This is a genomic window from Billgrantia campisalis, from assembly GCF_022341425.1.
GTDB classification, from domain to species: Bacteria; Pseudomonadota; Gammaproteobacteria; order Pseudomonadales; family Halomonadaceae; genus Halomonas; species Halomonas campisalis.
Genome location: NZ_JABFUC010000013.1, coordinates 57,672 through 149,118 on the forward strand (window position 1 = coordinate 57,672; position 91,447 = coordinate 149,118).

Consider the following 91,447-nt stretch of genomic DNA (forward strand, 5'->3'; position numbering starts at 1 on the left):
ACGTAGAGCGGCACCGTGATGAACAGGATGGCGAAGTCATCCAGAAACATGCCTAGCACGAAGAAGCTGAGCAGCATGAAGATGATCACGGCATAGGGGGAGAGGGCGAAGTCCTCGACCATGTCACTGATCACCATGCCGGCGCCCAGGCCCATGTAGATCCGGCTGAAGAAGACCGCGGCAATGGCAATCCAGATCAGCATGCCGGTGATCTGGGTGGTGTTGAGCATCACGTAGCGCAGCAGCTTCCAGCTGAGCTTGCCGCGCGCGGCGGCGATCAGCAGGGCCCCGCCAGCGCCAACCGCTGACGCCTCGGACGGTGAGGTGATCCCGCCGATGATGCTGCCGAGCACCGTGACCACCAGCAGGCCTGGCGCCAGGATATGGCGCAGGGACTGCAGCTTCTCCTTGGTCGTGAACCGTTCCTCCGGCGGTGTGGCAGGCCCGAGCTCCGGATTGAAGCGGCAGCGGATCAGGATATAGGCCATGTAGATACCGGCCAGCATCAGGCCCGGCATCAGGCCGGCAGCGAACAGCTTGCCCACCGACTCCCGGGCCAGGAAGGCGTAGACGATCATCAGCACGCTGGGCGGGATCAGAAAGCCCAGGGCGCCGCCGGCCATGATGGTGCCGGTGACCAGCCGCTTGTGATAGCCGCGCTTGAGCATGGCGGGCAGGGCGATGATGCCGAGGCTGACGGTGGCGGCGCCGGAGACCCCTGCCATGGCGGCGATCAGCGCACAGATCAGCACCGTGCCCACCCCGAGACCGCCGGGGACGCTGCCCATCAGCTTGTGGATCATGCCGAACAGGTCATCGGTGATACCCGATTTTTCGAGCACGAGACCCATGAAGATGAATAGTGGCAGGGAGACCAGCAGGAAGTTGGCCATGGCACTGTGGGCCGAGGCCAGCAGCAGGTCCAGACCGCCCGGGCCGAACATCATGTAGGCACTGCCCATGCCCGAAATCATCAGCGCCAGGGCCAGCGGGGCCCCCATCGCCATGAGCACCAGCATGGAGAGGAACATGATGGCGGTAATTGTCAGGGGCTCGAGTTCAGTCATAGTGAAGCCCTTCTTTCGGCACGCCGCCTGAGCGTGCCGGGAATGAGGTGGTTCGCGGAGTGACGCTCATTGGCCTGTGGCACCTTGATCGTCGCGGGGGTCCCGGTAGGAGATGCCGGCCAGGCGCACAGCGGCACGCACCAGCTCGGCCAGGCACTGGAGCATCAGCAGGCCCACGGCCACGGGGATGGTGGCCTTGATCGGCCAGAGCGGTGGGCGCCAGACGCTGCGGTTGGAGAATTCGCCGATGCGCCAGGAGTGGTAGGCGAAGTCCACTGCCATCTGCAGCACGATCGCCAGCACGACCAGGGCCAGAATGAAGATCACCAGGTCGCAGAAGGCCTGGACGCGCCGTGGTAGCAGGCGATAGATGACGTCGCTGCGCACGTGACCTTGATGACGCAGGGTGTAGCTTCCCGCCAGGATACTGAGTGCACCGAAGAACATGGTCGAAAGCTCGTGCCCCCAGATCGTGGGGGAATTGAGAATGTAGCGAGCCACGACCTCGAAAAGCAGTACACCGATGATCCCCAGCGTCAGCCAGGAGACGGCCCTCCCGACCCAGTCGGAAAGGCCGTCCTGCACCCTGAGATAGAGGGTGACTTTACTCACTCAGCCGTCCTTGCTCGATGGCGTTGTTGATCAGGATCTCTACGGCACGGGCGTTGCGTTCGGACTTCTCGGCTTCGGCTTCCCAGATAGGCAGCGAGGCCTCGGCCAGGCGCATGGAGTCTTCCTCCGACAGCATGGCGAACTCGAACACCTCGCCCTCGTCGATGATGCGCTGGTTGCCCTCCTCCAGCCAGTTATGGACGTCTAACAGGTACTGGTCGAGCGCCTCGGTCAGGATCTCCTGCTGCTCGGCGGAGAGGCGCTCCCAGGTGCGGGGATTGATCAGGGCGTTCTCGGTCCAGCCTGGATTGAGCAGGTTGATGTCGGTGTAATGCTTGGCGACTTCGTGGAGCTTGAGCTGCTCGTATTCCACCGGGCCACCGTAGACGGCGCCGTCGATCACACCGGTCGACAGGGCCACATAGAGCTCCTCGCCCGGCAGGAAGACCGTCGGGATATCGAACTGCTCCAGCACAGTGGCAATGGAGCTGGTAGCGCGGATACGCATCGATTGCAGATCTTCCAGGCTGGTCACCGGCTCGCGGGTCAGCAGACCGTAGTCACTGCCGAAGCCGCGGCCGATCAGCTTGACGCCCTGCTCTTCATAGGCCTCTGCGACCAGCTCATCCAGCCCCTGGTTGGCAAAGATGTCGCGGGCTTCCTCGACGTTGACCCAGGCCCCGGGCAGGCCGCCTTCGATGATGCCGATGCCGACGCGCCCCGGCCAGTAGCTGCCGACGCCGTGGGCGATGTCGATGGTGCCGCGAGCCACGGCATCCACGAACTGATCGCTGTCCACCAGCTCGCCACCGCGTGAGAACTGGATGCGAATGGAGCCGTCGCTCGCCTCGCTGACGCGATCGCGCAGGTCGGCGGCGATGGCGTCGACCTCGGTGCCGTAGAAGGTGTGCATGCGCAGGCGCACGCTATCGGCATACACCAGCTGGCTGGCGAGGAGGGAAGCGGCTACCGAGGTGGCCAGGGTGGTCTTGAGTAGGGTAGGAAGTTTCATAGAGGCCTCTTCGTGATCGAATGTTCGGATTGTTCGTTGTCTGGATATTGGCCTGTGCCTGATGTCAATTGTGCATATGCGATTCGAGTTAAGCATAAGATAAAAGTGCCCACCATAGAAATTTTCAAAATATTTCTATATTTAGCGGCGGTACTTTTACCCTGCTAACGCTTTGCAGAATGGCGTCGCGGACCGCTGCCCGCACACCTGCTGAGCATCTCAGGCACCGGGGAACGCTAGCAGCAACGGCAAGCGGGAGGCTATGGACCAATGTCCGTGAAAAATGGACCAATTGGCCTGTCGATGGCGCCGGGGGCGGTTTGACGGACGCCTGCCGGGGTGTTTCGGGCCGCGAGGGCGGGCGTGGGACTTTGGTCGAGCGGCTGGGAGAGGGCGTCAGGCGCCGAGGCAGCGCGTCAGAATATGGCGAAGGCGTACCGCCTCGGCGGCCAGGGTGTTGCCGGAGAGCATGCCGATACCCAGGATCAGACCGCTGCGCGGGTCGTTGTCTGAGCAGGCCAGACTCAGCGGGCGGGCGACAAGGTGGGATTGCAGGAGTCTGTTGACGATGCGCTTGTCATCGACCCCCGGCGCGAACTGCACGCAGAGGCTGATGGAGTGGCTGGGTGGCGAGACGTGAGTCACGCCGGGCACCTGTATCAGCTGGTCGTGCATCACCTGCTGGCGGGCCAGGTAGTCGCGCTGGATGCGCCGATACCAGGCATCCAGCTCCCCTTCGGCGATGAACTGGGCCAGAGCGGCCTGGTCCAGCAGGCGACCCTCGCGGAAGACCTCGCTGCGCAGCTGGTTGAGCGGCTCCACCAGGGCCGGCGGAGCCACCAGGTAGCCCAGCCGCAGGCCCGGAAACATCAGCTTCGAGAAGGAGCCCACCAGCAGGTGATTCCCCGAGCGTCCGTTGAACATCAGGTTGGCGCCATCCTCGCCGTTGAACTCGTAGTCATCCTCGAGCACGAAGTCGGGCTTAAGGCGCGCGCAGAGCGCCTGTCGATGAGTCGGGGAGGTGGGCACGCTGAGCGGGTAGTGGTGGGAGCCGGTGAAGTAGGCCAGCCGCACGGGGGCAGAGGGGCCTTGCGTGGCATGCCCCGTGTCGGGTGACCAGGCCAGCTGCTCCACCCGGGCGCCCGCGGCGGTGAAGACATTGCGCGCGCCCCAGTAGCAGGGCGACTCCATGAGGATCCGATCACCGACGTCGGTGAGGGCCAGGGCGCATAGCTCGATACCGTTGTGGGTGCCCTCGGTGATAATGATCTGGTCGGTTTCGCACTCCAGCTGTCGCCAGCGCCACAGGAAGTCGCGGATGGCGCGTTTGAGCGGGCCGTAGCCGCCGCTGGAGTAGGAGAGCAGCAGGGCGTTGCGCGGCACGGTGACACTGGCATAGAGCTCCCGCCACTTGGCCATGGGGAACTGGGTGATGTCGGGAATGCCGGGCATGAAGGCGCCGCTCTGGATGGTGCTGGCGCTGGGGGCGTTGAGGATGGAGTTCGCCCGCGAAGAGAGGCGTGGCGGACTTTCCATTGGCGCCGAGTGGGGCATGCCGGGGCGTCGGGTCCAGGTGCCCTGACCCTGTCCGGTGAGGATAAAACCCTCCTCGCCCAGGCGGCGCATGGCCTGGGCGAGGGTGTCGCGCGCGACACCCAGCTCCCGGCAGAGCAGACGGTGAGCGGGCAAGCGGCTTCCGGGCGGCCAGTCATACAGGATCGCCAGGCGCAGGGCCTGTTCGACACGCACGCTCTTGCCCAGGCGTTCGGGCTGCTGGCCGAAGCGGGCAAGTAGCGGGGCGAGCGAGGCGTGAGAGGGCATAGGGTGGCTATTGGCTGCGCGGCGGTGCGCCGATTATCACCTGCCGGTCTGCATTGGTCCACCCGAGCGGGGGAAGTGGTCCATAGGTGGCGGGACAGGTTGCTGCTAGCGTGCCGGTCGATGCCAACAAGAGGAGACCCCCCATGACGCTGATCGACTCGCTGTTGATCGATGGTACGGCCGCAGCCCTGGTGGGCGGAGAGTGGCTGACCGGCAGCGCTCGCTTTCCCGTGACCAACCCGGCTACCGGGGAGCTGCTCGCCCAGGTGGCCGATCTGGGTGCTGAGGAAGCGCGCCAGGCCGTGGCCGCCGCCGAGGCGGCCGGTGCCGCCTGGAAGAAAGTTACGGCCAAGGAGCGCGCCGCGCTGCTGCGGGCCTGGTTCCTGCGCATCCAGGAGCAGGCCGAGGGGCTTGCCGAGCTGATGACGCTGGAGCAGGGCAAGCCGCTGGCCGAGTCACGGGGCGAGGTCACCTATGGCGCCAGCTTCATCGAGTACTTCGCCGAGGAGGCCAAGCGCATGGCCGGCGAGACGCTGCCCACTCACGCCGCCGACAAGCGCCTGCTGGTGCTGCGCGAGCCGATCGGGGTAGTGGCGGCGATCACCCCCTGGAACTTCCCCATGGCGATGATCACCCGCAAGTGCGCCCCGGCCATCGCCGCGGGTTGCACGGTGGTCATCAAGCCGGCCGAGGCGACCCCGCTCACCGCCCTGGCGCTGGCGCGCCTGGCGCGAGAGGCGGGTATCCCGGAAGGGGTGATCAGCGTGGTGACCGCCGCAAGCCCGGCGGCCGTGGGCGAGGTGCTGACCACCGACCCGCGGGTGCGCAAGGTCTCCTTCACCGGCTCCACCCCGGTGGGCAAGCGGCTCTTGGCCCAGTGCGCCAGCACCGTCAAGAAGGCCTCCATGGAGCTCGGCGGCAACGCCCCCTTCATCGTCTTCGACGACGCCGACCTAGACGCCGCCGTGGCGGGTGCCATCGCCTCCAAGTACCGCAATGCCGGCCAGACCTGTGTCTGCACCAATCGCTTCCTGGTCCAGGAGGGGATCTACGACGCCTTCGTCGAGGCCCTCGCCGAAAAGGTCGCCGCGCTGCCCGTGGGCGATGGACGCGCGTCGGGCGTGATGATCGGTCCGCTGATCAACCAGGCCGCCGTCGACAAGGTGCAGCGCCACGTGGATGACGCCGTGGCCAAGGGTGGCCGCCTGCTGTGCGGCGGGAAACCCCATGCCCTCGGTCAGAGCTTCTATGCGCCCACCGTGATCGCCGATGCCACCCCGGAGATGTGCGTGGCAAGCGAAGAGACCTTCGGCCCGCTGGCGCCGGTATTCCGCTTCCGCGACGAGGAGGAGGCGATCGCCATGGCCAACGATACCCCCTTCGGGCTTGCCGCCTACTTCTATGCCCGCGATTACCGCCGCATCTGGCGCGTCATGGAGGGGCTCGAGTACGGCATGGTCGGGGTCAACGAGGGAATCATCTCCACCGAGCTCGCCCCCTTCGGCGGCGTCAAGGAGTCAGGCCTCGGCCGCGAGGGGTCGCGCCACGGCCTCGAGGAGTATACCGAGCTCAAGTACGTCTGCGTGGGCGGCCTTTGACCCTCGAGCGCGACGCGACGCTATCCATCCAACAACCTTTGGACTCCACAGGGACTTCATCATGACCCAGACCTTCTCCAACGCCGAGCTGAACGAGCTCAAGAAGCGCTTCGTGGCCAACGGTGCCGCCACCCCCACCGAGCAGTTCGTCGCCCGTGCCGAGAACGCCGAGCTGTGGGATGAGGACGGCCAGCGCTGGATCGACTTCGCTGGCGGTATCGGCGTGCTCAACCTGGGCCACCGCCATCCGCGGATCGTCAAGGCCGTGCAGGACCAGCTCGAGCGCGTCATGCACACCTGCTCGGCGGTGATCTCCTACGCCCCCTATATCCAGCTCTGTCAGCGGCTCTGCGAGAAGGCCCCGGTCAAGGGCCCCGAGCGCAAGGCGATGCTGGTCAACACCGGTGCCGAGGCGCTGGAAAACGCGGTCAAGATCGCCCGCGCCGCCACCGGCCGCTCCGGCGTCATCACCTTCGACGGCGCCTTCCACGGCCGTACCATGATGACGCTGGCCATGACCGGCAAAGTGCTCCCCTACAAGAATGATTTCGGTCCCATGCCGGGCGACGTCTATCGCGCCCCCTATCCCAACCCGCTTCACGGCATCAGTGACGAGATGGCCCTGGCGGGCCTGGAGAAGCTCTTCAAGACGGATATTCCGGCACACCGCGTCGCTGCGATCGTCATCGAGCCGGTGCAGGGGGAGGGCGGCTTCTATATCGCCTCGCCCGATTACCTCAAGGCGCTGCGCGCTATCTGCGACCGCCACGGCATCCTGCTGATCGTTGACGAGGTGCAGTCGGGCTTTGCGCGCACCGGCAAGCTCTTCGCGCTGGAGCACAGCGGCATCGAGGCCGACATGCTGACCACCGCCAAGTCCCTGGCCAACGGCATGCCGCTCTCGGCGGTGGTGGGGACCGCCGAGGTCATGGACGCCTCCGGCCCCGGGTCCCTGGGCGGCACCTACAGCGGCAACCCGCTCTCCTGTGCGGCGGCGCTGGCGGTGTTCGATGCCATCGAGGAGGAGAATATCCTCGAGCGCAGCGAGCAGATGGGTCGCTTGCTGGCCGAGCGCTTCGCCGTCTGGGAGGAGCGCTTCGCCCCGGTGGGCCATGCGCGCAACCTGGGTGCCATGGCGGCCTTCGAGCTGCTCGACGCCGACGGCAAGCCGGACCCCGCCCTGGCCCAGGCACTCTGTGCCAAGGCCCGCGAGCAGGGGCTGATCCTGCTCTCCTGCGGCTTCTACGGCAACACCGTCCGGGTGCTGGTGCCGATCACCGCCCCCTCCGAGGTGCTGGAGGAGGGGCTGGCCATCATCGAATGCTCGCTGGAAGCGCTCGCCGCCTGAGACGCTGAAGCGGGTCGGGCCCGCTTCCGATCTCCTTAGTGCGACACCGCCGAGGCCATGGGTCTTGGCGGTGTCGTGTCTGGCGTCCAGCCCTCTCCGGTATTTTGACAAAAATAAAAAATATAGATATTTTTATGAATAGTCCACATCTTCCGCTCCCTGGCCCACGGAGACCCTGTCATGAGCGTGCAGATCCGGTTTCCCTTCGTTGCCATGCCGCTGCCCGCTGACATCCTCGGCCCTGGCCAAGCGCTTCCTACTGTCTCGCCACGGAAGCTCAAGCTGACGATCACCAGTGAACTGACAGGTGCCGTCATTGAATCCGTGGCCGAAAGGGCAAGAAAGGGCAAGAAAGGCGCTGGAGTATCAGGCGATGTGGCATCTCCGTATGGCGCAGATCCTCGATGATCTGTGCTGGAAAAGCTTCTTTTTTTGCTGAATGACAACTAACAAGGATAAGTGACATGAGTCGCAACGTTATTCTGACCATTAACCCGGGTACCACAACCACTCGCTGCGCGCTGTTTGCAGCCGAGGGATCCAGGTTGTCGCTGGTAAGCGAGCAGAGCCTAGGGCATGAAGAAATCCGCATGGCTGAGTTTTCTGGAATAGCCGATCAACTTGGCTACCGGAGTGCCTGTGTCGCGGCGTTCCTGGATCAGGCAAAGAGGCCGGACGACCGGTTGATCGCCATCGCCGGGCGCGGCGGCATGCTGACACCGGTGCCGGCGGGCGTCATCTTGATTAATGATGAGTTGGTCGATTTCGCCCTGCATACCCCAGTCTATGATCACGCCAGCAATCTTGGCGCACCTCTGGCCCAGGCGATCGCGGCACCGCTTGGCATTCCAGCCTATATCGTCGATCCCGTTAGCGTCGATGAGCTGACTCCCGTTGCACGGCTGTCCGGCTTTGAAGAGATTCCTCGTTTCAGCTTTGTTCATGCATTGAATATCCGTGCCTGCGGGCGCAAGCTGGCCGGTGAGCTGGGTAAGCCGTTCGATGAGTTGCGTGCGGTTGTTGCACATTTGGGCGCCGGTTTTTCTATTGCCACATTGTTGGATGGCAAGATAGCCGACAGTTCCAATCGAATGGAGATTTCGCCCTTTACTCCTGAACGTGCCGGTGGTCTGCCACCGCTTCCGTTAATCGAGCTGTGTTATTCCGGGAAATACGATAAGCCCGAGCTATTGAAAAAATTGTATGGTGAGGGTGGTGTCTATGGCTACCTTGGCACCAAGGATATCCAAAAGATTGAGTCCAGGGTCGCAGCGGGTGACGCCAAGGCAGCTCTGGTTTATGACGCCATGCTCTATCAGATCCGCAAGGCGATTGGGGCGATGGCATCGGTTGCGAATTTCGAGCTTGACGGGATTATATTGACCGGAGGTCTGGCAAATAGCGCCATAATTACTGATCGTTTGATAGAGAGTACACGGCGGATTGCTCCTGTTTCAGTTTATCCTGGGAGCAACGAATGTCTAGCGCTAGCCGAAGGGGTCTTGCGGGTGCTGGATGGACAGGAAGTGCCCATGACCTGGCCAGTCACGGTAGGCAAAGGTGTAGGGTTATGACGGTGAAAAGCTTTCTCCAACTTACGCAACAGAGTCGCTCCGACATCTGCCTAGCTGTGGCCGGGGCCGATGATGCCGAGGTGCTAGATGCTGTGGTGATGGCGTTGGATCGCGGTCTGATAGCCAGTGCTATTCTATGTGGCGATAGGATACAAATTCGGAAAACCCTGCCAGATCGGCTACGGTCGAGTGTCGAACTGGTCCCGGCGGGCGATGCCGCGGTCTGTGCTGGCCTTGCGGTCTCGGCGGTGCGCTCTGGTGATGCCCAGATCCTGATGAAGGGGCATATCGACAGCGCATCATATCTGCGGGCGGTGGTTCATCGGGATGTCGGTATCCGGCAGAGCGGTCTGCTCTCCAATGTCACCGTGGCCGAAATGCCCAGCTATCCTAAACTGATTGCGGCAACTGATAACGGTATTGTTCCAGTTCCAACGTTACAGCAGAAACGCCAGATCATCCTGAACACCGCTGAGCTTTATCGAGGTCTTGGAGTGTCCGAGGTTCGCGTGGCTGCCGTGGCTGCGTCTGAGAAAGTCTCAGATGCAATGCCCGCAACCACTGATGCCGCAGCGCTCACCTTGCAATCCCGCCAGGGAAAGCTTCCCGGATTCATCGTCGATGGGCCATTTGGTTATGATGTCGCGGTCAGTCACGCTGCGGCGAAAAGCAAAGGTTTGACAGAGTCACCTGTGGCTGGTGGGGCCGACTTGCTGCTGTTTTCCAATATCGAAGCGGCCAATTCTGTCGTTAAGGCATGGAAATTTCACGGCGACGCCAAGACTGGGTCGCTTGTACTGGGAGCACAGGTTCCGGTCTTGTTGAACTCGAGATCGGATAGCGCAGAGCGCCGTTTGAATTCTCTGCTTTTGGGTGTTGCAGCCATGCCAAAATCTCTATAGCTACCAGATATGGAATAGAGGAGTACATATAATGAAGATTGTCGTCGCGGTCAAACGCGTCATCGACTACAACGTCAAGATCCGGGTCAAGCCGGACAACTCCGACGTCGACCTCACCAACGTCAAGATGGCCATGAACCCCTTCTGCGAGATCGCCGTGGAAGAGGCGGTGCGCCTGCAGGAAAAGGGCGTGGCCAGCGAGATCGTCGCCGTGACCGTCGGCCCCAAGGCCGCCCAGGAGCAGCTGCGCACCGCTCTGGCGCTGGGCGCCGACCGTGCCATTCATGTCGAGACCGACGAGCGCGTCGAATCGCTGGGCGCCGCCAAGGCGCTGGCCAAGGTGGTCGAGGCCGAGCAGCCGGGTCTGGTGATCCTGGGTAAGCAGGCCATCGACACCGACAACAACCAGGCCGGCCAGATGCTTGCTGCCCTGACCGGCCTGCCCCAGGGCACCTTCGCCTCCGAGGTGGCCGTGGAGGGGGGCAAGCTCCAGGTGACCCGCGAGATCGACGGCGGCCTGCAGACCATCGAACTCACGCTGCCGGCCATCGTTACCACCGACCTGCGCCTCAACGAGCCGCGCTACGCCAAGCTGCCCGACATCATGAAGGCCAAGAAGAAGCCGATGGACGTCAAGAGCCCGTCCGACCTCGGCGTCGAGGTGGCCTCCAAGGTCAAGCTGCTCAAGGTCGAGCCGCCGGCCAAGCGCCAGGGTGGCATCAAGGTGGGCTCCGTGGACGAGCTCGTGGACAAACTCAAGAACGAAGCCAAAGTGCTTTGAAAACGGCGCTTTGAGAGGAGATGAATTCATGAGCATTCTGGTACTCGCTGAACATCACGACGGCGCCCTGGCCGGCGCCACCGCCCACGTGGTCGCGGCCGCCCAGGCCATCGGTGGTGACATCGACGTCCTGGTGGCCGGCGAGAACGTCGCCGCCGTGGCCGAGGCCGCGGCCAAGCTCGATGGCGTGGCCAAGGTGCGCCTGGCCGACAACGCCGCCTATGCCCACCTGCTGGCCGAGCCCACCGCGGCGCTGATCGCGGAGCTCGCCGGCGACTACAGCCACGTGCTGGCGGCCGCTTCCACCACCGGCAAGAACGTGTTGCCCCGGGTGGCCGCGCTCAAGGACGTCTCGCAGATCTCCGAGATCATCGCGGTGGAGTCTCCGGACACCTTCAAGCGCCCGATCTACGCGGGCAACGCCATCGCCACCGTGCAGAGCGAGGACGCCCTCAAGGTGATCACCGTGCGCCCCACCGGTTTCGATGCCTGCCCTGATAGAGGGAGCGAGGGCGGCTCCGCCAGCGTGGAAGCCGTCGAGTTCGTCGCCGACAACGCCCAGTCCACCTTCATCAAGGAAGCGCTGGCCCAGTCCGATCGCCCCGAGCTGGGGGCGGCCAAGGTGGTGATCTCCGGCGGCCGCGGCATGGGCAGCGGCGAGAACTTCACGCTGCTCGAGGGCATCGCCGACAAGCTGGGTGCGGCCATCGGCGCCTCCCGCGCCGCGGTGGACGCCGGCTTCGTGCCCAACGACATGCAGGTGGGCCAGACCGGCAAGATCGTCGCGCCGGAGCTCTACATCGCCGTGGGTATCTCGGGTGCCATCCAGCACCTGGCCGGCATGAAGGACTCCAAGGTGATCGTCGCCATCAACAAGGACGAGGAGGCGCCGATTTTCCAGGTGGCGGACTATGGATTGGTAGCGGATCTCTTCGAGGCGCTGCCGGAGCTTGAGCAGACGCTGTAAACATCATTGGGCAAGACTCAAACAGAAGAGCCCCGCCGTAGCGGGGCTCCTGGCCTGAACGCGGTGTTCCGGCGTCGCGTCAGCTGGCCGTGACCGTTTTCAGGCGCTGCTCCTGTTTCCAGCTGAACAGGTTATGGGCAATCGCGGCTGCCATCAGCCCCACCCCTGCCAGTTCGGCAGTGAAGTCGGGCCAGAACACCGCCACGATGCCCGCGGTGATCGCCAGCCTCGGCAGCCACGACATGCGGGTGAAGAGATAGCCCTCCAGGGCCGCGGCGAAGGCGCCCAGCGCCAGGATGGCGATCACCCCGTTCCAGATCAGCACCGGCCAGGGCCCGCCCATGATGATCTCCGGATTGAAGACCATGAACACCGGGATCAGGTAGAGTCCCTTGGCGAACTTCCAGGCTTGTACCCCGGTTTCCATGGGCTTGCTGCCGGCGATGGCCGCCCCGGCGAAGCCGGCCAGCGCGATCGGTGGCGTCACATTGGAGTCCTGGGAGTACCAGAACACCACCAGGTGGGCGATCAGCAGCGGGATACCGAACTCGGCGGTCAGCGCCGGGCCCACCAGCACGATCAGCACGATGTAGCTGGCGGTCACCGGCAGGCCCATGCCCAGGACCAGGCTGGCCAGCAGCACCAGCAGCAGGGCCAGCAGGATGTTGCCGCCGGAGAAGGCCATCATCATGGCCGAGAACTTCAGACCCAGGCCGGTCAGGCCGACGATACCGACGATGATGCCGGCCACCGCGCAGGCCATGGAGACCGCCACGGCGTTGCGGGCACCGAGCTCCAGGCCCTGCACCAGCTTCAGCCAGCCGGCCCACAGCACCGTGGCGATGCGGGCCAGGGTCACAGGCTGGCCTTGGCGCGGGGCGATGAACAGGAACCAGATCGCATAGCGCAGCACCGCCACGGCGAGCATGGTCATCACCGCATAGAAGCCCACGCGCATGGGCGACATGTGCATCACCAGCAGGTAGACCAGCACCCCCAGCGGCAGCAGGAAGTGCCAGCCCTCCTTCATTACCTCGCGCACCTGGGGCAGCTCCGAGCGCGCCATGCCCTGCATGCCCTGCTTGAGGGCGATGATATGCACGAACAGATAGACGGTGGCGAAGTACATCACCGCCGGCAGCACGCTGACCTTGACCACCTCCAGGTAGGAGACCCCGGTGTACTCGGCGATCAAAAAGGCGCCAGCGCCCATCAGCGGCGGCATGATCTGCCCGCCGGTGGAGGCCGCCGCCTCGATGCCACCGGCCTGGTGGGGCTTGTAGCCTAGCCGCTTCATCAGCGGAATGGTGAAGGCGCCGGTGGTCACCACGTTGGCGATGGCGCTGCCGGAGATCGAGCCCATGCCGGCCGAGGCGATGACCGACGCCTTGGCGGGTCCGCCCCGCTGGCGACCGGTGGCGGCGTAGGCCAGGTCGATGAAGAACTTGCCGGCGCCGGTGATTTCCAGGAAGGCGCCGAACAGCACGAAGATGAAGATATAGGTGGCCGCCACCCCCAGCGGCAGCCCGAAGATGCCCTCCTGGCCCAGGTAGAGCTGGCCGACCACGCGATCGATATTGTAGCCGCGGTGCTCGAGGATGCCGGGCAGGAACTGCCCCAGCCAGGGCAGCTCGCCGCGTGGACCGGCGAAGGCGTAGAGGATGGCGATGACGCCAATGAGGGTCATGCCCAGGCCCACCGCCCGGCGGCTGGCTTCCAGCACGGTGACCACGGCGATGCAGCCGACCAGGATATCGGTCTGGCTCCAGAAGCCGGCACGGGAAATGATTTCGTCGAGAAAGAGCACCAGGTAGCCGCCGGTGATCAGGGCTCCAGCGAAGAAGGCGGTATCGATGGCCCAGCCCAGCGCCCCGCGCTTCCGGTGGGCACCGAAGACCGGAAAGATCAGGAAGGCCAGCAGCATGATCAGCATCAGGTGGAGGCTGCGCTGGTAGAACATGCCCAGCGGCTGGATGCCGGCAGAATAGAGTTGGAACAGCGACAGGCCCACCGCCACCAGGGTGATCAGCCACAGGATGGCCCTGGACTGTGCAATGGGCGGGGGGGGAGTGCTGGGGGAGTGAGAATTGTTCACATCAATACCCGCGCTATGTCAGAGTGATCAGGATCACGTCAATTCGCCCCCGGCCCATGGCAGGGGGCGCATCGGTATCAAGGGAAGTGTCAGGGGCGCTGATGCTCCTGAACCTCGGCAGCAATCTCCTCGTAATAGCGCAGCGCCCCGGGATGGAAGGCGATTGGCGTGGAGTCGATGCTGAACTCGATGCTGGTGTCGTTGGCCGCCGGATGCACGTCGATCAGCGACTCGGTGTGTTCGAACAGCAGCCGTGTCAGCTTGCCCGCCAAGTCGTCATCCATTTCGCTGCTGACCGCCAGCACATTGGGGATGCCGACGGTCTGAACGCCCTCTTCCATGCCCTCGTAGAGGCCGGCGCGCAGTTCATAGGGGGCGAACACCGGTACGGCTTCGCGGGCGTTGGCGATCTGCTCGTCGGACAGGCCGATCAGGCGAATATCGCGAGTCGCCGCCAGGTTGAGGATCGAGCTGGTGGGGGGCCCCACGCTCCAGAAGCCGGCGTCGATGTCGCCGTCGCGGATGGCGTCGGCGGTCTCGTTGAAGTTGAGACGCTGCGGGCGGAGGTCGTCGTAGTCGATGCCGTTGGCATTGAGCAGCGCACGGGCGTTGAGCTCGGTGCCGCTGCCCGGTGCGCCCACCGAGACCCGCTTGCCGCGCAGATCGTCCAGCGTCTCGATGTCGGAGTCGGCCAGGGTGACCAGCTGCACGGCGTTGGGGTAAACCGAGGCCAGGGCGCGAATGTTCTCCAACTGGCGGCCCTCGAAGTCGCCGGTGCCGTGATAGGCCTGATAGACGGTATCGGCCAGGGCGAAGGCGATATCGGAGTCGCCGCGCCAGATCAGTCCCATGTTCTCCACCGAGGCGCCGGTGACTTCGGCTACCGCATTGGCGCCTTCTACATGAGTGTTGATCAGCTCGGCCAGGCCACCGCCCAGCGGGTAGTAGGCGCCGCCGGTGCCGCCGGTGGCGATGGAGAGCTGCTGAGCGGCGGCCAGGCCGGGTAGCGTCGACAGGCCAAGCGCCAGAAGCAGGGATCGAATCTTCATCGTGGTGACTCCGTCAGGTAGCGAGTGGACCTCCATTCGGACACCGACGCTTGGCATTATCAATATCGACTTTAGTCAAAAAAATTAATATTAAATGATTTTGGTCATGGAAGAGTCGTTGTTTTGACAAAAATAAAAAATATAGATATTTTTGAAGTGTAACGCTGCCGCCGGCGTATGGCGGCATTCTGTGCACCTCGTTTGGAGCCCCTGACATGACCGTGCTGACCCAGCTACCCGATACCGCTATGCCCCTGCCCGCCGATATCCGCGGCTTTACCCTGACGCCGTCTGCCGCCTCGTCGCGGCTGCTGCAGCTGACGCTCTCCCGCGAGGTGGTCAGCGCCTTCCTGGAGGCCGTTGCCGAGTGGCCCGTCCAGGCGCTGGAGTACAAGTCGATGCTGCGTTTCCGGGTGGCGAAGATCCTGGATGACCTGTGCGACAACACCCTGCAGCCGGTGCTGGTCAACACCCTGGTGGATCGCGCCACCGGTGGCTTCCAGGTGGTGATGGAGGGGCTCGATTCCGTCGAGCGGGCCGATGAGATGGTCAAGGTGTCCACCGCCGTGGCGCACCTGATGGGGCGTTCCAACTACGACGCCATGAGCGGCCAGTACTACGCGCGCTTCGTGGTCAAGAACGTCGATGACTCCGACAGCTACCTGCGTCAGCCCCACCGGGTGATGGAGCTGCACAACGACGGCACCTTCGTCGAGCAGGACACCGACTATGTGCTGATGATGAAGATCGACGAGCAGAACATGGAGGGCGGCAACTCCCTGCTGCTGCACCTGGATGACTGGGAAGACCTGGAGCGCTTCTATCGCCACCCGCTGGCGCGCCGCGAGATGCGCTGGACCGCACCGCCCAGCAAGAACGTCGCCCAGGACATCTACCACGCGGTCTTCGACGTGGATGCCAGTGGTCTGCCGATCATGGCCTACATCGATCAGTTCGTGCAGCCCAAGGACTTCGAGGAGGGCAACTGGCTGACCGACCTCTCCGAGTCACTGGAGAACAGTCCGGCGATCCTTTCGGTGCCCAACCCGGTGGGCAGCTTCCTGCTGATCAACAACCACTTCTGGCTGCATGGACGCGACCGTTTCACGCCGCATCCGGACCTGCGTCGCGAACTGATGCGCCAGCGCGGCTACTTCACCCACGCCAAGACCCTGCGCAACCCGCGCCAGGTGTGATGGCAGGGATATCGCTGTCACGAAAGACGAGGGGCGCTGTAGGCAAGCCGAAGAGGAGGTCCTGCGCCATGGGTGAGGAGCACTGCTCCGAACGGGCTGGCCATGGATGGCCAGCCCTGGTCCAACAAGCGGAGCAGGATGCGGGAGCGCAGTTGGGCGCCGGTAGCGCCCAGGGAGGGGTTCACAGCGCCTCCTTGCAGGCTTGTCTACAGGTCAGCCCCGAGCGATGCAAGCTATCTGCGATAACTTTCGGTGTGATGGCGCCTGAAGTGACGGCGGCCCGAAGGGTTGTCATGGTATGAATCCTGCCACGCCGCCACGGCGTGGCTTTCGCGTGTTCGGCGAGCGCGTGTTCAGTGAGAGAGACGAGATGCACGATTTCATCATCATCGGCGGCGGGATCCTGGGCATGTCCACCGCCATGCAGCTCAAGCAGGCCTACCCCGACCGGCGCATGCTGCTGCTCGAGAAGGAAGCCGGGCCGGCGCAGCACCAGACCGGCCACAACAGCGGGGTGATCCACGCCGGGGTCTACTACACCCCGGGCAGCCTCAAGGCGCGCTTCTGTCTGGCGGGCAACCGGGCCACGGTGGCGTTCTGCCAGGCCCACGACATCCCCTATGACAGCTGCGGCAAGCTGCTGGTGGCCACCAACGAGCTGGAAATGCAGCGCATGGCCGCGCTGTGGGAGCGCACCGAGGCCAACGGCCTGGAGCGGGAGTGGCTCTCCGCCGAGGCGCTGGCCGAGCGCGAGCCCAATATCACCGGGCTCGGCGGCATCTTCGTGCCCTCCAGCGGCATCGTCGACTATGCCGCGGTGACCCGCGCCATGGCCGCCGAGTTCGAGCGGATGGGCGGCGAGATCCGCTACGGCTGCGACGTCACCGGCCTCGAGGAGCGGACTCGCGAGGTGGTGGTGAAGAGCCGTGGCGGCGAGTTCACCGGGCGCTACCTGGTGACCTGCTCGGGGCTGATGGCCGACCGGGTGATCCGTCTGCTGGGCCAGGACCCGGGCTTCACCATCTGCCCCTTCCGCGGCGAGTACTATCGGCTGCCGGCCAAGCACAATGCCATCGTCAACCACCTGATCTACCCGATTCCCGACCCCTCCATGCCCTTCCTGGGCGTGCACCTGACGCGGATGATCGACGGCTCGGTCACCGTGGGGCCCAACGCGGTGCTGGCGCTCAAGCGCGAGGGGTACCGCAAGCGGGACGTCTCGCTCGTCGACATGGCGCGGATGTTCACCAACCCGGGTATCCTCAAGGTGCTGGGCAAGAACCTGCGTCCGGGGCTGATGGAGATGAAGAACTCGCTGCACCGGCGCGGCTATCTCGAGCTGGTGCGCAAGTACTGCCCCGGGCTGACCCTCGAGGATCTCGAGCCCTACCCGGCCGGGGTGCGCGCCCAGGCGGTCTCCCGGGACGGCAAGCTGGTGGACGACTTCCTGTTCGTCAATACCCGGCGCACCCTCAACGTGGGCAACGCCCCGTCGCCGGCGGCCACCTCAGCCATCCCCATCGGCGCCCATATCGTCGAGCAGGCGAAGGCGATGGTGGAGGGCCAAGCGTGACGGACAAAACTCCCGGCGGCTGATGGGCGCCGGGGGCAGGCCCGGGGTTCCGATAGGAACGCCAAGGCTTAGAAACGCCCGCGCAGGGTGGCCACGGCGCCACGGCCCGGGGCCAGCAGCTCGCCGCCGGCGGGCTGGTCGGTCAGGTGCTCGCGATAGCCTCGGTCGAAGAGGTTGTTCACCTCCAGGCCGAGCGACAGGCGGGAGAGTCCGCCCGCCTGCCCGAAGTGCCAGCCCAGGCCCAGGTCGGCGGTGGCGAAGCCGGGGGTGGCGAGTTCGGTGCCTCCCGAGAAGATGTCGGCGGTGCGCTCCTGGCGGGCCACGGCGCGTACCTGGGCATGCCACTGGAAGCCGAGTTCGGGCCGCTGGCCGATGCCCAGCGTCGCCTCGGCGGCGGGCATCCGGTAGAGCGGCTCATCGTCCTGCTTGTTGGTGCCGCGCAGCCAGGTCAGGCTGCCGTCCAGCGCCCAGTCCGGGCGGTTGAGCCAGGCCTCCAGCGGCAGGAGGAAGCCCGCCTCCAGGCCCTGGATCTCGACCCGGTCCAGGTTCTCGGTGCGCTTGATCGGAACGCCCTGCGGGTTGGTCATGCCGGTGATGCGCCCGGCGATGTAGTCGTCGATGCGGGTATGGAAAGCCGCCAGATGGTATTCGCCGCGCTCGCCGCGCCCCTTCAGGCCGATCTCCAGGCTGGTGGAGTGCTCGGGGTCGAGCTGGGGGTTGCCGATATGGAAATAGCCGTCGCCACGCTCGGCGTCCTCGAAGCGCTCGCGCATGTCCGGGGCGCGATAGGCGGAGCCCAGGCTGACGTAGGGGTTGAGCAGCGGTGAGGCGTTATAGATGGCGCCGATGGACCAGCTGAGCGCCTCGCTGGTGTTCTTCAGCCCCTCGCGGGTGGCGTTGGGCCCGCTGCCCTTGAGGTCGGCGTCGCCGGTCACGCTGTCGTAGCGGGCGCCCAGCATCAGCGTCCAGTCGTCGAACATCACCTCGTCCTGCACGAAGAGGCCGCGGCTCTCGATCGCGCCGTTGCGGAAGGGGGAGTTGGCGATCACGTTGTCGCTCATGCCCTGGTAGCTGAAGCGCTGCGGGTCGCCGGTCATCTCCCAGATCTCGGCCCCCAGGGTCAGCAGGTGGCGCTCGCCCAGCGGCAGGCGGTACTGGGTGCGCGCCCCGTCGGTGGTGAAGGTCACGTCGTTCCACACCTGGTTGCGCGCCAGGCCACTCGACCAGGCGCGGATCTGGCGGAACACCTCCTGGCGATAGAGGCGGGTCTCCAGGGTGCCGGGGCCGATCCCGCCCGTGTAGCTCAGCTCGTAGAGCTCGCGCTCCTGGCGCGGCGAGTGGATGGTCAGCAGGCCCAGCGCCGGTGCCGGGGCCTGTTTCGTCGAGCCGGGGTACCAGACGTCGCGGTCCTCCTGGTGCTGCAGGTTGAGCTGCAGGCGATGGCCATCGGCCAGGCGGAAGGCGTACTTGGCCAGGAAGGCGCCGGAGCGAAAGCCGCTGTTGTCGACCCGGCCCTCGGGGGTGTCATAGTCGCCGATATCGCGGCCGGTGGCGCCCAGCACCAGGGCGTGGTCGGCGTTGGCGAGCCGCACCACGGCGCCGCCGCCGAGGCTGTCGTCCACGCTGCCGGCGCTGGCGCTGACTCTCCCCTGCACGCTGGGCGCAGCGGTGAACTCGGCCGGGGGCGTGCGCAGGTTCACGGCGCCGCCCAGGGCGCCGCTGCCGTGCAGCACCGACCCCGGCCCCTTGACCACCTCGACGCTCTCCAGCAGGCCCAGGCTGGCGAAGGAGGTCAGGGCCCCCGCCGGCTGGGCCGAGTTGAGCCGCACGCCGTCCACCTGCAGCACAATGCTCTCCTTCTGCAGCCCCCGCAGCACCGGGTTCTGGCCCCAGGCCCCGTCGCTCTGGACGGCGGTACCCGGCTGGCCGCGAAACAGGCTGCCCACGCTGGCGGTCGTCGGGGCTTCGCCGGCGTCCAGGCGCAGCGTGGCGCTGGGCGTATCCAGGGTGTCCGCAGCGTAGCCCTTGGCGGTGACCGTCATGGTGGCGAGCGGCTGGGCGCTGTCGTCGGCCAGGGCCGGCAGGCTCAGGGCGCCGGCGGCGGTCATGGCCAGGGCGAGCGGTGTGAGGCGGGAGAAGGGGGTCGAGGGTCGCATCGGTGACTCCGGGGTTGAAGAAGTAAACATGATGCATTTTATAATGATTCTTGTTTTGATCCAGGTCAGGGGCGCCGCACCTCGCGCTTGCGAAGGGGAGGGCGGGCCCGCCGGATCACCGCCGTTTGACCGGCATCAACACGCCGTTCGCCGGTTTAAAGCAAAATCGAATCATTCCTGTTTGCTTTGTGGAGATGCGCATGAAGCGGTCATTGCCGGCGCGAGGCGTCGAGACGCTGCTCGGCTGGGGAGGCAGCCTGACCGGGGTGCTGCTGTTCGTGGCGCTGTGGGAGTGGGGCAGCCTGGCCTACGGGAGCTTCCTGCTGCCGGGGCCGCGGGATGCGCTGGCGGCCCTGGCTCGGCTGTGGCAGGAGGGCGAGGCGGCCGCGGCGGTGTGGGCTACCACTTGGCGAGCCATGCTTGGCTTCGCCGCGGCGGCGCTGGTGGGCACTGCGCTGGGGATCCTGGCGGGGCTGTCCCGCACCCTGGGCCGCGCCCTGGAGCCGATGTCCACGGTGCTGCTGGGGATACCGCCGATTGCCTGGATCGTGCTGGCCATCCTGTGGTTCGGCAGCGGCTCCCTGGCCACCGTCTATACCGTCATGGCCACCACCTTGCCGGTCAGCTTCGCCGGCGCTCAGATGGGCGCTTTGACGCTGGACCGCCGGCTGCGCGAGATGGCCGATGTCTTTCGGGTGCCGCCGTTGATGCGGCTGGTCGATATCCATCTGCCGCATATCGTTTCCTACGTCTTCCCGGCCTTGGTCACGGCGCTGGGTGTGGCCTGGAAGGTCGCGGTGATGGCCGAGCTGTTCGCCACCGAGGACGGCATCGGCGCCGGCCTGGCCATCGCCCGGGTCAATCTGGATACCGCCGCGGCGATGGCCTGGATCGTGCTGGTGGTGGCGCTGCTGCTGGCCGCCGAGCACGGCCTGCTGCGGCCGCTGCAGCGGCGCATGGAGCCCTGGCGCCAGGCCGGGCGGGGAGGGCACTGAGATGCTGTCGCTGGAGGGTATTGGCCATGTCTTCGGCATGGAGCGGGTGATCGATCGGGTGAGCCTGAGGGTGGCGCCGGGGGAGTCGGTGTGCCTGGTGGGGCCGTCCGGCTGCGGCAAGACCACCCTGCTGCGCATCGCCGCGGGCCTGGTGGAACCCACGGAGGGCCGGGTGAACGACGGCTTTAGGCGCAGCGCGATGGTCTTTCAGGAGGGGCGCCTGCTGCCCTGGCGGCGCCTGCTCGACAATATCGCCCTGGGGCTCAAGGCGATGGGCGTGCCGCGCCGGGAGCGCCTGGTCCGCGCCCGCGCCCTGGCCGCCGAGCTGGGGCTGGCCGACCGGCACGACCACTTCCCCCATGAGCTGTCCGGCGGCATGCAGCAGCGCGTCGCCCTGGCCCGCGCCCTGGCCGTGGAGGCCGACTGCCTGCTGCTCGACGAACCCTTCAGCGCCCTGGACGTGGGGATGCGCAGTGAGGCCCAGGCGCTGCTGCTGGACCTGCTGGCGCGTCGGGGCATCGCGGCGCTGATGGTGACCCATGACCTGACCGAGGCGCTGCGGCTGGGCCACCGGGTGGTGGTGCTGTCTCCCGCGCCGGGACGCATCGTCCACGAGGAGCGCGTCACGCGTCCCTTCGCCGAGCGCGATACCGCCTTTCTCTTCGAGGCCGCCGGCGCGCTGCTGCGCCATCCCGCGGTGGCCGAGAGCTTCCTGTTCCAATCCCGAGAGGTGACCGCATGAACGATCTATCCCGCCGCCGGCTGCTGCAGTTGGCGGCCGCCAGTGCCGCCCTGGCGGCGCTACCCGGCGTCGGCCTGGCCGCCCAGGCTGGCCTGCGGGCGGCCACGCCACTGGGCCTGCCCCAGCTGATCCTGGCCCGGGCGCTGCAGGACGAGCGCTTGAAGGCGCTGGCGGGTGAGCCCGACCTGCGCGCCTGGCGCGACCCCGACCAGCTGCGCGCCTGGATCGCCGGCGGCGAGGTGCAGCTCACCGCCACTCCCACCAACGTGGCGGCCAACCTCTACAACCGCGGTGTGCCGGTGGTTCTGATGAACGTCAACGTCTGGGGCACCCTGGGCATGCTGTCGCTGCCGCGGCCCTTCGACAGCCTGTCGGACCTGGCCGGGCGCCATGTCGGCGTACCCTGGCGCGGCGACATGCCCGACCTGGTGCTGCGCTACCTGCTCGCTCGTCAGGGGCTCGAGGTGGGGCGCGATCTGCGCATCACCTACCACGCCAGCCCCTTCGAGACGGTGCAGATGTTCCTCGCCCGGCGCCTGGATGCCGCGGTGCTGCCCGAACCGATGCGTACCGCCACCCGGCTGCAGGGGGCCTCGCTGGGCATCGAGCCCGGGGAGCTGGACCTGCAGCGGGAGTGGGCGCGGCTCACCGGCGGCGCCGCGGCGCTGCCCCAGGCCGGGGTGATCTGCCGTCGCGAGCTGCTGGAGGCACATCCCGACTGGGTCGCCGCCGTCCAGGCGGCGGTGGCCGAGGCGGTGCCCTGGGTCAATGCCGAGCCCGCCGCGGCGGCGCGCCTGGGGGCGGAGCAGTCGCCGCTCTCGGCGCCGGTGTTCGAGGGGGCCATTGCCCGCACCCGGCTCGAGATGCAGACGGCCGCTCAGGCCCGTCCCGCCCTGGAGGCCTTCTTCGGCGCCCTGGCCGAGCTGTCGAGCGGCTTCATCGGCGGCGGGCTGCCCGACGACGCCTTCTACCTGGCCGATGGCTGACCGGCCCTCCCCGAGCTCAAGGAGCTGACATGACCCCACCCCTGGATAGCTCCGCCCCGCCGCGGCTGCCGGTCCTGGCCTATGCCTTCCGGCCCTTCTTCCTGCTGGCGGCCCTGTATGCGCCGCTGGCGCTGCTGCCCTGGGTGGGCGGCATGCTGCAGCTGTTCAGTCTGGACCTGGGCATGCCGCCCATGGCCTGGCACGCACACGAGATGCTGTTCGGCTTCGTGGCCGCCGCGCTGGCCGGCTTCCTGCTCACCGCGGTGCCCTCCTGGGCGAGGGTCGAGCCGTTGACCGGCGCCCCCCTGGCGGCCCTGGTGCTGCTGTGGCTGGCCGGGCGCAGCGCCTTCTGGCTGGCCGGCACCCTGCCGGGCTGGCTGGTGGCGCTGGTCAACCTGGCCTTTCCGCTGGTGGTGCTGGGCTGGGCGCTGCCGGCGCTGCTGTCACCGGAGGGACGCCGTCACCTCAGTTTGGGCGTGCTGCTGGGGGGCGTTCTGCTGGCCCAGCTGGGCTTCTATCTGGCCTGGCTCGCGCCGCTGTCGCTGCCGTTCGGCCTGCTGGACCCGCTGCACCTGGCGGCCAACCTGCTGCTGATCATGATCGCGGTGACCGCCACGCGCATCGTGCGGGTGGTGGCCATGGCGGCCGTCCAGGCCAGCGGCGCCGAACGGCCGCTGCGCTTCACCTCGGCCCGTGAGCACCTGGCTGTGGCCACGCTGTGCCTGTTCGCCCTGGCGGACTTCCTGGCGCAGGGGCATCCGGTGACCGGCTGGATCGCCCTGGCGGCGGCGGCGGCCCAGGCGGACCGCCTCTCCGAGTGGCCCTGGGGGCGGGCCATGGGGCGGCTTTACCTGCTGCTGCTGACCCTGGCTTACGCCTGGCTAACCCTGGGCTTGGTGCTGGTGGGGGTCACCGCGCTGGTGGAGAGCCTGCCCGCCTATGCCGGCCGTCATGCGCTCTTCCTGGGTGCCATCGGTACCGCCGTGCTGGCGGTCTTCTGCATCGCCGGCCTGCGCCATACTGGGCGGTCGCTCGAGCTGCCGCGATCGATCTGGCTGGCCCTGGCCTGCCTGCTGCTGGGCACGGCGCTGCGCACCGGCGTCCCGCTGCTGTGGCCCCAGCAGTATCTGGTGGTGAGCGTGGTGGCCGCGGCGGCACTGTGGCTGCTGGCCTTCCTGGGCTATGCATTCGGCTACGCGCGGATGCTGCTCAGCGCACGCCCGGACGGCCTGCCGGGATAGTCGTCCGTCCGGTCGCCGAAGCGGCTGGGAGTGGCCAGGGTTGGGGGAAGCGTAGAAAGCGGTAAGTGGCTTCCTCCGACCCGGGCATGCTAGGTTTCTGATGGACCCGGAGCAGCCCGGTCTCCCCAATAATCACAAGCAGTCCGGCTTCAGGACGGAGGAATACCATGCGAGCTCTCAAGTATGCAGTGGCCGCGTCGCTACTGGTCACGGCCCCCATGGCGGCGGCCCAGCAGCTTTCCATCGCCACCGGCGGCACCGGGGGCGTCTATTACCCCTACGGCGGCGGCCTGGCCGAGCTGATCAACAACCATATCGAGGGAGCCAGCGCCGTGGCCGAGGTCACCGGTGCCTCGGTGGAGAACATGGGGCTGGTGTGGCGCGGTGATTCCGACCTGGCCCTGGCCCTGGCGGACACCGTCTTCCAGGCCTACAGCGGCACCGGCGATTTCGAGGGTCGCCAGTTGGAGAACATCCGCGCCCTGGCCTCCATCTACCCCAACGCCGTGCAGCTGGTGACCCTGGCCGATTCCGGGGTCGAGTCGCTGGATGACCTGCGCGGCAAGCGGGTCTCGGTGGGCGCGCCGGGCAGCGGCACCGAGCTCAACGCCCGCGCCCTGCTCGAGGCCAACGGCATCAGCTACGATGACTTCCGGCCCCAGCGGCTCAACTTCAACGAGACCGCCGACGCCATCCGTGACGGCGATATCGACGCCGGCTTCTGGAGCGTGGGGCCGCCCACCAGCTCGATCCTCAACCTGGCCACCACCCGCGATATCCGCCTGATCGGCTTTTCCGACGAGGAGATCGCCAATGCCCGCGAAGCGGAGCCGGTGTTTGCCGCCTATGAGCTGCGTGCCGGCCTCTACGACGGCATGGATGAGGCGGTGCAGACCATCAGCATCCCCAATGTGCTGGCGGTGAGCAGCGAGATGGATGAGGAGCTGGCCTACCAGGTCACGCGCATCCTCTTCGAGCACACCGATGAGCTGATCGCCATCCACCCGGCGGCCAATGACACCACCGTCGAGTTCAGCGTTACCTCCACGCCGATCGCCTTCCATCCCGGCGCACTGCGCTACTACGAGGAGGTGGGTGCCGAGGTTCAGGACCATCAGCGCCCCTGACCGCTGACTCACCGGGCACTCGTGATGCTTGCCGCCCATTGCCATCAGCGTCGCCGTGACGTCGCTGCGGCGACGCTGCACCTGATGGCAGGCTGTCTGCTGTGCCTGGCCGTCGGGTCGGCCGCGGCGTTGGCCGCCGACGCCCCGCCCGCTGATCGGCCGGCCTGGCTGGAAGTCCACCGCGATGACGGTCGTGTGATCGCATCGCTGCCTGTGGCCGAGGGCGAGGCCTGGTGCCTGGAGTGGAACCACTCGGTCACCGGCATTCGCGTGCAGGACTGCTATCGCAATCGCGCCGGTCAGATGGTCCTCGAGCGCAGCCACCAGCCCGACTTCGCCGCCGGACTCGGCCATGTGCCCGGGCGCGGTCGCCAGGTCTCCGACGGCGAGGGCGGCTACTGGATCGAGGACATCGACGAGCCGGTGCCCGACAATCGCTACCGGCTGCGGGTCGGCTCGCCCGAGGTCGATCACCGACTGCTTCACGATGGGCATCGGCTCAGCCTCAGCGACCAGGCGGCCGGTGAACGGGTGATCATCCAGCTGCGCCCCTGAACTCCCTGAGAGACGTGCATGAGCGAATCTGCCAAGCCTTCCGTCACCGTACCTGGTGGCAATGCCATCCAGCCCCGCCCGATCCTGTGGTTGATCACCCTGGTCGCGGTGGGGCTGTCGCTGTTTCAGCTCTACTCCGCCGGTATCCAGCCGCTGGGGCTCTTCTACCAGCGCAGCATCCACCTGATGCTGATCATGCTGCTGGCCTTCCTGATCTTTCCGGTGTTCGGCCCGAACCGTCGGCGCGGCGCGCTGGGCTGGCTTATCGACGCGGCCTTCTTCGCCGGGGCGCTGGTCACCGGCGGCTATCTGGTGCTCTACCTGGACGAGATCATCCGTCGCGCCGGCTTCTGGAGCCAGACCGATATCCTGGTCGGCTGCATCGCCGTGGTCACCGTGCTGGAAGCCAGCCGCCGGGCGGTGGGCCTGGGCATGACCCTCATTGGCGTCATCGCCATCCTCTACGCCTTCGCCGGTCCACGCGGCGAGCTGCCCTGGCTGGGGCAGTTCCTGCCCGGCATCCTCGAGCACCGCGGCTACAATATCGACCGCGTGGTCGGCCAACTCTACCTGGGCCAGGAGGGCATCTTCGGGCTGCCGCTGGGGGTGGCGGCCACGTTCATCTTCGTCTTCGTGCTGTTCGGTGCCTTCCTGGAGAGTACCGGCGCCGGCAAGTTCTTCATCGACCTGGCCTATGCCGCCACCGGTCGCCAGCGGGGCGGGCCGGCCAAGGCAGCGGTGCTCGCCTCCGCCGGCATGGGCTCGATCTCGGGCAGTGCCATCGCCAACGTGGTGACCACCGGTGCCTTTACCATCCCGCTGATGAAGCGCCTGGGCTACAAGCCCCACCAGGCCGGCGGCATCGAGGCGGCGGCCTCCACCGGCGGGCAGATCATGCCGCCGCTGATGGGCGCTGGCGCCTTTTTGATCGCCGAGTACACCGGGGTTCCCTATCTGGAGGTGGTCAAGGTCAGCATCCTGCCGGCAATCATGTATTTCGCCACCGTTTATCTGTTCGTGCACATCATCGCCCTCAAGCAGGGCATGCAGGGCATGGCGCGCTCGGAGCTGCCGCAGATGCGTCAGGTGATGCGCGACGGCTGGCACTTCCTGCTGCCGCTGGGGGTGCTGGTCTACCTGCTGGTGATGAACATGTCGCCGATGCGGGTGGGTTTCTATGCGGTGGTGACCATGGTCGTCGTGGCAGTGCTGCGCTATGCGATCTGGTTCCTGTTTATTGCGCCCCAGCAGGGCCAGCCGGTGACCCTGGCCAGCGTCTGGCGGGTGGTGCAGGCCGGTCTGCTCAAGCTGGTCGAGGGCCTGGAACTCGGCGCCCGCAACGCAGTGGCCGTCTCCATGGCCTGCGCGGTGGCCGGCATCATCGTCGGCATCGTCGGCCTGACCGGCCTGGGGCTCAAGTTCTCGGCCATGATGATGGCGTTTTCCGGCGGCAATATCGTGCTGGCGCTGCTGATGGTGCTGCTGGCCAGCCTGGTGCTGGGCATGGGCCTGCCGGTGACCGCCAGCTACATTGTGCTGATCGTGCTGGTGGGCCCGGCGCTGACCGCCGAGTTCGGCATCCCGCTGCTGATCGCCCACCTGGTGGTGTTCTGGTACTCCCAGGACTCCAACGTGACGCCACCGATCGCCCTGGCCGGCTTTGCCGGGGCGGCCATCGCCGGCAGCAAGCCCATGGAGACGGGTTTCCAGGCCTGGAAGTTCGCCAAGGGGCTCTACCTGATCCCGATGTTCATGGTCTTCAATCCCGAGATCATCGTCGGCGGGCCCTGGCCGGTGGTGATCTGGAACGGGGTGATCGCGATCCTGGCGCTGGGCGCCTTCGCCGCGGCGTTGGAAGGTTACCTGTTCACGCGCATGTCGTGGCTGCCGAGGCTGGCCATCGTGCCGGCCATCGTGGCGGTGTTCTACCCGGACCTGCGTCTCGAGGTGAGCGGGGTGGTGGTGATGGCCCTGGCCATCGGCGGCAACTGGCTGGCCAGCCGACGGGAGGCGGCAGAGGCGAGGTTGGGCTCGCGGTGACGACGACTGGCTGTCGTGGCCTGCCCGGCTGGTCAAGGTGACGGCGCCTGCGGGCGCCGTTAGAATACTTGCCCTTCGCTTTTCCGCACCTTTTTCGGGAGCCGTCTATGCAGTCCGAACAGTCGCCGAAGGTTGGCGTGATCATGGGATCGAAGTCCGACTGGCCGGTCATGGAGCATGCCGTGGCGATGCTCGAGCGCCTGGGCGTACCCTGCGAGACCCGGGTGGTCTCCGCCCACCGCACCCCCGACCTGCTGTTCGACTATGCCAAGTCCGCCGCCGAGCGCGGCCTTTCGGTGATCGTGGCCGGGGCCGGCGGCGCGGCCCATCTGCCAGGCATGGTGGCCTCCCAGACCGCGCTGCCGGTGCTCGGCGTGCCGGTGGAGTCCAAGGCCCTCAAGGGGCTCGACTCGCTGCTCTCCATTGTGCAGATGCCCGGCGGCATCGCCGTGGGGACGCTCGCTATCGGCAAGGCCGGGGCCACCAACGCCGGACTGTTGGCCGCCCAGATCGTCGGCTTGCAGGACGCCAAGGTGCGGGCGGCGGTGGAGGCCTTCCGTGCCGAGCAGACCCAGGCGGTGCTCGACAATCCCGATCCCCGTCCCCAGCCCTGATAGAGAGACGAGTGAGGAGTAGGTCGTGGAAAAACCCCTGAATATCGGCGTCCTCGGCGCCGGCCAGCTCGGCCGCATGCTGGCGCTGGCCGGCTATCCGCTGGCCAACCGCTTCACCTTCCTCGATACCACCGGCCATCCCAGCGCCGGCATCGGTGATGTCATGGTGTATACCGACCAGCATCATCTCGAGGACTTTCTGGCTGGCGTCGACCTGGTCACCTACGAGTTCGAGCACCTGCCGGTGTCGCTGGTCCGTGCCATCGAGGAGATCAAGCCGGTCTATCCCTCCAGCGAGGCGATCCGCATCTGTCAGAATCGCGCCGAGGAGAAGGCGCTGTTCGATCGGCTGGGCATTCCCACCCCGGCCTACCGCCTGGTGGAGCACGCCGACGAGCTCGAGGCGGCGGCCCGCGAGCTGGGCTGCCCGGTGGTGGCCAAGTCGGTCACCGAGGGCTACGACGGCAAGGGCCAGGCGGTGATCCGCGACCCCGCCGAGGCGGCGGATGCGTGGCGTGCGATCAACCACCCGAAGCTGATCGTCGAGTCCTTTGTGGACTTCGTGCGGGAGGTGTCGATCATCGCCGTGCGCGGCCGCGACGGTGAGGTGGCCTTCTACCCCATGGCCGAGAACCAGCACGTGGACGGCATCCTGCGCTACTCCATCGCGCCCTTGCCCGACCTGGACGAGAGCGTGCAGCAGACCGCCGACGGCTATATTCGTGCGCTGCTCGATGAACTCGACTACGTGGGGGTGCTGACCCTGGAGCTCTTCCAGTGCGCCGACGGCAGCCTGCTGGCCAACGAGATGGCGCCCCGGGTACACAACTCCGGCCACTGGAGCATGGACGGGGCGGTGACCAGTCAGTTCGAGAACCACCTGCGCGCCATCCAGGGGCTGCCGCTGGGCGACACCGCCGCCCGCCTGCCCACCTGCATGGTCAACGTGATCGGCCGCGAGGGCGACCCGGCGGCCATCCTTGCCCTCGATGACGCCCACCTGCACCGCTACGACAAGAGCGAGCGCCCCGGGCGCAAGCTGGCCCATGTCAACCTGCTGGCGCCGACCCACGCCGAACTGCTGGAGAAGGTACGCGCCTGCGCGGCCCTGCTGCCCGACGCCCCGGCGCCGCGCTTCAGCTTCGAGTAGTCGGCATTTCCCCGCTACGCAGAAGGCCCCGCCATGCGGGGCCTTCTGCGTTCAGGGAATGGAGAGGGCGATAGAGGGCGTCCATAATGGCAAGGACCCCGTTTGGGGCCCTTGATGGTAGCGACTCGCTTGAGTGTTTATCGGAGCGTAGCCCTGCTTGCCCCCAAGCGGCCTGATGCACGGTACCCGAGGTAGCCGCATCCCAGGCCCACCAGCACCAAGAGCAGCAGCACCCAGTAGGGTGTGTAATAGGTGGTATAGACCTCCCATCCCATCAGGCCGAGCACCGCAGAGAAAGCCGTGGTGGCGCCCACCAGGTGGCCACCGAGGGTGCCGGCGGAGGCGAACATCAATGCCCCGGTCAGTGCCAGGATTACCAGAGCCCAGCGCCGGGCGCCATCGAAGGCAGCGTCGCCGGCCCGCCATACCAGCACGGTGAGCATGGTAAAGACACCCAGCGACCAGAAGGCCATCAGGATATGGTTGCGCGCCAGGGGGCTAGCCAGGTTGGCCGCCATGGGCCAGATCAAGAAGCCGATGACCAGGGTCGCCAGGGCGCCCAGCAGGCTCAGCACCAGCACCGGCAGCAGGGCGGCGCGGCTGAGTTCGGCCAGGCGGCCGGGCAGCAGAGCGCCGACCAGAATCATCAGGGTCGCGAGTGCCCAGAACCCGATCGGGAAGTGGGAAAGCATGGCGTGAGTGCCGGTCATGAGCGATCTCCTTGGCGAATCGGACGGAAGGCGGGCAGCAGCGCCAGGGTCACGCCGAACATGGCGATCAGGCCGGCGACCAGGGTCAGCCACCACCGGGTCGTGATGGCGTCGTTGAACTCCATTTCCACGCCGTAGAGGGCCAGCTGCTTCTCGCTGTGCCGCGGACGAACCGGCTCCCCGGCAGCGATGTTGTCGGCGCCGGCATGGGCATCGCTGATCAGCAGTGGCCAGTTGACCTGGCCCGGGTAGAAGAGCGTGATCTCGGTCCAGTCACCGGACCAGTCGGGCTCACTGCCGTTGAGGCGCTGGGCCTGGATGTCGGCGTCGCGACCGAAACCCAGCGAGTAGGGATGGGAGACATAGTGCCAGCGGCTGCCGGTGGCATCGCGATGGACGGCGATACCGAGTTCGTAGCGCCCCTGTTCGCGAAAGGCCTTGTCATCCAGTGGGCTGCCAGTATCCATGGCGCGCACCAGGGTCACGTCCCAATGACCATCGGCCCAGCGGCCCTGGCCATGCACCCGGATATCGCCCCGGGAGCCGCTCGGCTCGCGCAGCAGACGGCGAGGAATGACATCGCCGTTCTGCCAGTCGTGGTCGGGGTCGAATTCGATGGCAAAGTCCTCGGCCAGGTAGTAGAGGCCGTCGAAGTCGTAGTGATTCGCGGCGATGTCCTCCCAGCGCAGGCTTCGCTGGCCCACCGCCTCGGGGTCGAGCATCCAGCGGGGTTGACCCCTATCGCCGTCCCAGTTGGTGGTAAAGGGTCCCGTTCCGCCGTCACCGAAGCGATACTCCCCGACCCACTGGTCGTCGGCAACGTCGATCGGGTTGGAGCGTCCCGCACGCCAGTGCCACAGGTCGAGGAAGTAGCCGGCCTCGCGCTGGGCACTTAGCAGGTCCTCATTCACTACGCTGCGCCAGTCATTCTGGTCCGTTCGGGTGGCCGGTAGATGTTTGCGGATATCGCTGCGGCCCAGGGTCTCGCCGAGGTGAGGGTGAGCACTCACCTCCTCTGCACTGGCCACATCAGGAAAGTAACGCATGCCGCTGCCAACGGTGATGTAGCCGCCATAGCGGCCGAATGCGGGAACGCTGCCATCGTCCACCAGCATGGTGACCCGATCCTCGTAGGCGTTGTCCGGATCCGGCCCGATGGGCGAGGCGCCATGACGATGCCAGACGCCATCCTCGTAGCGCAGCATGTCATGGTAGACATAGGCCTGTTCGGCGGGCCAACGATAGCGGAAGAAGACCTCGTCATCGTTGTAGGCCACCTGGATCTGCAGCAGCATGACCAACTCGTCGGGAATATGGATGTTGCGGTCATGGTCATTCTCGATCACGCCGCTGCCTTGGGTTGCCCAGGTCAGCGCCAGCGCGGCAGGGAGTGCAAGCGCCAGCCAGGGCGAAACCCCGTTGCCCATCTTGTTGGTAGCCATGGAGGTGCCTCGGTCTATGGATATGGTTTGTTGTCGTTATGGGTATCGACGTCAGGAAGACCTTTCCGAATTTCAGTGTGGTTGAGTCGCTGCATGACGCCTTGACTTGGGTCATCCTGCGAGGAGTTAGCGCCAGACAGGGTTGCGTAGACAAAATTGTCAGCAAGACTGAGATCGAGACCATTCCTGGTGGAGCCCTGCATGCCTCTGCGACCTCGCTACGGTGACCTGTTGCTGATTGTCCTCCTCCTTCTGCCGCTGGTGGTGGCGCTCCCGCGCCTGGGCGGCCTCGGCGGGCCGCCCGAGCTTTGGCTGACCTGGGTCGGGCGGGTGACCGGCATCCTGGGGCTGGCCATGATGCTGCTGGCGGCGGCGGTGAGTATCCGCCTGCCGGGCACGGATCGCTGGTTCGGGGGGCTGGCGCGGCTCTGGCGGCTTCACCACTGGCTGGGCTTCGGGGCCTTTATCCTGGTAATGGTGCACGCCCTGGCGCTGGGGCTGGCGGCGGTGCCGACCTCCCTGGAGGCGGCGGTGGCAACCCTCTTCCCACCGCCTGCCCAGGGCGCGATCTGGCTGGGCTGGCTGGCCTGGCTGGCCATGGTGATCTTCCTGGCACCCACTTTCGACTTCTTCGGCCAGCCCCACTACCAGCGCTGGAAACGCCTGCACCTGGTGTCGGCGGCGGCGCTGCTGCTGGGGCTCTGGCATGCCTTCCTGCTGGCCGGGGAGACGGCGCTGTGGTGGCTGCTGGGCATCGCCGGGCTCGGCGCCATCGTCTGGCGTAAGCTGGTATCGCCGCGGGTGTCGCGACATCCCTACCGTGTCGAGGCGGTGGAGCCGCTGGCCCGCGGCGTGGTGGAGCTGGTGCTGCGCCCCGAGGGGGACGGCATCCGTTATGAGACGGGGCAGTTCGTCTACCTCACGCCGCTGGATGAGCGGCTTGCCGCCGGCCGCGGCGAGGAGCACCCCTATACCATCGCCTCGGCGCCGTCGGATTCGCGCCTGCGCATCGGCATCAAGGACCTGGGGGACGCCAGCCACGCCCTGCAGACGGTAACCCCCGGATCACGGGTGCTGATCGAAGGCCCCTATGGGGAGTTCTTCGGGCGCCGCTTCCCGGAGCGCGACATGCTCTGGCTGGGCGGGGGCATCGGTATCACCCCCTTCGTCGGTGGTGCCCGTGGCCTGGCCTCCGGGGCGAGTGCCGAGGGGCATGTCCATCTGTTCTATCTCGCCAACGGGCCGGATCGTGCCTACTATCAAGAGGAGCTCGAGCGAATTGCCGAGGCCGAGGCGGCGTTCGCCTTCACGCAGCACTACTCGAGGGAGCGGGGGCGGCTGGATGAGGCCTTCCTGCGCGAACACTGCCCCGACTTCACCGAGCGGGAGATCTATGTCTGCGGTCCTCCCGCCATGAACGCCTACCTGCAGCGGCTGCTGGCCGGGCAGGGGATTCCCGCGTCACGCATCCATAGCGAGGTCTTCGATTTCCTATGACGATACAAAAAATTGCCTACTCCGTCTTCGTCGCCTTCATGGCGAGCCTCTTCACCCTGGTCTCAGTGAACGCGCTCTCGAGCAGCGATCCAGACGATGCCGCCGATGACGACCTGGACCCCATCACGCTCGAGGAGCTGGCCGAGCATGACGGCGCCGAGAGCTGCTGGAAGGCCATTCACGGCCGGGTCTACGACGTTACCGACTACGTGCCGGATCATCCCACCGAGGAGGATGTGGTCCTCGAATGGTGCGGCCGGGAGGCCACCGAAGGCTGGGACAACAAGCGCCCTGGGGTCCCCCACAGCCCGCGGGCCGAGGGCTTGCTCGAGGCGTACCTGATCGGGCGCCTGGTGGATGAGGAGGGCGAGCCGGTCGAGGCTGCCACCGAGGACACCGACACCGTCGCGGAGCGCCTCTCGCCCGCCGAGGACGAGCGCCTGCACCGGGCGATGCTGGGCCTGCCGCTGGATGGGCGCTATCGCGGGGTCTTCATCGACCGCGGGGTGATTCAGGTCAATATCACCTTCGACCTCGAGGATGGGCACTTCACCGGGCTGGCCTATCGCCACCTGGCCTATCGCGACGACGACTACCTGGCCATGGAAGAGGGGGATGACCTGTATCCGGTGCTGGTGCAGTACCGCCAGATCCTCGAGCGCCTGGAGGGTCAGCCGGTGACCGCCATCTTCGCCCTCTACGAGCCCGAGCGGGTGGTGGACGACGTGGACGGCTACACGGGCGCGACGCTGCGCGGGGCCAAGGTGATCTCGGCGATCCGCGATGCCTTGAACCGCGGGGTCTACGCCTGGCCCTGATGACCTGAGTCAAGGCTTGGTCAGGCTGCGTTGAGGGGCCGGCCTCGCCAAGCCGGGCGGCATGCGGTAAAGATAGCACCACACTGACAAAGCCAGACTAAGGCTCGGCATGCCGCCACTTTCCGCTTCACCACTCCGTCGACAGCTCAGCCATGAGCAGGTGCGCCTGCTCTACGAGCGGCTCTGGCAGCCGGTGCTGACCAGCGTGCTGGCGGCCCTGCTGCTGGTGGCCGCCATGTGGTCGGTGATGCCGGCGGGGCCGCTGATCGGCTGGCTGGCGGCGCTGTTGGCGGTGTCCGGACTGCGCTTGTGGCTGGCCCGATACTATCAGGCGCTGCCTTGCCGCCAGCGTCGACGCCGCCGCTGGCTGTGCCGATTCGCCCTGGGGGCCGGGCTCGCCGGGGGGATCTGGGGGCTGGCGGGGGTGATGATGTTCACCATGGAACATCACGGCCAACTCGTGGCGCTGACCATCGTGCTGGCGGGCGTCTCGGCCGGCGGGGTGATGACCCTCGCCGCGGTTCCCTGGGTGGCGCCGCTGTTCGTGCTGCCGGTGCTGCTGCCACTGCTGGGGCAGTTTCTGGTGCAGGGCACGCCCATGGCCTGGCTGCTCTCGGCCCTGGTGCTGCTGTTCCTGGGGCTGTTGCTGGTGACCGGGCAGCGGCTGAGCCGCATCATCGGCGATAACATTGCTCTGCGCCTGGCGGTGACCACCCGCGAACGGCAGCTGCGCGACAGCGAGACCCGCTACCGCACCATCTACCAGCATACGCCGCTGGGCGTGATGCACTTCGATCGACACGGTGAGGTTCAGGACTGCAACGACAAGTGCCTGGAGATTCTCGGCACCCGTCGGCGGCGGCTGGTGGGATTCAACCTGCTGCGCCATGCCCCTGACGAGCGGGTGGCGGCCGCGGTGCGCGACGCCCTGGACAAGGGCGTCGGCTACTTCGAAGGTGACTATCGAGCGGTCAACAGCACCAAACAGACGCCGCTGCGGGCCTTCTACAATGCGCTGCGCAGCGAGAACGGCGAGGTGGTCGGCGGGGTGGCGATCATCGAGGACTTCAGCGAGCGCAAGCGGGCCGAGGCGATCATTCATCGCCAGGCCTACTACGATGCCCTGACCGAGCTGCCCAATCGACGCCTGCTGATCGAGACCCTGGAGGCAACCCTTGCCCAGCGCCATGAGGATGGTTGCCAGGGGCTGGTGATGTTTCTCGACCTCGACCGCTTCAAGATGATCAACGACTCCCTGGGGCATGCGGTGGGCGACGAGCTGCTGCGACAGGTCAGCCAGCGGCTGCAGGCGAGCCTGGGGGAGGGGAACCTGGCGGCCCGCCTCAGCGGCGATGAGTTCGTGGTGCTGGTGCCGGCCCTGGCCGAGTCCGACGAAATCGACCTGGCCGCGGTGGAGCGCCGTGTCGCCGAGCTGCTCGCCGAGCTGCGCCGGCCCTATGACCTGGAGGGGCAGCGCATCAGCGTCACCCCCAGCATCGGCTACACCCTCTTCCCCTTTGCCGATGAGACGGTGGGCGATGTGCTGCGCCACGCCGATACCGCCATGTATCAGGCCAAGGCGCGCGGTCGGGCTCGCATCTGCTGCTACGAGCCGGCCATGCAGGAGCAGGTCGCCTGGCGGCTGGAGATGGAGCAGTCGCTGCGCCGTGCCCTAGCGGCGGGCGAGCTGACCATGTATTTCCAGCCCCAGGTGAACGGGTGCGGCGAGATTCTCGCCGCCGAGGCGCTGATGCGCTGGCGCCACCCCGAGCAGGGCTTCATCTCGCCGGAAGTGTTCATCGCCATCGCCGAGGAGAGCGATCTCATCGTCGAGTTGGAGACCTGGATGCTCGACGGCTGCTGCGCGCTGCTAGGTCGGCTGCCCGCCGCGGCGCTGCCGAAGCTGTCGGTCAATATCAGCGTGCGTCATTTCGTCCAGTCGGACATCGTGGCGACCGTGGCAGCTGCGCTCGAGGCCCACGGCGTCGAGCCGGGCCGCCTGACCGTCGAGCTTACCGAGAGCATCCTGATCGACAGCCTGGAGGAGGCCGTGGAGCGCATGCAGGCGCTCAAGCGCCTGGGTGTGCGCCTTGCCCTGGACGACTTCGGCACCGGCTTCTCGTCGCTGATGTACCTCAAGCGCCTGCCGCTGGACGAGCTGAAGATCGACCGCAGCTTCGTCGGCGAGCTGGACAGCGACCCCAACGACGCCGCCATCGTCGAGACGGTGCTGGTCATGGTCCAGCACCTGGGCCTGGCAGTGGTGGCGGAAGGGGTCGAGAACACCGCCCAGCTGGCGTTTCTCGAGGCCCGCGGCTGTCGCCATTTCCAGGGCTTCCTGTTCCACCGGCCGATGGCCGAGGCCGACTTCCGGCGCCTGCTCGCAGCGGACGACGCCTGCCTGCAGTGAGCGGCCGCCTCGCCCCGGCTGAGCGCTGTACTTCATGATGCGGGCTCGCTAAGGTCAGTGGATGACCGCAAGCGAACCCTGGCAGTGGCCGACGGCCGAGCTCAGCGCCGCGACGGCCAACCTGATTCTGCTGGGCGTGATCCTCAGCGTCAGCATCTTCGTCGATGCGCTGGCCCGGCGCCTTGGCCTGCCGCGCATTTCGCTGCTGGTGCTGGTCGGGGTGGCGCTGGCGACGGTACAGCAGCTGGTACTGGGCCACGACGGAAGCGCGCCGCTGGGTGCGCTCAGCGAGCCGCTGATTCACCTGGCTCTGGTGCTGGTGTCCTTCCTGTTGGGGGGTGAGCTGACCCTGACGCGCCTGCGGCGCCACGGCTGGCTGCTGGTGGGTATCTCGCTGGTCATCGTGATGAGCGGCGCGCTGCTGGTGGGGGTCGGGCTGCTGCTGCTGGGCTTCCCGCTGGTGGTGGCAGTCAGCCTGGCGGCGATTTCGGTGGCCACCGAGCCGGCGGAGATCACCGAGGAGGTGCATGCCCGCGGCGATACCCGGCTGCGGGCCCGGCTGCTGATGGGCATGGTCGCCATCGACGATGCCTGGGGCATCCTGCTGTTTGGGGTGGCCGTGGCGCTGCTTGGCTGGCAGCTCACCGGCGAGGGCGGCCTGGCCCTGGCCCATGCCGGCTGGGAGCTGGGCGGAGCGCTGCTGCTGGGGACCGCCATCGGCCTGCCGGCGGCCTGGTTGACCGGCCGTCTGCGGCCGGGTGAGCCCACCCAGGTGGAGGCGCTGGCGCTGATCCTGCTGCTTACCGGGCTCTCGGTATGGCTCCAGGTCTCGGGACTGCTGGCGGCGATGTTCGCCGGGGCCCTGGTGGCCAACCTCTCCACCCACCACACCCGCTCGTTTCGCGAGATCGAGCACATCGAATGGCCCTTCCTGGTGTTCTTCTTCGTGCTCTCCGGCGCCAGCGTCGACCTGGGCTATCTGGGCAGCGCGCTGTGGCTGACGCTGGCCTATATCGCCCTGCGTCTGGCCGGGCGCTATCTGGGCGGCGTGCTCGGCGTTCACCTGGCGGGGCGGCAGGAGGCGCTGCCCCGCGACATCGGCCTGGCGCTGACCCCCCAGGCCGGTATCGCCATGGGCATGGCGCTACTGGTGGTCGAGCGGTTTCCCGAGCATGGCACCCTGCTGCTCTCGGCGGTGGTGGCCTCCACCGTGGTCTTCGAGCTGACCGGCCCCTTCCTGATTCGCCGCGTGCTGCGCTGAACCGGCCCGCCCTGGCACGCTGCGCAACAGGCGCAGGCCGTTGGCCACCACGATCAGGCTGGCGCCCATGTCGGCGAATACCGCCATCCACAGGGTGGCATGGCCGGTGAAGGCCAGCACCATGAACACCGCCTTGAGGCCCAGGGCCAGCGCGATGTTCTGCATCAGCACCGCGCGGGTGGCGCGGGAGAGGTCCAGGAAGGTGACCAGCCGGCGCGGGTCGTCGTCCATCAGCGCCACGTCGGCGGTCTCGATGGCGGCGTCGCTGCCCAGGGCGCCCATGGCGAAGCCGATGTCGGCGCGGGCCAGGGCCGGGGCATCATTGATGCCGTCGCCCACCATGCCGGTGGGGCCTTCGGCAACGCAGGCCTCGATGATCGCTAGCTTCTCCCCCGGCAGCAGGGCGCCATGGGCCTCGTCGATGCCGGCTCGACCGGCCACCGCGGCGACGCTGTCCGGGTGGTCGCCGCTAAGCACCAGGGTGCGGATGCCACGCCGGTGAAGCGCCTCAATGGCCTCGCGGCTCTCCTCGCGCAGCGGGTCGGCCACGGCGAACAGCGCCAGGGGGTGCTCCTCCTCGCCGAGGAGCACCAGGGTCTCGCCGCGTTTCCGGTGCTCTGCGAGTCGGGCCCGCAGGGGCGGGATGGCCGCGCCGAATTCCTCGGCCAGGCGTAGGTTGCCCAGCCAGACCCGGCGCCCCTCCCAGGTGGCGATGACGCCACGGCCGGGACGCTCCTCTACCGCCGCGACCGCCAGCGAGTCGATGCCCTCCGCCTCGGCCGCCCGGGCCAGCGCCGCGGAGACCGGGTGGCCGGAGCGCGCCGCGAGCCCGGCGGCCAGGGCGCGCAGCCGTTGCCTTGCGGCGCTGTCCAGGGTGTCGTCGATCGCGTCCCAGTGGCACTGGGAGGGTTCACCCCGGGTGAGCGTACCGGTCTTGTCGAAGGCCAGGGTGCGCAGCCGGTGTCCCTGTTCGAGGAAGCTGCCACCCTTGACCAGGATCCCGGCCCGGGCGGCGGCGGAGAGCCCGCTGACGATGGTCACCGGGGTGGAGATCACCAGGGCACAGGGGCAGGCGATCACCAGCAGCACCAGGGCACGGTAGATGCCCTCGAGCCAGCCGACCCCGAACAGCCAGGGCCAGGCGAGGCCCACCAGCACGGCGATGGTGAAGACCGCCGGGGTGTAGATGGCCGCGAAGCGGTCGATAAAGCGCTGGGTCGGTGCGCGGCTGGCCTGAGCCTGTTCCACGGCGTGGATGATGCGCGCCAGGGTGGTATCGGCGGCGACGCGGGAGGTGCGAAAGAGGAACTCGCGGCCCTGATTGATGCTGCCGGCGTATACCGTGCCCCCCGGCGCCTTGTCCACCGGCAGGCTTTCGCCGGTGATCGGCGACTCGTCGAGGATCGGATGGCCTTCGACGATGCTGCCGTCCAGTGCCAGGCGCTCGCCGGGGCGCACCCGTACCAGGCTGTCGATGACGACGGAGCTGGCCGGTACGCTGCGAAAACGGCCGTCGGGCTGGCGCACGCTGGCGCTTTCCGGCGCCAGCGTGAGCAGTTTGCGGATGGCATCGCGTGCCCGACCCAGGGAGCGTGCCTCGATGCGCTCGGCCAGGGTGAACAGTACCAGTACCATGGCGGCCTCGGCCCACTGGCCGATCAGCAGCGCACCGGTCACCGCCACGCTCATCAGGGCGTTGATGTTAAGGGTGCGATGGCGCAGGGCGATGAAGCCCTTTTTCCAGGTGGGTAGGCCGACCAGGGCGATGGCCGCCAGGGCCAGCACGGCGGGCAGCCAGGGCGTGCCCAGCGCGATCCAGTCGCTGACCTCCGCGACCAGGGCGATCACCGCGGCGCCGCCGAGCTTCCACCAGTTCTCGCGGGTGCTGGGCGCCTCGCTGCGCCGGGCCGGGTCGAGGGGTTCCGGGGTCATGCCGGTGGCGGCGATACGCCGGCGTATCTGCTCCTCGTCGGCATCGCGGTGGTGGACCGTCAGCACCCGACCGATCAGGTCGAAGTTCAGCGCTTCTACCCCGGGCGTGCCGGCCAGGGCGCGGCGCAGCAGCGCCTCTTCGGTGGGGCAGTCCATGGCCTCGATGCGCAGCCGCAGGGCACGAGCGCCCGGGGGCGGTGCCTCGCTGGCCGGGCGAGAAGCGTGGGTCTTGGCGCTGTCGCCGCAGCAGGAATCGCGCATGGGGAACTCCCTCTCATCCATGGGGTATCCTGAATGACACACCCTGTAGTCGCTACAGGGTCAAGCCCTATCGTCACGCCCTGTCCGGGAGGGAACGCCATGAGAGCTGCTGCCATGAAGATCGGCGAGCTGGCCAGCCTGACGGGCTGCCCGGTGGAAACCATCCGCTACTACGAGCGAGAGGGGCTGCTGCCCGAGCCTGCCCGCAGCGCATCCAACTACCGGCTCTATGCCGGGTCCCATGCCGAGCGGCTGCGCTTTATCCGCCACTGTCGCACCCTCGATATGACGCTGGATGAGATCCGCACCCTGCTCGACTATCACGACCATCCGCGCCAGCCCTGCAACGCGGTCAACGGCCTGATTGACGAGCACCTGGCCCATGTGGAGGCGCGTATCGAGCAGCTTCAGGCGCTACGCGGGGCCCTGGTTGCCTTGCGTTCGCGCTGCAGCGGTGAGGCCGATTCCAGCCAGTGCGGTATTCTCTCGGCCCTGGCCCAGCCGGCCGCAGAGGAGATCACCGCGCACCGGGAGTCGAGCCATGTGCCGGGACCGCATGGCAGTCACTGAACGGGGCAGCGGCGTCGTTCAGCCGTGTCGATACACCCGGCGCCCCAGCGCCCAGACCTGGTCGATGGCCCAGCCCGTATCGGCCAACACCAGCAGATCGGCGTCGCAGCCGGGTGCCAGGCGCCCCTTGTGGGGCAGCTTGAGGGCCTCGGCGGCGTGGCCGCTGGCCATGCCGATGGCGCGCTCCAGGGGAATGCCGTGGTCGTGGACGCACTGACCGAGCGCCGCGAACAGGCTCGACAGCCGCCCCGGCTCGAGGCCCACGAAGCGGCGCGCCTCGTCGAACTGGGGCAGCGAGGCATTGGCATCCGAGGAGAGGGTGATCCGCGACGGCTCGACCCGGGCATGCAGGGCGCGGGCCACCGCCTCGGCCGCGGGGACCTCGCCGTCGGCCAGCAGCGCCGGGGTGGTGCTGGTGGTGAAGTCGATGCGTCCGCCCTCCCGGGCGAAGCGCAGCCCGTCCTCGAACAGCGCGGGGGTGCGGTTGATATGGGTGGGCATGAACTGGGCCAGGGGGATGGCGCTGGAGCGGGCCGCCTCGCGCAGCGGCTCCAGGTGCGAGGGAGCATCGCCGGTGTGGATGAAGACGATGCCCGACTTGCCGGCCAGCATGCCGGCGGTGCGGGCCTCGGCGGCGAGGCGGGCCAGCTCGCTCGCCGTAGGCTGGGAGCCGCGATGGTCGCTGATCGCCACCTCGCCGAGGCCGATGAATTCGGGAATGAAGACGATATCGCTGCCCACCGAGCCGGTGAGGGTCACCGGTGGCAGCTGGTAGGAGCCGGTGTAGCAGTAGGTGGTGAGTCCGCCGGCGGCCAGCTCGCGGGCCTTGCCCAGCAGGTTGGCCGGGGTGCGGGTCAGCGCATCGGTGCCCAGGGCGCCGACCAGGGTGGTGACCCCCGAGGCCAGGGCCTCTTCCAGGGCCAGCTCCGCGGTGCGGGTGCCGAAGCCGCCCTCGCCGCCGCCGCCGACGAAGTGCACCAGGGGGTCGACCAGACCGGGGATCACGCGCTGACCCGCCAGGTCGATCGCCTCGATCCCCGGCCCGCTGGCGGGCAGTGGCTCGCCGTCGGCTACCACGGCGGCGATGCGCCGATCGGCGATCAGCAGGTGGCAGAGCCCCAGGGGCTCGGGGGCGTAGAGGCGGGCGTTCTTGAGCAGGGTGAGCATGATGGCGTCCGGTTGCGGGTGAAGAGAAGCCAGCGCCGGTGATAGCCGGCGCTGGCGTTCGCTGAGAGCCCTCTGTCAGAGCTTGATATCGTAGTTGAAGTAGCGCTCCATGATCGCGTCGTAGGTGCCGTCCTCCTTTAGGGCGGCCAGCGCCTCGTTGAAGCGCTCGGCGAGGTCGCGGTCGCGGGGACGGAAGGCCACGCCCACCCCCTGGCCGAAGATGTGCTCGGGCTGATTGATGAAGTCGCTGACGCGCTGGAAGCGGGAGTCCTCGGCCTCGAGATCCATGCGCGACTCCGCCACCGGGGCGTCGAGGAAGGTCAGGTCGAGACGCTCGGCGCGCAGATCGTTGAGCACGTCGTCGCCGCTGGTATAGCGGCGGATCTCCACCAGGTCGCCGTACAGCTCGGAGACATAGTTGTCCTGCAGGGTGGCGCGCTGCACGCCCACCACCAGGCCTTCGAGGCTGTCGCGATCGGAGATGTCGACCTCTCGGCCCTGCAGGCTGAACCAGGCGCTGGGGGTGGTGTAGTAGGGCTCGGAGAACAGCACCCGCTGGGCGCGCTCCTCGGTGATCGCCATGGACGACATGATGCCGTCGTAGTTGCGTGCCAGCAGGCCGGGGATGATGCCGTCCCAGTCCTGCTCGACCCAGACGCAGGTGGCTTCGAGATAGTCGCAGACGGCTTCGCCCAGCTCGATCTCGAAGCCGGTGAGCTCGCCGTCTGGCTGGCGGTACATGAAGGGCTCGTAGGGCAGGTCGATGCCGAGACGGATCTCGGAGTAGTCGCGGGCCTGGGCGCTGCCGGCGGCGAGGCCGGCGGTCAGGGTGGCGGCGAGCAGCAGGGTCATGTGACGCATGAGACTTCCTCCCGGGAAGGTGTTGTTGTGACGCGGGGTTTCGGCCACGAGGTGGCACGGGAACGGACTTGTCGAGTGGTGAAGCAGCGACCGGGGTCGCACAGGGTTACCGCCGGTCAGACGGCGTCATGGAAACAGGGCACGGGCGTGCCATGGCTGCCGGGGTGGCTGCCGGGGAAGGCTATTCGTCGAACCATTCGCTGAGGTAGAAGCTGTCGAAGTAACAGCGATAGGCCTCGCGCGATGTTCGGTGTCGGGGGGAGCAATCGATCATGGACGCTGTCCCGATGCGATGGAGACGGTTTGACTTTCCACAAGGGTAGCGGCGCTGTCAATCCCTCCCCCGGCGGCCGGGGGAGGGGATCACACGGCGGCTGTCTTACTCCTCGCCGAAGTAGCGCTCGAAGATCTCGTCGTAGGTACCGTCTTCCTTGAGCGTGGCGAGTGCCTCGTTGAAGCGCTCGGCAAGGGCGGTGTCGCGCTGGCGGAAGGCGATGCCGAAGCCTTCACCGAAGTACTCCTCGGGCTCGGTGACCATCTCGCCGACCACCTGGAACTGACCCTCGCGGGCGTCGAGCAGGGTGACCTGGCCGACGATGAACTCCAGGAAGACGAGGTCCAGGCGCTGGGCCTGCAGGTCCAACACCATGTCGTCGGCGGTGGAGTAGCGGCTGATGCTGGCGACGCCGCCGTAGTTGTCGGTGACGTAGCTGTCGAAGGTGGTGCCACGCTGCACGCCGATGCTCTTGTCGGCCAGGGTCTCCTCGTTGATCACTTCGATCTCGCTGCCGGCGGGGGCGAACCAGGCGCCAGGGATGGTGATGTAGGGATCGGAGAAGAGCACGGTCTGGCGACGCTCTTCGTTGATGGTCATCGAGGACATGATGGCGTCGTAGTTGCGCGCCAGCAGGCCGGGGACGATGCCGTCCCACTCCTGCTCGATCCACTCGCAGGTGACGCCCATCTCGGCGCACAGGGCGTTGCCCAGCTCGATGTCAAAGCCGGTCAGCTCGCCATCGGCGTCCCGGTACTCCATCGGCTCGTAGGGCACGTCGACGCCGAAGCGTACGTGGTCATAGTCGCGGGCCTGGGCGGTGCCGGCGACCAGCGCCACGCCGAGGATCGATACGGTCAGCAGTGTTTTCATGGTTGGTTTCCCTTTTGTAGTCGTTCGTCCACCGATTGGGTGACGTCGCGCCAGAATTTAGCGCAGCTGCGCCGGGCTCGAAAGCCCTCGGGCGCGGTTTTTCCAACGCCTGTTTGACGCTGACGCCCCCTCAGCTCTGGGGCCTGAGGTGCGCCAGCAGTCGCTTCTCCAGGTAGCGGAAGAAGAAGAGGATGGTGAAGGTAAGACAGAGATAGATCACCGCCACGAAGATAAAGGCCTCGAAGGGGGCATAGAAGCGTGCATAGACGAAGCGTGCCGCCCCGGTGAGGTCCATCAAGGTGACCACGCTGGCAATCGCACTGGCATGCAGCATGAAGATCACCTCGTTGCCGTAGGCCGGCAGGGCGCGGCGAAAGGCGCTGGGCAGGATGATGCGCCGCATCATCAGCGCTTGGGACATGCCGTAGGCGCGGGCCGCCTCGATCTCGCCTTTGGGGGTCGCCTTGATGGCGCCGCGGAAGATTTCGGTGGTGTAGGCCGCCGTGTTCAGGGTGAAGGCGATCAGCGCCGGGTAGAAGGCCTCGCGCAGCAGCGGCCACAGGAAGGTCTCCTGAATGCCGTCGAAGAACACCACCCCGTAGTAGATGATGTAGAGCTGGATCAGTAGCGGAGTGCCGCGAAACACATAGGTGTAGGCGTAGATCGGCAGGCTGATCCAGCGGCGGCCCGAGCTGCGCCCTATGGCCAGCGGTACCGCCAGCACCAGACCGATCAGCAGGGAGACGAAGACCAGTTGGACGGTGACGACCAGGCCATCCCAGTAGTAGCCCAGCGTCTGGGGCGTAAAGATCAGGTTGCCATCCAGCAGTTCATGGAACCAGGCGAGAATTTCCATGGTCAATGCTCCCCGAAGCCGACGTTGTAGCGCTTCTGCAGCCGCGCGAAGATCCACTCCGACAGCGAGGCGATCAGCAGATAGATCAGTGCCACCGGGATCAGGAAGGTGAAGGGCTCATGGGTGGCGCGGGAGGCCTCCGCGGCGACCCGCACCATGTCGGTGAGGCCGATGATCGAGACCAGCGCGGTGGTCTTGAGCAGCACCATCCAGTTGTTGGAGAGTCCGGGCAGGGCGTGGCGCATCATTAGCGGGAAGCGGATGCGACGAAACACCAGCCAGGGACTCATGCCGTAGGCCTTGCCGGCCTCGATCTGCCCGTGGTCAACGGCCATGAAGGCGCCGCGGAAGGTCTCGCCCATGTAGGCGCCGAAGATAAAGCCGATGGTCAGCACCCCGGCGGCGAAGGCGTTGAGATTGACGTACCAGTCCACGCCGAAGCGGTCGTAGAGGGCGTCGGTGACGACGTTGAGCGCCATCTGGCCGCCGAAGAACAGCAGCATCATCAGCACCAGGTCCGGCACGCCGCGGATCAGGGTGGTGTAGAGCGTGGCGATCTTGTGCAGCAGCCAGCTGCGCGACATCTTGGCGCTGGCGGTCAGCAGCCCCAGCACGATGGCGAGTGCCAGCGACAGAATCGCCAGCTGGAGGGTAACGCCGGCGCCTTCGAGCAGCCGCGGGCCGTAGCCGTGTAGGTCGAGCATGATGGAGCCTCCTCAGTACTTCGGCGCCAGAAACTGCTGGAGACGCGGCGACTGGGGGTTGGCCAGCACGTCCTGGGGCGGGCCGGCCTCTTCCACCAGGCCCTGGTGCAGGTAGATCACCTCGCTGGACACATCCCGGGCGAAGCTCATCTCGTGGGTCACCACCACCATGGTGCGGCCTTCGTCGGCCAGGCCATGCATGACCTTCAAGACATCGCCGACCAGCTCCGGGTCGAGCGCCGAGGTGGGCTCGTCGAACAGCATCACCTCGGGGTCCATGGCCAGCGCCCGGGCGATGGCGCCGCGCTGCTGCTGGCCGCCGGACATCTGCGCCGGGTAGGCGTCGGCCCGGGCGGTGAGGCCGACCCGCTCGAGCAGTGCCCGGGCGTGCTCGATGGCCTCCTTCTTCGGCTTGCCGAGCACGTGCACCGGCGCTTCGATGATGTTCTCGAGCAGGGTCATGTGGGCCCAGAGATTGAAGCTCTGGAAGACCATGGAGAGCTTGGCGCGCATGCGCACCACCTGCTTCCAGTCGGCGGGCTCGCGGCCGTAGCGGGTCTGCTTGAAGCGGATCTCCTCGCCGTGAACGATCAGGTCGCCTTCGTCCGGCTGTTCGAGCAGGTTCATGCAGCGCAGGAAGGTGCTCTTGCCGGAGCCGGAGGCGCCGATCAGAGTGATCACGTCACCCTTGCGGGCGGTCAGCGAGAGGCCCTTGAGGACTTCGGTGTCGCCGAAGCGTTTTTTGATGTTGCGCACCTCGAGTGGAATCGGGGTATCGGCCATGGGTGGGGCTCCAGGGTCGGGGCGTATCGCCAATCGCGGCGACGGGCCGGTCAAGCGGGCTGGCACGAAAAGGAGGCGATTCTAACAGGCCCGAGGCTTTTCGACAGACTGGTTCGCCGCTGGTGCCATTCGACCTTGGTCGTAATTGTTGTGGTGTCTGAGCATGAGATTTCTCCGGATTGTTGTTGTTGATTCGAATATTTCACTATGGATTGACGCCTGAGCAGCGAGAGCGGCTCGATGGCGAGGGTCAGTCCGGGGGCGCGCTGGGGGTGACCAGCAGCGCCGCCCGAGCGCCGATTTCCACCTGGGCATTGGGAAAGACCACCCGCAGGGGCGACTCGCCGACCGTGAAGGGGCCGGCGGTGGCGTCCTCGGCGAGACGCGTGCCGGGGGCGAACTCGGTAAAGTTGGGCGTGTGGTCGGGAAAGCAGAGCGTGAAGTCGTGGTCCTTGCGAATCAGCTCGTGGGCGACGCGGAAGTAGACCATGCGGGCCGGGTCATCCTCGGCCGGTGCACGGCCCTCGAGCAGTGCACTCAGCAGCCGGCCCATGGGGGCCAGCGCCGCCAGGTCGTTGTGGCCGAAGGGCAGCGCCCGGCCCAGCTCCAGGGTGAAGGCCTGGGCGGCGTGATAGTGCTTGGCGTAGTGGGAGAAGGTCCAGCTGTGCTGGTGCTGATGCAGCACCGCCTGGAGATCGGCAGCGGCCAGCCAGCGCCACTGTTCGGGCTGGGTGGGAGTCTCGGCGAAGGGGTCGACCACGAAACGCGGATAGCGGCTGTCGCGGATCGCCGTATGCAGGTCGTAGTGCAGGCGTGAGAGACCGGCGTGACGGGCGAAGAAGGCGTCCACGCTGACCATCAGCTTGCGCGCCCGGTCGGGCTCCATGCCGCGCTCGCCGAGATCACGGCGAAACAGGCGGTTGAGATTGGTGGTAATGAAGCGTTGTCCCTGACGGATGGCCTCCAGGTTGCCGAGGATGACCAGAGTGGGGGCGCCGAGCCGTATCAGGCCTGCCTCGAGCCGGGCCAGGCAGTCGCCGAGCAGCTCGATGGGGGCGGTTTCGTTGCCGTGAATGCCCGCCGACAGCACGCAGGCACGGGCCGAGTCGCCCGGGCGGTCGGGGATGAGTTCGAGAATCCCGGGCCCGTGAATCGTGAAGCGTCCGCCGTGAACGCGCCCACTGCGCTCGGCGCTGGTGCGCCCGTCCAGGCTGAGGTCGATCCATTCCGCCAGCATGGTCACTGTCCTGATCCGTTGAGAAGACCCCGCCACCTTCCGGCGCCGCGACCTTTCCGGCAAGCCCCCCGGTCGGGCTGGTGAAAGCGCGGGTGCGATAGTGAAATTCGTGTGGGGAATCCGGCTGGCATGACCTTTGGCCAATGGGGATGGGGCGAGCCGGGGGCTAAGCTGGCAGCTCCAATCATCGGCATCAGCCGCACTGACGGCGAGGAGCCCGGTATGCTAAGCGGTCCGCCTGACAGCGCACTCGACCACGTCCGCCATCTCAATGACCACTATGATGCCCTTGCCGCCGGGGCTGGGGAAAGCCTGATGGCGCGGCTGCGATCAGCCTTCCGGGAGGCGGGCTGCGACCCGGACCGCCTCACCCTGGACGAGATCGCCGGCATCGACCAGCTGCACCTGGGGGGGCGAGCGGCCAGCCGCTCGCTGGCGGCGCTGGGGGAGCTGCGTCCGGGGGAGCGGGTGCTGGACGTGGGCTGCGGCACCGGCGGGGCCAGCCGGTTGCTGGCCGACGAGTTCGGCTGCGAGGCGACCGGCGTGGACATCACCGCCGCCTTCGTGGCGGTGGCCGAGTGGCTCAGCGCCGCCACCGGCCTGGCGGCTCGTACCCGCTTTCTGTGTGCCGATGCCGGCCAGACGCCGCTGCCGGATGCCAGCGTGGACGTCATCTGGTGCCAGCATGCGCTGATGAACATGCCGCATGTGCCGCGGGTGCTGGCCGAGTGGCGACGCCTGCTGGTGCCCGGGGGACGGGTGCTGCTCCACGAGGTGGTGGCCGGCGACAACCGCGAGCCGCTGGCGCTGCCGGTGCCTTGGGCGCGCAGCCAGGCCACCAGCCACCTGCGCCACCGCCAGCAGCTCGAGCGCACCCTGGCCCTGGCCGGCTTCGAAGCACAGGCGCTGCAGGATGTGACCGACGCGGCGCTGGCCTGGCGGCAGAAGCACAGCCGCCGCGAGGCGGGCGCCGAACCGTCCCTGCGGCTGCCGGGGCCGGCTTTGATCTTCGGCGACGACTTCCCGGCCATGGGGCGCAACCTGCGCGACAACCTGGCCGCTGGCAGGGTGCGTATCCTGGAAGGGGTTTGGCGTCAGGCCTGACGCTGGCCGCGTACCAGGTAGCTGAGCGGATGCAGCACCAGCCAGGCGGCGATGGCCAGGCCGATGATGGCGCCGATCATCGCCACCCAGTCGGCGGCGGTGGCCACATAGGCGAGCCGAGAGTTGGTGAAGGGGGGAATCCACCAGAGACCCGAAAGGCCCGCGGCCAGGGCGGCCAGGTTGGCGCCCAGGCAGCGATAGTGGAGCGTGCGGTAGCCGCGCAGCCGGGCCATCAGTTGGACGACCACCAGCAGGCCCACCCCGGCCACGATCGACCACAGGAAGGGGGCCAGGGCGTACATCAGAATGGTCAGTGTACCTTGAATCGTCATTTCGTCCGGTCTCCTCAGGCCTGGCCTTCCAGCACGGCATAGTAGGCCGGCTGCAGCATGCGATCCTTCATCACCCAGGCGACCCAGGACTCGTCACGGGGATCGATAAACGGGAAGGAGGGCAGGAAATCCAGGTTGTTATCGTAACCGAACTCCACCAGCAGCGCCTTGCCGATGCCGGTGATCATCGGACAGGAGGTGTAGCCGTTGTGGCGGGCCGGTAGCGGCTGTTCCTGCATCTGAGCCAGCAGATTGGCCTCTACCACCGGGGCCTGGGCCTTGACGCTGGCGGCGGTCTTGTTGATGGGGGCGCCGATCACATCGCCGATGCCGAACACCTCCGGATAGCGGTTGTGCTGCATGGTGTGGATGTCGACATCCAGCCACTCGCCGCGGAAGGGACCCTCGCGGGCGATCAGGTCGCTCTCGCGGACGAAATCCGGCGCGCTCATGGGTGGCACCACGTGGATGAAGTCGTAGTCGGCGATCACCGTGCGCTCGCCCTCCTGGGAGAACTCCGCCTCACGCAGTTCATGGTGGGAGGTGAATTCACTGTCCGGGCCGACGAAGGCGAACTCCGCCTGACGCGCGCCGGGGTCGATGGCGGTGAGCCGGTAGTGGTGGCGGCGATTGACGCCCTGGTCATCGAAGCGCTGTTTGACGAAGTCGTTGACCCAGGGCTGGCTGAAGAGCGCATCGCCCGGGGCCATGAAATCGACCTGGAAGTCGTCGCGATGGCCGGTATCTTCCAGACGGGAGAGCGTCGTAAAGGTCATCTTCAGCGGGGCCCCGGCGCACTTCACCGGGGTGGGCGCGGCGGTGAAGAGGCCCTTGCCGCCGCCGGTAGCGATCCAGGCGTCGATAGCGTCGCGGGTGCGGGTGGCGCCTTCGATACTGGCGTAGACGCTGCCGATGCCATGGCTACCGACCAGGTCCGGCGACATGCCGTCGATCAAGTGGTAGTTGAGCTGCAGGCCGGTGGCCACCACCAGGTAGTCGTACTCCAGCACGCTGGCATCGGCCAGCGAGACGCGGCGCTGCTCGGCATCGATGCCCACGGCGGGCTGGCGTACCCAGTCTACACCGGCTGGGACGAAGTTGGCGTTGGGGCGCATGGTCTTGTCGGGGTTCCAGACGCCGGAGGCCACCAGGGTCCAGCCTGGCTGATAGTGGTGAATCTCGCGGGGCTCGACCAGGGAGATTCGCGCGCCGTCGAGGCGGCGGGAGAGCCGGTTGGCCATGGCCATGCCGGCGGCGCCGCCGCCGAGGATGACGATGCGGGCGTTGGTGGACAGCGTGCTGGCCTGGAGGCTGCCCAAGGGCAGCAGGCCGGCGGCACCGGCGCCCAGTCCCATTTTCAGGAGCTGGCGCCGATCCAGGCGGGGTGGTTCGAGGGGAGGGGGCATGACAGGACTCCTGGATATCGGGTCAGGCGGTCATTGTTATATCCTTATAACTCTTGGTCTATATTTATAACCGAGTCTTCACACTACTGTCTCTTCATCCTTGGTGTGCGGCAATATGACGCAGGCTATGAAAAAGGCTGTCACCAGCTGCTCTCCCGAGGTCGGTTACTCTGACGCAGACGGCCACCGCCATCGGGCGGTGGCCGTCGTGTGGCAGGCAAGAGGGGAATCAGCCGATTCGCTTGGCGATGGCCCGGCCGAGCGTCTCGGTGCTGCCGTTACCGCCCACGTCCGGGGTGAGCACGCTCTTGTCTCCCTCGGCCAGCACCGCCTCGAAGGCATCAACGATCGCCTGGGCGGCCTCGGGCTGCCCCAGGTGGTCGAGCATCATCGCCGCCGACCAGATCTGGCCGATGGGGTTGGCGATGCCCTTGCCGGCGATGTCCGGGGCGCTGCCGTGGACCGGCTCGAAGAGGCTCGGGAAGCTGCCGTCGGGGTTGATGTTGGCCGAGGGCGCCACGCCGATGGTGCCGGTGCAGGCCGGGCCCAGGTCGGAGAGGATGTCGCCGAACAGGTTGCTGGCCACCACCACGTCGAACCAGTCGGGGTGCATCACGAAGTTGGCGGTGAGGATATCGATATGGAACTGGTCCACGGCGACGTCGGGATAGTTCGCCCCCATCGCCTTCACCCGCTCATCCCACCAGGGCATGGTGATGGCGATGCCGTTGGACTTGGTGGCCGAGGTGAGCTTCTTTCGCGGCCGTGACTGGGCCAGTTCATAGGCGAACTTCAGCACCCGGTCGACGCCGTGGCGGCTCATCACCGTCTCCTGGATCACCACCTCACGGTCGGTGCCCTCGAACATCTTGCCGCCGACGCTGGAGTACTCGCCCTCGGTGTTCTCGCGCACCACGTAGAAGTCGATATCGCCCGGCTTTCTATCCGCCAGGGGGCTCTTGATGCCCGGCAGCAGCTTGCAGGGGCGCAGGTTGACGTACTGGTCGAAGCGGCGGCGGAACTGCAGCAGCGAGCCCCACAGCGAGATGTGGTCGGGCACGGTGTCGGGCCAGCCCACGGCGCCGTAGAAGATCGCATCGACGTCCTTGAGCTGTTCGAACCAGTCGTCAGGCAGCATCTGGCCGTGCTCGGCGTAGTAGTCGCAGCAGGCGAAGTCGAAATGCTCGAGTGTGAGATCGATGCCGAAGCGGGCGGCGGCGGCCTCCAGGGCGCGCAGGCCCTCGGGCATCACCTCCTTGCCGATGCCGTCTCCGGGAATCACCGCGATACGCTGGGTCATGGGGGTCTCCTGTGATCGAGAGGCTGGCCGTGGTTCGGCCGATAGCGCTCTTAGTCTAGCCGTTGGCGTGATCAAGATAATTGGGTCAAATGGCAAGATATTATTGAGTGAAAGTGGAGAGTGGCGTGGCGCAGCTCGATGACCTGGCCTTTTTCCAGCAGCTGGCGCGAGCCGGCACCCTGACCGCCACCGCCCGCGAACTGGGGCTGTCGCTGTCGGCGGTGAGCAAGCGGCTCAAGCAGCTCGAGGCGCGTCTCGGCGTGGAGCTGGCCAGCCGCACCACCCGACGGCTGAGCCTGACGGCCGAAGGCGAGCGCTACCTGCAGCGCGGGGCGGCGATCCTCGAGGAGCTGGCCGAGCTGGAGGAGGCGCTAGGTGAGCAACAGGCGGCACTCTCCGGGCCGCTGCGCATCAACGCCACCTTCGGCTTCGGGCGGCGCCACGTGGCACCGCTGCTGTCGGCCTTTTGCACTCGACACCCCGGCGTGGAGGGGCGGCTGGAGTTGACCAACTTCCCGATGAGCCTTGGCGACCAGGGGGTCGATGTCGGCATCCGCGTCGGTGAGCCGCCGGACTCGCGGCTGGTGGCGCGGCGTATCCTGGCCAATCGCCGGGTGCTGTGCGCCTCGCCAGCCCATGTGGCGAGCATGCCGCGTCTCGAGACCCCGGCGGATCTCGCCGGCCAGGCCTGCCTGGTGCTGCGCGAGAACGACAGCGACTACACCGTATGGCGTTTCCGGCGTCGCGGAGGCGGCGACGCCGAGCAGGCGGTAAAGGTGACCGGGCCGCTGGCCAGCAACGATGGCGAAGTGATCGTGCGCCTGGCGCTGGACGGCCACGGCGTCGCCCTGCGCTCCTGGTGGGATGTGCATGAACACCTGACAAGCGGCGCCCTGATCGAGCTGCTGCCTGAGTGGCAGGGGGTGCGCGCCGACTTCCACGCCGTCTATCAGCAGCGCCGGCATGTGCCGGCGCGGATTCGCGCCTTCATCGACTTCCTCGAGGTGCAGCTGCCGGGGCGAGTGCCGGCGCTTAGCGGTTGACGAAGTAGTCGCCTACGGCCTCGATCACCCGCTCGATATCGGCGTCGTCGAGGTCGCGATGGGTCACCAGTCGGGTGGCGTAGAGCACCTCGATCAGGATGCCCCGCTCGCGCAGCCACGCCTTGAGCGGCGCGGTATCCGCCTGCGGCACCCGCAGGAAGACCATGTTGGTGGCGCGGGACAGCACCTCGACGCCGTCGATGCCGGCCAGGCCCTCGGCGAGGCGCGCGGCGCGGCGATGGTCGTCGGCCAGCGCCGCGACGTGATGATCCAAGACGTGGTGGCAGGCCGCCGCGATGATGCCGGCCTGGCGCATGCCGCCGCCGAGCATCTTGCGCCAGCGGCGCGCCGCCTCGATCAGCGGCGCTGGGCCCACCAGCACCGAGCCTATCGGTGCCCCCAGCCCCTTGGAGAAGCACAGCGAGACGCTGTCGAAGGGGGCGCAGAGCTCGGCCAGCGGCGTGTCGCTGGCCACCACGGCGTTGAACAGCCGCGCGCCGTCCAGATGGGTGGCCAGGCCGTGCTCCCGGGCCAGGTCGGTGGCCGCCGTCACGTAGCCGGGGTCGAGCACCTTGCCGCCGATGGTGTTCTCCAGCGCCAGCAGGCGGGTGCGGGCGAAGTGGACATCCACCGGCTTGATGGCGGCGGCGATCGCCTCCAGGGGCAGCGAGCCGTCCTCGGCGTGGGCGATGGGCTGCGGCTGGATGCTGCCCAGCACGGCAGCGCCGCCGCCCTCGTACTTGTAGGTATGGGCCTGCTGACCGGCGATGTACTCGTCGCCGCGCTGGCAGTGGGCCAGCAGGGCAGCGAGGTTGCTCTGGGTGCCGGAGGGGAACAGCAGCGCCGCGGGCTTGCCGGCCCGTTCGGCCACGGCGCGCTGGAAGGCGATGACGCTGGGGTCGTCGCCGAGCACGTCGTCGCCCACCGGGGCCTCGGCCATGGCGGCGCGCATGGCCGGGGTGGGGCGGGTCACGGTATCACTGCGCAGATCGATCATGGGGCCCTCGTGGGTCGCTGTCATCAGGGTTGCCCCGGTGTGGGGGCGGGCCGCCGACGGTCAGGGCTAGCCGGGGCAGCGGGTCCTGGCGAAAGTAGCGGGTGAGCAGGTCGTAGAGCGCTGGGTAGGCCTCCTGCAGCAGGTCGGGGGCGGTGAAGAAGGCCTCGCAGCACACCGCGAAGCACTCGCCGGGGTGGCTGGCGGCATAGTCGTCGATGGGGGTGGCCTCGCCGCGCGCGAGGCGCGCCTGGAGGTCGTCCCACACGCCCATGAACACCCGGTGCCACTCCCGTGGGTCGATGTCGCGGGACAGCGGTGGGAAGCCATCGACGTCGAGCGAGTTGCCCAGGTCGAGCTTGTGGGCCAGCTCATGAATCACCACGTTGAAGCCGCTGAAGTCGCCGCTCTCCATCAGGTCGGGGAAGGCCACCACCACCGGGCCCTGGGAGGAGGTCTCGCCGGCGCGCTCGTCGACGTACTCGTGCATCACGCCGAATTCGTCCATCTCCTCCACCTGGCGGCGGAAGGCCTCGGGTAGGATCAGGATCTCGTGAACGCCGCTGAAGGCGTCGTCGTGTTCGTCGTCGCTCCAGCCCAGGGTCATCAGGCAGCCCTGGGCGGCCAGCGCCAGCTGGGCCGGCAGGTCGAAGGGCGTGCTCTCGGCCAGTTCCGGGTGCAGGCTCAGGCGCTTGGTATGCAAAAAGCGCCAGGCGCGCTGGCCGAGACGCTCGGCCTGGTCGTCGGGCAGGGCGGCCAGCAGCGGCAGCCGCCCGCGCGCCTCGGCCCAGGCGTCCGCCGGGAAGGGGTGGCGGTCGGCGAAGCGGGTCGCCCGCCAGCGGCGCAGCCTGCCCAGCATCGGCTCAGTTCTCCTCCAGGTTGGCCCCGGACTTCCACGACCAGTCGCGCCAGCGCAGGTCGAAGAGGTCCTTGCGGCGGTCCTTGAGATTGGTCACCGAACCCTCGGCACGCACCACGGTGAGCCGGGTCAGGTCCAGGTCCGAGAACATCACCATCTCGGTGTTGGGGGTGGTCTCGGAGAGCACCGCGTCGTGGGGGAAGGCGAAGTCCGACGGCGAGAACACCGACGACTGGGCGTACTGGATGTCGAGGTTCTCGATCGACGGCACGTTGCCCACGCTGCCGCACAGCACCACGTAGCACTCGTTCTCGATGGCCCGCGCCTGAGAGCAGTGGCGCACCCGCAGGTAGCCGTTCTTGGTATCGGTCCAGAAGGGCACGAAGAGGATGTCCATGTCCTGGTCGGCGAGCAGCCGCGAGAGTTCGGGAAACTCCACGTCGTAGCAGATCTGGATGCCGACGCGCCCGGCGTCGGTGTCGAAGACGCGCAGCTCGTCGCCGCCGTCGATCACCCAGTCGCGGCGCTCCTGGGGGGTGATGTGCAGCTTGTCCTGGTGCTCGATGCTGCCGTCGCGGTGGCACAGGTAGCAGACGTTGTAGAGGCGGTCGTCCTCGCGCACCTCGATCATCGAGCCGGCCACGATGTTGATGTTGTAGGCCACCGCCATGCGCGACAGCTCGGTGACGAACTGCTCGGTGAAGCCGGCCAGGAAGCGGACCGCCGCCTGCTGGTCCTGCTGGGCGGCGCGATCCTGCAGGCCCATCAACGGGGCGTTGAACAGCTCCGGGAAGACCGCGAAGTCGCTCTGGTAGTCGGAGAGGGCGTCCACGAAGTACTCGACCTGCTGCAGCACCGCCTCCACCGAATCGAACTCGCGCATCTGCCACTGCACGGCGCCGACGCGCACCTGGGTGGGGCGGTTCTCCAGCACCCGCTCGGCGGGCTCGAAGAGGATGTTGTTCCACTCCAGCAGGGTCGCATAGCCCTGGGACTTCTCGTCCTCGGGCAGGTACTTGCGCAGCAGCCGCTTGACCTGGAAGTCGTTGGCCAGCTGGAAGGAGAGGATGGGGTCGTGGATCTCCTTGCGCGCGACCTTGTCCAGGTACTCGGCGGGGGAGAGCTCATCGGCGTGCTCGTGGTACTGAGGAATGCGTCCGCCGGCCAGGATCGCCCGCAGGTTCATGGAGCGGCACAGCTCCTTGCGCGCCTCGTAGAGGCGCCGGCCCAGGCGATAGCCGCGGTAGTCCGGATGAATCAGCACGTCGAGCCCGTACATGGCATCGCCGTCCGGGTCGTTGAGGATGGTCTCGCGCTTGCCGATCAGGTCGTCGTACTGGTGCGGGTTGGAGAAGGTGTCGTAGTCGACCAGGGCAGTCAGCGCCACGCCGACGATGGTCTCGTCGTCCTCGATGGCGATCTGGCCGTCGGGAAATTCCTTGATCAACTTGTCGATGGTGGGCTTCGGCCAGGCACCGCCGATATCGTCGTAGACCCGGTCCATCAGCGCCTTGAGCTGCGGATAGTCCTCGGGGGTGAGGTTGCGCAGGGTGAGGTGCAGATCGTCGAGGGACATGGCGCATCCTTGTTGGTCAGGGAGTCGAGTCGGGGAGTCCTCTGAATGGCAGTCTATCACGCGCGATCCACGCCGCTGATAGCCCGCCGCAGCGGCCGGGTCAGGGTCTGGGCCATGACCACGCCGGCGAGCACCAGGACGCCGCCAATGAAGTGGAAGGCGGCCACCCGCTCGCCGAGAAAGGCCATGGCGATCAGGGCGCTGAACAGCGGCATCAGGTTGATGAAGATGCTCGCCTGGCTGGCGCCGATCTGGCGGATGGCGCGCATCCACAGGTAGGTGGTGATGATCGAGGCGGGGATACCGGCGTAGAGAATCAGCCAGACATTGTGGCCGTCCACCGGCGTCATGGGCCCCAGCAGGTAGCCGGGCAGCAGGAACAGCACCGCGAAGCAGACCTGGACATAGAGCACCACCCAGGGCGGCAGGTCGAGAGGCCAGCGCTTGAGCATCACCCCGTAGAGGGCGTAGCAGGTGGCGGCGACGACCATCAGCGCATCGCCCAGGGCGACCTCCAGCTCCAGCAGCGAGAGGGGGTTGCCGCGCCCCAGCAGCACCGCGACGCCGACCAGTGCCAGGACGCCGCCCAGGGTGCCGCCGAGGCTCGGTGCCTCGCGCAGGATCAGCGCGCTGAGCAGCACCGTGAGCAGCGGCACCATGGCGGCCAGGATCCCCATGTTGGTGGCCGAGGTGGTTTCGGCGGCCACGTAGGCCAGCCCCTGCCACAGCGCCATGCCGAGCAGCCCCAGGGCGGCGAGCTTCGGCCACTCCCGGCGAATCGTTGCCCGATGCTGCCAGGCGGCCGGCGCCAGGAAGGGGGTGAGCACGGCGAGCGCCAGCACCCAGCGTAGAAAGGCGATGCTGCTCGGCGCGATGGCGCCCACGGTGAGTTGGTTGATGGTCATGTTGCCCGACCAGATCAGCACGGCCCCCAGCGGGGCCAGAAAGTAGAGCAGCGGCATGGTGTCCTCGGTACGTTGAAACGAGGCCTCTCGCTGTCGGAGGCTGGAAGAGGGGGAATGGTAAGCTGATGATGACTGACATCCCACCATAAGGAAGTCTGCCATGAACGATCCGAGCGATCCGAGCGATCCGAGCGATCCGAGCGATCCGTCATCGCACGCCGCGACCAGTGACATGGAGACGGACTACGTCGTCGGACAGGACAATATCGAAGGGCAGCTGGGACCTTTCGGTTTCGATGTGCACAACCGGGTCTTTATCGTATCGGCGCTGGCGTCGCTGGTTTTCATCATCCTGACCCTGCTGTTTCCGGCGCGGGCGGGGGCCCTGTTCCAGACCATCGTTAGCTTCGCCACCGGGACGCTGGACTGGTACTTCATGCTGGTGGTGGATTTCTTCATCCTCTTTTGTGTCGTCCTGATCGTCTCGCCCTATGGCTCGGTGAGGCTGGGGGGACCCGATGCGCGGCCGGATTACCACTACCTTTCCTGGTTCGCGATGCTGTTCGCCGCCGGTATCGGCATCGGGCTGCTGTTCTTCGGCGTGCTGGAGCCGGTCTATCACGCCAATGTGTCCTTGCCACTGGGCATTGCCTCGCCTTTCGGGGCCGACGGGGCACTGAATCCGGAGGCGATTCCCGAGGCCACGGCGCTGGGCCTGGCCGGCACCTACCTGCACTGGGGCATCCACGGCTGGGCGGTTTATGTGGTGATGGCCCTGGCGCTGTCCATCTTCACCTATAACAAGGGCCTGCCCTTCTCCATTCGGTCGGCGTTCTTCCCGATCCTCGGCGATCGCGTCTGGGGCTGGTGGGGCCATGTGATCGATATCCTGGCGGTCTTTTCCACGCTCTTCGGCCTGGCCACCTCCCTCGGGCTCGGCGCGCAGCAGGCCAATGCGGGGATGAACTTCGTTTTCGGCCTGGAGGTGAGCGCCGCCGCGCAGGTGATCATTATTCTGCTGGTCACCGCGGTGGCCCTGGTGTCGGTATGGCGCGGGCTCGATGGCGGCGTGAAGAAGCTCTCCGAGTTCAACATGATCATGGCCGTGCTGTTCTTCTTCTTCGTGCTGTTGGCCGGCCCGACCCTGGTGGCCATGAGCGGCTTCTGGACGGGGCTTACGACCTATGTGACGGAGTTCGTGCCGCTCTCGGCGCCCTTTGGACGTGAGGACGACGCCTATCGGCAGGACTGGACGATCTTCTACTGGGCCTGGTGGATCAGCTGGGCGCCCTTCGTCGGCATGTTCATCGCCCGGGTGTCCCGCGGGCGCACGATCCGTGAATTCGTGATCTGCGTGCTGATCATTCCCAGCCTGTTCATCTTCATCTGGATGGGCGTCGTCGGTTCCACCGCCCTGGATCAGCTCTATGCCAGCCCGGAGACCAGTCTGGTCAAGGCGTACGTGATCGACACCTACAGCCCCGAGCTGTCGCTGTTCGGCATGCTCAACGAGCTGCCGCTGACCGGTCTGATGTCGACCATCGCCATCGTGCTGGCGCTGATCTTCTTCGTCACCTCCTCGGATTCCGGCTCTCTGGTGATCGATACCATTACCGCCGGCGGCAAGATCGACGCCCCCCGGACCCAGCGGATGTTCTGGGCGGTGGTGGAGGGCTTGATCGCCATCGTGCTGCTGCTGGGCGGCGGGCTGTCGGCGCTGCAGGCGGGGGTGACGGCAACGGCGATTCCCTTCTCTATCGTGATGCTGCTGATGTGCTACAGCATCATCAAGGCGCTGAATGGGGAGCTGCGTCTCGGAGCCTCAAAGCTGCGCTGATGCCTTCTGCGCATCTGGATGGCCGGCCGTGGGCATCGGCGTGGTGAGAGGGGACCACGGCTGGCCGGGCAATCAGCCGAGCGCGGCGATGCCTGCCCTGGCGACGAGTACGTCCTGGTCGGCCTTGACCCCGGAGACGCCGACGGCTCCGGCTACCTGGCCTTCGACGATCACCGGCACGCCGCCCTCCAGCAGCCCCGAGAGCGGGGCGGACAGAAAGGCCGGCCGGCCGTTGTTGATCATCTCCTCAAAGATCCGGGTCTCCTTGCGCGCCACGGCGGCACTGCGCGCCTTCTCGGCGCTGATGATGGCGGTCATCGGCGCGGCGCCGTCGAGGCGGCGCAGGCCCAGCGGGTGGCCGCCATCGTCGGCCACCACGATGGTGACGGTCCAGCCGCTGGCTTCGGCTTCGCGCTGGGCAGCGTCAAGGATGGTGTTGACGTCGTCCAGGGTCAGGATAGGTTTGGTTTGCATTGTGGTGTCCTCTGTCGAGTGGGTCAGTCGGGTGGGTGGAAAAGGGTGGGCGGAACACAGGGGCTCCGGGCACCGTGGCGCTGGCCACGGGCCTGGTTAAGTCGAACCGGGTCCGCCGTCAGCTCGGCGGGAGCGCCTCGTCGACGATCTCGATCCAGTGTTTGACCGGGGTGCGGTTGGCGCCGGCGAGGTGGGTCTGGCAGCCGATATTGGCCGTCACGATCACCTCGGGCTCGCCCGCCTCCAGGCTGTCGAGCTTGTTGTCACGCAGCTGGGTGGCGAGCTCGGGCTGGGTGATGGCATAGGTGCCCGCCGAGCCGCAGCAGAGGTGGGCATTCGCCACCGGCGCAAGGGGGAAGCCGAGGCGGGACAGCACGCCCTCCACGGCGCCGCCGAGCTTCTGGGCGTGCTGCAGGGTGCAGGGGCAGTGGAAGGCGAGCCGGCGGCTGGCCGCTGCCTCGAGGGCCTCGAGGGGTTCGTCGCGCAGCACCTCGACCAGGTCCCGGGCCAGCGCGCTGACCCGCCGGGCCTTCTCGGCATAGGCCGGGTCGTCGGTGAGAAGGTCGGCGTACTCCTTGACGAAGGCGCCGCAGCCGCTAGCGGTCTGGACGATGGCTTCCACTCCCGCTTCGCCGTTGTCTTTCTCGATATGCGGCCACCAGGCGTCGATATTGGCCCGGGCTCGCGCCCGCCCGGCCTCCTGGGCGTTGAGATGGAAGTCGATGGCGCCACAGCAGCCCGCCTCGCCGACCGGCGTGAGGCCGATGCCGAGGCGATCGAGCACCCGGGCGGTGGCGGCATTGGTGTTGGGCGAGAGCCCCGGCTGCACGCAGCCTTCCAGGATCAGCATCTGCCGTGCGTGGCGCCGGTGGTCGGGGCGGGTGCCGGCATCCACGGGTCGGGGCGGCAGCTTGTCGCGCAGGACACCGGGCACCAGCGGCCGGAAGGTCTGGCCCAGCTTGAGCAGCGCGCGAAAGCGCTTCGGGTCCACCAGGAGCTTGCGCAGGGCGAAGCGCCGGGCGCGTTCGGCGGGACCTCGCGGCACGCGTCTGTCGATCTCGGCGCGGCCGATGTCGAGCAGTTTGTGGTACTCCACACCCGAGGGGCAGGTGGTCTCGCAGCTGCGGCAGGTGAGGCAGCGGTCCAGGTGCAGCCGGGTCTGGGCGGTGAGGTTCTCGCTGTCGTCGGGGTTCTCCAGCATCTGCTTCATCAGGTAGATGCGGCCACGAGGGCCGTCGCGCTCGTCGCCCAGCAGCTGGTAGGTGGGGCAGGTGGCGTTGCAGAAGCCGCAGTGCACGCAGCTGCGCAGCACCCGGTCGGCCTCACGGATGTGCGGCTGTTCGAGGGCCTCCTGGCTAAAGTGCGTCTGCATTCAGACCTCCGCGTAGAGACGGCCGGGATTGAAGATGCCCGAGGGGTCGAGTTCGGCCTTGAGGCGGCGGTGGTACTTCTCGAGCGCCGGGGCGAGCGGGGTGAAGGGGGACGCCACCGGCTGTCCGCTGGCGCCGCGCCAGCAGGTGGCGTGGCCGCCGACCCGGGCGCAGGCCTCGCGCAGGGTCTCGGCATCGAGCTCGCTGCGCACCCAGCGCTGGGCGCCGGCCCAGTCATGCACCACCTGGTCGTCATCGAGCCCCGGCAGCGCCAGCGGCGGCGTGTGCTGGGGCAGCGAGAGCCGCCACAGCGGCCGCGGGTCGTCGCGGGAGAACAGCGCCAGGCGCTGCTCGCGCAGGGCGTCCCAGACGTCATTGTCCGCCTCGTCGCCGCCCACTCGGGCGCGGGTATCGGCCACCGAGCGCTCGCCGCCCTCCAGGCGCAGGTAGAGGGCGCCCTCGAACCAGGCCGCGGCGCTGATCGGCAGCGGCTCGCGGCCCCAGGCGGTGAGCCGCGTTAGGGCCTCTTCCAGGGGCAGCGCAAGGCGCAGACTGTGCACCGCACGGGGACGCGGCAGTACCTTTAACGATACCTCGCTGATCAGCCCCAGGGTGCCCAGGGCGCCGACCATCAGCCGCGAGAGATCGTAGCCGGCGACGTTCTTCATTACCTGGCCGCCGAAGCGCTGCTCGATCCCCCGATGGTTGATCACCCGGGTGCCCAGCACGAAATCGCGCACGCTGCCGGCCCAGGGACGGCGCGGTCCGGAGAGGCCGCAGGCGACCATGCCGCCGACGGTGGCGTCACGGCCCAGGTGGGGCGGCTCACAGCCGAGCATCTGGTCGTGCTCGGCCAGGGCGGCCTCGAGCTCGGCCAGCGGGGTGCCCGCCCGTGCCGAGACCACCAGTTCCACCGGGTCGTAGAAGGTGATGCCGCGGTGCTCGGCGGTGCTCAGCGTCTCGCCTGTCACGCGGCGACCATAGAAGGCCTTGGTGTCGCCGCCGACGATGCGCAGTGGCGCGCGCTCGTCCGCGGCCCGGCGGATCTGCTCGCCCAGCGTTTCGCTGGCGTCGTGGGCCGGGGAGGGTGCTGCTCTGCTCGCCATGCTCGCTCCTGTCAGCCGTGCCCGGGGGGCGTCGCGGGGGCGCGCTCGAGGGTGCGGTACTCCGAACAGCGCGCCGGGGTGGGGATGTTCTTGCCCGGGTTGAGCAGCTGGTCCGGGTCGAAGGCGGCCTTGGCGGCGCGAAAGGTGGCCAGTTCGTCGGGGCGGAACTGGGCGCACATCTGGTTGATCTTCTCGCGGCCCACCCCGTGCTCGCCGGTGATGGTGCCGCCCACCGCCACGCACAGCTCGAGGATCTCCCCGCCCAGCGCCTCGGCCACCGCCAGCTCGCCCTCGCGGTTGGCGTCGAACAGGATCAGCGGATGCATGTTGCCGTCGCCGGCGTGAAAGACGTTGGCCACCCGCAGCCCGTAGCGTTCGGAGAGCTCGGCGATGCCCTTGAGCACCTGCGGCAGCTCGCGGCGGGGGATGGTGCCGTCCATGCAGTAGTAGTCGGGCGACATGCGCCCCACCGCCGGGAAGGCGTTCTTGCGCCCGGCCCAGAACAGCGCCCGCTCGGCCTCGTCACGGGCCTGGCGCACCTCGCTGGCGCCGGCGGCCTCGAGCACCCGGCGCACGATGGCGCAGTCGTCGTCCACGTCGGCCTCGACGCCGTCCAGCTCGCACAGCAGGATCGCCTCGGCCTCCACCGGGTAGCCGGCGCCGATGAAGTCCTCGGCGGCGCGGATGGCGAGGTTGTCCATCATCTCCAGGCCGCCCGGGATGATCCCGGCGGCGACGATGTCGCCCACCGCGCGGCCGGCCTTCTCCACGTCGTCGAAGCTCGCCATCAGCACCTTGGCGGTCTCGGGCTTGGGCAGCAGCTTGACGGTGATCTCGGTGACCACGCCGAGCATTCCCTCGGAGCCGGTGAACAGCGCCAGCAGGTCGAAGCCGGGGGCGTCCAGGGCCTCGCTGCCCAGCGTCAGTCGCTCGCCCTCGATGGTCATCACCTCCACCTTGAGTACGTTGTGCACCGTGAGGCCGTACTTCAGGCAGTGCACGCCGCCGGCGTTCTCGGCCACGTTGCCGCCGATCGAGCAGGCGATCTGGGAGGAGGGGTCCGGGGCGTAGTAGAGCCCGTGGGGGGCGGCGGCCTCGGAGATCGCCAGGTTGCGCACCCCGGGCTCGACCCGGGCGGTGCGCGCCTCGGGGTCGATCTCGAGAATGCGGTCGAAGCGCGACAGCACCAGTAGCACCCCTTGTGCCAGCGGCAGGGCGCCGGCGGAGAGACCGGTGCCGGCGCCACGGCTCACCACCGGTACGCCCAGCGCGTGGCAGCGGCGCAGCAGGGTCTCGACCTCGTCCAGGGTGCCGGGCAGGGCCACCAGCATGGGCAGGGTGCGATAGACGGAGAGGCCGTCGCATTCGAAGGGCCGCAGATCCTCCTCGCGCTCCAGCAGCGGCATATCGGGCAGGTGATGCCGCAGGTCGGCCGTCACCGCGGCTTTGTCGCGTAAGGGGATGTCGCCATCGAGACGTGCGTCGTGGAGGATATTCATCTCGGCTCCCGAAGCGGTGGGGATGCGTCACTGCATTCTAGGCAGACAGTCGGATTTGTGTAAATGGAAAAAATTTCCACGATGTTTTGACGAGTGTCAGCAGCGCTCGACAAGAAGGCCCCGCCAGCGATGCTGGTGGGGCCCTGTGGGGGGGGGGCTGGGGTGGGCAATCAGCCGACGCGCAGCAGCGGGTCGCTGACGCCGATCACGTAGAAGGCCACCATCGCGATCACCCCGGCGAAGACGAGATAGTAGATGGTCGGCAGGATGGTCTTGCGGATGGTGATGCCTTCGCGGCCGAGCAGGCCCACGGTGGCCGAGGCCGCCACCACGTTGTGGATGGCGATCATGTTGCCTGCCGCGGCCCCCACTGCCTGCAGGGCCACCATCATGGCGGTGGAGAGCCCCAGCTGCTGCGCCACGTTGAACTGGAATTCCGAGAGCATCAGGTTCGAGACGGTGTTGGAGCCGGCGATGAAGGCGCCCAGGCCGCCCACTGCCGGCGCAAAGAACGGATAGACACCGCCCACGCCGTCGGCCACGAACTGCGCCATGGCCACCGGCATGGAAACCAGGTCGGCGGCGTTGACGCCGGAGTTGATCAGGATGCGCACCATGGGGATGGTGAAGATCAGCACGAAGCCGGCGCCGAGCAGGGTCCTGGAGGACTCGCTGAAGGCGGCCCTCAGTTCACCCAGGCGCATGCGGTGCAGTACGGCGGTGAGCATGACCACCATCAGCAGGATGCCGCCGGGTAGGTAGAGCGGCTGAATGCTGCCGGAGACCCCGGACTCGCCGAGAATGTTGCTCCAGCCGAAGGCGATCGAGGTCAGCGCTTCGCGCAGCGGCTCGACGGTGCGCGAGGCCACCAGGATGACCGCCAGCAGCACGTAGGGCACCCAGCCCATGAAGGTGGAGATCGGCGCCTTGCCAACCACGTCGTCGAGCTTGATCTCGAGCTTGCCGATCCACTCGTCCGGCCAGGACTGGCGATCGGGGAAGTCCCAGGTCTTCTTGGGCAGCAGGAAGCCGCGCCGTGCCGCCGGGACGACGATGGCCAGGCCCACGCCGGCACCGATCATCGACGGGAACTCCGGCCCCAGCAGGGCGCCGGCCAGCATGTAGGGCACCACGAAGCAGATCCCGGTGAAGAGCGCGAAGGGGGTGATGTCCAGCCCCTCTTTCCAGGATTTGTTGGCGCCGAAGAAGCGCACCATGATCACCACCATGATCAGCGGCATGAAGACGCCGACGATGCCGTGGACGATGGCCACCTCGGCGGAGATCAGGTGAAAGTACTCCAGCCAGGTGTAGCCGCCGGCCTCCAGGGTTTCGGTGATCCCGTCGCGGTTGATGCCGCCGGTGACCCCCACCACGATGGGCGTGCCCACCGCGCCGAAGGAGACCGGCGTCGACTGGATCATCATGCCCACTACCACCGCGGCGAGCGCCGGAAAGCCCAGTGCCACCATCAGTGGGGCGGCCACGGCGGCCGGGGTGCCGAAGCCGGAGGCGCCCTCGATGAAGCAGCCGAACAGCCAGGCAACGATCAGCGCCTGCACCCGGCGGTCGGGGCTGATCCCCGAGAAGCCGTTACGGATCGCCTTGATGCCCCCCGAGTGTTTGAGGGTGTTGAGCAGCAGGATGGCGCCGAAGATGATCCACAGGATCGCCACCGTCAGAATCAGGCCCTGGAAGGTGGAGGCGAGCACCCGGTTGAAGCTCATGTCCCAGGCAAACAGGGCGATTAGGGCGGTCACCACGTAGACCGCCGGCATGGCGGTACGGGCGGGAAGTCGCAGGCCGATCAGTAGCACGCCCGCCAGGATCAGCGGTGTGAAGGCGAGGAACGCCAGTGTCGTGTCCGTCATGAGGTAGGTTACCTCGCTGTGTCGTTGTCGATGGGTTAGCGGGAGCGACCACCGGCGACCGTCAAGCGGGCCGAGGGCACGGGTGGGGCAACGATACGGGGGAGCGGCACGCTCGGCCACTGTTGGTTAATTGGTATTACCAATATGCGGCTAATTCAAGTATCCTTTAACTTTAGCGTATTTTTTGTAAAACAGGTGGTTATGGAAAAGCTCTGCTGTCGGGCGAGGATCGGCATCGATCCAAAGGTTAGACTAATGGACAATTAATCTTGCCGCTGGGCGCACGGCCGACGGGATTGGCGTCGTGCCACAAAGGCTGGCACTATCGACTGACGATCATCAACGAACGGCCGGGAGGCGGCATGGCAAGGGTGCTCTACGACCTGTGCGGTATCGACGAGGGGCTGCGGTTTTCGCCCTACTGCTGGCGCGTGCGCTATGCGCTGGCTCACAAGGGCCTGGATCACGAGACGCGTCCCTGGTACTTCACCGACAAGCAGGCGCTGGATTTTGCCGATCATGACAGGGTCCCGGTGCTGGTCGATGGCGACGAGGTGGTGGCCGACAGCTACGCCATCCTGCGCTACCTGGATCGCACCTACCCCGAGGCGCCGCTGCTGGGCGAGGGGGTGGCCGAGGCGAGGGCGCGTTTCTTCAAGCACTATGCCGAGCGGGCGCTGCAGCCGGCGATGCTGCGCACCATCGTCATGGACCTGCTCAACGCCATTCACCCCAAGGATCGCGACTATTTCCGCGAGACCCGCGAGAAGCGCCTGGGGCGTACCCTGGAGGAGTTCCACTCCCCGGCCAAGGGGCTGTCGCAGCTGGATGCGGCGCTGGCGCCGCTGCGCGGCTGCCTCGCGGCTGCCGACTTCATCGACGGCGAAGCGCCGGCGGCGGCCGACTATCTGCTGTTCGGCAGTTTCATGTGGGCGCGCTGCGTCTCCACCGCCGACCTGGTCTCCAACGCCGACCCGGTCTACGGCTGGCTCGAGCGCATGCTGGACTGCCACGACGGCCTGGGGCGTCGTGCCATGCGGGTGACCGACATCGAGGGTGCCTACCGCTAAGCGCGGGGTCATGACGAGGTCGAGTCGTCGGGCGCAGCCCGACGGCCTTCGGCCGCCGAGACCAACAGCGCCATGACCTCGTCGTCATCCACCTCGCTGAAGTCGGCAAAAAACTGCCCAACCGCCATGAAGCCTTCGGGCACCTGCAGGCAGACGACCTCATCGGCCCAGGCTTCCAGGCGTTTCACGGCGCTCGGCGAGGCCACCCCCAGGGCGGCGATCAGCCGCTCGGGTCGGCCGTGCAGGGCCCTCAGGGCAGCCTCCATGGTGGCACCGGTGGCGCTGCCGTCATCCACCACCACCACCACTCGCCCCTCCGGGGGAATCGGCGGGCGAACCGGCGTGTAGCGCTGGCGACGCTCGTCGATCAGCCGTTGTTGGCGCGCAATCTCCCGCTCCACCGCCACCGGCGAGAAGTGGGAGGCGACATCGTCATCGAGCAGCACCTCGCCCTCCTCACTGACCGCGCCGATCGCGAACTCGGGGCTCCCCGGGGCGCCGATCTTGCGTACCAGCACCACGTCCAGTTCCCCGTCCAGGGCCTCGGCCAGCCGGTGCGCCATTGGTACCCCACCGCGGGGGATCGCCAGTATCAGCGGCTGATGCCCCTTCAGGCGATCGAGGCGCCGGGCAAGCTGCTCGGCGGCATCGAGGCGATCTCGAAACATGGTGAACCTCCTGACGCTTTCTCCTGCACTTCAGTGTAGGCGGCCGTCGTCATGGTGTGATGGGAATCGGGAGAGTCGGTCTTTGATATGTATGGAAAATATTTCCAGTATACAATCTGATTGTGTAGTGTATCGGGTGAGGTATCCGGTCTGCTGTCGTCACTTTGCTGACCCGGCCGGCTCGATGCCCCTCTCTATAAATCCAATAACCGGAGATACCCTGAATGCTCGACACTCCCTCTCGCGGCCTCGTCATCGGCAGCGCGCTGGCTACGGCGCTGGCGGCCGGCACGGCTCAGGCGGCCACCTGGAGCGATACCTTCATCGGCTACCGCTATGGCAGCCAGTTCACCGAGCCCAACAACCCCGACAAGGTGGAAAAGCACATCCTGCAGTTCACCCACGTCAGCGGCTATTCGCTGGGGCAGAACTTCTTCAATCTGGATCTGCTGCAGTCCGACAGCGCCGACCCGGCGCGGGGCAGCGACAGCGGTGCCACCGAGGCCTATCTGGTCTATCGCCACCAGCTGCACGCCGGCAAGCTGTTCGACGCGCCGATCGCCTTCGGCCCGGTCAGGGACATGGCCTTGACCGCAGGCTTCGATCTCAACACCAAGAACACCGAGTTCGCACCGCGCAAGCGCCAGCTGGTGGTGGGGCCGACCTTCAAGTTCGACGTGCCGCGCGGCTTTCTCGATCTGAGTCTGTTCTTCAGCCGGGAATGGAACCACTGCGGACTCGACCCCTGTGGCTTGCCGGGCAACCGCAACAGCCACACGTTCGATCCCTACTACCAGATCAACCTGGCCTGGGGGCTGCCCTTCGAGGCGGGTGCCCTGCCGATGAAGTTCCAGGGCTTCTACAATTACAATGCTGAGAAGGGAGACGACTACTTCGGTGTCTCCACCAAGGCCGAGCAGTTGGTGCGCACCTCGCTGATGCTGGACGTGGGGCAGCTGGCCTGGGGCGGTGATAACACCCTGTGGGCCGGGGTCGGCTATGAATACTGGCGCAACAAGTTCGGCAACCACGACAAGCCGGGGGTGGATACCGATGCGCTGACCCTCAATCTGGAGTGGCACTTCTAAGCGCCGCGCCAAGCGCCGTGCACGGCTGAGACAAGCGTCTCGCCGACAGCGGGCCAGTCACCTCGGTGGCTGGCCCGCTTGCGTTCAAGTGGGGTGGCAGCGGGATGGCGATACCAGGAGGGCGGCAGGGTGCCGGGCTGGCAAGGGGCCGGCTATCGCGAAGGGGGGGCTGAGAGGGCCGAGAGGTGTGGATGAGGGTAGAAGGCTGAGGATAGGGAGTGAGGGTGGGGTGAGAACCTAGGGTGTGAGTGTCGCAGGCGAGGGTGGGGTGACTAGGGTGCGAGAGTCGCCGGCGAGGGTGGGGAGTAGAACCCAAAGCGCCGCCGGCAGGGCCGGCGGCGCGGGTGGCGCTGTGGATCAGGCGATCCTTAGAGGTTGGACTTGACCTTCTCGCTCTTGGTCGCGATGGCCTCCTCGGGCTCGGGCTCCACCCGGCTCGGCTTGCCCGGCAGCACCGCATCGAGCAGCAGGGCGGTCAGGGCGGCCGGCACCAGGCCGGATTTCAGCAGCAGACCGAGCTGGCCGGGCATGGTCTCGGAGATCGCCTCCACGGCGGGCAGGCCGATGCCCAGACTCAGCGACACGGCGATGATCAGCATGGCACGCTGGTTGAGCTCGCACTCCTGGATGATCTTGAGGCCCGCGGAGGCGATCATGCCAAACATCACGATCCCGGCACCGCCCAGCACCGCATGCGGCATGGCGGCGACCAGGCCGCCCAGTTTGGGGAACAGGCCCATGCAAATCAGCAGGATACCGCCGATGGTCACCACGTGGCGGCTGACCACGCCGGTCAGGGTAATCAGGCCCACGTTCTGGGCATAGGCGGTGTTGGGCAGGGTATTGAAGACCGCGGCGAAGGAGGTCGCTACGCCGTCGGCCATGACGCCGCCGGAAAGTTCGCGGTCCTTGGCCTGGCGGCCGGCGCCGCCGATGGTGATGGCGGAGATGTTACCGATGGTCTCTAGGCCCACCACGAACATGATCAGCGTCATGCCGATGATCGCGGTCAGGTGGAATTCCAGGCCGTACTGCAGGGGCTTGGGAAAGGCGAACCAGGCGGCATCGCCGACGCTGGAGAAATCCACCATGCCCAGGGCGATGGCGACCAGGTAACCACTGACCAGGCCCACCAGGATGGAGGCGGCCTTGAGGAAACCGCGGCCGAACTGGTGCACGACGATGGTCACCACCAGCACGAACAGCGCCAGGCCCAGGTTGGTGGGCGAGGCGAAGTCATCGGCGCCTACGCCGCCGGCGGCGTAGTTGAGGCCCACCGGCATCAGGATGATGCCGATCAACAGCACCACGATGCCGGTCACCACCGGGGAGAACCAGTGGCGAATCTTCTTGAGGAAGGCGCCCAGGCCGACCTGCAATAGGCCGGCGACCAGGGACGCACCGAGCACCGCGGCCAACCCAAAGGTGCCCGCCAGCGGCAAGGCGACCGGCAGAAAGCCGAAGCTGGTGCCCTGGACAATGGGCAGGCGTGCGCCAATCGGCCCCATGCCGATGGTCTGGATCAGGGTGGCGATACCGGCCACGAAGAGTGCCACCTGGATCAGGAAGATCTGCTCACCGGTGGTGGCGCCGATGACACCGGCGATGATGATCGGTGGGGTCACGTTGCCGGCGAACATCGCCATGATGTGCTGGATGCCCAGCGGAATCGCCTTGCCCAATGGCGGCATGGCATCGGGGTTCTGGTTGACGGTACGCGAGGGTCGCGTCTGCGTGGAAGACTGCTCTGTATCGGTCATGTCAGGCTCTCAGGCTTGTTGTTGTATGCAGTGGTACATGTTGTGAGCACCACACCTGCTGGTGAATGTACACAATCACTGAAATTTTGGAAGACAACTTGCCAATGTTTTTTACATGGAAATTATTTCCACCCTTTAAAATCAACGGCTTGCCCGCTGTGTGTTGACTGTTTGGTCAGCCTCTCGAAGGCCTCTGCCAGACATCGTTGGGGCGCAGTCCAGGCGGCCGGTCCGTCGTGGCAGGGGAGCGCCGGCCGTGGCCGGCGTCCGGGTGTCAGCCTTCGCCGCGCGCTTCCAGGCGGAAGTGGGCGATACGATTGATCTGCTCGATGGCGGTGCGTCGCTCTTCGTCGGCATCGTTGTCCAGGCGGGTCTCGAAGGCGGCCAGGATGGCGTGACGGTCGCTGCCCTTGACGGCCATGACGAAGGGGAAGCCGAATTTCTCCTTGTAGGCGGCGTTGAGGCGCTCGAAGCGGGCCATCTCCTCCGGCGTGCACTGGTCGAGGCCGGCGCCGGCCTGCTCGCGGGTGGAGTCGTCGGTCAAATCGCCGGCGATCGCCGCCTTGCCCGCCAGGTCCGGGTGGGCGCGGATCACCGCGAGTTGCTGCTCGGGGGGGGCCTCGCGCAGGGTCTGGCCCATGGCCTCGGCCAGCCCGGCCGGGGTGTCCTGCTCGCTTGTCAGACCGCGCTCCCAGGTCAGCTCGGCCACCCAGGGGGAGTGTTCATAGATCTCGCCGTACTGGGCCACGAAGGCATCACGGTCGAGGCTGCTGGGACGCGGGGTCAGGGTCTTTTCGCTCATCTTGGTCTCCACGATCGTTGTGGGTATGGGAGGGTGCCTAAAATGCGGAAGGCTACGCTCGACGCTCAAGTGTATACAAAAAAATTTTGAAATGTATCGCAATAAAGGCTAAAACTGTCTTCATGGGGTGTGGCCCTCGCGGTGCCGCGTGGCCGGATACCTCTTCATCATGATGCGCCGCACCCGGTGACATCGCCAGACAGCTTACTTAGAGACCTAGGGGAGAAACCGATGGGACGCCTAACCACTCACGTTCTGGACACCGCTCAGGGCCGCCCCGGCGAGGGAATCCGTATCGAGGTCTATCGCCTGGAGGGGGGGCAGCGCACCCTGCTCAAGACGGTCGAGACCAACGACGATGGCCGCTGCGACTCACCGATCCTCGAGGGCGGCGACTTCACGACCGGCGAGTATGAGCTGGTGTTCCATGCCGGTGACTACCTGCGCGAGCAGGGCGTTGAGGCCAGCGAGCCGCGCTTTCTCGACGTGATTCCGCTGCGCTTCGGGGTGGCCGATGCCTCCGCGCACTACCATGTGCCGCTGCTGCTCTCGCCCTATGGCTATTCCACCTACCGCGGCAGCTGAGTCGCGCGGGCCTCGAGACGCTGGTCGCTAGGCTCTTTTCGGACAGTGCCTAAGGCTCTTCGACAATGATGCGCTCCAACAACAAGCACCCCCGGTGAGGTTCCCAGAATGCAAGCCTACCTACTCGAATTCGTCAATTTCATGCTGCGATGGCTGCACGTCATCGCCGCCATCGCCTGGATCGGCGAGTCGATCTATTTCGTGATGCTGGACAACGGCCTGAAGAAGCCCAAGGCCGCCGAAGACCGCGAGAAGGGGGTGTTCGGCGAGATGTGGGCCGTTCACGGCGGCGGCTTCTACCACAACCAGAAATACGCCACGGCACCGGCCAAGCTGCCCGATGACCTGCACTGGTCGTTCTGGAAGTCCTACACCACCTGGCTGTCGGGCTTTGCGCTCTTCGTGCTGCTCTACATGGCCAACCCGAGCTTCTATCTGGTCAATCCCAATGCCAACTGGGAGTGGGCGGCCAACATGACCGGCTGGCAGGCCAACGTGCTGGCGCTGTTGTTCCTGGTCGGCGGCTGGGTCGTCTACAATGAGCTGTGCAAGCGCATCAGCCCCAACATGACCCGTGATGGCCTGCTGAGCATCGCCGTGGCGGTGATGATGGTGCTGGTCGCCTACCTGAGCACCCAGATGTTCTCCGGCCGGGCGGCCTTCCTGCTCACCGGCGCGGTGATGGCCACCGCCATGTCGGCCAACGTCTTCTTCTGGATCATTCCCGGCCAGCGGCGCATGGTCAACGCCATGAAGGCCGGCGAGACGCCCAATCCGCTGGACGGCAAGCGCGGCAAGCAGCGCTCGGTGCACAACACCTACTTTACGCTGCCGGTGGTGCTGCTGATGATCAGCAACCATTACTCCTTTGCCTACAACCATGAGCATGCCTGGGTAATCATGTCGCTGTTCATCTTTGGCGGTGCGCTGATCCGACAGTTCTTCGTGCTGATGCATGCCGGCAAGATCCAGCCCGCCTACCCGGCGGCCGGCACGGCGCTGATTCTGGTGGCCTTCTGGGTCGCTATGCCTTCCAGCCAGCCAGCCACCGCGGTGGTGGATGGCGAGGCGACCAGCTTCGAGGAAGTGCATGCGCTGGTCGATCAGCACTGTGTCGCCTGCCACTCCAGCGAGCCCACCCAGCCCGGCTTTGCCGCTCCGCCGGCCGGCGTGGCCTATGACACCGAGGATCAGATCCTGCGTCAGAAGAGCCAGATTCAGCAGGTGGTGGCCAGCAAGTACATGCCGCTGGGCAACATGACCGGCATGACCGACGAGGAGCGCGAGGCGATCGCCGCCTGGTCGGAGTGACCAAGCGGCAGCGGTGGCCGGGTAAAAGCGGCCACCGAGCCGAGCCTGCGCCGGCCTGACCAGGGGCCCGCCCGACCGGCGGGCCCCTTCTCGTGCGGGATGGCTCGGAACCCGGCGCCCAATGCGTATACAATAAGGGGATCTAGGGTCATGCAAGGAGGGATACCATGAATCAGCTGGCAGACCGCGGCGAGCCGACCAAGGGGCGCTCTCGACGCCTGGGTAAGAACGGCGACGGTGCCGAGCGGCACGAGGCCATCTATCGCTCGATCAGCGATGCGATCATCGAGCATCGTCTCAAGCCCGGGGCGCGGCTGCGCGAGGATGCGCTCTCCGAGGTGTTCGGTGTCAGCCGTACCGGTATCCGCAAGATCCTGCAGCGCTTGGCCCTGGAGCAGCTGGTCACGCTGACCCCCCGTCGCGGCGCCAGCGTGACGCGCCCCACCGCCGATGAAGCCAGGGAGGTCTTCGATGCCCGCCAGATGATCGAGTGCGGTCTGATGCCGGAGGTGGCGAAGCGCATCGGCGCAGCGGACGTCCAGGAGCTGCGGGCCATGGCTAGCCGCGAGCGCGAGGCGCTGCGGGCCGGTGAGCAGAGCACGGCCATCAAGCTCTCCGCGGCCTTTCACGAACGCCTGGCCGAGCTATCCGGTAACGCCACCCTGGCCGCCTTCGTCGGTCGCCTTTGTTCACGCTCCTCGCTGATTCTCGCCGTCTACGGCAATCCCGGTAACCTGGGCTGCGAATCCCATGACCACGATGATCTGATCCGCTACCTGGAGGCGGGCGACGGCGAGGGGGCCAAGGCCTTCATGAGCCACCACCTCAAGGAGATCGAGGCGTCGCTCTCTATCGTCGAGGAAGAGGCCGAAGCGCCGGACCTGCACAGCATCTTCGGCGGCTGAGCCAGCCTGTCGCTTCCCTTTCGTGACCTCTCCAAACGCCAGCGCCCCGGACCTGTAGTCCGGGACGCTGGCGTTTGGTTCGTGGCTGGCGGGTTACTGACGGAAGCGCTGGCAGGGGGTCCAGTGCTGCATCAGCAGGTAGTAGGTAATGCCGGCGGGAATCAGGCTGGCGTACCAGGAGACCGCGGAGAAGCTCAGGGCGGCGACGATGCCCACCAGGGTAGCGATCAGCGCCGCATAGTTGACGCCTTGATAGGGACCGGCTTCGTCATACAGCTTGGCGATGTCCAGGGTGCGGCGACGGATCACATAGTAGTCGACCACCAGGATCGCGAAGATCGGGCCGAGGAAGGCCGAGTAGGTCTGCACGAAGAGCTGCAGGCCGGCGGCAGACTCGGGCTGGACCAGCTTCCAGGGGAAGGTGGCGAAGGCCAGCAGGCCGACGATCACGGTGGCCACCGGGAACTTCAGCTTGAACACATCCATCAGCACATAGGTCGGCGGCACCACATTGTTGAGCACGTTGGTGGTGACCTGGGCGAAGGCGATGAACAGCAGGGTGGTCATCAGCAGCGGGGTGTTGTCGACGGCGTTGGCGAACACCTGGATGGGATCGGCGGTGCCGGTGGCCTCGGAGACCATGTAGCCGATCAGGCCCATGAACAGGGTGCAGGGCAGAATCGACATGGCGTAGATGGTGGTCAGGATGCCGGGGCCGGTGCCGTGCTTGTGCTCGCGGGAGTAGTCGCTGACATTGAGCATCATGGTGCTATAGATGCCCAGGAACAGCATGGTGGCGCCCCAGAAGGGCATGCCCCAGGAGCCTTCCATGGTCAGCAGGTTAGCAGAGAGCTCATCGCCGTAACGCTGCACCGTGGCGTAGAACATATAGGTCAGGGAGGCGAGGATGAAGGCGCTACCGATGTTCTCCAGCCATTTGATGCCCTGGAAGCCCATCACCGACAGCCCGATCTGCAGGAACTGGAAGGTGATGAAGTAGAAGATCAGGTTATCGAAGCCGAACAGGGTCGCCGACACCATGTTCAGGGCGCCGGCGCCGATCCAGCTCTGGAAGCCGTACCAGACGATCGCCGGCACCGCCCGCACCAGCCCCGGGATGCGGGTACCGGCGAAGCCGAAGGCGCTGCGCGCCTGAACCATGAAGGGAATGCCGTACTTGTAGCCGGCGGCGCCGTTGATGGCCAGGGCGATGCCGATGACGAAGCAGCCGATGGCAATGGCCAGGGTGGCCTGGATCAGGTTCAGCGTGCCCACCACGCTGGAGCCCATGGCGAAGGTGCCGATCGACACGCAGCCGCCGAACCAGGCCAGGAAGTAAGAAGGGCGACCCATGATGCGGGTCTGCTGAGGCGCCAGGCTCTCTTGGCCCGGGGCCTTGGTGCCGCCTTGGGGAGCGGTCGTGGTGATATCCGGGTCGACTGCCTGCGTCGATGTCGTTGGCTGAGTCATGGTGGTGTCCTCGCTTGGTGTTGTCGTTGAGGGTGGCCCGAAGGGGCCGGTCCATGCGTCGGCGAAATGCCGTCAGGGGCTGCTTAGTCGCGGTTTGGAGTGGATGGAAGGCCCGAAGGAGCCAGGCCGGAAAAGTGTTCGAAGCGCCCGGTGAAGGCCTTGGGGCGCGGAAAGGCCAGGTCGCCATGCTTGCTGGTGCCGAGTCGCAGGGTGACCAGTGACTCCGCCAGCTTGACGGCCGCGGTCACTCCCTCGATCACCGGCAGTCCCACCGCCTCGCTGATTTCGTCGGTGAGGTCGGCCATACCGCCGCAGCCCAGCACGATGGCGCCGATGTTGTCCTGGTCCCGGGCGCGGTGGCATTCGTCGATGATGCGGTTGAGGGCGGCGGCGCCATTCTCCTCCAGGTCGAGTACCGGGATTTCGGCGGCTCTCACCCGGCGGCAGTGGTGGCGAAAGCCGTACTGCTCGAGCAGGTGCTCGGCGATGATGCCGGTGCGCCCCAGGGTGGTGACGACGGAGAAGCGGGTGCTGATCAGGGTGGCCATGTGGAAGGCTGCCTCGGCGATACCGATGACCGGGGCGCGGGTCAGCTCTCGTGCGGCCAGCAGCCCCGGGTCGCCGAAGCAGGCGATCACGTAGGCGTCGGCGTCTTCACGCTCACCCGCCATGACCTCTTCCAGCACGCCGACGGCGCTGATGGCCTCGTCGAAATGGCTTTCGATGGATACCGGGCCGTGGTCCGGCTGGGTGGCAACGACCTTTGTGCCGGGCGCTGCGACTCGGCGAGCCGCCTCGCCGACAGTCGCCGTCATGCCGGCGGTGGTATTGGGGTTGATGACGCGGATCAGCATGGAAAGGCTCCGGGTGGCTGTTTGTGAACAAGGTGTTCTTCTTTTGTACACAATATAGGGGCGAGAGTGCGGGAGCGCAAGCTTCCGCTTTATGCTGGCTTTTTTGGTATTATGCCTTTAAAAACAATAATATATGGTTGTTCTTTAGAGGTTGCGAAAGCTCCCTCTCTCTTAGGCTTAGGTCTACTTTTCCTTCTGTATCGCGCCTATGTTGCGTCTTGGTAATTTAAATTGTATACAATTATTTGGGTCTACCTGTTCTTAATTCCGGTCGGGGTGGATCGTAGTGACTACGACTACGACCTGATCCGCTATCTGGAAGCAGGAAGCGGTCGACGGTGAGGGGGCCAGGCCTTCATGAGCCACCACCTCAAGGAGATCGAGGCCTCGCTCTCCATCGTCGAGGAAGAGGCCGAAGCGCCGGACCTGCACAGCATCTTCGGCGGCTGAGCCAGCCTGTCGCTTCCCTTTTGTGACCTCTCTAAACGCCAGCGCCCCGGACCTGTGGTCCGGGGCGCTGGCGTTTAAGTGGCCGGGGCTGTGGTGCAGGCCTAGCCGATGCATCGTGACGGGGGAGAGGCGTGTTCGGCGGGTATTTTAGTATTGTATACAAAAATGTATTGCCTGGTTGTCGACATGCCCATGTGAGTTGGCATGCTGGGATTTTAGAGGGTGAGAAAGTCGGGGGTGACGGAAGCGATGCCTTCCTCGTATGCCCCATATCCGGCGGATAGGAGGCGGAGGGGCAGCCAGTCGGCGGTGTTCAGGGGATAGTGGTCAGCGGCCTTAGGCAGCGATTATTTTTGTATACTAAAACTTGAATTTCTGTTTTCGGTGTCTTAGCTTCTAGGTGTACGAAACAAGAACAGGCCTTCAGGCCCGCAGTACGCCGCTCCTACAACAAAGACCCCAACAGCAAGGAGAACCTCCATGCGTCACTACACCCTCCCCGTCGCGGCCACCCTGGTGGCTTCCTTCATTTCCGCTTCCGCCGTGGCGGCTCCCGACTCCATTCGAGCGCTGGGCCAGCCGGTCGGCTCTGGTGCCATTCAGAACAACCTTGAGCAGCCGTTCTTCGAAAACTTCGCCGAGCGTACCGGGGTGAATACTCAGATACGCTACAGCCCGGTGGATACCTCTGGGGTCAGCGATGCCGAGGGCCTGCGCGTATTGCGCAATAACCTCTTTGGCATCGTCTCGCTGCGACTTTCACAGATCAGCGGTGACGAGCCGACGCTGCTCGGCTTCGACCTGGTCGGCCAGAATCCTACCTATGAGATCGCCCGGCAGAACGTCGATGCCTATCTGCCGGTGGCCGATGCGCGACTTCAGGAGCGCTTCAATTCGAAGCTGCTCGGCGTCTGGCCGGCAGGTCCCCAGGTGATCTTCTGTGAGCCGGAGATCAATGGGCTCGATGACCTGCGCGGCAAGCGGGTGCGGGTCTACGACAATATCCTGGGTAACTTCATGTCGAACCTGGGGGCCGCCCCGGTGCCGCTCTCCTTCCCCGAGACCCAGCAGGGCATCGCCCGGGGCGTGGTCGACTGTGGCGTGACCGGGCCCAGCTCCGCCAATGCCGCCGGCTGGCCGGAAGTCACCAGCTACGTCTACCCCCTGCCGGTGCAGATGGCCATGAACGGCTATGCCATCAACCTCAATGTGTGGAACCAGTACTCGGATGAGGATCAGGCGCGCCTCCAGGCCGCCTTCGACGAACTGGTCGACGAGATCTGGGCCTATTCGGAAGAACTCTTCGAGGATGCCTCACGCTGCAACACCGGGGGGGAGCCCTGCGAGAACGGCCGGCCCTATTCACTGACCAGCATCGAGGTGAACGAGCAGGACCTGCAGACCGTCAATGAAGCCGTGGAGGCGAGGTCGCTGCCCAATTTCATCGAGCTCTGCGACCGCACCAACCCGAGCTGCTCGGCGGACTGGAAAGCCACCGTGGGTGCCAACCTGGGGCTGTAAGCGATGCGGCCGGCGCCTGAGGGGCGCCGGCCGCTTTCGCTGAGGAGGACAAAGATGAACGGTTTAATAAGAATCTTCAGTATTATCTTCGGGGTGATCTTCTTCTCGCTCTCCTTCGCGGTGAGTCTCGAGACCCTTACCCGCAGGCTTTTCAACATCTCGCTGGGAGGCATCGACGAGCTCTCCGGTTATGCGGTGGCCGTGGCCGCCGGTCTGGCGTTTTCGGTAACCCTGATCCAGCGGGCACATATCCGCATCGATATCATCACCTCGCGTTTGTCGGCGACCACCCAGGCCAGGCTCAACTGGCTGGCCAGCGTCTCCATGGCGGTGCTGGGGGTGTTCTGTATCTGGCTGGCCTATGGGGTGATCGGTGACACCATCGCCTATGGCAGCCGGGCGCCTACCGTCTGGGCGACGCCGCTGGTCTATCCTCAGGCGCCCTGGTTCCTGGCCCTGTTGACCTTCTGCCTGCTGTCGGTGTTCTTCGCTGTGCGCGCCACCCGGCTGCTGCTGCGCCGCGATACCGAGGCGCTGAACCGCGATTTCGGTCCGCGCGGTGCGAAGGAGGAACTCCAAGAGGAGCTGGAGGATATCCGCCACCGTGATGAGGAGGTGGTCACGCCATGACACTCGTCTATGTGTTCCTCGCCTTCCTGGTCATGCTGGGCATGATGCTGGTGGGCATTCCCATTGCCGTGGCGATGGTTTCCATCGGGGTAGTGGGGGGCCTGCTCACCTTCGGCATGCCGCTGGTCGAGTCCATGGGCTCGGTGATCTGGGCTTCCCTCAATCAGAGCCTGCTCACGGCCATCCCGCTGTTCATCCTGCTGGGGGAGCTCTTGCTGCGCGGCGGCATTGCCGACCGCATGTTCTATGCCCTGGCGATCTGGATGAACCGCTTGCCGGGGGGGCTGCTGCATACCAATATCGCCTCCTCGTCGCTGTTCGCGGCGACCTCCGGTTCCTCGGTGGCCACCGCGGCGACCATCGGCACCCTGGCCCTGCCTACCCTGGAGAAGCGCGGCTACCCCATGGGGCCGGCGCTGGGTTCGCTGGCGGCCGGGGGGACGCTGGGCATTCTGATTCCGCCCAGCGTCAACCTGCTGGTGTTCGGTTCCCTGGCCAATGTCTCAGTGGGTCAGCTATTTCTGGCCGGCGTGATTCCGGGCATCGCCCTGACCCTGCTGTTCAGCCTCTACCTGCTGGTCAGCCAGTGGGGCAAGCAGTACGGTGATGAGGAGCCACGCATCCCGCTTGGCGAGAAGCTCAAGGCCTCGAAGAGCCTGGTGCCGCCGCTGGTGATCTTCTTCATCGTCATGGGCTCGATCTATGCCGGCCTGGCCACGCCCACCGAGTCGGCGGCGCTGGGGGTAGTCACGGCGATCTTCTTCGTGTGGCACGGTGGACGCCTCAACCTGGAGCTGCTGGAGTCGGTCTGCATCAACTCGGCTCGCACCACTGGCATGGTGCTGCTGGTGATCATCTGTGCACTGATGCTCAATGTCACGGTGTCGTTGACCGGTGTGGCCCAGACCCTGACCCAGTGGGTGGTGGCCTTCGACCTCTCGGTGCTGGCGCTGCTGATGATCCTGATCCTGTTCTATATCCTGCTCGGCATGTTCATGGACGTGATGTCGATGCTGGTGCTCACCGTGCCGGTGGCCATGCCCATCGTCATGGCGGCGGGAATCGACCCGATCTGGTTCGGCATCTTCATTATCCTGATGTGCGAGATCGGCCTGATCACGCCGCCGGTGGGAATGAACCTCTATGTGGTGCACGGCGTGCGCCCGAACGGTGGCGACTTCCGCGAAGTGATGTGGGGTGCCTTCCCGTTCGTGATCATCCTGCTGCTGTTCACCTTCCTGCTGATCGCCTTCCCTGATATCGCCCTCTGGCTACCGCGAAATATGATGGGCTAGCTGCATTACCCAGGCGATAGCGATTCTTCTTTCTGGATAGTTGGCCCCGCTCTTGGCTCATATGGCCAAGAGTGGGGGAGGAGTTCTGTATGCGTTTATTGCTGCTCAACGGCAATGCGAATGTCGCGATGACCGAGCAGATGGCCAAGCGAGCCCGTGAGCAACTCGGCGAACGGGTCGAGGTGGTGGCCGACACGGCGACCGACAGCGTGGCCTACATCGGCTCGCGCCGCGAGTGTGCCCTGGCCGGAGCCGTCCTGGTGACGCTGGTGGAGCGCCATCTCGCGGACGAGGGCAAGCCCTTCGATGCCATCCTGCTGGCCTGCTTCGGCGAACCGGGTATTGCCGCGGTGCGCGAGATCAGTCCGGTGCCGGTGATCGGTATGCTGGAGGCCTCGCTGCTGACGGCGGTGCAGCTGGGAAGTCGCTTCTCGATCATTACCCCGGGGGCGCGCTGGCCGCGAATGATCGAAGACGTGCTACATGACCTTGGGTTGTCCCGTCGCTGCCTGGGAGTCGATGCCATCGTGATCGATGACCTGACGCTACCGCAGCAGCGCGATGAGGCGAAACGGCGCCTGTTTGCCACGCTCAGCGCACAGCATGAACGGCTGTCGCCGGAAGTCATCATCATCGGCGGGGCCGCGTTTGCCGGGCTGGCCGACAGCCGCATATCGCCGGGGGAATGCCGGCTGCTGGACTGCTTCGATGCCGCCGTCATGCAGTGCCAGGCGCTGATGCAGCTGACCCAGCGGGGGTTGAGTTGAGGAGTGTATAGAGGGGCTTGCAACTAGCGTGAATACAGCTTAACTTATCATTGTATACATGATGTGTTGCCACTTATGGCCGCCAGGCGCCGCCAGGCAGCACGCATCAACAGAACAACAAGGAGAGGTGCCATGCGCTCAGCCCGTTCCCACGACTATCCCCGCGACCTGGTCGGCTATGGCCGCACGCCCCCCCACGCCAACTGGCCCGGCCGGGCCAAGATCGCCGTGCAGTTCGTGCTCAACTACGAAGAGGGTGGCGAAAACTGCGTGCTGCACGGTGATGAAGGCTCCGAGCAGTTCCTGTCCGAGATCATTGGCGCGCCGGCCTTTCCCGACCGCCACCTGAGCATGGAGTCGATCTACGAATACGGCTCGCGGGTGGGGGTGTGGCGCATCCTGCGTGAGTTCGAGCGCCGCGGTCTGCCGCTGACCGTGTTCGGGGTGGCCATGGCGCTGGAGCGCCACCCGGAAGTGGCCCACGCCTTCAAGGAGCTGGGCCACGAGATTGCCTGCCACGGCTACCGCTGGATTCACTACCAGAACGTGCCGGAAGCGGTCGAGCGCGAGCACCTGGAGAAGGCCATGACGATCTTCCAGCGTCTCTACGGCGAGAAGCCGCTGGGCTGGTATACCGGCCGCGACAGCCCCAACACCCGGCGCCTGGTGCTCGACGAGGGCGGCTTCCTCTACGACAGTGACTACTACGGCGACGACCTGCCGTTCTGGACTCGCGAGGCCGACAGCCAGGGCCGTGAACACGACCACCTGATCGTGCCCTATACCCTGGACAGCAACGATATGCGCTTCGCCGCGCCCCAGGGCTTCAACACCGCCGACCACTTCTTCAGCTACCTGCGCGACGCCTTCGACGTGCTCTATGCCGAAGGCGAGGAAGCGCCGAAGATGCTCTCGGTGGGCATGCACTGCCGGCTGCTCGGCCGGCCCGGTCGCTTCCGCGCGCTGCAGCGCTTCCTCGACCATATCGAGGCTCACGACCGGGTCTGGGTCACGCGCCGCGTGGATATTGCTCGCCACTGGGCCGAGCATCATCCCGCACCGGCGCGCTAGGCCTTAGGTCCTACCATGATGGCAACCCTGAAAGGCAACACGCCCCGCGCGGCAGGGCCGGGCGAGGCGTGGCGGTATATGCCGTGGCGTGTCGTTAGCCGATCAGCCAACCCACTGCGTGATCTGGGCGAAGGCCAGGAAGCCGATGGCGATCAGTACCCAGGTGCAGAAGAGGGGAAAGAAGAACTTAACCCACTTCTGCCAAGGCACGCCGGCAATGGCCAGGGTAGCCATGAAGTAGCCGGAGGTTGGGTAGAGGATGTTGCCCATGCCATCACCAAGCTGGAAGGCCAGTACCGCTGTTTGGCGGGTAACCCCGATCAGGTCGGAAAGCGGTGCCATGATTGGCATGGTCACCAGTGCCTGGCCACTGCCCGAAGGTACGACGAAGTTAAAGGCAAGCTGAGCGAAGTACATGCCGATAGCCGACAGCATGGTCGGCAGTTCGCCCACCAGGTTGCCGAGTCCCATGACCAGGGTGTCCATGATCTGGCCGTCCTCCAGTACAACGGCCACACCGCGGGCCACACCAGCGATCATGGCGCCTACCAGAACGTCCCGAAAGCCCTTGTTGAAGGCTTCACAGATGGCTGTGGTATTCAGGCCAGAGATCAGGCCGACAACGATGCCCATGACGATGAACAGCCCTGCCATTTCCATCATGAACCAGCCTTGCTGCAGCACGCCGTAGACCAGCAGGCCGAAGAAGGCGAAGGTGGCGATAGCGGCCAGTTTCTGGCGGTGGTTGGCGGTCAGTGCCCCCTCGTCGGTGGCATGCTGGTAGAGCGAGCGCTTCTCCGCTTCGGTTTCGTCTCCGGCCATGAGGCTCAGCTCGGGGTTGTCGTGAACCTTGCGAGCATAGCGCATGACGAAATAGATGCCGGCGCCCAGGATGATGGCGAAGGCGGCTGCTCGCAGGCCGAAGCCGGAGTAAAGAGGCAGGTCGGAGAGCTGCTGACCGAGCCCGGTGTTGATCGGATTGAGCACACCGGAGGCGAAGCCGGCTGTGGTGGCGCAGAGTGCGACGGCTGCGGCGGTCACCGAGTCGAAGCGAAGTGCAATCATCAGTGGCAGGATCACCGGTACATAGACGAGTGCCAATTCTTGGGTGCCAATGACGGTGGCCACCACGGCAAAGACTGTCATCAACACCGGTATCATCAGCAGGCTGCGATTGGCGAATCGCCGGCTGAGCTTGTCGACGCCGATTTCGATGATGCCCGTGCGACGCAGGACCATGAACATGCCGCCGATCATGAAGGTGAAGAACACCACTTCGCCGGCGCTCATCAAGCCGTTGGGTATCGCCAGCATGAAATCAACAAGGCTCGTGGGGTTCGATTCCACGTACTGGAAGGATTCGGCGTCAATGGTGATGCGGCCTTCGGGGCCGGGTATCCTCTCGTACTGGCCGGCGGGTACGAAGTAGGTGGCGACCGCGGCAATGGCGATGAAGACGAACAGGATCACGTAGATATGGGGTATCTGCCAGTGACGCCGCTGGGCGCCCTGAGTCGTCGTGGTGCTGGTGGTGGGAGTGGGTTTGGTCATGGAGTGCCTCGCTTTGTTGTTAGCGGTGTCGCTATAGTGGTGCAGCGCCGTTATGCCCTGGCCGCGGTCGGCGCCGCTGGGAATTTCGAGTGGCCAGGGTGTAGTAAGCAGAAATCTTGGAAATGCTTTTCAGACCCGTTTCGGGTGAAAAAAATGGCGCCGAACGGCGCAGCTTCGTGAACATGCCTGAAACGGGGGGAGGGTCTCTTTTGCCAACGCAACAGAAGGGCATGACGCCTCATATCGGTCAGCGAATTTCGGCACAGTACGCCGACCTGAGCGCTCAGGAGCAGCGAGTCGCCGCCTTTATTCTTGACCACTTCGATGATCTGGCAGTGTATAGCGCTGCCGACCTGTCGCGTCTGACGGGGGTATCGAAGTCGACGGTCAGTCGACTGTTCAGGCGTCTTGGCTTCGAAAGCTTTCAGGCCGTGAAACGTCATGCCAGGCAGTTGCGCAGTTCGGGCATGCCGCTGGTCACCGATCCGGATGCGGTAGGCGGCAACGGGGAGCGCTTCAAGCGCCATCTCGAGCGTGAGCAGGACAACCTGCGGCGTGCTCTGACCGCCATTGACCCTCGGACTTTCGAAGCCATCGTGCATGGCCTGGATGCCTCCCGCCGGGTGGTGCTGGTCGGCTTTCGCAACAGCTATCCGCTGGCCATGCACTTTCGTCAACAGCTGATCCAGGCACGCGCCGATGTCAACCTTGCCCCACAGCCAAATCAATCGTTGGCCGAAGACCTGGTGGAGCTGGGAGAGGCCGACCTGGTGGTATTGTTCGGCTTTCGTCGTCGTCCACGTCTGTTTGATGCGCTGGTGAACGAGCTGGCAGCCATGCCTTGCCGTTTGCTGCTGATAGGGGATGCGACGGCCTCTGGGTACGCGGAACAGGCTGACTGGTGGTTGGAGTGCCCGCTCGACAGCATTTCGGCCTTTGATAGCTATGCCAGCGCCATGAGTCTGATCAGTCTGCTGGCCAATGGTCTTCTGCACCACCGGCTGGCCCAGGGGCGCGCCCGCATCGATGCGGTCAGCGAGCTGTACCAAGGGATGGACGAGCTGTCGCCCTGAACCGCTTGGCCCGCTTCGGGCAAGCCGTGCTCTCGAACTACCCGACTGCGTAAGGTTGTGAAGCGAGTTCATGACAGGGCTTGACCTTTCCTGTTCGTGAAACGAAAGTTTCTAGACAAGGTAATCATGAGACGATAGTTTCACAACCCAGACGAGAAAGTTTTTTTGCCTGAACTAAGGCCCGAGTTGCATATGAGGATTAGTTGATGAAGACACGACGTTACTACGCCCCCCACGGCGGTCATCCGCCCCAGACCCAGCTGCTCTCCGACCGGGCGGTGTTCACCGAGGCCTATGCGGTCATCCCCAAGGGCGTCTTCGGCGATATCGTCACCAGCAACCTGCCGTTCTGGGAAGAGACCCGGTTGTGGGTGCTGGCGCGCCCGCTGTCGGGGTTCGCCGAGACCTTCTGCCAGTACATCATGGAGGTCTCGCCCGGCGGTGGCAGCGAGAAGCCCGAGCTCGACCCCGCCGCCGAGGGCGTGCTGTTCGTGGTCGAGGGCGAGATGACCCTGACCATCGCCGGCAAGCGGCATCACATGACCTCGGGCGGCTACGCCTTCTTGCCGCCGGGCAGCCACTGGCAGCTGCGCAACGAGTCCGATGCGCCGGTGCGCTTCCACTGGGTGCGCAAGGCGTACGAGTTCGTCGAAGGGATCGAGGTGCCCGAGGCCTTCGTCACCAACGAGAACGAGATCGCCCCGACCCCCATGCCCGACACCGACGAGCGCTGGGCCACCACCCGCTTCGTCGACCCGGCAGACGTGCGCCACGACATGCACGTCAACATCGTCACCTTCCAGCCCGGTGCGGTGATCCCCTTCGACGAGACCCATGTCATGGAGCATGGCCTCTATGTGTTGGAGGGCAAGGCGGTCTATCACCTCAACCAGGACTGGGTGGAGGTCGAGGCCGGCGACTTCATGTGGCTGCGCGCCTTCTGCCCGCAGGCCTGCTACGCCGGCGGCCCGGGGCCGTTCCGCTACCTGCTCTACAAGGACGTGAATCGCCACCCGGCGCTGCGCCTGGGTAGCCGCTGATACGGCGACAGCAGCAGGGGCGCCGGGCAAGCCCCGATTATCGAGGCAGTCTTGTTCAGGAGATCGACATGCTGGAACTAAAAGCCGAGCCGCTCACCGCCGAGGCCTTCGCGCCCTTCGGCGACGTCATCGATACGCGAATCGCCGAATCCTTTCCGATCAATGCCGGGCGCACCCGGCGCTATCACGACCTGGCCAAGGTCGAGACCCTGGGCGAGGAGGCGAGGGCGCTGATCAGCATCTTCGTCAGCCAGCCGGTCGAGGTGCCGCTCACGCTCGACTTCCTGGAGCGCCACCCCCAGGGCAGTCAGGCCTTTATGCCGCTGCACGAGGAGCGCTTCCTGGTCGTGGTGGCGCCGCCGGGCGATACCATTGATCCTGCCGAGGTGCGCGCCTTCGTCACCGATGGCCGTCAGGGCGTCAACTACCGCGCCGGCACCTGGCACGCCATCCAGTCGGTGCTCGAGCGCGAGGGCGAGTTTCTGGTGGTCGACCGGGGCGGGGCCGGGAACAACTGCGATGAACACCCGCTGGCGATCCGGGTAACCCTGGACTGAGCCGCGGCGGCGTCTGCGCGCCCATGACGTACTGCCCAAGCCGCTGATTCCGCTTGGGCTTTTTTATCGATGCGAGATTTTATGAAAATGTTTTCCAAATACCTTGACGGCGCATCGGTGGCGGCCTAGTCTCTGTATACAGAAATATTTTCCAAAAAATAAAAGGCCCCTCACCGGAGGAATCAACATGGCTCGTATGACCGCAGCTGAAGCCGCTATCCACGTGCTCAAGAAAGAAGGCATCGACGTTGCCTTCGGCGTGCCCGGCGCCGCCATCAACCCCTTCTATGCCGCCATGCGCAAGGTCGGCGGCGTGGATCACGTGCTGGCCCGCCACGTCGAGGGCGCCTCGCACATGGCCGAGGGGTATACCCGCACAAAGGCCGGCAACATCGGGGTGTGCATCGGCACCTCCGGTCCCGCCGGCACCGACATGATCACCGGCCTCTACTCGGCCAGCGCCGACTCGATCCCGATCCTGTGCATCACCGGCCAGGCGCCGCGCGCCAAGCTGCACAAGGAGGACTTCCAGGCGGTGGATATCCAGGCCATCGCCGGGCCGGTCACCAAGTGGGCGGTCACCGTGCTGGAGCCCGCCCAGGTGCCGCGCGCCTTCCAGCAGGCCTTCCAGCTGATGCGCTCCTCGCGTCCCGGCCCGGTGCTGATCGACCTGCCCATCGACGTGCAGATGAGCGAGATCGAGTTCGACCCGGACACCTACGAGCCGCTGCCGGCCTACAAGCCCAGCGCCTCGAGGGCCCAGATCGAGAAGGCCATCGCCATGCTCGAGGAGGCCGACAAGCCGCTGCTGGTGGCCGGTGGCGGGATCATCAACGCCGATGCCAGCGAGCTGCTCACCGAGTTCGCCGAGCTCACCGGCGTGCCGGTCATCCCGACCCTGATGGGGTGGGGCTCGATTCCCGATGATCATCCGCTGATGGCGGGCATGGTGGGGCTGCAGACCTCTCACCGCTACGGCAACGCCACGCTGCTGGCCTCGGACTTCGTGATGGGCATCGGCAACCGCTGGGCCAACCGCCACACCGGCAACCTCGAGAGCTACACCGAAGGGCGCAAGTTCGTCCACGTGGATATCGAACCGACCCAGATCGGGCGTATCTTCGGCCCCGACTACGGCATCGTCTCCGACGCCAAGGCGGCCTTGGAGCTGTTCGTGGAAGTGGCCCGCGAGCGGAAGGCCGCCGGCAAGCTGAAGGATCGCTCCGCCTGGGCCGAGGAGTGCCAGGAGCGCAAGCGCACCCTGCTGCGCAAGACCCACTTCGATGACGTGCCGGTCAAGCCGCAGCGCGTCTACGAGGAGATGAACAAGGCCTTCGGCAAGAACACCCGCTACATCAGCACCATCGGGCTGTCGCAGATCGCCGGTGCCCAGTTCCTGCACGTCTACAAGCCGCGCCACTGGATCAACTGCGGCCAGGCCGGCCCGCTGGGCTGGACCATTCCGGCGGCGCTTGGCGTGCGGCGCGCCGACCCGGAGGCGGAGATCGTCGCGCTCTCCGGCGACTATGATTTCCAGTTCATGATCGAGGAGCTGGCCGTCGGCGCCCAGTTCAAGCTGCCCTATATCCATGTGGTGGTGAACAACTCCTACCTGGGGCTGATTCGCCAGGCTCAGCGCGGCTTCGACATGGACTATCAGGTGCAGCTCTCCTTCGAGAACGTCAACTGCCCGGAGATCAACGACTACGGCGTCGACCACATCTCCGTGGTGGAAGGGCTGGGCTGCAAGGCGCTGCGCGTCACCACGCCCGAGGAGATCGCGCCGGCCTTCGCCGAGGCGCGCGAGCTGATGGCCCAGTACCGCGTGCCGGTGGTGGTGGAGATCATCCTCGAGCGGGTGACCAACATCGCCATGGGCACCGACCTGGGCGGCGTCAATGAGTTCGAGGCCCTGGCCGAAAACACCGAGGATGCCCCGACCTCCATCGCCGCGCTCACCTGAGCCTATCCCGCTGGCGCCGATGGGGACGGCGCCAGCGGGGCACTATCCGATAGCGATAATCAACGAGGAGACCCACATGCCCAAGTTTGCCGCCAATCTCAGCATGCTGTTCACCGAGGAGGATTTCCTCGACCGCTTCGCGGCCGCCGCCAAGGCCGGCTTCCAGGGCGTCGAGTACCTCTTCCCCTACGACTTCAGCGCCGACGAGATCAAGCAGCGTCTGGACGCCAACGGCCTGACCCAGGTGCTGTTCAACCTGCCGGCCGGTGACTGGGGCGCCGGCGAGCGCGGAATCGCCTGCCACCCGGATCGCGTGGAAGAGTTCCGCGCCGGCGTCGACAAGGCGATCGAGTACGCCAAGGTGCTCGGCAATACCCAGGTCAACTGTCTGGCCGGCATCCAGCCGGATGGCGTCAGCAGTGAGCAGGCCCGCCAGACCCTGGTGGAGAACCTGCGTTTCGCCGCCGACAAGCTCGAGGCCGCCGGTATCCGCCTGATCGCCGAGCCCATCAACACCCGCGATATCCCGGGGTTCTTCCTCAACCGCACCGAGCAGGCCCTCGAGATTTTCGACGAGGTGGGCAGCCGTAACCTCCAGCTGCAGTACGACATCTATCACATGCAGATCATGGAAGGGGACCTGGCCCCGACCATCGAGAAGCACCTGGGGCGTATCGCCCACGTGCAGCTCGCCGACAACCCGGGCCGCCACGAGCCGGGCACCGGCGAGATCAACTACCCGTTCCTGTTCGCCCATCTCGACCGTCTTGGCTACGACGGCTGGATCGGCTGCGAATACAAGCCCAAGACCACCACCGTGGAAGGCCTGGGCTGGCTGGATAGCGTGCGCTGATAGGGCAGGTAGCACCCGGCAGCGATGAGCTGTTCCGGTGACAAGCCTACGCGAGGGCGCTGTGAACCCATCCCTGGGCGCTACATTTGCCATCCCTGGCAAATGACCCTCGCTTCGACTTGCCCCCGGCGCTCATCTCTCCAGTTGTCGGAAAGCGAACGCTAACTCAGAAAGCACGATGACAAGCTTAAAGGAGACATATCATGAGCAAGATCGGTTTTATCGGCCTGGGCATCATGGGTCGCCCCATGGCAGGACACCTGCTGGATGCCGGCCATACGCTGTCCACCGTCAAGCGCGGCACCCTGGACGAGACCCTGGCCAGCAAGGGCATGCAGGAGCTCGATAACCCCAAGGCGGTGGCCGAGGCCTCCGAGATCATCATCACCATGGTGCCGGATACCCCGGACGTGGAGGAGGTGCTGTTCGGCGAGGGCGGCGTCATCGAGGGCCTGAAGCCGGGCACCCTGGTGATCGACATGAGCTCCATCGCCCCCATTGCGACGCAAGGCTTTGCCAAGCGCATCACCGACGCCGGCGGCGAGTACGTCGACGCCCCGGTCTCCGGCGGTGAAGGCGGGGCCATCAACGCCGCCCTGACCATCATGGTCGGCGCCACCGAGGAAGGCTTCACCCGTGCCCTGCCGATCCTCGAGGTGATGGGCAAGACCATCACCCGTATCGGCGGCCACGGCGCCGGCCAGACCTGCAAGGTCGCCAACCAGATCGTCGTCGCCCTGACCATCGAAGCGGTGGCCGAAGGCCTGCTGTTCGCCTCCAAGGCGGGCGCCGACGTGGCCAAGGTGCGTGAATCGCTGCTCGGCGGCCTGGCCCAGTCGAAGATCCTGGATGTCCACGGCGAGCGCATGATCAAGCGCACCTTCGACCCGGGCTTCAAGATCAAGCTGCATCAGAAGGACCTCAACCTGGCGCTGGAAGGCGCGCGCAGCCTCGACCTCGCCCTGCCGGGCACCGCCAACGCCCAGCAGCTGTTCCAGGCCTGTGCCGCTCAGGGCGGGGCCGACTGGGATCACGCCGGTATCCTGCGGGCGCTCGAGTCGCTGGCCGATCACGAGGTCGGCAGCCGCTGAGCTGACCGCCACCCTTCCCTCAATGGCAGGCGTCGGGTCGTCGTCTGCCATGGCCACTGCATGTGGCCCTTTACCCGGCGGCAGGTATCCCCTGACGGACCCCGCCCGTCGCCGGGCTTTTTTATTCCTTATTCCGGCTGCTACCGTCGGTGGCGGATTGGCCCGCTGCGAGGAGTTCCCTATGAATGCCCAGACCTCTGTTCCTCCCTTTGACCCCGCGGTGGATGTTGGTGCCTGGCTCAGGCAGCTGGCCGATACCGCCGTCGCGTCGGTGCATCCCGATACCCTGGTGGCCGACCAGCTGCCCGCGCCGCCCCCGGGGCGCACCGTGGTGGTGGGGGCCGGCAAGGCCGCCGCGGCCATGGCGGCGGCCCTCGAGCGAGCCTGGCGGCAGCGCTGCCCCGAGGCGCCGCTGACGGGCCTGGTGGTGACCCGCTACGGTCACGGTCCTCAAGGTCAGGGTGCGCCCTGTGAGCGTATCGAGGTGCTGGAAGCCTCGCATCCGATGCCCGACGACCTCGGCGAGAAGGCCGCCCGGCGCATGCTCGAGGCGGTCGAAGGGCTGACCGCGGACGACCGGGTGATCGCGCTGATCTCCGGCGGCGGCTCGGCCCTGATGACGCTGCCGGCCGAGGGCATTACGCTTGCCGACAAGCAGGCGCTGAACCGCGAGCTGCTGCGCTGCGGCGCGCCGATCAGCCAGATCAACACCGTGCGTCGCCACCTCTCGGCGATCAAGGGCGGACGGCTCGCCGCCGCAGCGCATCCCGCCCGGGTGGTGACCTGGCTGATCTCCGACGTGCCGGGCGACGAGGCCTCGCTGATCGCCTCCGGTCCCACCCTGCCGGACACCACCACCCCGGCCGACGCCCTGGCCGTGCTGACCCACTACGGCATCGAGGTGCCCGACAGCGTGCGCCGCCATCTTGTCGATGCGCCCCGGGCTCCGGCGCCCACCGACCCCGATTTCGCCGACGACCAGAGCGTGATGCTCGCCCGCGCCTGCGATGCGCTGGAGGCCGCCCGCCGGGCCGCCGAGGCGTCGGGAGTCGAGGTGCGCCTGCTCGGCGACGACCTGGAGGGTGAGGCCCGCGAGCTGGGTCGGGCCCAGGCCCGCCTGGCGCTGGAGGCGCGCGAGACGGTCACTGCCCCGCTGCTGATCCTCTCCGGCGGCGAGACCAGCGTCACGGTCAAAGGCGACGGGCGCGGCGGGCGCAACGTCGAGTACCTGCTGGGGCTGTTCGAGGCGCTCAGGGGCGCCGAGGGCATCCATGGCCTGGCCATCGATACCGACGGCATCGACGGCTCCGAGGACAATGCCGGGGCACTGCTCGCCCCGGATGACTGGCAGCGCGCCGGCGAGCAGGGACTCGACCCCCTCGACTACCTGTCACGCAACGACGCCTATACTTTCTTCCAGGCTCTGGGGACGCTGATCGTCACCGGGCCGACCCGCACCAATGTCAATGACTTTCGTGCCATTCTGGTCTTGCCGAGGACACCATGACGCTTCCCCCCCACGCCCCCATCCATGCGCCCATCCGCCGCACCAAGATCGTCGCCACCCTGGGCCCGGCCAGCGACCGCGACGGCGTGCTCGAGGCGATGATCGCCGCCGGCGTCGACGTGGTGCGCCTCAACTTCTCCCACGGCTCCGCCGACGACCACCGCCGCCGCCTCACCCGGGTGCGCGAGATCGCCGACCGCCTGGGCAAGAGCGTCGCCGCCCTGGGCGACCTCCAGGGGCCCAAGATCCGCATCGCCCGCTTCCGCGACGGCACCGTCACCCTCCAGGAGGGCGCGCCCTTTATCCTCGACATGGCGCTCGACACCGAGGCCGGCGATGCCAATCGCGTCGGCTGCGACTACAAGTCGCTGATCGACGACGTGGCCCCCGGCGATAGCCTACTGCTCGACGACGGCCGCCTGGTGCTCAAGGTCGAGCGCGTCGCCGGTGCCGAGGTCCACACCACCGTGACCGTGGGCGGCAAGCTCTCCAACAACAAGGGCATCAACAAGCAGGGCGGCGGCCTCTCGGCGCCGGCGCTCACCGACAAGGACAAGGCCGATCTGCTCACCGCCATCGACATCGGCGTGGACTATCTGGCGGTGTCCTTTCCGCGTTCGGCCTCCGATATGCACGAGGCTCGGCGGCTGCTGGGGGAGGCCGGCAAGGAGATCGGCCTGGTGGCCAAGCTGGAGCGCGCCGAGGCGGTGGCCAACGACGAGACCCTGGACGGCATCATCGAGGCCAGCGAGGCGGTGATGGTGGCCCGCGGCGACCTCGGCGTGGAGATCGGCGACGAGAAGCTGATCGGCACCCAGAAGCGCATCATCAAGCGCGCCCGGGCGCTCAACCGCGCGGTGATCACCGCGACCCAGATGATGGAGTCGATGATCGAATCGCCCCTACCCACTCGGGCCGAGGTGTTCGACGTGGCCAACGCCGTGCTCGACGCCACCGACGCGGTGATGCTCTCCGCCGAGACCGCCGCCGGCGACTTCCCGGTGGAGACCATCGAGGCGATGAACCGGGTGT

General features: G+C 66.4%; 79 protein-coding genes (1 of these 79 running past the window's edge). 44 read left to right on the plus strand and 35 right to left on the minus strand.

What is annotated here, in order from left to right; genetic code table 11:
* The 4 genes from HOP52_RS15190 to HOP52_RS15205 all read right to left on the minus strand — a co-directional run.
* Window positions 1-1,067, minus strand: the 5' portion of a protein-coding gene (locus tag HOP52_RS15190; protein WP_238978251.1) for a TRAP transporter large permease. 253 nt of this gene lie to the left of the window's left edge; 1,067 of the gene's 1,320 nt are visible here — the first part of the coding sequence; the start codon lies at window positions 1,065-1,067; its stop codon lies off the left edge, out of view.
* A 66-nt stretch (window positions 1,068-1,133) separates the two neighbouring features.
* Window positions 1,134-1,679 (minus strand): TRAP transporter small permease subunit, encoded by a 546-nt coding sequence (locus HOP52_RS15195; RefSeq protein WP_238978252.1) that lies wholly within the window; start codon window positions 1,677-1,679, stop codon window positions 1,134-1,136.
* On the minus strand, window positions 1,672-2,691 hold the full coding sequence (gene dctP / locus HOP52_RS15200; protein ID WP_238978253.1) for a TRAP transporter substrate-binding protein DctP: 1,020 nt from the start codon (window positions 2,689-2,691) through the stop codon (window positions 1,672-1,674). Before dctP ends, HOP52_RS15195 begins: the two co-directional genes overlap by 8 nt.
* A gap of 396 nt (window positions 2,692-3,087) precedes the next feature.
* Entirely contained in the window at window positions 3,088-4,512 is a 1,425-nt protein-coding gene (locus HOP52_RS15205; RefSeq protein ID WP_238978254.1) for an aminotransferase-like domain-containing protein, read from the minus strand.
* Window positions 4,513-4,655: 143 nt separating this feature from the next.
* Here HOP52_RS15205 and HOP52_RS15210 point away from each other — a divergent pair, with 143 nt between their 5' ends.
* The 7 genes from HOP52_RS15210 to HOP52_RS15240 all read left to right on the plus strand — a co-directional run bounded on the left by HOP52_RS15210 (window position 4,656) and on the right by HOP52_RS15240 (window position 11,682).
* Window positions 4,656-6,110, plus strand: coding sequence for an NAD-dependent succinate-semialdehyde dehydrogenase (locus HOP52_RS15210; protein ID WP_238978255.1), 1,455 nt, complete (start codon window positions 4,656-4,658; stop codon window positions 6,108-6,110).
* Between the two features lie 61 nt (window positions 6,111-6,171).
* Window positions 6,172-7,458 (plus strand): 4-aminobutyrate--2-oxoglutarate transaminase, encoded by a 1,287-nt coding sequence (gabT, locus tag HOP52_RS15215; protein ID WP_238978256.1) that lies wholly within the window; start codon window positions 6,172-6,174, stop codon window positions 7,456-7,458.
* A 180-nt stretch (window positions 7,459-7,638) separates the two neighbouring features.
* Window positions 7,639-7,866 (plus strand): hypothetical protein, encoded by a 228-nt coding sequence (locus HOP52_RS15220; RefSeq protein ID WP_238978257.1) that lies wholly within the window; start codon window positions 7,639-7,641, stop codon window positions 7,864-7,866.
* A gap of 56 nt (window positions 7,867-7,922) precedes the next feature.
* Entirely contained in the window at window positions 7,923-9,032 is a 1,110-nt protein-coding gene (buk, locus tag HOP52_RS15225) for a butyrate kinase (protein ID WP_238978258.1), read from the plus strand.
* Window positions 9,029-9,934, plus strand: a complete 906-nt coding sequence (locus HOP52_RS15230) for a phosphate acyltransferase (protein WP_238978259.1) — start codon at window positions 9,029-9,031, stop codon at window positions 9,932-9,934. Before buk ends, HOP52_RS15230 begins: the two co-directional genes overlap by 4 nt.
* A gap of 31 nt (window positions 9,935-9,965) precedes the next feature.
* Window positions 9,966-10,715, plus strand: coding sequence for an electron transfer flavoprotein subunit beta/FixA family protein (locus HOP52_RS15235; protein ID WP_238978260.1), 750 nt, complete (start codon window positions 9,966-9,968; stop codon window positions 10,713-10,715).
* 28 nt (window positions 10,716-10,743) lie between these two features.
* The gene (locus tag HOP52_RS15240) at window positions 10,744-11,682 is read left to right on the plus strand and encodes an electron transfer flavoprotein subunit alpha/FixB family protein (protein WP_238978261.1); all 939 of its coding nucleotides are present in this window, start codon (window positions 10,744-10,746) and stop codon (window positions 11,680-11,682) included.
* Window positions 11,683-11,761: 79 nt separating this feature from the next.
* On the opposite strand, the gene HOP52_RS15245 is transcribed toward HOP52_RS15240, so the two are convergent.
* Window positions 11,762-13,777, minus strand: a complete 2,016-nt coding sequence (locus tag HOP52_RS15245) for a TRAP transporter permease (RefSeq protein WP_238978262.1) — start codon at window positions 13,775-13,777, stop codon at window positions 11,762-11,764.
* Between the two features lie 89 nt (window positions 13,778-13,866).
* Window positions 13,867-14,826, minus strand: coding sequence for a TAXI family TRAP transporter solute-binding subunit (locus tag HOP52_RS15250; RefSeq protein ID WP_238978263.1), 960 nt, complete (start codon window positions 14,824-14,826; stop codon window positions 13,867-13,869).
* Window positions 14,827-15,041: 215 nt separating this feature from the next.
* On the opposite strand from HOP52_RS15250, the gene glaH reads away from it, so the two are divergent.
* Together glaH and lhgO are read left to right on the plus strand one after the other, a co-directional pair.
* Window positions 15,042-16,022, plus strand: coding sequence for a glutarate dioxygenase GlaH (gene glaH, locus HOP52_RS15255; RefSeq protein ID WP_238978264.1), 981 nt, complete (start codon window positions 15,042-15,044; stop codon window positions 16,020-16,022).
* Window positions 16,023-16,392: 370 nt separating this feature from the next.
* Window positions 16,393-17,595 (plus strand): L-2-hydroxyglutarate oxidase, encoded by a 1,203-nt coding sequence (lhgO, locus tag HOP52_RS15260; protein ID WP_238978265.1) that lies wholly within the window; start codon window positions 16,393-16,395, stop codon window positions 17,593-17,595.
* Between the two features lie 68 nt (window positions 17,596-17,663).
* Here the strand turns inward: lhgO and HOP52_RS15265 are convergent, their stop codons facing one another.
* Complete coding sequence (locus tag HOP52_RS15265) at window positions 17,664-19,751, minus strand: TonB-dependent receptor (protein WP_238978266.1); 2,088 nt, start codon at window positions 19,749-19,751, stop codon at window positions 17,664-17,666.
* Window positions 19,752-19,951: 200 nt separating this feature from the next.
* On the opposite strand from HOP52_RS15265, the gene HOP52_RS15270 reads away from it, so the two are divergent.
* The 9 genes from HOP52_RS15270 (at window position 19,952) to HOP52_RS15310 (ending at window position 29,201) form a co-directional block, all read left to right on the plus strand.
* Window positions 19,952-20,746, plus strand: a complete 795-nt coding sequence (locus tag HOP52_RS15270) for an ABC transporter permease (protein ID WP_238978267.1) — start codon at window positions 19,952-19,954, stop codon at window positions 20,744-20,746.
* A 1-nt stretch (window position 20,747) separates the two neighbouring features.
* Window positions 20,748-21,488: an ABC transporter ATP-binding protein gene (locus HOP52_RS15275; RefSeq protein ID WP_238978268.1), complete on the plus strand. Its 741-nt coding sequence runs from the start codon at window positions 20,748-20,750 to the stop codon at window positions 21,486-21,488.
* Entirely contained in the window at window positions 21,485-22,474 is a 990-nt protein-coding gene (locus HOP52_RS15280) for an ABC transporter substrate-binding protein (RefSeq protein ID WP_238978269.1), read from the plus strand. The genes HOP52_RS15275 and HOP52_RS15280 overlap by 4 nt, the downstream gene beginning before the upstream one ends.
* Before the next feature lie 29 nt (window positions 22,475-22,503).
* Entirely contained in the window at window positions 22,504-23,715 is a 1,212-nt protein-coding gene (locus tag HOP52_RS15285) for an NnrS family protein (protein WP_238978270.1), read from the plus strand.
* Between the two features lie 167 nt (window positions 23,716-23,882).
* Entirely contained in the window at window positions 23,883-24,842 is a 960-nt protein-coding gene (locus HOP52_RS15290; RefSeq protein ID WP_238978271.1) for a TAXI family TRAP transporter solute-binding subunit, read from the plus strand.
* Window positions 24,843-24,866: 24 nt separating this feature from the next.
* The gene (locus HOP52_RS15295) at window positions 24,867-25,397 is read left to right on the plus strand and encodes a DUF1850 domain-containing protein (RefSeq protein WP_238978272.1); all 531 of its coding nucleotides are present in this window, start codon (window positions 24,867-24,869) and stop codon (window positions 25,395-25,397) included.
* Window positions 25,398-25,415: 18 nt separating this feature from the next.
* Window positions 25,416-27,437: a TRAP transporter permease gene (locus HOP52_RS15300; protein ID WP_238978273.1), complete on the plus strand. Its 2,022-nt coding sequence runs from the start codon at window positions 25,416-25,418 to the stop codon at window positions 27,435-27,437.
* A gap of 107 nt (window positions 27,438-27,544) precedes the next feature.
* Entirely contained in the window at window positions 27,545-28,051 is a 507-nt protein-coding gene (gene purE / locus HOP52_RS15305) for a 5-(carboxyamino)imidazole ribonucleotide mutase (protein WP_238978274.1), read from the plus strand.
* A 37-nt stretch (window positions 28,052-28,088) separates the two neighbouring features.
* Window positions 28,089-29,201: a 5-(carboxyamino)imidazole ribonucleotide synthase gene (locus tag HOP52_RS15310; RefSeq protein WP_238978326.1), complete on the plus strand. Its 1,113-nt coding sequence runs from the start codon at window positions 28,089-28,091 to the stop codon at window positions 29,199-29,201.
* A 137-nt stretch (window positions 29,202-29,338) separates the two neighbouring features.
* Here the strand turns inward: HOP52_RS15310 and HOP52_RS15315 are convergent, their stop codons facing one another.
* On the minus strand, window positions 29,339-29,911 hold the full coding sequence (locus HOP52_RS15315; RefSeq protein WP_238978275.1) for a DUF2231 domain-containing protein: 573 nt from the start codon (window positions 29,909-29,911) through the stop codon (window positions 29,339-29,341).
* Window positions 29,908-31,353, minus strand: coding sequence for an ethylbenzene dehydrogenase-related protein (locus HOP52_RS15320; protein WP_238978276.1), 1,446 nt, complete (start codon window positions 31,351-31,353; stop codon window positions 29,908-29,910). Before HOP52_RS15320 ends, HOP52_RS15315 begins: the two co-directional genes overlap by 4 nt.
* Window positions 31,354-31,554: 201 nt before the next feature.
* Between HOP52_RS15320 and HOP52_RS15325 the strand changes: the two genes are divergently transcribed.
* The 4 genes from HOP52_RS15325 (at window position 31,555) to HOP52_RS15340 (ending at window position 37,339) form a co-directional block, all read left to right on the plus strand.
* The gene (locus HOP52_RS15325; protein ID WP_238978277.1) at window positions 31,555-32,850 is read left to right on the plus strand and encodes a ferredoxin reductase family protein; all 1,296 of its coding nucleotides are present in this window, start codon (window positions 31,555-31,557) and stop codon (window positions 32,848-32,850) included.
* A complete protein-coding gene (locus tag HOP52_RS15330; protein ID WP_238978278.1) occupies window positions 32,847-33,668 on the plus strand; it encodes a cytochrome b5 domain-containing protein in 822 nt (273 codons plus the stop codon). The genes HOP52_RS15325 and HOP52_RS15330 overlap by 4 nt, the downstream gene beginning before the upstream one ends.
* Before the next feature lie 109 nt (window positions 33,669-33,777).
* Window positions 33,778-36,078, plus strand: a complete 2,301-nt coding sequence (locus HOP52_RS15335; RefSeq protein ID WP_238978279.1) for a putative bifunctional diguanylate cyclase/phosphodiesterase — start codon at window positions 33,778-33,780, stop codon at window positions 36,076-36,078.
* Window positions 36,079-36,139: 61 nt separating this feature from the next.
* Entirely contained in the window at window positions 36,140-37,339 is a 1,200-nt protein-coding gene (locus HOP52_RS15340) for a cation:proton antiporter (protein ID WP_238978280.1), read from the plus strand.
* On the opposite strand, the gene HOP52_RS15345 is transcribed toward HOP52_RS15340, so the two are convergent.
* The gene (locus HOP52_RS15345; protein ID WP_238978281.1) at window positions 37,223-39,532 is read right to left on the minus strand and encodes a heavy metal translocating P-type ATPase; all 2,310 of its coding nucleotides are present in this window, start codon (window positions 39,530-39,532) and stop codon (window positions 37,223-37,225) included. The genes HOP52_RS15340 and HOP52_RS15345 overlap by 117 nt on opposite strands.
* Before the next feature lie 99 nt (window positions 39,533-39,631).
* Here HOP52_RS15345 and cadR point away from each other — a divergent pair, with 99 nt between their 5' ends.
* Complete coding sequence (cadR, locus tag HOP52_RS15350) at window positions 39,632-40,102, plus strand: Cd(II)/Pb(II)-responsive transcriptional regulator (RefSeq protein WP_459076825.1); 471 nt, start codon at window positions 39,632-39,634, stop codon at window positions 40,100-40,102.
* 18 nt (window positions 40,103-40,120) lie between these two features.
* Here the strand turns inward: cadR and iadA are convergent, their stop codons facing one another.
* From iadA to HOP52_RS15385, 7 genes are all read right to left on the minus strand, one after another.
* Window positions 40,121-41,269 (minus strand): beta-aspartyl-peptidase, encoded by a 1,149-nt coding sequence (gene iadA / locus HOP52_RS15355; protein WP_238978282.1) that lies wholly within the window; start codon window positions 41,267-41,269, stop codon window positions 40,121-40,123.
* 75 nt (window positions 41,270-41,344) lie between these two features.
* The gene (locus HOP52_RS15360; RefSeq protein WP_238978283.1) at window positions 41,345-42,130 is read right to left on the minus strand and encodes a transporter substrate-binding domain-containing protein; all 786 of its coding nucleotides are present in this window, start codon (window positions 42,128-42,130) and stop codon (window positions 41,345-41,347) included.
* Between the two features lie 379 nt (window positions 42,131-42,509).
* The gene (locus HOP52_RS15365; RefSeq protein WP_238978284.1) at window positions 42,510-43,277 is read right to left on the minus strand and encodes a transporter substrate-binding domain-containing protein; all 768 of its coding nucleotides are present in this window, start codon (window positions 43,275-43,277) and stop codon (window positions 42,510-42,512) included.
* A 130-nt stretch (window positions 43,278-43,407) separates the two neighbouring features.
* Entirely contained in the window at window positions 43,408-44,133 is a 726-nt protein-coding gene (locus HOP52_RS15370) for an ABC transporter permease (protein ID WP_238978285.1), read from the minus strand.
* 2 nt (window positions 44,134-44,135) lie between these two features.
* Window positions 44,136-44,837, minus strand: a complete 702-nt coding sequence (locus HOP52_RS15375; RefSeq protein WP_238978286.1) for an ABC transporter permease — start codon at window positions 44,835-44,837, stop codon at window positions 44,136-44,138.
* Window positions 44,838-44,849: 12 nt separating this feature from the next.
* Window positions 44,850-45,620, minus strand: coding sequence for an ABC transporter ATP-binding protein (locus HOP52_RS15380; protein ID WP_238978287.1), 771 nt, complete (start codon window positions 45,618-45,620; stop codon window positions 44,850-44,852).
* 250 nt (window positions 45,621-45,870) lie between these two features.
* On the minus strand, window positions 45,871-46,857 hold the full coding sequence (locus tag HOP52_RS15385; protein WP_238978288.1) for a succinylglutamate desuccinylase: 987 nt from the start codon (window positions 46,855-46,857) through the stop codon (window positions 45,871-45,873).
* Between the two features lie 222 nt (window positions 46,858-47,079).
* On the opposite strand from HOP52_RS15385, the gene HOP52_RS15390 reads away from it, so the two are divergent.
* Window positions 47,080-47,961, plus strand: a complete 882-nt coding sequence (locus tag HOP52_RS15390) for a class I SAM-dependent methyltransferase (RefSeq protein ID WP_238978289.1) — start codon at window positions 47,080-47,082, stop codon at window positions 47,959-47,961.
* Here the strand turns inward: HOP52_RS15390 and HOP52_RS15395 are convergent.
* From HOP52_RS15395 to HOP52_RS15405, 3 genes are all read right to left on the minus strand, one after another.
* Window positions 47,952-48,293, minus strand: coding sequence for a hypothetical protein (locus HOP52_RS15395; protein ID WP_238978290.1), 342 nt, complete (start codon window positions 48,291-48,293; stop codon window positions 47,952-47,954). The two genes, HOP52_RS15390 and HOP52_RS15395, sit on opposite strands and share 10 nt — an antisense overlap.
* A gap of 14 nt (window positions 48,294-48,307) precedes the next feature.
* Entirely contained in the window at window positions 48,308-49,699 is a 1,392-nt protein-coding gene (locus tag HOP52_RS15400; RefSeq protein ID WP_238978291.1) for an NAD(P)/FAD-dependent oxidoreductase, read from the minus strand.
* Between the two features lie 229 nt (window positions 49,700-49,928).
* The gene (locus HOP52_RS15405) at window positions 49,929-50,999 is read right to left on the minus strand and encodes a tartrate dehydrogenase (protein ID WP_238978292.1); all 1,071 of its coding nucleotides are present in this window, start codon (window positions 50,997-50,999) and stop codon (window positions 49,929-49,931) included.
* A 125-nt stretch (window positions 51,000-51,124) separates the two neighbouring features.
* On the opposite strand from HOP52_RS15405, the gene HOP52_RS15410 reads away from it, so the two are divergent.
* Window positions 51,125-52,042 (plus strand): LysR family transcriptional regulator, encoded by a 918-nt coding sequence (locus tag HOP52_RS15410; RefSeq protein ID WP_238978328.1) that lies wholly within the window; start codon window positions 51,125-51,127, stop codon window positions 52,040-52,042.
* On the opposite strand, the gene ltaE is transcribed toward HOP52_RS15410, so the two are convergent.
* From ltaE to HOP52_RS15430, 4 genes are read right to left on the minus strand one after another with little or no spacing between them, the layout of a single operon-like run.
* A complete protein-coding gene (ltaE, locus tag HOP52_RS15415) occupies window positions 52,032-53,039 on the minus strand; it encodes a low-specificity L-threonine aldolase (RefSeq protein WP_238978293.1) in 1,008 nt (335 codons plus the stop codon). The genes HOP52_RS15410 and ltaE overlap by 11 nt on opposite strands.
* Window positions 53,020-53,895, minus strand: a complete 876-nt coding sequence (locus HOP52_RS15420; protein ID WP_238978294.1) for a M90 family metallopeptidase — start codon at window positions 53,893-53,895, stop codon at window positions 53,020-53,022. The genes ltaE and HOP52_RS15420 overlap by 20 nt, the downstream gene beginning before the upstream one ends.
* A gap of 4 nt (window positions 53,896-53,899) precedes the next feature.
* Window positions 53,900-55,471 (minus strand): bifunctional GNAT family N-acetyltransferase/carbon-nitrogen hydrolase family protein, encoded by a 1,572-nt coding sequence (locus tag HOP52_RS15425; protein WP_238978295.1) that lies wholly within the window; start codon window positions 55,469-55,471, stop codon window positions 53,900-53,902.
* A 56-nt stretch (window positions 55,472-55,527) separates the two neighbouring features.
* Complete coding sequence (locus HOP52_RS15430) at window positions 55,528-56,433, minus strand: DMT family transporter (protein ID WP_238978296.1); 906 nt, start codon at window positions 56,431-56,433, stop codon at window positions 55,528-55,530.
* A gap of 175 nt (window positions 56,434-56,608) precedes the next feature.
* Between HOP52_RS15430 and HOP52_RS15435 the strand changes: the two genes are divergently transcribed.
* Complete coding sequence (locus HOP52_RS15435; RefSeq protein ID WP_422677723.1) at window positions 56,609-58,213, plus strand: BCCT family transporter; 1,605 nt, start codon at window positions 56,609-56,611, stop codon at window positions 58,211-58,213.
* Between the two features lie 72 nt (window positions 58,214-58,285).
* Here HOP52_RS15435 and HOP52_RS15440 read toward each other — a convergent pair whose 3' ends face one another.
* From HOP52_RS15440 to HOP52_RS15460, 5 genes are all read right to left on the minus strand, one after another.
* Complete coding sequence (locus tag HOP52_RS15440) at window positions 58,286-58,687, minus strand: GlcG/HbpS family heme-binding protein (protein WP_238978298.1); 402 nt, start codon at window positions 58,685-58,687, stop codon at window positions 58,286-58,288.
* A 118-nt stretch (window positions 58,688-58,805) separates the two neighbouring features.
* A complete protein-coding gene (gene glcF, locus HOP52_RS15445; protein ID WP_238978299.1) occupies window positions 58,806-60,059 on the minus strand; it encodes a glycolate oxidase subunit GlcF in 1,254 nt (417 codons plus the stop codon).
* A complete protein-coding gene (gene glcE, locus HOP52_RS15450; protein ID WP_238978300.1) occupies window positions 60,060-61,163 on the minus strand; it encodes a glycolate oxidase subunit GlcE in 1,104 nt (367 codons plus the stop codon).
* A gap of 11 nt (window positions 61,164-61,174) precedes the next feature.
* Window positions 61,175-62,662 (minus strand): glycolate oxidase subunit GlcD, encoded by a 1,488-nt coding sequence (gene glcD / locus HOP52_RS15455; RefSeq protein ID WP_238978301.1) that lies wholly within the window; start codon window positions 62,660-62,662, stop codon window positions 61,175-61,177.
* A gap of 170 nt (window positions 62,663-62,832) precedes the next feature.
* Window positions 62,833-64,533: an L-lactate permease gene (locus HOP52_RS15460; protein WP_238978302.1), complete on the minus strand. Its 1,701-nt coding sequence runs from the start codon at window positions 64,531-64,533 to the stop codon at window positions 62,833-62,835.
* Window positions 64,534-64,895: 362 nt separating this feature from the next.
* Between HOP52_RS15460 and HOP52_RS15465 the strand changes: the two genes are divergently transcribed.
* Window positions 64,896-65,603, plus strand: a complete 708-nt coding sequence (locus HOP52_RS15465) for a glutathione S-transferase N-terminal domain-containing protein (RefSeq protein WP_238978303.1) — start codon at window positions 64,896-64,898, stop codon at window positions 65,601-65,603.
* An 8-nt stretch (window positions 65,604-65,611) separates the two neighbouring features.
* On the opposite strand, the gene HOP52_RS15470 is transcribed toward HOP52_RS15465, so the two are convergent.
* Window positions 65,612-66,271: a phosphoribosyltransferase gene (locus HOP52_RS15470; RefSeq protein ID WP_238978304.1), complete on the minus strand. Its 660-nt coding sequence runs from the start codon at window positions 66,269-66,271 to the stop codon at window positions 65,612-65,614.
* Window positions 66,272-66,495: 224 nt separating this feature from the next.
* Between HOP52_RS15470 and HOP52_RS15475 the strand changes: the two genes are divergently transcribed.
* Window positions 66,496-67,359 (plus strand): hypothetical protein, encoded by an 864-nt coding sequence (locus HOP52_RS15475; protein ID WP_238978305.1) that lies wholly within the window; start codon window positions 66,496-66,498, stop codon window positions 67,357-67,359.
* Window positions 67,360-67,727: 368 nt separating this feature from the next.
* Here HOP52_RS15475 and HOP52_RS15480 read toward each other — a convergent pair whose 3' ends face one another.
* Window positions 67,728-69,119: a uracil-xanthine permease family protein gene (locus HOP52_RS15480; RefSeq protein WP_238978306.1), complete on the minus strand. Its 1,392-nt coding sequence runs from the start codon at window positions 69,117-69,119 to the stop codon at window positions 67,728-67,730.
* A gap of 274 nt (window positions 69,120-69,393) precedes the next feature.
* Window positions 69,394-69,921, minus strand: a complete 528-nt coding sequence (uraD, locus tag HOP52_RS15485; RefSeq protein ID WP_238978307.1) for a 2-oxo-4-hydroxy-4-carboxy-5-ureidoimidazoline decarboxylase — start codon at window positions 69,919-69,921, stop codon at window positions 69,394-69,396.
* Between the two features lie 231 nt (window positions 69,922-70,152).
* Here uraD and uraH point away from each other — a divergent pair, with 231 nt between their 5' ends.
* The 3 genes from uraH to HOP52_RS15500 all read left to right on the plus strand — a co-directional run bounded on the left by uraH (window position 70,153) and on the right by HOP52_RS15500 (window position 72,722).
* Window positions 70,153-70,506, plus strand: coding sequence for a hydroxyisourate hydrolase (gene uraH / locus HOP52_RS15490; protein ID WP_238978308.1), 354 nt, complete (start codon window positions 70,153-70,155; stop codon window positions 70,504-70,506).
* Between the two features lie 108 nt (window positions 70,507-70,614).
* Window positions 70,615-71,817 (plus strand): urate hydroxylase PuuD, encoded by a 1,203-nt coding sequence (locus HOP52_RS15495; protein ID WP_238978309.1) that lies wholly within the window; start codon window positions 70,615-70,617, stop codon window positions 71,815-71,817.
* A 167-nt stretch (window positions 71,818-71,984) separates the two neighbouring features.
* Entirely contained in the window at window positions 71,985-72,722 is a 738-nt protein-coding gene (locus HOP52_RS15500; protein ID WP_238978310.1) for a GntR family transcriptional regulator, read from the plus strand.
* A gap of 93 nt (window positions 72,723-72,815) precedes the next feature.
* Here HOP52_RS15500 and HOP52_RS15505 read toward each other — a convergent pair whose 3' ends face one another.
* The gene (locus HOP52_RS15505) at window positions 72,816-74,192 is read right to left on the minus strand and encodes an NCS1 family transporter (protein WP_238978311.1); all 1,377 of its coding nucleotides are present in this window, start codon (window positions 74,190-74,192) and stop codon (window positions 72,816-72,818) included.
* 83 nt (window positions 74,193-74,275) lie between these two features.
* Window positions 74,276-75,046, minus strand: a complete 771-nt coding sequence (locus HOP52_RS15510) for an aspartate/glutamate racemase family protein (protein WP_238978312.1) — start codon at window positions 75,044-75,046, stop codon at window positions 74,276-74,278.
* A 930-nt stretch (window positions 75,047-75,976) separates the two neighbouring features.
* Between HOP52_RS15510 and HOP52_RS15520 the strand changes: the two genes are divergently transcribed.
* The 5 genes from HOP52_RS15520 (at window position 75,977) to puuE (ending at window position 80,780) form a co-directional block, all read left to right on the plus strand.
* The gene (locus HOP52_RS15520) at window positions 75,977-77,017 is read left to right on the plus strand and encodes a TRAP transporter substrate-binding protein (protein WP_238978313.1); all 1,041 of its coding nucleotides are present in this window, start codon (window positions 75,977-75,979) and stop codon (window positions 77,015-77,017) included.
* A 54-nt stretch (window positions 77,018-77,071) separates the two neighbouring features.
* A complete protein-coding gene (locus HOP52_RS15525; RefSeq protein WP_238978314.1) occupies window positions 77,072-77,647 on the plus strand; it encodes a TRAP transporter small permease subunit in 576 nt (191 codons plus the stop codon).
* The gene (locus tag HOP52_RS15530) at window positions 77,644-78,942 is read left to right on the plus strand and encodes a TRAP transporter large permease (RefSeq protein WP_238978315.1); all 1,299 of its coding nucleotides are present in this window, start codon (window positions 77,644-77,646) and stop codon (window positions 78,940-78,942) included. Before HOP52_RS15525 ends, HOP52_RS15530 begins: the two co-directional genes overlap by 4 nt.
* An 89-nt stretch (window positions 78,943-79,031) precedes the next feature.
* Window positions 79,032-79,709, plus strand: coding sequence for an aspartate/glutamate racemase family protein (locus HOP52_RS15535; protein ID WP_238978316.1), 678 nt, complete (start codon window positions 79,032-79,034; stop codon window positions 79,707-79,709).
* A gap of 132 nt (window positions 79,710-79,841) precedes the next feature.
* Complete coding sequence (puuE, locus tag HOP52_RS15540) at window positions 79,842-80,780, plus strand: allantoinase PuuE (RefSeq protein ID WP_238978317.1); 939 nt, start codon at window positions 79,842-79,844, stop codon at window positions 80,778-80,780.
* A 102-nt stretch (window positions 80,781-80,882) separates the two neighbouring features.
* Here the strand turns inward: puuE and HOP52_RS15545 are convergent, their stop codons facing one another.
* Window positions 80,883-82,331: a YfcC family protein gene (locus tag HOP52_RS15545; RefSeq protein WP_238978318.1), complete on the minus strand. Its 1,449-nt coding sequence runs from the start codon at window positions 82,329-82,331 to the stop codon at window positions 80,883-80,885.
* A 122-nt stretch (window positions 82,332-82,453) separates the two neighbouring features.
* Between HOP52_RS15545 and HOP52_RS15550 the strand changes: the two genes are divergently transcribed.
* The 8 genes from HOP52_RS15550 to pyk form a co-directional block, all read left to right on the plus strand.
* A complete protein-coding gene (locus HOP52_RS15550; RefSeq protein ID WP_309674970.1) occupies window positions 82,454-83,404 on the plus strand; it encodes a MurR/RpiR family transcriptional regulator in 951 nt (316 codons plus the stop codon).
* 206 nt (window positions 83,405-83,610) lie between these two features.
* Window positions 83,611-84,444 carry a bifunctional allantoicase/(S)-ureidoglycine aminohydrolase gene (locus HOP52_RS15555; RefSeq protein WP_238978319.1) on the plus strand — a complete coding sequence of 278 codons (834 nt, stop codon included), beginning with the start codon at window positions 83,611-83,613 and terminating at the stop codon, window positions 84,442-84,444.
* A gap of 68 nt (window positions 84,445-84,512) precedes the next feature.
* Complete coding sequence (locus HOP52_RS15560) at window positions 84,513-85,001, plus strand: ureidoglycolate lyase (RefSeq protein ID WP_238978320.1); 489 nt, start codon at window positions 84,513-84,515, stop codon at window positions 84,999-85,001.
* Window positions 85,002-85,188: 187 nt separating this feature from the next.
* Entirely contained in the window at window positions 85,189-86,964 is a 1,776-nt protein-coding gene (gene gcl, locus HOP52_RS15565; protein WP_238978321.1) for a glyoxylate carboligase, read from the plus strand.
* A 76-nt stretch (window positions 86,965-87,040) separates the two neighbouring features.
* A complete protein-coding gene (gene hyi / locus HOP52_RS15570) occupies window positions 87,041-87,817 on the plus strand; it encodes a hydroxypyruvate isomerase (protein ID WP_238978322.1) in 777 nt (258 codons plus the stop codon).
* 203 nt (window positions 87,818-88,020) lie between these two features.
* Complete coding sequence (locus HOP52_RS15575) at window positions 88,021-88,908, plus strand: 2-hydroxy-3-oxopropionate reductase (protein ID WP_238978323.1); 888 nt, start codon at window positions 88,021-88,023, stop codon at window positions 88,906-88,908.
* 181 nt (window positions 88,909-89,089) lie between these two features.
* The gene (locus HOP52_RS15580) at window positions 89,090-90,415 is read left to right on the plus strand and encodes a glycerate kinase type-2 family protein (protein ID WP_238978324.1); all 1,326 of its coding nucleotides are present in this window, start codon (window positions 89,090-89,092) and stop codon (window positions 90,413-90,415) included.
* Window positions 90,412-91,447, plus strand: a 1,036-nt coding sequence (pyk, locus tag HOP52_RS15585) for a pyruvate kinase (RefSeq protein ID WP_238978325.1), incomplete at its 3' end; no start/stop codon positions are given. The genes HOP52_RS15580 and pyk, both read left to right, overlap by 4 nt.

Excerpts from the sequence above, each read along its gene's own strand:
- HOP52_RS15285 (WP_238978270.1), top strand. The coding sequence starts at position 22,504 with ATGACCCCACCCCTGGATAGCTCCGCCCCGCCGCGGCTGCCGGTCCTG.
- HOP52_RS15575 (WP_238978323.1), top strand. The coding sequence starts at position 88,021 with ATGAGCAAGATCGGTTTTATCGGCCTGGGCATCATGGGTCGCCCCATG.
- HOP52_RS15315 (WP_238978275.1), bottom strand. The coding sequence starts at position 29,911 with ATGACCGGCACTCACGCCATGCTTTCCCACTTCCCGATCGGGTTCTGG.
- HOP52_RS15525 (WP_238978314.1), top strand. The coding sequence starts at position 77,072 with ATGAACGGTTTAATAAGAATCTTCAGTATTATCTTCGGGGTGATCTTC.
- HOP52_RS15530 (WP_238978315.1), top strand. The coding sequence starts at position 77,644 with ATGACACTCGTCTATGTGTTCCTCGCCTTCCTGGTCATGCTGGGCATG.
- HOP52_RS15300 (WP_238978273.1), top strand. The coding sequence starts at position 25,416 with ATGAGCGAATCTGCCAAGCCTTCCGTCACCGTACCTGGTGGCAATGCC.
- glaH (WP_238978264.1), top strand. The coding sequence starts at position 15,042 with ATGACCGTGCTGACCCAGCTACCCGATACCGCTATGCCCCTGCCCGCC.
- hyi (WP_238978322.1), top strand. The coding sequence starts at position 87,041 with ATGCCCAAGTTTGCCGCCAATCTCAGCATGCTGTTCACCGAGGAGGAT.
- HOP52_RS15435 (WP_422677723.1), top strand. The coding sequence starts at position 56,609 with ATGGAGACGGACTACGTCGTCGGACAGGACAATATCGAAGGGCAGCTG.
- HOP52_RS15205 (WP_238978254.1), bottom strand. The coding sequence starts at position 4,512 with ATGCCCTCTCACGCCTCGCTCGCCCCGCTACTTGCCCGCTTCGGCCAG.
- HOP52_RS15390 (WP_238978289.1), top strand. The coding sequence starts at position 47,080 with ATGCTAAGCGGTCCGCCTGACAGCGCACTCGACCACGTCCGCCATCTC.
- HOP52_RS15325 (WP_238978277.1), top strand. The coding sequence starts at position 31,555 with ATGCCTCTGCGACCTCGCTACGGTGACCTGTTGCTGATTGTCCTCCTC.
- iadA (WP_238978282.1), bottom strand. The coding sequence starts at position 41,269 with ATGCTCACCCTGCTCAAGAACGCCCGCCTCTACGCCCCCGAGCCCCTG.
- HOP52_RS15545 (WP_238978318.1), bottom strand. The coding sequence starts at position 82,331 with ATGACCAAACCCACTCCCACCACCAGCACCACGACGACTCAGGGCGCC.
- HOP52_RS15380 (WP_238978287.1), bottom strand. The coding sequence starts at position 45,620 with ATGGCCGATACCCCGATTCCACTCGAGGTGCGCAACATCAAAAAACGC.
- HOP52_RS15535 (WP_238978316.1), top strand. The coding sequence starts at position 79,032 with ATGCGTTTATTGCTGCTCAACGGCAATGCGAATGTCGCGATGACCGAG.
- HOP52_RS15220 (WP_238978257.1), top strand. The coding sequence starts at position 7,639 with ATGAGCGTGCAGATCCGGTTTCCCTTCGTTGCCATGCCGCTGCCCGCT.
- puuE (WP_238978317.1), top strand. The coding sequence starts at position 79,842 with ATGCGCTCAGCCCGTTCCCACGACTATCCCCGCGACCTGGTCGGCTAT.
- HOP52_RS15275 (WP_238978268.1), top strand. The coding sequence starts at position 20,748 with ATGCTGTCGCTGGAGGGTATTGGCCATGTCTTCGGCATGGAGCGGGTG.
- HOP52_RS15250 (WP_238978263.1), bottom strand. The coding sequence starts at position 14,826 with ATGAAGATTCGATCCCTGCTTCTGGCGCTTGGCCTGTCGACGCTACCC.
- HOP52_RS15440 (WP_238978298.1), bottom strand. The coding sequence starts at position 58,687 with ATGCAAACCAAACCTATCCTGACCCTGGACGACGTCAACACCATCCTT.
- HOP52_RS15290 (WP_238978271.1), top strand. The coding sequence starts at position 23,883 with ATGCGAGCTCTCAAGTATGCAGTGGCCGCGTCGCTACTGGTCACGGCC.
- glcD (WP_238978301.1), bottom strand. The coding sequence starts at position 62,662 with ATGAATATCCTCCACGACGCACGTCTCGATGGCGACATCCCCTTACGC.
- dctP (WP_238978253.1), bottom strand. The coding sequence starts at position 2,691 with ATGAAACTTCCTACCCTACTCAAGACCACCCTGGCCACCTCGGTAGCC.
- HOP52_RS15480 (WP_238978306.1), bottom strand. The coding sequence starts at position 69,119 with ATGACCGATACAGAGCAGTCTTCCACGCAGACGCGACCCTCGCGTACC.
- HOP52_RS15240 (WP_238978261.1), top strand. The coding sequence starts at position 10,744 with ATGAGCATTCTGGTACTCGCTGAACATCACGACGGCGCCCTGGCCGGC.
- HOP52_RS15400 (WP_238978291.1), bottom strand. The coding sequence starts at position 49,699 with ATGCCCCCTCCCCTCGAACCACCCCGCCTGGATCGGCGCCAGCTCCTG.
- HOP52_RS15230 (WP_238978259.1), top strand. The coding sequence starts at position 9,029 with ATGACGGTGAAAAGCTTTCTCCAACTTACGCAACAGAGTCGCTCCGAC.
- HOP52_RS15270 (WP_238978267.1), top strand. The coding sequence starts at position 19,952 with ATGAAGCGGTCATTGCCGGCGCGAGGCGTCGAGACGCTGCTCGGCTGG.
- HOP52_RS15550 (WP_309674970.1), top strand. The coding sequence starts at position 82,454 with ATGCTTTTCAGACCCGTTTCGGGTGAAAAAAATGGCGCCGAACGGCGC.
- HOP52_RS15395 (WP_238978290.1), bottom strand. The coding sequence starts at position 48,293 with ATGACGATTCAAGGTACACTGACCATTCTGATGTACGCCCTGGCCCCC.
- HOP52_RS15385 (WP_238978288.1), bottom strand. The coding sequence starts at position 46,857 with ATGCTGGCGGAATGGATCGACCTCAGCCTGGACGGGCGCACCAGCGCC.
- HOP52_RS15210 (WP_238978255.1), top strand. The coding sequence starts at position 4,656 with ATGACGCTGATCGACTCGCTGTTGATCGATGGTACGGCCGCAGCCCTG.
- HOP52_RS15430 (WP_238978296.1), bottom strand. The coding sequence starts at position 56,433 with ATGCCGCTGCTCTACTTTCTGGCCCCGCTGGGGGCCGTGCTGATCTGG.
- HOP52_RS15320 (WP_238978276.1), bottom strand. The coding sequence starts at position 31,353 with ATGGCTACCAACAAGATGGGCAACGGGGTTTCGCCCTGGCTGGCGCTT.
- HOP52_RS15460 (WP_238978302.1), bottom strand. The coding sequence starts at position 64,533 with ATGACGGACACGACACTGGCGTTCCTCGCCTTCACACCGCTGATCCTG.
- HOP52_RS15375 (WP_238978286.1), bottom strand. The coding sequence starts at position 44,837 with ATGCTCGACCTACACGGCTACGGCCCGCGGCTGCTCGAAGGCGCCGGC.
- HOP52_RS15345 (WP_238978281.1), bottom strand. The coding sequence starts at position 39,532 with ATGCGCGATTCCTGCTGCGGCGACAGCGCCAAGACCCACGCTTCTCGC.
- HOP52_RS15340 (WP_238978280.1), top strand. The coding sequence starts at position 36,140 with ATGACCGCAAGCGAACCCTGGCAGTGGCCGACGGCCGAGCTCAGCGCC.
- HOP52_RS15360 (WP_238978283.1), bottom strand. The coding sequence starts at position 42,130 with ATGCGTCACATGACCCTGCTGCTCGCCGCCACCCTGACCGCCGGCCTC.
- HOP52_RS15335 (WP_238978279.1), top strand. The coding sequence starts at position 33,778 with ATGCCGCCACTTTCCGCTTCACCACTCCGTCGACAGCTCAGCCATGAG.
- ltaE (WP_238978293.1), bottom strand. The coding sequence starts at position 53,039 with ATGATCGATCTGCGCAGTGATACCGTGACCCGCCCCACCCCGGCCATG.
- HOP52_RS15405 (WP_238978292.1), bottom strand. The coding sequence starts at position 50,999 with ATGACCCAGCGTATCGCGGTGATTCCCGGAGACGGCATCGGCAAGGAG.
- HOP52_RS15475 (WP_238978305.1), top strand. The coding sequence starts at position 66,496 with ATGCTCGACACTCCCTCTCGCGGCCTCGTCATCGGCAGCGCGCTGGCT.
- HOP52_RS15425 (WP_238978295.1), bottom strand. The coding sequence starts at position 55,471 with ATGTCCCTCGACGATCTGCACCTCACCCTGCGCAACCTCACCCCCGAG.
- lhgO (WP_238978265.1), top strand. The coding sequence starts at position 16,393 with ATGCACGATTTCATCATCATCGGCGGCGGGATCCTGGGCATGTCCACC.
- gabT (WP_238978256.1), top strand. The coding sequence starts at position 6,172 with ATGACCCAGACCTTCTCCAACGCCGAGCTGAACGAGCTCAAGAAGCGC.
- HOP52_RS15505 (WP_238978311.1), bottom strand. The coding sequence starts at position 74,192 with ATGACTCAGCCAACGACATCGACGCAGGCAGTCGACCCGGATATCACC.
- HOP52_RS15265 (WP_238978266.1), bottom strand. The coding sequence starts at position 19,751 with ATGCGACCCTCGACCCCCTTCTCCCGCCTCACACCGCTCGCCCTGGCC.
- HOP52_RS15510 (WP_238978312.1), bottom strand. The coding sequence starts at position 75,046 with ATGCTGATCCGCGTCATCAACCCCAATACCACCGCCGGCATGACGGCG.
- uraD (WP_238978307.1), bottom strand. The coding sequence starts at position 69,921 with ATGAGCGAAAAGACCCTGACCCCGCGTCCCAGCAGCCTCGACCGTGAT.
- HOP52_RS15295 (WP_238978272.1), top strand. The coding sequence starts at position 24,867 with ATGCTTGCCGCCCATTGCCATCAGCGTCGCCGTGACGTCGCTGCGGCG.
- HOP52_RS15280 (WP_238978269.1), top strand. The coding sequence starts at position 21,485 with ATGAACGATCTATCCCGCCGCCGGCTGCTGCAGTTGGCGGCCGCCAGT.
- HOP52_RS15560 (WP_238978320.1), top strand. The coding sequence starts at position 84,513 with ATGCTGGAACTAAAAGCCGAGCCGCTCACCGCCGAGGCCTTCGCGCCC.
- HOP52_RS15365 (WP_238978284.1), bottom strand. The coding sequence starts at position 43,277 with ATGAAAACACTGCTGACCGTATCGATCCTCGGCGTGGCGCTGGTCGCC.
- HOP52_RS15500 (WP_238978310.1), top strand. The coding sequence starts at position 71,985 with ATGAATCAGCTGGCAGACCGCGGCGAGCCGACCAAGGGGCGCTCTCGA.
- glcF (WP_238978299.1), bottom strand. The coding sequence starts at position 60,059 with ATGCAGACGCACTTTAGCCAGGAGGCCCTCGAACAGCCGCACATCCGT.
- HOP52_RS15555 (WP_238978319.1), top strand. The coding sequence starts at position 83,611 with ATGAAGACACGACGTTACTACGCCCCCCACGGCGGTCATCCGCCCCAG.
- glcE (WP_238978300.1), bottom strand. The coding sequence starts at position 61,163 with ATGGCGAGCAGAGCAGCACCCTCCCCGGCCCACGACGCCAGCGAAACG.
- HOP52_RS15370 (WP_238978285.1), bottom strand. The coding sequence starts at position 44,133 with ATGGAAATTCTCGCCTGGTTCCATGAACTGCTGGATGGCAACCTGATC.
- HOP52_RS15580 (WP_238978324.1), top strand. The coding sequence starts at position 89,090 with ATGAATGCCCAGACCTCTGTTCCTCCCTTTGACCCCGCGGTGGATGTT.
- HOP52_RS15520 (WP_238978313.1), top strand. The coding sequence starts at position 75,977 with ATGCGTCACTACACCCTCCCCGTCGCGGCCACCCTGGTGGCTTCCTTC.
- purE (WP_238978274.1), top strand. The coding sequence starts at position 27,545 with ATGCAGTCCGAACAGTCGCCGAAGGTTGGCGTGATCATGGGATCGAAG.
- buk (WP_238978258.1), top strand. The coding sequence starts at position 7,923 with ATGAGTCGCAACGTTATTCTGACCATTAACCCGGGTACCACAACCACT.
- HOP52_RS15470 (WP_238978304.1), bottom strand. The coding sequence starts at position 66,271 with ATGTTTCGAGATCGCCTCGATGCCGCCGAGCAGCTTGCCCGGCGCCTC.
- HOP52_RS15465 (WP_238978303.1), top strand. The coding sequence starts at position 64,896 with ATGGCAAGGGTGCTCTACGACCTGTGCGGTATCGACGAGGGGCTGCGG.
- gcl (WP_238978321.1), top strand. The coding sequence starts at position 85,189 with ATGGCTCGTATGACCGCAGCTGAAGCCGCTATCCACGTGCTCAAGAAA.
- HOP52_RS15495 (WP_238978309.1), top strand. The coding sequence starts at position 70,615 with ATGCAAGCCTACCTACTCGAATTCGTCAATTTCATGCTGCGATGGCTG.
- HOP52_RS15420 (WP_238978294.1), bottom strand. The coding sequence starts at position 53,895 with ATGCTGGGCAGGCTGCGCCGCTGGCGGGCGACCCGCTTCGCCGACCGC.
- HOP52_RS15235 (WP_238978260.1), top strand. The coding sequence starts at position 9,966 with ATGAAGATTGTCGTCGCGGTCAAACGCGTCATCGACTACAACGTCAAG.
- HOP52_RS15330 (WP_238978278.1), top strand. The coding sequence starts at position 32,847 with ATGACGATACAAAAAATTGCCTACTCCGTCTTCGTCGCCTTCATGGCG.
- uraH (WP_238978308.1), top strand. The coding sequence starts at position 70,153 with ATGGGACGCCTAACCACTCACGTTCTGGACACCGCTCAGGGCCGCCCC.
- cadR (WP_459076825.1), top strand. The coding sequence starts at position 39,632 with ATGAGAGCTGCTGCCATGAAGATCGGCGAGCTGGCCAGCCTGACGGGC.